Source organism: Aeromonas sp. 2692-1, assembly GCF_013085505.1.
Taxonomy (GTDB): domain Bacteria; phylum Pseudomonadota; class Gammaproteobacteria; order Enterobacterales; family Aeromonadaceae; genus Aeromonas; species Aeromonas hydrophila.
The window spans coordinates 1,301,019-1,413,662 of the sequence record NZ_CP038513.1 but is presented as its reverse complement, the minus strand read 5'-3'; the positions used below and the strand labels follow the sequence as shown (position 1 = coordinate 1,413,662).

Below are 112,644 nucleotides of genomic sequence, written 5' to 3'. Positions count from 1 at the left end.
TGGCTCAGCCACGAATCCGGCCTGCTGGCGGTCACCGTGTTCGGCATCTGGCTCGCCAATCAGGAGGGGCTGGATCTGGAGGAGGTGCTGGCCTTCAAGGAGGATCTCGCCGTCATCCTCATCTCCTCCCTGTTCATCCTGCTGGCGGCCCGCCTCGACCTGGCCCAGCTCTGGCAGCTCGGCCCCATGGTGCTGGCGCTGCTGTGCGTGGTGCAGTTCGTGGCGCGCCCGCTCTGCATCTTGGTCTCCACCTGGGGATCCGATCTCTCCTGGCGGGCCCGCGCCCTGCTCGGCTGGATTGCGCCGCGCGGCATAGTGGCGGCGGCGGTCAGCGCCTCCTTCGCCATCAGCCTGCACCAGGCCGGCATTCCCGATGCCGACAAGCTGGTGCCGCTGGTGTTTGCGGTGATCATCTCCACCGTGGTGCTGCAGAGCCTCACCTCGGCGCCGCTGGCCGGTCTGCTCAAGATGCGCCAGAGCGCCCCCAACACCTGGCTCATCATCGGGGCCAACTCGGTGGCGCGGGCCATCGGCCGGGCACTGGCTGATCAGGGGGTGCCGGTCCAGCTCTGCGATCCTGCCTGGGAGTTCTGCCGTCAGGCGCGGATGAGCAACCTGCCCTGCTACTTCGGCAATCCGCAATCCGAACACGCCGAGCTGCACCTGCCGCTCACCAGCATCAGCACAGTGCTGGCGCTCTCCCCCAACCGCCACAACAACGCCCTCGGCGTGCTGCACTTCGCCCACCTCTACGGCGAGGAGAAGGTCTACTCCCTGCGCTCCAGCGAGCAGCACGGCAAGGCCAATCGGGAGAGCACCACCTTTCGCGCCCGCCAGAACCTGTTCGGTCCCGACATCAACTACGCCCGGTTGAGCGGCCTGCTGAGCCGGGGCGGCCAGATCAAGGCGACCCGGCTGAGCGAGGCGTTCGATTGGACCCAGTACCAGGAGGCCAACCCGGGCGCCATTCCGCTGTTCGTGCTGGACGGCAAGGGGCGGGCCCGCATCGTCACCGGCCCCGTCGAACCGCTGGCCGGGGAGCTGCTGATCGCCCTGCAGCCGCCGAAGGAGACGGCCACCCCATGAGCGAGACACGGCCCAACCCGCTGTTGGCTCCACTGCTGACACTGCTGCGGCAGGCAAGCGGCAGCTACAAGGTGCACGAGCTGCTGGCCGAGCTGCGCCGCCAGGAGGTCATCCCGCCTCTGCCGGGGGATGAGCAGCAACAGCTGTTTCGGCTCAACTTCCTCATCATGAACGCCCTCTACCAGCTGCAGGCCGAGCTTCATGGCGAAGGGTGGTGGCTGGTGATCAGCACCCTGGATATCCGGCTCGAACCACTCGCCATTCGCGAGGGGGCAAGCGCCCTCGCCCGGGGCGAGGCGCTGCGCAGTTACTACCTCGACTGGCAGGTGTTCTGGCAGACCGACCGGGAGGAGGTGGAGGCGCTGCTCGGCAGCTTCTGGCGGGCCTGTGAGCGCGATGAACACAGGGCCGAGGCGCTGACCCTGTTCGCCCTGCCGACCGGGGCGCAGCCCGATGCCATCCGCCGCCGCTGGCGGGAGCTCGCGCTGCAACACCACCCGGATCGCGGGGGCGATGCCGACACCTTCATCCGCCTGCGCTGGGCCTGGGAGCACCTCAAATCGGCCAAATGAGCCGGCCGACCCTGACCGCAACCACTAGACTTGAAGTGGCATCAAGCGTCACGGGAGGATGTCATGACAGTCAGCGAACTTCGCCAGCTCTATCAGCAGCAAGCCTTCAAGGAAGCCGAGATCCTGCAGGACGCCATCCTGCCCGGCTGGATCGTGGAGTTCAGGGGTCAGGACGGCAAGCTGTACGAGATGACCGACACCCTGGGCTGCCCCCGCTACTTCGGCTCGGTCGAGGAGGCCCGCCAGCACGTGCACCTGGTGGCGGATTGCCCGATCCAGGTCGAGCACCTCTACCGCTTCTTCGAACGCTGAGAGATCGGCAGGCTCAAAAAAGGCTCCCACGGGAGCCTTTTCTCATTCCGGTTGCAGGGGTTCCACCCCCTTGCCCTCCAGCCGCCTGACCGGCTTTTGCAAGATCAGGTTGGCCGGATAGGTGACCAGATCGCCGTTGTCATCGCGCACCCGCACGTAGAAGAGGCCGATCTCGGTGATGACCCCGGTGACCGAGTCATCCTTGTCGAGGATCCGGATCCGGTCGCCAATCTTGTAGGGGAAGGCGAAGAAGATGGTGATGCTGGCAGTGATGTTGGAGAGGATCGACCACTGCGCCACCATGGCGACGCCCAGCACCGCAAAGAAGGAGGAGGCCAGCACCACCAGCCGCGAGAAGTCGAGCCCCCACACCCCGGCCAGGATCAGCAGGGTGGCGCAGCCGAGCAGGAAGTGGAACACGTGCTCCACGTAGAGCACCCGGTTCTCGCTCACCTGCCGGGTCTGGGCCAGCGCCAGCAGGCTCTTGTGAATGAGCCCGCGAACGAGGGTGTGGCCCAGCAGCAACAGCAGGGTCACGCCAAAAGATTCCCATGTCGTCATGTCTGCTCCTTACCACCAGCGCCGATGTTTGAGCCAGACTGCCAGCCCGGTCGCCAGCGCCACCAGGGAGCCGCAGAAGATCCAGAAGGCGGTCGGGCTCTCGGCCCCGGGAATGCCCCCCAGGTTGATGCCGAACAGGCCGGTCAGGAAGCTGGCGGGCAGGAACAGCAGCGCCATCACCGACATCTGGTAGGCGCGGCGATTGGTCGCCTCCGCCATCAGGTTGTTGATCTCGTCCGCCAGCACGGCGGTGCGAGCCACCCCGGCGTCCAGATCGTCCAGCCAGCGCCGCAGCCGGTCGGCGATGTCCAGCAGACGCCGGCGGTCATCTTCATCCAGCCAGCTGATCTTCTCGTTGGCCAGGCGCGCCACCAGATCCCGCTGGGGCGAGAGGTAGCGGCGGATCATGATGAGCTGCTTGCGGATCAGCGCCAACCGGCCATTGGCGGGCAGGTCGCGCATCAGCACCATCTCCTCCAGATCCAGGATCTGATCGTGCAGCTCCTCGACGAACTCCCCGGCCCGATCGGTCAGGGCGTCGCAGATCTCCACCAGCCAGTCGGCCGGGGTATCGGCGCCGCCCCCAGCTTGAGCTGGTTGAACACGTCCTGCTCCGACAGCAGCGGCCGGCGCCGGCTGCTGATGATGAGATCCGGGGTGATGTAGATGCGCAGCGCCACCATCTCTTCCGGTCTGTGGTCCTTGTTGTGGTTGATGCCGCGCAGGATCAGCAGCACCGTCTCCCCCATCCTTACCAGCTTGGGACGATTGCTCTGGCCGAGCAGCGACTCGCGCGCCGCATCATTGAGCAGCGGGGTCTGCAACAGCCAGCGCGCCGCCTCCGGATTGCCGTAGTCCAGATGCAGCCAGCCCGGCTGCTGCGCCGGTATCTCGCAGCCCGCCACCAGTGGCTGCATGCCACCCCTGCCATCCAGGGTCAGGCCATAAATTACGTCACTGGGCACCCGATCCATCTGCTCGTCCTTTTCGCTCATGTTCATCGGCCCAGCTTACACCAAAGCCGGGCCCGACTCAGCCCCGGGGCAGCCGCCCCGCGCCGGCCGTGTTAAGATGCGCCACTCGTTTCAGACACAGGAAGCCCTGCCATGCCCATCTGGGTTGATGCCGATGCCTGCCCCATTCCGGTCAAGGAGATCCTTTACCGCGCCGCCCACCGTGCCCAGGTGGTGACCACGCTAGTGGCCAATCAGGGGCTGCGGGTACCCCCTTCCCCCTTCATCAAGACCCAGCAGGTGGAGAAGGGCTTCGATGTGGCAGATCATGTCATCGCCCAGCAGGTCAAACCCGGCGATCTGGTGATCACCGGCGACATCCCGCTCGCCTCCTGGGTGATCGATGCCGGCGGCGAGGCGCTCAATCCTCGCGGCGAGATCTACACCCGCGAGACCATCAAGGCGCGGCTCGGCATGCGCAACTTCATGGAAGAGCTGCGCTCGGCCGGGGTGCAGACCGGCGGTCCGGCGCCCCTCAACGCGGCCGACAAGCAGCGTTTCGCCAACGCCCTCGACAAGTGGCTGGTCAAAGGCAAGCTGTAAAGAGACCCTAAAGGCGCCCTCTCTGGGCGCTTTTTCGCCGTAACATACTGATTTTCAAAATAACAGCTGACCACAACCATCAGGCTGGTAAGATGCGCCGCCATTTTCCCCATGTCGTAGCCATCATGACCGCCCAAGGGCACCTGCTCTTCTCCGTTACCTGCACCCTGCTCTCCCACAAACTCCAGCTGACGCCGGCCCTGGCCGACGCCAGCCTGTGGCACACCATTCCTGCCGCGCTGGCCAGCGCCCTGCTGCCGGACCTCGATCACCCCAGGTCGGTGCTGGGGCAACGCCTGCCCTGGATCTCCAAACCCTTGTCGCGGCTGTTCGGCCATCGCGGCTTCACCCACAGCCTGCTGGCGGTGGCCGCCGCCATCTGGGGACTGGATCAGAGTCTGGCTCCCGCCCTGCTGCCCACCGGCGTCAAGGATGCTCTCATCATCGGCTACCTCAGCCACCTGCTGGGAGACTGGCTCACCCCGGCCGGCATTCCGCTGCTGTGGCCCAGCAAGCGCCGCTACCGGCTGCCGGGCTGGCCGCTCAAAAGCGGCGGCGCCGTCGAGACCGGCTTTTGCACTCTCACCCTGCTGGCCGCCGGTTACTGGGCCCACTGGCCAGACTAGCGGCCTGTCAGGCCAGCTAGCACCTGCTGTTGCCAAAAAAACAAACCCCTGCCGAGGCAGGGGTTTGTCATGGTGAGAGCGGGTGGCGGTATTACAGCATCACACCGGCAATCACGGCGGAGAGCAGGCTCACCAGGGTGGAGCCGTACACCAGCTTCAGACCGAAGCGGGAGACCATGTTGCCCTTCTCTTCGTTCAGCGCCTTCACCGCACCGGCGATGATGCCGATGGAGCTGAAGTTGGCGAACGACACCATGAAGATGGAGAGGATGCCGATGGTGCGCGGAGAGAGCTGGGCTGCGATCTTGCCCAGATCCATCATGGCCACGAACTCGTTGGTTACCAGCTTGGTCGCCATGATGGAGCCGGCTTGCAGCGCTTCACCACTCGGGATGCCCAGGATCCAGGCGATCGGGTAGAAGAGGTAGCCCATGACGAACTGGAAGTTGACGCCGAATGCCATCTCGAACAGGTAGTTGATGAGGGCAATCAGGGCGATGAAGCCGACCAGCATGGCACCCACGATGACCGCCACGGTGAAACCGGCCATGATGTACTCGCCCAGCATCTCGAAGAAGTTCTCTTTCTTCGGGCTGTGGTGCTCGTCACCTTCGGCCAGCGCCTTGGCGTCGGTCACGGTGTTGTCCGGCTCGTAGGGGTTGATCAGCGACAGCACGATGAAGGTGCTGAACATGTTGAGCACCAGCGCGGCCACCACGTAGCGCGGCTCGATCAGCTGCATGTAGGCACCGACGATGGACATGGAGACGGTGGACATGGCAGTGGCGGCCAGGGTGTACATCTGCTTCTCGTTCAGGTGCGGCAGGATGTTCTTGAGCGCGATGAAGTTCTCGGACTGGCCGACGATCATGGAGCTGATGGCGTTGAAGGACTCCAGCTTGCCCATGCCGTTGATCTTGGCCAGCACGGTACCGATGCCGCGGATCACCAGCGGCAGCAGACGGATGTACTGCAGGATACCGATCAGCACGGAGATGAAGACGATGGGCATCAGTACCATCAGGAAGAAGGAGAAGGCCCCTTCATTGACCAGGCCGCCGAACACGAAGTCGGTACCCTGTTTGGCAAACTCCATCAACTTGGTGAAGCCGGCCGCGAAGCCACCCACCACCGCCAGACCCACTTCGGAGTTCAGCATGAACCAGGCCAGCGCCAGTTCGACCACCAGCAGTTGGCCGATATAACGCAGTTTGATCTGTTTCCAGTTGTGGCGGTTGGCCAGCAAAGCAAGAGCGAGGACCATCACGAGTCCGAGCACAAAGTGAACGTATTCCATACCAGTAGCACCTGAGTAATTTGTAATTTTTTGACCGGCGCCATCATAGACATTTGCATATTTAAAAATCAGATAGCCATCACAATCTGCGGTAAAAATATGCATGTTGGATAATACAAACGTTTTTAAATTAATTAAACGCTCACACAAGCATCTAATCATTGTTCAATAAACGTAAAAGTCATTAATAAACAGATAGTTAAAAATAAACCATTCAGTCTGAAAGGGCTATTTTCACAGCTTTATCACATTTATTTAAAACCTGGCAAATGGCGTCATAGCGGCGAGGTTAAATTTACGGCGAATTTATTTAATCAAATCAAAATGACAAACGTTTATCTTATTTGCGATGAATGGCCCGGCTTCTTTCAGCTAATTTCCGAAAGGCAGTGGGGTATTTTCAGACGAGCCGGACAACATGCCACCACCGTTTTTCCCCGGCAGCGGCCTCGCCACCGTCGCCGTCCAGTCGTTCAAAAATCCGCCACACCCGGCAGCGCTTTCTGATACAATGCGCGCCCTTGCGCACGGCGCAGCCCGTTTTCTCCGATATAGAGTCTTTTTGTGAACAACGAATTTAGCAGCCTGAACCTCTCCCCCGCCCTGCAGGACAACCTCGCCAGCCTGGGTTATCTGCAGATGACCCCGATCCAGGCCCAGAGTCTGCCCCTGGTACTCGATGGCAAAGACCTGATCGCCAAGGCAAAAACCGGCAGCGGCAAGACCGCGGCCTTCGGCCTCGGCCTGCTTGCCAACCTCGATGTCAACCGGCTCGAGGTGCAGGCGCTGGTGCTCTGTCCAACTCGCGAGCTGGCCGATCAGGTTGCCACCGAGATCCGCCGTCTCGCCCGAACCCTGCCCAACGTCAAGCTGGTCACCCTGTGCGGCGGCACCCCGACCGCACCGCAATCCGCCACCCTGAGCTTTGGCGCCCACATCGCCGTCGGCACCCCGGGCCGGATCCTCAAGCATCTGGAGCAGGGCACCCTCGAGCTGGACGGCCTCAAGACGCTGGTGCTGGACGAAGCGGATCGCATGCTGGACATGGGCTTTGGCGAAGACATCAACCGGGTCATCAGCCACGCCCCGCGCGATCGCCAGACCCTGCTGTTCTCCGCCACCTATCCGGAGGGGATCGCCCAGATGAGCCGCGGCGTGCAGCGCAACCCGGTCGAGGTGAGCGTGGAGTCCCTGCACGAAGACAGCGCCATCGAGCAGAAGCTGTATGAAGTGCCGGCCGGCCAGCGCCTTGACGCCCTCGGCTGGTTGCTCAGCCACTACCAGCCGAGCTCCTGCGTGGTGTTCTGCAACACCAAGCGGGCCTGCAACGACGTGGCCGATCACCTGGCCGCCAAGGGCTTCTCGGCGCTGGCGCTGAACGGCGACCTGGAGCAGCGCGAGCGGGATCAGGTGCTGGTGCGCTTCGCCAACGGCAGCGCCACCATCCTGGTGGCCACCGACGTGGCTGCCCGCGGTCTCGACATCAAGGAGCTGGGCGCCGTCATCAACTACGAGCTGACCTACGACCCCGAGGTGCACGTGCACCGCATCGGTCGGACCGGCCGCGCCGGTCAGCAGGGCCTGGCCCTGAGCCTCTACCAGCCGAACGAGGCCCAGCGCGTCAACTTCATCGAGGAGTACCAGCAAGCCCCCATTCCCCAGGGCGACCTGACCGGGATCGGCCGCGACATCAAGCCGATCGCGCCGCAGATGGTGACCCTCTCCATCGATGCGGGCCGCAAGAGCAAGGTGCGCGCCGGTGACATCCTCGGCGCCCTGACTGGCGAAGGCGGCATTGCCGGGGCCGATGTGGGCAAGATCCAGATTTCCGAGCAGTACTCCTACGTGGCGGTGAAGCGCCAGGTGGCCAGTGCCGCCCTCAAGCGGCTGCAGGAAGGCAAGATCAAGGGGCGCAGCTACCGCGCTCGCAAGCTGGGCTAAGGTTCACGACACAGGCGCCGGTTCGGCGCCTGTTTCATATTTATCCGTGCCCATGAGAACAAGGCAGATGCCATGACCCAGACAACCCGACCCGAAGTGAGCTGCCAGAACTGCGAAGCCTGCTGCTGCCGCCTCGAGGTGATGCTGTTTACCGATACCGGCGTCCCGGATCGCTATGTGGAAGAGCGGGAAGGTGAAGTGCCGGTGATGCACCGGCTGGAAGATGGCTGGTGCGCCGCGCTCGATCGCAACACCATGATGTGCCGCATCTACGAAGTCCGCCCCTTGATATGCCGTGAATTTGAAATGGGCGAGCCCGACTGCGTCGACGAGCGGGACAAGTGGTTTATCAAGCTCAATTGACCGATGGGCGAGCACTCGATCGCACTCCCGCGATGATGTGCCCCATCCATGAAGTCCGCCCCTTGATATGCCGTGAATTTGAAATGGGCGAGCCCGACTGCGTCGACGAGCGGGACAAGTGGTTTATCAAGCTCAACTGAGCTGCGGGTAATGATCAGCCTGCCGTGCCGTCAGACCAGCCCGGCCAGTTGCCGTTCCAGCCACTGCAGCGCCTCGTCGGTCTGCTCGAAGTAGCGGACGCCCTGAAACGGCAAACCGCTGAACACCTGATCCGCCAGATACTGCTTGAAGCTGCCCGCCAACACCACCGCCAGAAAGGCGCAGCCGTTGCTGGCGCACCAGCCGAACTGGCGGCGAAAGCGGGCCAGCACCTCGGGGCCCGCCGCCTCAAACTCGGTCGCCACTTCGATAATGCCCCAGGGCGCGTCGCGCAGGCTGGCGATCTGCTGGCTGAACTGTGCCTCATAGGCCATGGCCCCCGCCAGATTGAAGGGGCCGCTCGGTCGGCAGATCAGCACCTGACCGCGTCGCTGCATCTCGAAATGGCCGTGTGGTTGCAACTTCACGTCTGCCTCCTTCCCTGGATTTTCGTCGCGCAAGCACCCTTTTATGTTGCAACAAGGTAAGGATTTCTCTGCAAAAAGTCCATTCTGCCAGGCGCGAGCCTGGATGGGCTGCGTCACCGGTTGACCCACTGGCGGCCTGCTCAGCACGCCCTTGCCCACCGCATCGACCAGCCCTCATGTTCTGTTGCAGTTAACAAAACGTTGCTGCTATCATCCGCGCCGCCACCAACATTCCACCAACTGAAACGTTAACTCACGGCGCAAGGAACAGAGATGAAAAATCGGGACGCGAACCACTATCAGCGCATCTGGCGCTGGCACTTCTATGCGGGTCTCTTCGTCGCCCCCTTCCTGATCCTGCTCTCGCTGACCGGGATCGTCTATCTGTTCAAGCCTCAGCTCGACAACCTGATGTATCCCGAGCTGATGAAGGTCGCCCCCGTCAGCCAGCCGCTCAGCGCCGATCAGCTGCTGGTCAAAACGATGGTGGCCATGCCGGATGCCAGCCTGAGCAAGTACCTGCCACCGGTCAGCCCGGAGGCCAGCGCCCAGTTCATCGTCCGCCAAGGCGGCAACGAGCTGACCCTGTTCCTCGATCCCGCCAGCGGCGCCCTGCTCGGCACCCTGGACAACAAGTGGAATCTGCAGGCGGTGGCGCGCGCCCTGCACGCCGATCTGCTGCTCGGCACCATAGGGGATCGGTTGATCGAGCTGGCCGCCGGCTGGGGAATCGTGCTGCTCATCAGCGGGCTCTATCTCTGGTGGCCACGCAAGGGGCCAGGGGTTGGCGGCATCCTGTGGCCACGCTGGAGCCAGCGCGGCCGGCTCTGGTGGCGCGATCTGCACGCCGTGGTCGGTTTCTGGGGCGCCGGCTTCCTGCTGCTGCTGCTCTTGAGCGGCATGACCTGGACCGGTTTCTGGGGCGATCAGTTTGCCGCCGTCTGGAACCGCTTCCCGGCCGCCATGTGGAACGAGGTACCCAAGTCGGCGCCCCTGGCGCGCAGCCTCAACCATGCCCATCAACAGACAGTCCCCTGGGCGGTCGAGAACACCCCCATCCCCAGCTCGGCCGAGCCCAAGGCCCACGACCACAGCGCCATGGGGCACGGCGGCGAGCACGACGGCATGGTGATGGCGGAACACCGCATCCCGCTGCAACAGGTGGTGGAGATCGCCGCTGCGCGCCAGGTCACGCCGGGCTACAGCATCACACCACCGGCCGGGGCGAGCGGCGTCTACACCATCGCCATCTCGGCCGATGATCCACGCAACGACGCCACCCTGCACATCGATCAATACAGCGGCAAGGTGCTGACCGACGTGCGCTGGCAAGACTACGGTCCGGTCGCCAAGACGGTGGAAACCGGCGTCATGCTGCACATGGGCAAGCTCTACGGCTGGCCGCACCAGCTGGCCATGCTGCTCATCTGCCTGCTGGTGTTGCTGAGCTCGGTGAGCGGGCTCTGGATCTGGTGGAGCCGCCGCCCCAGTGGTCGCCTCGCCGCCCCGCCCTTGCCGGCCAGCCTGCCCCCCATGCGCGGCGCCATTGCCCTGCTGATCCTGCTCGGTATCTGCTTCCCGCTGGTGGGCGGCTCCATGCTGGTGATCTGGCTGCTGGACAGTCTGCTCTTCGCCCGCCATCGGGCGCCACGGCTGGCACGGGTTAGCTAGTCGCCGGCGCCGTGCGCCGCACCAAGCAGCCACTTCAGGAGGGCTCCCACACGGGAGCCCTCCTGGTTTCAGTGCACCTTTACGCTTGCTCCACCAGCTGGAGGATCTTCCTCGCCTTCTCGAAGTGATCGAGGCGCTGGGTCTGGATCCACCAGGTCGCCGCCTCCATCAGCAACTCGGGGTCATCGTTGCGGTTGGCAAAAAACGCATAGAAGGAGACGCCGACCGCCTCCCCCTTCTGCGCGATTTTCTGATGGCACACCTGAATGATTTTCTGTTTGAGCGAGTCGCGCATGGCGGCGTTCCGGCCTGATGAGTGATTGGCCGGCCAGCATACCCCAACCCACAAAAAGGGCCCCCGTCCGGGAGCCCTTTTGCATTGCCGATCACATGGCCCCCAGTCAGGAGAGCGCCAGCCCGATGGAGAGCAGCAGGCTGAACAGGAAGGCGCTGATGGCGGTCTTCTTGAGCGCGCCGGTCAGCACCTCGCCATCGAAACTCTGGCGCAGGGTCTTGGCGGCATCGGTGAGCGGCTTCATGGCAGGCAGGAAGATCCAGGGCCAGAAACTGGCGGGCTGGGTCAGCAGGAAGGCGATGGTGGTCAGCAACGCCGCCCCCAGCAGTACCCAGTGGTAGGCGATGGCACGGTTGCGACCGAGCCGCACCGCCAGGGTGATCTTGCCGCTGACCGCATCGGTCTCGATGTCGCGCACGTTGTTGATGTTGAGCACCGCGGTGGCCAGCAGGCCACAGGCGGTGGCCGGCAGCAGCAGATCCCACTGCAGGGTCTTGGTGAACAGGTAGTAGGAGCCGAGCACCCCCAGCAGGCCGAAGAACAGAAACACCGAGATGTCGCCAAAGCCGCGATAGCCGTAAGGGGTCTTGCCCACCGTGTAGGTGATGGCGGCGACGATGGCGGCGCCACCGAGCAGCACGAAGGTGAGGATCTGCAGCCACTGATCGCCAAAAGCACAACCCAGCAGGGCGAGACCGCTGACTACTGCGGCCAGCGCGGTCAGCGCCATGGCCACGCACATCTGCCGGCGGGTGATGAGGCCAGAGACCACGGCGCGCTGGGGGCCGATCCGTTCGCCATTGTCCGCCCCGGATACCGCATCCCCATAATCGTTGGCCAGATTGGAGAGGATCTGCAGCAGAATGGCGGTCAGCAGGGAGAGCGCCATGATGGTGCCGTCGAAGGCACCGCGGCTGGCCGCAAGCCCGGAACCCAGCAAAATGGAGGAGCACGCCAGCGGCAACGTTCGCAAACGCGCCGCCAGCAACCAAATAGATAAGGTATTTGTCATATTGTGATGGCCAAACAATCAGATATTGATCGTGTTAAGGGTTATCGAACCGGATTTCGGTATACTTGGCCCCTCGGGAGGTAGCTCCCCGGGCGATTTACATGGACGAATGGGCAGATAATATATAGGAATAATCGCTCCTTTGGCATAAACCAACGGCATCCTTCTGCAGGATGGACCGTCACTATCGGCTCATAGACGAAATCCATGTTGGCTCAGACCCATATCAAGCAACAACTGGACGCCCTGCGTCACGGCAATGCCAGCGGCTTCGTGCGGCTGCGCGTGGCCATCGAGGTCGACTCCTTTCTGGGCTGGCTCGCGGCGCAGACCCTCTATCCCCGTATCTATTGGCATGCCAGAGGACACGACCGTCCCGAATACGTGGCGCTGGGCTGCCTGCGCGAGCTGGCCGAGCCCCAGGCGATCCGCCAGGTCTGCGAACAGACCAGCCAGCCCCATGACGACAGCCCCCGCTACTATGGCGGGCTGGCGTTCGACCCCACCCAGCCCGGCTGGCAGGGGTTCGGCCCCTGCCGCTTCGTGCTGCCCCGCATCGAACTGGTGCGTCGTGGCGAGTGCGTCACCCTCTGCCTCAACCTCTGGTTGCCGGAGCAGACCGGCAGCGACGCCTTCGAGGCCGAACTGCAGGCCGCCGCCGCCGCCCTCGACGCCCTTCGGCCGGAGGCACCTCTGCCGCCGCTGACCCCTCATTCATGGCAGCGGGAGGATTGCCCGAGCCAGCCGCAGTGGCAGACCCTGGTCGAGCAGGTCACCGCCCCCGAGTTCCAGACCCACACCCCCAAGGTGGTGCTGTCGCGCCAGAGCCGGCTCACCCATGACGGTGCAACGCTCACGGCCGACCCGCAGGCCGTCGCTCCCTGGTCGCTGTTGGCCAGCTGGGCACAGCACGGTCAGGACTGCTTTCACTTCGGCTTCCAGTTTTCGCCCGAGCAGAGCTTTATCGCCTGCTCCCCCGAGCGCCTCTACCGCCGTGAACATCAGCACCTCTTCACCGAGGCGCTGGCGGGCACCATCCGCCGCTCCGGCGACGAGGCAACCGACGCGGCGCTGGCCGCCGAGCTGCTGGCCGACAGCAAGAACCGGCTGGAAAACCGGCTGGTGCACGCCGACATTCTCAGCCGGCTGGCGCCGCTCACCACAGATGCCACCCTGACCGAGCCGCGCATTCTCAAACTGCGGCTGCTGCAGCACCTCAAGTGCGACATCGAGGCCGAGCTCAAGCCCGGCGTCTGCGACTGGCAACTGCTGGAAGCGCTGCACCCCACCCCCGCGGTGGGCGGTGCCCCGCGCGAGGCGGCGCTGGCCTTCATCCGCGAGCGCGAGCCCTATGATCGCGGCTGGTATGCCGGCGCCTGCGGCATGCTGAGCCGGGAGACCTCGGAGTTCTCGGTCGCCATCCGCAGTGCCCGCATCACGGCGCAGGCCATCACCCTGTTTGCCGGCGCCGGTATCGTCGCGGGTTCCGAGCCTGCCGCCGAGTGGGCCGAACTCGACAACAAGATCGCCAACGTGCTCTCCCTGCTGGGATAGCGTTTTCTCATCGTTTCCTCACTGCGAGAGCCTCATGTCCGCGCGCCAAGAGTTTGCCAGCCACCATGCCACCTTCAACCACGTCTGGTCTTCCCTCTTGCTGGAGGAGCTCTTTCGCCTCGGCGTGCGCGACATCGCGCTGGCCTCCGGCTCGCGCTCGGCGCCGCTCACCATGGCAGCCGCCGCCCACCCCGGTTTTCGCCGCCATCTGCACTTTGACGAGCGCGGCCTCGGCTTCATGGCGCTGGGGCTGGCCAAGGGCAGCGGCCGCCCGGTCGCGGTGATCATGACCTCGGGCACCGCGGTGGCCAACCTCTGGCCGGCAGTGGCCGAGGCGCAACTCACCGGCGTGCCGCTCATCATTCTCTCCGCCGACAGGCCGCCCGAGCTCATCGACAACGGGGCCAACCAGGCCATCGATCAGCAGGGGATCTTCGGCCGCTACCCCGTCTATCAGCAGAACCTGCCGAGCCCCACCGCCACCATCCCGGCCGCCTTCGTGCTGAGCTCGGTGGATCAGGCGCTGGCCCAGCAGGCGCGCACACCGGGGCCGGTGCACTTCAACTGCATGTACCCCGAACCCCTCTATCCGGGCGACGCCTACCTGGACTTCTCCGCCTATCTGGCCCCCCTCGGCGACTGGCTCAGCTCGTCCGAGCCCTGGAGCCCCTGGCAACTGGCGCAGACCCCCTGCCCGTGTCAGCCAGACTGGGACGAGCTGCAGGGCAAGCGCGGCCTCATCGTCGCCGGCCGCATTCAGGATCCGGTCCAGGCCAAGGCGGTTGCCGCCCTGGCCGAGCGGCTCGGCTGGCCCCTGCTGGCAGACCTGCAGAGCCAGCTGCGCTTCGATGGCCGCAACCTGGTGCACGCCGATCTCGCCCTGCAACACAGTGGCTTTTTGGCCGAGCTGGCCCGGGCCGAGGTGCTGCTGCAATTTGGCGCCCGCCTCATCTCCAAGCGGCTCGGCCAGTTCATCAAGCAGCAGCCCTGGCAGGCATACTGGCTCATCGACCCGCAGCCAGCCCGGCTCGACCCGGACTACCGGCTGCGCCGCCGCCTGCTGTGCGAACCCGGCGCCTTTGCCGCCGCCCATCCGGTGGCGCACCCGCACCTGCCCTGGCACCGGCTGGCGGAGCGCCAGCAGGCCGTCAGCCAGCAGGTGCGCAGCGCCTGCGAGCGTTTCTCCGAGCTCGGGGTGTGCCATCGCCTGAACCAGCTGATCAGAGGCCAGCTGTTTGTCGGCAACAGCATGCCGGCCCGGCTGATGGACATGCTCGGCGAGGCGGGCAAGGGCCCCAGCCGGGTGATGACCAACCGCGGCGCCTCCGGCATCGACGGCCTCATCGCCACCGCCTACGGCTTCGCGCAATCGGTCCAATCGGGCAGCAATGAGCCCACCACCCTGCTGCTCGGCGATCTCAGCGCCCTGCACGATCTCAACAGCCTGGCGCTGCTCGGCAAATCGAGTCGACCGCTGGTGGTGATCCTGCTCAACAACGATGGCGGCAGCATCTTTCGCATGCTGCCGGTGCCGACCCAGGACGCGCTGCTGGAGACCTACTACTGCCTGCCTCACGGCCTGCACTTCGAGCACGCCGCCGCCATGTTCGGCCTCCACTACCGGGCGCCGGCCACCCTCGCCGACTTTGAACGGGATTATGCCGCCGCGCTGGAAAAGGGGGTAACGCTGATTGAAATCAAGGTCCCCAGCAGCGAAGTCGCCGAGGATCTGAAGGCATTGGGAAGCGCGATCCGTGGCAGCTAGTGCCGACCAGCCGACGCTGGTGCTGCTGCACGGCCTGCTCGGCGATGCCTACGACTGGCAACCCGTGCAGGCGGCCTTGGCCGACCTCCCCAGCCTGGCGCTGGATCTGCCGGGCCACGGCAGCAACCGGGCAGTGCGGGTAGCGGGGTTCGAGCAGGCCCATCGCTGGCTGTGCGACGAGCTGGCCGCGCGCGGCATCGGTCGCTACCAACTGGTGGGCTATTCGCTGGGCGGGCGGCTCGCCCTCTATCACGCCAGCCAGTCGCCGGTGGGGCTGCAGGCCCTGCTGCTGGAAAATTGCCACCCCGGCCAGCCACCGGCAGAGCGGCCCGCCCGCCTCGCCCACGATGAGGGCTGGGCCCGGCGCTTCGAGCAGGAGCCCCTGGCGACCGTGCTGGCCGACTGGTATCGGCAGGGGGTGTTCGCCGATCTGGGCGAGGATGCCCGCGCCCGCCAGATAGCCCGCCGCCTTGGCAACGACGGCAAGGCCGTGGCCGCCATGCTGCGGGCCACCTCCCTGGGCCAGCAGCCGGATCTCGGCGACTGGCTGGCGCAAGGTGCGCTGCCGGTCACCTACGTGAGCGGCAAGCGGGATCACAAATTCCATCAGCTGGCTTGCCTCATGGCGAGTCAGCATCGCAAAATCAACCACTTGGAGCTGGATGGCGGCCACAATCTGCATGCCCACCAGCCTGAGACTTTTGCCCGGCTCCTCGCGGAGTGGGTCAACCAACAACAAGAAGAGAAGCGTCATGATTGAAGCAATGACTGAAGCGGAACTCTATGCCCCCGTCGAGTGGCGTGATTGCTCCGCCGGTTACGAGGATATCCTCTATCACAAGTCCGACGATGGCATTGCCAAGATCACCATCAACCGCCCCCAGGTACGCAACGCCTTCCGCCCCCGCACCGTCAAAGAGATGCTGCAGGCGCTGGCCGATGCCCGCTACGACGATCAGGTCGGCACCATCATCCTGACCGGCTTTGGCGAGAAGGCCTTCTGCGCCGGCGGTGACCAGAAGATCCGTGGCGACTACGGTGGCTACCGCGATGACGAGGGGACCCATCACCTCAACGTGCTCGACTTCCAGCGTGACATCCGCACCTGTCCGAAACCGGTCGTTGCCATGGTGGCCGGCTACGCGGTCGGTGGCGGCCACGTGCTGCACATGATGTGCGATCTGACCATCGCCGCCGACAACGCCCAGTTCGGCCAGACCGGTCCGAAAGTGGGCTCCTTCGACGGCGGCTGGGGTGCCTCCTACATGGCCCGCATCGTCGGCCAGAAGAAGGCCCGCGAGATCTGGTTCCTGTGCCGTATGTACGATGCCAAGCAAGCCCTCGACATGGGCCTGGTCAATACCGTCGTGCCGCTGGCGGAGCTGGAGCGTGAAACCGTGCGCTGGTGCCGCGAGATGCTGCAGAACAGCCCGATGGCGCTGCGCTGCCTGAAGGCCGCCCTCAACGCCGACTGCGACGGCCAGGCCGGCTTGCAGGAGCTGGCGGGGAATGCCACCATGCTGTTCTACATGACCGAAGAGGGTCAGGAAGGGCGCAACGCGTTCAACGAGAAACGCCGTCCCGACTTCTCCAAATACAAGCGGAATCCCTGATGACACTCGCTCTCTATCGCTACCAACTGCCTTTTACCCAGCCCCTGACCTTTCACGGCAAGGTGGAGGTGGCGCGAGAGGGCCTGCTGGTCCGCGTTGACGACGGCTGGGGGGAAATCGCCCCCCTGCCCGGCTTCTCCCGCGAGAGCCTGGCCGAGGCGCAAGCCGAAGCCATCGCCTGTCTGGAGCAGCTGGCGGCGGGGCAGGAGATCGCCCCGCAGCTTCCTTCGGTGCAATTCGGGCTGGACTGCGCCCGCCGCTGCTGGCCTGCCCAGACCACTGCGCTGCCGGAGCCTTATCCGCTTATTCAGGGCTCCCCCCAGGAGCTGCTCAAGCACTGGAAGAACTGGCTGCACAAGACCCCCAGCAAGGCCAAGCTGAAAGTGGCCCGCTATCCCATGCGCGACGAGCTGGCGCTGATCCGCCTGCTGTGCGACCGCATCCCAACCCTCAAGCTGGTGCTGGACGCCAACCAGGGCTGGACCCGCGAGGAGGCCTGGGCCTTCTGCGGCCATCTGGATCCAAACCGCATCGAGTACCTGGAAGACCCTTGCGCCGACTTTGCCGACATCGCCTTCGTGGCCAATCGCACCGGCATGCCGGTGGCCATCGACGAGCTGCTGGCCCAGGGCAAGCCGTGGGAGCCCCTTCCCCAGCTGCGCGCCCTGGTGCTCAAGCCCACCCTGCTCGGCTCCCTGGCCCACTGCGAGGTGCTGGTCGCCCGCGCTCGCGAGCTGCGCCTCAAGGTGATCGTCTCCTCCTGCTTCGAATCCGGCCTTGGCCTGAACCAGCTGTTCCATCTGGCGAGTGAATGGGCGCCGGATCAGGCCCCCGGCCTGGATACCAAACGCTGGCTGGCCACCGATCTGCTGGACGCGACCGGCAAACCCGACCTGAGCCTGCTGGAGCCCCTGTTTCACCGTGATTGAAGGGGCCTGCATGCCACCGCTATCTGACCATTACCACCCTCTGCAACCCTGCCCGGTGCGTCACTGGGCGAGGTCCTCCCCGGACCGCATCGCCATTCACGCCGCCGACCCGCTCACCTACCAACAGCTGGATGCCAGACTCAACGGCCTGTGCCGGCAGCTGGCGCTGGCGGGCCTGCAGGCCGGTGATCGCCTCGCCGCCGTGGTGCGCGGCGCCCTGCCCGACCTGTTGCTGGCCTGGGCCTGCGTGCGCAGCGGCATCGTCTTCTGCCCGCTCAATCCCGCCTTTCCCTTGGCACGACAAGCGGAGCTGGCGGCCCTGCTCGCCGTCAGGGCCTGCTGGTCGGCAGGCGAGATCCCGGCCGGCAACTGGCAGCCACTGCGGCTCGATTTTGCCCATGAGCTGGCAGCGGACGAGGGCGACTGCATGCTGGATCCTGCCCGGCTCAACAACATGATCCTCACCTCGGGGTCCAGCGGTACGCCCAAGGCCGTGGTACACCGGCTGGCCAATCATCTGGCCTCGGCGCGGGGTTCGGCCACCGTGATCCCGCTCGACGCCGAGTGCGGCTGGCTGCTCTCCCTGCCGCTGTTTCATGTCGGCGGTTACGCCATCCTGTTCCGGGTCTTTCTGGCGGGTGCAGCCCTGGTGCTGGACGATCGCAGCCGCCCGCTCAGGGAGCGGCTCGAACAGCAACCCATCACCCATCTCTCCCTGGTGCCGACCCAGCTCTGGCGACTGCTGGCGGAGGGCTTTGACCCCGCCCGTACCCGGCTGCGCGAGCTGCTGCTCGGCGGCGCCGCCATTCCCCAGCCACTGGTGAACCGGTTGAGCGCCATGGGGCTGGTGCCCAAGGTGAGTTACGGCCTCTCCGAGATGGGCAGCCAGGTCTGCACCGGCCAGCCGTCCACCGCCGGCGTGGTGGGCAAGGCACTGCCGGGACGGGAGGTCTGCATCCAGCAGGGGGAGATCTGCGTGCGCGGTGACACCCTGTTTGCCGGCTATTTCAACGCAGGTGGGCTGGAGCGGCCGCTCGATGAGGCAGGCTGGTTCCACACCCGCGACAAGGGGGATTTCACCGTCGATGGCGAACTGGTGGTGGAGGGGCGGCTCGACAATCTCTTCATCTCCGGGGGTGAGAACATCCAGCCCGAGACCATAGAGCAGCGACTGGTGGATCACCCCGCCGTGGCGCAGGCGCTGGTGGTGCCGGTACCGAGCGATGAGTGGGGGCAGCGCCCGGCCGCCTTCATCGACTGGCATGGCGAACCTGTGCCCCCTGCCGAGCTGGCGGCCTGGATCCGGCAGACCCTGCCCGGTTTCATGGTGCCGGACCAGTGGCACCCCTGGCCCGATCTGGGCGGTCATCTCAAGCCGCAGCGCAGGCAATATCAGAATATTCTTAAGGCGCAATAATCACTCCTGCGACAGGACTTGGCATGCAGGAGTCATCCAAATACGCACATTATTCGAAAGAAAATGCTGGCGGTGTCAAAATCCCCCTCACAGCCCCAAGTAAGTGAGAACGATTACATAAATGGCTATTTTTTTGCACGTTTTTTGAACTGAATTAATTACCTGTAGTACCATATCCGCCATCATGCATTTCAATGGAAAGGTAACCGTTTGATAGTTAAAGATATTGTCAATTTTGCATTATTTGAACAAAGACTGCATGGTGGTAAAATGCTCTCCTTGGCAGTAAGGCGAGTCACACATGAGTAACAAAAATTATAAAATTGCAGAGGAGATATTTTTCTCCGCGGCAATATTCCGACTCTCTAAGGGAGAAAAGGACATCAAGCTCAGCAACAAAGAAGCCGAGCTGCTCGAAATGCTGTGTGATGAGGCAGGCAGTGTCATTCCAAGAAGCAAACTGCAAGATGCCTTGTGGCCAAACCAGGACAATACCGATACCAACCTGAACCGGCAGACCCTCTCATTGAGAAGAAAGCTGGAATCATTCGGCTTGATGGATGCGATCGATACCATTCCACGCGTGGGATATATCTTTTGTGCCCCTATTGAGGCCGCAGGAGAGACCGAAGAAGCTGCACCAAATGAAGAAACTCAAGCGGCGAATCCTTCTCATGCGCCTCAGGCCAGACGGCAATATACTCGCCGCAAATATGACCGCTATTTCAGCCCAAAGCGTATTCTGCTGTTTGCGCTACTGCTGGTCTCACTGACTTCACTGGCCATCGTCATCTATAACTATGCGACGGCAAATACGCTGCGTACCATCAATCTCAGCCAGATTTCCCTCTATATGACCAGCGAGACGGAAAAAGTGCTGAATGTGAAAATCGATTCTCTGACCCCCTTGATACAGCGTATTTCACGCAAGGCGGATGAACAGATTTCCATTCTGGTCGGTAAAGAAGCCATCAGCTATTTTTCCATCGACAATAACAGCAGGAAATTATCCGAGAATGTCTTTCTGCTGCGCAGCGGTCATCCAGTGGCTGAAGAAGTACAATGTGTGATCACCACCATGACCCAGCAGGGAGACAATGTTTCCCACAACTATTACAACAATCCAGATACCACAGTCCGTTATCACAGCAATTGCCAGGCGCCGGACAACTGGGTGGAGATGACCAGAAAGAGCAAATTCATTGTCACCATGAACAGGGAAATAGTGGTGGCAACCGTGATCGCCACCGACAATCAGGGCAAAACACTGTTCAATCTGGATTCCGTCGGGGATCTGGAGCGGGATGATGGCGATATTTCGGTCGAGGTGAAAAATACCATCGTCAATTTCATTGATCAGCAGGCACTGACCAGCAATGGCATGGTAGCAACCCTGGTAGCGGCGCTGACACCACCCAAACAAACGGCACAATTTGTTCAGTTGCCGGGCGGCATTTACCTATCCAATTATCTGGGTGGCGTCATCACCTGGCCCAGCCTCGGCAATTCAAAGGTCATCCAGCGCAATGACCTCTGAGTTTATTCATAAGCAACGATGAAGTTGGCAACGGCAGAATAGTCACCGGGCTGGATGTTCTTGGCCGCCAGCGCGTCCGGGTGCCCTTCCACCCGGGCAAAGAATTGCAGCTCATTGTCTGCGCTGCCGCCCAGCAAATAACTGCGGGAGGGTGTGCCCAGATCCAGGGGTGTCTGGGTCACGTCATACAAGCGGATGCCGGCGCCCTTGGCAATGCCCGCGGTAAAGGCCAGCCCGCCGCTGAGCTGGGCATCTTTCGAGCCGGTAAAGGTCACCTTGGCCATGCGGAAAATCCCCGGCTTGCAGTTAGTCAGGCGGATGGAGAAAGGCACCTGCTCCCCGGCCCCGTTGGCATAGAGCTGCTTGACATCGACCACTCCCATCTCGACCTCCTGCTCAAGGGATTCGGGGGCGACCACACAGGGCTGGTCGATTATTCGGCCATGGAGATTGAGCTCTCCACCAAGAAGTTCAAGGTCATCAGCCGCTGCATTGACCCACAGCGGGAAAATCAGCAACCCCAAACAGCCTAAGCGCAACATATCGACTCCTACTGGAATGACGCAACAATGGTACCGGTTGCATAGAAATCACCGGCAGCAACTTCAGCACCGGCGGGACTTATCGGGGCGGCAGTAAACCCCCAATCACCGATATTTCCCTGCATGGATACTGGATACCAGTCATTCAGATTCAGTGTCGAGCCATCCAGCTGTTTGAATTTGATGCCAAGATTATTGATAACATCACCACCTTTATATCCATCTCGAGTGGTTCTGAGATAACTCTGGTTAAATGATGTGGGTTTACCAGAAATGGCGAGGTTTATTTTCAATGGCTTATCCTTATCAAATTCCCCACCACTGCACACGAAGTTAAGTGGTACTGTTTTTTCAAAATTGTTGCCATCCAACCCTGTGCCAGGCAAATCACCGAATTCGACCTCAATCGTCTGCCCTCCATTGATAGTGCACTTTTCTGGCACATACAACACGGAGGATTTGATGACGATCCTGGACATGACTTCATTATTGAAACCGACATCTGTTTTACCCAGACGTCCAAACATTTCGACTATTTCATGGTCAGCAATATGCACACCATTGATAATGGGCTTGCGAACGCGGAATGTTACCTTTCCCTTGCTACCACTGCGAAAGCCGAAGGTTGCAGAACCATTTCGTTTACGGCACGTGAACTGCCCTCTGTTGGACTCCTCATTGAAAGGCGCATTCACATATTCCTTGCGATTTCCTTCAATCCAGATATCAACCTTGAGATCGAGAAACTCATTTAATTTAACGTACCCACCACCGACACTGGGCAGTCCGGCACTCATAACCGCCTTGTAATAAAATGGCTGGTTAATAATATCTTGATCAGGACATATGGCCGTACCACTATATGTTCCGGCCAGATCCCAACCAAACTCCTTCAGAGCCCCAGTCTGGTTGGCAATGTCTTCCTTGGTCAGCTCAATGTCATAGGTCTTGGTATCGGCCCTGACTTCACCGTTAATAGCCAGCGCCGGCATGGACAAGAACATGATACCAAGTACACCCGTACGCAATATCATCTTCATTTCTCCTTCACTGCTTTACAGGCATTGCCTGTGCACTGGTATTTGATATCCATATATCCGCCGTAGTCATTGACGTAGCTGATCACAAATTCATTGCCCAGTGCTTCCGGGATGGTGACCGTCTGCTCTGACTTGGGGGCAACCATAAAGGCCGAGAAGCCCTTCATCGCGGTTCTTCCTTTGCCCTGCGGATGGCCGAGGCCCACGTAGGTGATGTAGTAAGGTGTCGGGTTGTTGACCTTGAGGGCCTTGCCCTGCTTGGTGATCAGCACCTGATCCTGCCAGATGGCACCGCGCTCGGGCAGGATGGCCTCGGGGCGGTAGAACAGCTTTATCTTGGACTGCACGGCAATCTGCATCACGTTGCTCTTCTCGCTCTTGGGCGGGATCTCGCGCAGATTGAAGTAGTAGATGGACTCGCGATCCTTGGGCAGGCTGTCGATGGCCGGCACGCTGGCGATCCGCACGATGGACTTCTGGTTCGCATCCACCCGCTGTACCGGCGGCAGCACCGCGAAGGGAGAAGCGATCTTCTGACCCTGGGCATCTTCAATCCAGGACTGCGCCAGGTAGGGCAGCTTCTGGTTCTCGTTCTTGATGTTGAGGCTGATGGACTTGGCACCGCCCGGATAGACGACACGAGTACGGTCCAGCACGATGGCAGCGCTGACGTTGAGCGAGGTCATGCCCAGCACGGCCAGACAGGTATAAGAGAGCAGCTTTTTCATCGGTATCCCATTACTTGCAAGTGAGAGTCTTCATCGACAGATCGGTTACTTGTTGCGGCGCCACTATCTTGCACTGGCGGGCGCCGCCCCAGGAGAGTTCAAACGCTTCATTCGGTTTCACCCCGGTCAGATAGACCAGGCCATCTTCATCCACCACCGAGAGCACCCGGCCGGAATCCTTAACGACGGTGGCACCAAACGGCGGCACTGAGCCATCGGGCAGTTTGACGTTGGCCAGCAGCTTGAACCCTTCGGCCATTTCGAAGGCATTATACCCAATTGCGCCCTCGGTCAGGGTCCCCTGCTTGATGGCGTTCATCGCATCGATGTCATCGCTCAGCTGATCCACGTCCACCCGGGTGTCGCTCTTGCGATAGTCGGTCATGTCGCTGATCACCGCGACGCCAAAGCGGTTGGTTACGGCGCGGCCGTTGTTGAAGGAGACGCCGGAGGTCTTGTCGGTATCCACCATCATGCGGGTACCGCCACGACGGGTCGCTTGGTGCAGGGCCGCACCGTGCTGGGTCGCCGTCAGACCGCCACGCAGGCTGGCGCCGACCGAGGTGTATTCGCTCTGCACGCTGTAGGCATTGAGGCTGACCGCACCGATGTCGCTGTTGTGGTTGTAGTAGCCCCGCGCCACGGCATGGCCGTTGCTCTGCACGCCCGCCCCCAGCTGATAGGTATCATCCGGCCGGCTGTAATCCTGATAGGTGGCCAGATGGGTGACCTTGCCATTGGAGGACTGCACGCTGTATCCCGCGCTCTTTCTGTCTCCGATCGGCATGCTCAGGGTCAGCATGACGCTCTTGTCATCCTCGTAGTTCTCGGTCTTGGTCTTGTAGGCCGACACATAGACGGAGACATCCTTGAAGCTACCGATGTTCACGTTCTTGTTGATGGTGAGGCCGTAGCGATCCTCGGCATCGTGCTCCCAATAAGTTCTGTGGGTGTAGTCCAGATAGACGGTCAGCGCCTTGGCCGCATCCTCCGCCCAGAAGGTCTTGTTGGCGGTGATGGTGTAGAGCTCCTTGTCACCCCAGGTGTTGTAGTCATCGCTCGAGGTCGTTTCGTTCTTCTCCAGCCGCTCCTTGTTGCTCAGGAACTGCGACATGGTCATGAAGTTGTGCTGGGAGAAGCGATAACCGGCGAAGGTGATCGAGCTGTTGTATTCATCAAACTGCTTGGCGTAGTTCACCCGCACCGACTGGCCAATCTTGGTCGACAGGCCCGGCAGCTTGGCAATGGATTGAGTCAGGTCGGCCGAGATGGCGCCGAAGGCATAGAGATCGCGACCGATACCCAGCCCCATGGAGTTGTATTCACCCGCAACCAGGCTGCCACCGTACAGCGACCAGGAGTTGGCCACCCCCCAGGAGAAATCACCAGTCACAAAGGCCGGACCGTGCACATCATGCACCGAATCCGTCTGTTCGGAAGGGGCACCGACCGCCAGGTTGTATCGGACGTAACCGGGGCGAGTCAGATAGGGGACGGTCGCGGTGTCGACCTGGAACGAGTTGACGCTGCCATCCTGCTCCTCCACCCGCACGTCGAGACGGCCGCGTACCGAGCTGTCCAGCCCCTGAATGCGAAACGGACCGGCCGGCACGTTGGTCTCATAGAGGATGCGGCCGGACTGGGAGATGGTGACCTTGGCGTTGGTCTTGGCGATGCCGCTTACTTCCGGCGCATAGCCCTGCAGGCTCGGCGGCAGCATGCGCTCGTCATTGGCCAGGTTGACGCCGGTATAGCGGAAGCCGTCGATCAGTTGGGAGTTGAGCTGCTGCTCACCTACCGTCAGCTTGGCGGCCATGTTTGGCAGCGGACGATAGGCATAGATGCGGTTCAGCTCGGAAGTGGTGCGCTCGTTGTCACCCCAGTAGGCATTGGCCTGGTAGTCGCCCCGCAGGCGCCAGGCGCCATAGTTGAACCCCAGGGTACCGTAGCTGCTGATGTTGCGGTTGGAGTAACCATCCCCTTCGTTGACCTGGGCGTTGATGTTGTAATCCAGCATCATCCCCGGGATCCCTTCATCCCACTGTTCGGGCGGAATCCAGTTGGGATCGCTGTACTTCATCCACGCCTGGGGCACGGCGATGCGCAGCAAGCCGTTACCTATGTCGTTCGCGATCACCACGCCGTCCAGCGCCAGCAGGTTGGCACACTGGCCGTCGTGCCAGGTATCGATCTTGGCGATGGCCTCGTCGGTCAGCGCCAGCTTGGGGATCACCTCTTGCGGCAGGCAGGCCACCCCACCCTTTCCCTTGCCGGTATCGGTCTCGTAGAAAGGGATCTTCTGCAGGGGCAGCTTGTTCTTGTTGACCTCGATCTCGAGGTAGTAGTCGCCGGGCAGGATGTAGCCTTCGTCGGCAAACTGGGAGAGGTCGATCTTGGTCCGTTCGTCCAGATCGAGCGCATCAATATTAAACTCCGTTTCTGCCCATGCGTGATTTGCCACCGCCATCAGGCCGGGCACGCATAGCATGAAAACCATTTTTGAATAATGTTTTTTTCTCACAGAGTCTGATGTTGAAACGCTCATATTTTCACTCTAGGAATTGCATAACGGTCTCACGTAATGAGGTATCTACACTAAGCAATTGGCTTGCTTACATATAATTGAGTTCAAACAGCGTCGTACTGTCCGGAAAAAACAGCTGACTGCTGGTGAGCCCCAAATTGAATTCCAGATCACTGTTGACGATATCCGAAACAATAAAGCGTTCGCCGGATACCTTGTGATATTGGCCGTTGTTGATAATGCCCAGCTCATCGCTCATGGCACCGCGCACGGACATGGAAATAAAAGGCAGTGATGCCTCCGTCGCCCCTTCAACCTGACAGCCGCTGATTTTCAGTGTGCCCGGTTGCTGAGCCTGCAGCGGAATGCTGCGCAGCACCTCCAGCGTACAGCCCGATTCGGCCAGTCCATCCGTGAGTTCATTGGCGTGGACTGACCCCGCCATCATCACCAGCTGCAGCACCATGGCTGCCATCATTGAAGTTTTCATGATCAAGGTTCGATGTGAGGAGACAGAATGTGTGAGGTTGTGGTGGTTCGCACCACCACAACCCTGATCACACGTTAAGGCACTCTATTACTCGTAGGAGAGAGTAAAGTTGGTCACTGCAGTGAAAGCGCCGGCTTTCAGCGGGTTGGCGGTCTGATCGGCATAACCTTTCAGCACGGCGCTGAAGGGCAGCTCGTTGTCACCGTTGACCAGGCCGAAGGCGGCAGTCGGAGTACCCAGTACGATCGGGGCACCACCCGGAGCGGTCATCTTGATACCGGCACCCGCGGCGTCACCACCACCGATGACCAGCAGGCTGGAATCTACCGGGTCTTTGGCACCGCTGAAGGTTACCTTGACGGCATCTTCCTTGTCGGAGATTTCACAGTTCAGCAGCTTGATGCTGAACGGCTTGGAGTTGGACTCGCCACCGCTGGCCAGCTCTTTGGTGCTGATCTGACCCATTTCAACTACCTGGTCAACAGACTCAGGAGCAACGGAGCAAGGAGCGTTGATGATTTCACCATTGAAGGTGACTTTGCCTGAACCAGCGCCACCGGCAGCAACAGCGGAGCCGCACAGCAACATGGAACCAACACCCATAGCAACCAGAATCTTGTTAGCTTTCATTCGTTTATACCTACATTAACGTGTGTTGTACTGCATCACTCCAATCATGCTGGAGTCACGATTTTCAGTGATGCCGCGATATACTGCACAGCAACTGCTGGTGCCCAACCTCTCATTAAGCCGGTGAGGGGTCATGCCAATAATCAGCTGTGCCTTTTAAGGTCTATTTAAATAAGCAAAAGCAGCACACCGCATCAGGAGCAGTTCCCGCTACACCTCAACTGCACAACTACATACATCCTTGTCGTCTGTGCAGAAAGCCGTGTTCCGCTTTTGCTTGATGGACAAATTAACGACTCATATGATGCACATCAAATACATTTTGATTTTTATAAATTCAGTTATAAACACCTATAAAACAATCACTTAAAATCAAACTGGAACATTGGCGAACGCCATGAAATAAATAAAGCTCATATAGCAAACACCCATTGCATAATTTGAAATCGGATATTTTTAATCACTTAACAACCATTAACAAAAACACAACAAAATAATGTTTGAGCAGTATTTTAGGTGATTCTAAAAATACCTATAAAGCAATAGTCAAAACGGCTCACTCATATCGCCAGGTAATCAGGTAATCATTTTAACCCATTAGGCATAGAGGAAAGTTGATATCTCTGCTGTTGCCACCTTCCTGTGTGACCCTGGTTTTAATTCACCGGATGCTAGTCATGTATGTTCACCACAGAATAAGGCTTCGTCGAAAACCAGTAGTCAATAGTGATGAACAAGATTGGATATATACCGCCTAATATGGGCCAGACCATATATTTCCTGTCACGGTCATATATAAAATTTTATTTGTGACTGATATCCCACACTTTTTTATGGCGATTGATTTCTCAAAGTGGGGTGTTATCATCTAAACATAGAGTAAAGGGCAAACCGGTCGAAAGGTCGGGACGCAAAGCCACCGGTCTAAGGGTTCATAACCTAAGACAGCGGAGCTGCCATCTGAGAAGAGCGATGTCATCAGTTGTATCTGTGTCATTCTCTTTGATTGCGTTGCCCTTTTCGTACAACGACATGTGACGAAAAGGACATAAAAATGAACACTTCCACTGCTTCCGTTCGCAACAGCGCCATCCGTTTCGCTTCTTCTTCTGCCGCCGCAGCCATGCTGCTGGGTGCTGCCTTGCTGCCTGCTACTGCCTCCGCTGCCGACGGCACCATCACCTTCACCGGTACCATCTACGAAGCTCCCTGCGACTTCGCCGACAACAGCGTGACCTGCTATTCCGGCACTCAGCGCCAGACCATGGATCTGGCCAGCCTGCAGCAAGCTGGCAGCCTCAATACCATCAGCAGCACCATGCAGTACAAGCTGTCTGCCGGCAGCAGCAACATGGCCATCGTCACCGTCAGCTACCTCTGATCGGGTCGTTCCTGCCATCTGCCCGGGGTTGTTCATTACCTCGGGCGGGTCTGTTCGCCTTTTGCAGGATGAGCTTCCACAGCCTCCCCTAGGCTGGCATCGCTAATCACTGCTCTCCATCCACCAATCCCCCTCCCGTTTTCCTCGGTTGCCATGCCGACTGCCGCCCGGCGGCTTTTCACTACGATACTCACTGCGACACTCGGCTTTCTCCTCAGGCAGATCAGCTCTTTCCCTGCTTGATCCCCAGCTTACTACTGTCGCATTCCCGCTTGGCGGGAGAATCTCAAACGAGACGTTGATCACAGTTGCCGGCCTCAGACTGAGCTCCCCCCCAGATGGCAGATGAGTCCTTGCTATCAACCAGGCCCCTAATGGGGCTCACTTTGTTTTGATTTAATCTAAATAAATGATTTATATGGCCTGATTGGTGGGTTGATATCCTTTTGGGGCTGACTAGATTGCACGCGTCAATCACGCAGACAATCAAGCAAAGGGATAAAAATGAACAATCTGGGTACCAGGTTGCTGCTGCTGGCAGCACCGGGCCTGTTTGCCACTTCGGCGCTGGCCAACTACTCCCCCTCCGACTGGCAACAGTATCAACTCAAAGGTGAATCCAGCCGTCAGCTGGGGGATCGTCTCACCGAAGTGACCTACGAGCTGAGCGCCCGCAATGGCGGCGCCCCCTATCAGCAGCTGAGGGTGTATCGCCGCTTCGACTGGAGTGATGCCAACCTGGCTGCGCTGGCAGAACAGCAGTGCGGCGAGCCGCAGCTCAAGATCGAGCAGGGCTGGCAGATCCGCTACCTCAGCTGTGAAGAGGTGGTGCCGGCTGGCAAGGCCGTTCCGGCCAGCAGCTATGACTTTGGCTACGGCATGAAACAGGGCCGCTGGGAGCCACTAGCAGGCACCCCGACCGCGCCGCGTCAGGATCGTCTGCCGCTGGCGGAGCGGGTCATCCTGGGTCACAGTGAGCAGGAGCTGGATCGCTGCGAACTCAACGCCGAAGGTCGCTGCTCCGAGCAGGCATGGCAATACCAGCCGCAAAACTGGCAGCAGTTGAAGGTGCTGGAAGAGACCCCCAATGAACGGGATGGCCGCCTCGAGCAGATCTTCTTCCGCCTGCAGCCCATCGCGGGCAGCCAGGCCGCCAAGCAGGTGAGCGAGCTACACGTCTGGCGCCAGTACACCTGGTTGCTGGAACAGGCCAAGACCCAGCAGGAGTGCGATGAACCCCAGACCCGTCAGGAAGGGGACAAGACCATCAGCTATCGGGTGTGCCGTCAGACCCTACCCGCCGGCAGCGAGGTGCAGGTGGTCTTGAAGGACACCGGCTATCAATACCCGGTGGGGGGCAGCGAATGGCAGACCCTGCCGGAAACAACCGAGTGGCAGGAGAGCCGGGTACTCAACCGCCCCATCGTGCTGGCTAGCAAGGAAGAGCAGCTCGACTGTCGCCGTGCCGACGGCCGCGCCTGTTCCGAGCCGGATCTGCCGGGCACAGAGCTGCTGGATGCCGAAGTGGCCAAGATAGTGCAGGATGCCAGTGGCCAGCCCGCGCCGGTCTGGCAGGAGAACTATGGTCACGATGACACCAAGCTGCTGGCCGTGTCGCGCGGCATCCAGAGCCTGCTGGCGGCCAATCAGCCGGCCCATCCGGCCATGAAGCTGCTGCTGGAATACGTGCGTGCCCACAACTACCACAACTACGGCAAGCACAAGGAAGACGGCCCGGCTGCCGCCGAGGCGCTGGCCGAGGCATTGACGGCGCTGGGCGCCCATCCGCTGCTCTTCCCGGAGCAGGCCAGCGACGAGGTAGGTGCCGTCATGGGTGCCTGGAGCATAGCCCTGCACGGTCAGTTCAAGAGCCCGGCAGTGCAGAGCCGCTTTGGCACCCTGCTCGGCGAGTTCAACCAGATGCTGGCCTACAGCACCCGCCATGCCAGCGAGATCAACGGCCAGCACGCCTGGGCGACCGGCCTATTCGATCTGCTCAACTTCCTCGACTTCGCCAGCGACTACAGCGACCCCTTCGCCAACGACTTCCGCCAGCAGGATGGCGAGCTGCGCAAGCAACTGCACGCCCTCGGCATGAGCGAACTCGCGTTGTGGAAGGGACGGGATGGCTCCGATCTGTTCCTGCTCAACAACGTGCTGGATGCCTACACCCGCCTCTACCGGGTCGCCCGCTATACCCGTCCGGACGAGCTCGACGGCTACCGCAAGCTGCTGGATGACTCCGTCATCGCACTGGTTCGCCACCACGACCTGATCCCCGGCGGCCAGCAGAGTCAGGATCTGCTGGAAGACATGTCGCTGACCCTCTCCACCTACTACCTGACCTATACGGATCGCACCAGCGAAGCCTGCATCAGCGGTGACTTCGCCGGGCTCTGCACCCCTGTCCGGGTGGAGGACGTGCTGCCGTTCGAGCACACCTGCTCACCGACCCTGCGCCTGCGAGCCCAGGATCTGACCATGGATCAGGCCGAGGGGATCTGCCGTGAACTGGGTGCCGAAGAGCAGCAGTTCCACCAGCAGATGGAAACCGGCTGGCAGCCGGTGGCGGACGATCACAACGAGGCGCTGGAACTGGTGGTCTTCAACTCATCCGCCGACTGGAAACGCTATGGCAGTGCCCTGTTCGGCGGCGTCTCCACCGACAACGGCGGCATCTACCTCGAAGGGGATCCGGCGCGCCCCGGCAACCAGGCCCGCTTCTTCGCCTACGAGGCGGAGTGGAAGCGCCCAGCGTTCCAGGTGTGGAACCTGCGCCACGAGTACGTCCACTACCTGGACGGCCGCTTCAACCAGTACGGCAGCTTCGGCCACTACCCGCTCAACCGCACCACCTGGTGGTCGGAAGGGCTGGCGGAGTTCGTCGCCCACGGCCAGTGCTTCGCCCGCGGTCTGGACAACGTCGCCGGCCGCCCGGCCAACGATCGTCCGGCCCTGGCCGACATCCTGCACCTGGATTACGACAAGGGCGGCGAGATGGTCTACTCCTGGTCCTACACGGTGCACCGTTTCCTGAACGAGACCGGTCGCGGCGCCAGCTGGCTGGCCATGGCCCAGGCCCTGCGCAACCCGGATCAGCAGCAGGCCATGAGCGCCTTCGAAGCCGAGCTGGACCAGCTGATTGCCAATGACAGCGAGGCCTACCAGCAGTGGCTCGGCCGCGAGCTGCTGCCCTGGTGGGAAGCCAACAAGGACTCCGACGAGTGCAAGGCCAACGACTCCTCCCACTGAGGACGAGACGACTATGACAAGGGGCGGCCATGGCCGCCCCTGCTTATGAACGATTTTAATCGGCTCAGGATCAAGTAGTTAGCCGCCCCCTCCCTGCGACAACCTCTGCCCGAGTGACGCCTTCGGCGGTCATCAAGCCTGACGTACGGCGGCAACTTGTAATAGAATGACCCTCTGTCACCTCTTACTTCAGACCCGAACCGCACCGCGCATGAAGAAGTTTGCCAAGATCCTGCTCGCCTGCCTCTGCCTGTTGCTGGCCTCCGTCGCCACACTGCTGGGCTACAGCGAGTGGACCGTCTCGGACGCCCGTCACTACACCTACGACGACGTCAATGCGGTGCCCTACAACCGGGTCGCCCTGGTGCTCGGCACCTCCAAGTACCTGATTGGCGGCAGCCCGAACCACTACTTCAAGTACCGGATCAAAGCCGCCGCCGAGCTCTACAACAACGGCAAGGTGGACTACATCCTGGTTTCCGGCGACAACGCCACCGTACAGTACAACGAGCCGCGCCAGATGCGGCGGGCTCTGATCCAGGCCGGCATCCCGGCCAGCGCCATCTACAGCGACTACGCCGGCTTTCGGACTCTGGACTCCATCGTGCGGGCCAAGGAGGTGTTCGGTCAGGCCCACTTCACCGTGGTCTCGCAGGCCTTTCACAACGAGCGCGCCATCTTCATTGCCCGCCACTTCGGCATCGAGGCGGTCGGCTTCAACGCCGTGGATCCCAGCGCCTATCAGGGCATCAAGACCCGGGTACGCGAGGTGTTCGCCCGCCTGATGGGGCTGCTCGACCTCTACGTGCTGGACAAGGGTCCCAAGTTCCTCGGCGAGCCTATCGTCATTGGCGGCCCGATCCCCTGCCAGGCGTTGAGTACCATAGGGGCGAGCCAGCCCTGCCTGCCCATTGCACCGCCCCCTCATAAGCCGAAGGCCAAGCCGGCAGCGGCAGTGAGCGCGGCAACCAGCAGTGCCCCGGCCACCAGCGCCGCCGTGCCGAGCGAAGTCACCGCTGCGGACAAGCCAGCCATCACCAGTGCAGCAACACCAACCAGCGGTGCCCAGACCACCAGCGCCGCCGTGCCAAATGAGGCAACGCCCGTGGATAACCCGGCTGCCGCCAGTGCGGCGCCGCCAACCAGCAGCGCGCCGCCCCCTCAATAGCAGAGACCCGCCAACAGGCGGGTCTCTTTCATTGGGCTCGGTATTTCCAGCGATCAGGCCAGCGCCGCCACGTAACGCCGTGCCACCTCGTTCCAGTCGATCACCTTGTAAAACGCGGCTATGTAGTCGGGACGCTTGTTCTGGTACTTGAGGTAGTAGGCGTGTTCCCACACATCCAGCCCCAAAATGGGCACCAGCCCATCCTGCAGGGGGCTGTCCTGGTTGGCGCTGCTCACTACCTGCAGCTTGCCGCTCCGATCGACCACCAGCCAGGCCCAGCCGCTGCCAAAACGGCTCAGCGCCGCCTGGGTAAAGGCCTGCTTGAAGGCCTCCAGTCCGCCCAGATCCCTCTCGATCGCTGCAGCCAGCTCGCCGGCCGGCTCGCCACCACCCTGCGGACTCATCACCTGCCAGAACAGGCTGTGATTGGCGTGACCGCCGCCGTGATTGCGCACGGCGCCCTGTACCTTGGCAGGCAGGCTGTCGAAGCGGGCAAGCAGCTCCTCCACCGGCAGCGCCGCCAGCTCGGGGAGATCGGCCAGGGCGGCATTGAGGTTGTTGATGTAGGTCTGATGGTGGCGGCTGTGATGGATCTCCATGGTCAGCGCATCGATATGGGGTTCCAGCGCGTCATAGGCATAGGCCAGGGCTGGCAGGGTATGGCTCATGGTCACCTCTGTTTATTGTGATTAATGCAGTTGGCGGGCGGACCCGGTCTGGCACAGGCACTGACCGAGGCAGCGGCGGATGCCGTCGTGGTTGCCGTGTTTGCGCAGGAAGGCGAGCAGCTCGGCATGGGTGCTGCGGGTGTGGCGCAGGGCCGCATCTCGCAGAGGATCGGGGCTGGCCGGCGACTGGCTGGTGGCAAGCAGGCAGTCGTGGATGTGGCACAGCAGGTCGGCAGCCCGCTCCGGCCGCGCCATGGCGATCAGCAGATCCGCCAGATTGTGGTGGGCCACCACCAGCGCGGCGACAGCCTCATCCACGTCGGGCCAGCCGGTAAACTGCTGGCGGGCCAGCCACAGCGCCTGCTGATAGCAGGAGAGCGCCTTGCCGTGTTCACCGGCATCGAAGTGGCGATTGCCGCTCATGGTCTGCACCTTCCAGTGCACCATGCTGCTGTCGCTCTCCTCCGTCCCCACCCATCCTCTTACCCAGCTCGCCGCCATGATCCTCAACACCACAAATGATAATAATTATTATTTAACTTATGTGGGCGGCGAACACAAGGGATAGTTGTGCCGGCACCGCCAACAGCCCTGCCCATATGGGTAGGGCTTTTTTGAATCTGTCTGTTTGGTGATCATTTGCACAGATGCAAACGTCCCGCTCCGTCATGCTGGTCGGTACTGGCATGAGGCCGGTGGTTGCCGCTGCGGCAACCTTATTCACAAGGATGGACAAGATGAAAAAATGGCTATTGGTGCTGCTGTGCGCCCTGCCCATGCTGGGCCAGGCGGCAGGTTATACCCAGACCCGCTACCCCATAGTGCTGGTGCACGGCCTGTTCGGCTTCGACAAGCTGCTCGGGGTCGACTACTTCTACGGCATCCCCCAGGCGCTGACCCGGGATGGCGCCAGGGTCTATGTGGCCCAGGTCTCCGCCACCCAGAGCTCGGAACTGCGCGGCGAGCAGCTGCTCAAACAGGTGCAGCAGGTGCTCGCCATCACGGGGGCCGACAAGGTGAACCTCATCGGCCACTCCCACGGCGGCCCCACCATTCGCTACGTCGCCTCGGTCGCCCCCGAGCTGGTCGCCTCCGCCACCAGCGTGGGCGGGGTCAACTACGGCTCGGAGATCGCCGATCTGGTGCGCGCCAACGTGGCACCGGGCTCGGTGGCCGAGAAGCTGGCGGTAGCTGCCGCCTCCGCCCTGTCCGGGGTCATCTCGCTGCTCTCCGGGGGCAACCAGCTGCCACAGGATCCCCTCGCCGCCCTCGACGCCCTCACCAGCGCCGGCGCCCAGCGCTTCAACCAGCGCTACCCTGAGGGGCTGCCCAGCCAGTACTGCGGCGAAGGGCCCATGCAGGCCGCCAACGGGGTCTACTACTTCTCCTGGAGCGGGCGCGGCACCATGACCAACATCCTGGATCCGGTGGATCCGGCGCTGGCGCTGACCGGCAGCTTCTTCAAGGAGCCCAACGACGGCCTGGTCGGGGTGTGCAGCAGCCACCTCGGCAAGGTGATCGGCACCGACTACCGGATGAACCACCTGGACGAGGTGAATCAGTCGTTCGGCATTCGCCACCTGTTTGAGACCGACCCGGTCAGCCTCTATCGCCAGCATGCCAACCGCCTGCAGAGACTGGGGTTATGAACAAGGCATGGCTGATGGCCGCTCCGCTGGGGGCGGCCCTGCTGCTGGGGGGCTGGCAGCTGTGGCCCGCCCCGAACTCCACCCCAGCCACTCCCCCGGTGGACGAGGCAGGGCCGAGCTCCCCCCTGACCCGGCAGGCGGCCCCCTCGCCCGATGAGAACTCGCTGCAGGCCCGCTATGAAGCCTTTCTCGCCGCCGAAGGCAGCCTGACGGTGCCGACCGATCCGGGCCTGGCCAGCCTGCAGGTGCTGTTCGACGAGCGCGAGCAGTTGCGCCAGCAGAGTTTCACCCCGGCCGAGCAGGAGCAGCTGTTTGCCGAAGATCGGCTGATGGAGCAGTGGACCCTGCGCCGCAAGGCGCTGGCGGAGGCTGGCGATGCCGACAAGCCGCTGCTGGCGAGCGAGCTCGAGCTCTGGCTGGCGGAGCAGCCCCAGTGGTTTCGGGAGGCGGAGGCCAACAGCCGCCTGCTCGGCGACCTGCAGAGTCTGGAGCGGCTGCCCGCGACCGAGCGCGATGCCGTGCTGCGCGAGCAGCTGGGGCCGGAGGCGGCGGACCGGCTGCATCAGCTGGCGGAGAGTCAGCAGGGGTTCGAGCAACAGCTGGCCGGCTATCTGGCCGAGATCAAGCCCCTGCCCGCCGAGCGGCGGGCCGAACAACAACCGGAGATCCTGGCGCGCTGGTTCGAGCCCGACCAGTGGCGACGGGTGGAAGCCCTCACCCGGCTCAGGCTGGGCGAGTCGTCACCGCAATGAAAAGGGGGTCCACATCTGGGCCCCCTCGCTTTGCTACTGCCGTACTTACAGCGGCTTATTGGCGCCCGGCAGCGGCTGCCAGGTAAGGCGGGTCACCTGGGGTCCCTGCACCTCGCACTTGAGGCTCAGATCCTGCCACCCCTTCTCCTGGCGCAGGGAGACTTCCCCCTCGATACCCTCGGCACGGGTCTTGAGCTTGGCCTGCTCGAAGGTCACCTTGTCACCCCCGGCCAGCGCCATCAACTTGCCGTTGCAGAGCCAGTGGGCCAGCTCCGCTCCCTTGAACTTGACGCCACCCTTGGCCGCCTTCTGTTCGGCCGGGCTCTGGGCAAACAGTTTGCCCAGCTCGGCCGCCCGTTTGGTGAGCCAGACTTCCCGCTGCTGCATGCTCATCTTGCTGACGAACTCGGCGGGCTGGCCCTTCTCGTCCAGCCACTGGGTCAGCTTGCCGCCGTCGTCAAAGGCGAACTGGGCGGCGGGCTCCTTCACCCCGAACAGCTTGCCGCCCTTGAAGTAGTAGCGGCTCTCCCCTTCCAGCTTGCCCTGCTCGTTCATGATGGGCACGGCGATGATGACGGGAGCGCCATCCACCCAGGCCTTGATGTCGACGCCATCGTGGCTGAACAGACGGGTATCGAGGGCGCTCTCGGCCCCCTTTTCCATCAGGAAGAACTGCTCGGCGAGGGAGGCCGCCACGGAAGGCAGGGAGCAGAGCCCCAGTCCCAAGCCGAGGCTCAGGGCGATCACGGTATTGCGCATAAGTGTCCTGTGATTGGCCGGTGGGCCAAGGTTAGCTTTCTATCAGCCAGGCCCGCAGCCCCTCCCGGTGGCGATCGCTCAGGGGGATGGACTGGCGGGACTGGTAGTCAAAATGGATCAGGGTGGTTTCGGCGGTCACCGCCAGCTCGTCCCCCTGCCAGGCTTCCTGCCAGAGCGTGAAGGAGCTGGAGCCGATGCGGCGGACCCCGGTTTTGATCAATACCTGCTGGCCGTAGAACAGCTCCCGTTTGAACTGCACCGTGTAGCCCGCAATGATCAGATGCCAGTTGTGCACATCCAGCTCGGGGGAGAAGATGCGAAACAGCGGGTCGCGGGCCGATTCAAACCAGACCGCCGGCACCGTGTTGTTGATGTGGCCGAGGGCATCTGTCTCTTGAAAACGGGGTTGGATCTGCATTTCCAGCATGGATATCGACTCCTTGTCGTTGGACCGCGCTCAGGCTAACGCGGCCCGCCTTTGGACTCAAGCTCCCCCGTCGTATCGCCGGCGCCGACGGCCAGCTCCGGGCGCAGCCAGGCGCTGCGAAAATCGAACCAACCGAGCGCCGTCATCCGCACCCCGTGCACGCCGACCCGGCTCTCCAGTTCCAGCCAGTGGTGAAACAGCGGCACGAACCAGCCCTGCTGCTGCACGCTTGCCAGCAAGGCACGCGGCCCGGGCTCCTCGCCGCTGGCACGCCACTGCGTCAGCCCCTGCCACAGACGCTGCTGGCCGCCCCACACCTTGCGCAGCAGCGGGGTGCCCTGCAACCAGGCGTAGGGGGCGAAGGCGTGTTCGTGCTCCAGGTTGAGGGTGCCGAGCCAGAGATCCACGTCCTCGTCCATCCCGCTCACCCAGCGGCCGTAATCCAGGGTGCGCACCTCGAGCCGGATCCCCTGCTCTGCCAGTAGGCTGCTCATGGCGTTGGCACACTCGTTGAACTCCAGGTGCTGGTTGAAGCAGGCCAGCACCAGCTGGCGCGGCAGTTGTTCCGGCATCGGCAGCGGAGCCGGCTGCGCCTCGCGCCAGTGGGGCAAGAGCCCGAGCGCGCTGGTCCAGCCCCGCTGCAGCTCGGGGGCGACCCGCGCCATCAGGGCGATGGGGTTGAGCAGGCCGGCCAGCCACTGGCGCAGGGCGGGAGCCTGCAAGGATGCGGATCTGTCGTCCTGCAGCAGGAAGTAACAGCCGGATTCCAGCTCGGACTCGCCGCGCATGGTGCCAAGCTCGGGGCTGTCGCGCCCCAGCTGCAGGTGGCTCTCCAGCCGCTCCGCCAGCTCCGGCAGCATCCAGATGTCGATCTCGTCGAGCAGGGCACGCAGCCCGAAGTAGTCGTCGAATGCTTCGAGGCACAGTTGCAGCGGGTCGTTGGCGGTCACCCGGTAGGGGCCTGTGCCCACCGGTTGCAGGGCAAAGCCCGCCTCCCCCTTGAGCTCGCGCGGCAGGATGGCCGCCACCGGCTCGGCCAGCAGCTGGGGCAGCAGAGGATCCGGGCTGTCGAGATGAAGATCCAGGGTGCGCGGCCAGGGGCTCTCCAGACGCGCCAGATGGGCAAACAGCGGGCGATCCCGCAGGGCCAGCAGGCTCTCCACCACGTCCTCCACCACCAGCTCGCGGCCATGGTGAAAGCGCACCGCCGGCCTCAGGTAGAAGCGCCAGTGGCAGGGGCCCAGACACTCCCAGTGGTGGGCCAGATCCCCCTCGATTTCCCCATTTTCCTCATTTCGCCGAGCCAGGCCGTTGAAGATCTGACGGCTCAGGTGGATTTCGGAGCGGCGCAGCGGGCCGGTGGGCAGCAGGCGCGGCAGCGGCCGGTAGTAGGGCACCCTCAGGATCTGGCGCCCTTCCCGGGTGGCCTGGCCGAGCTGCTCGATCAGCAGCGGGGTGAGCAGCTCGAGGCGATCTTCGGCCAGCCGTACCGCCTGCGCCAGCTGGCCCTGGCTGAGCAGATCCCGTAGCCGGCGCCGGGTCAGGCTCTCCTGGTTGTCGAGCAGGGTGAGCCGGGAGCGCCGCCCCCGCCCGGCCTCCGCCGCCCAGCTGAGCCAACCCTGATCCTGCATGCGGCGCAGCAGCAGGCGGGCGTTGCGCGGGGTGCAGCAGAGCAGATCCGCCACCTCGGCGAGGCTGATCTCCCGCTCGTCGCAGCCAAGCTGCTGGGCGAGCCGTTGGAATTGCTGGTAAAGGCGACTGGTGGGCATAAAAGAGGAAATCCTGTTGCTGAAAGTCATCAGTTTTCACTTCCGCATTTTAGCTCAATACTGCTGGCGAACGTGAGAACCACAGCACAGGAGCACCATCATGAGCCACGCCAACCCCATCAAACCGAACCGGATCCAGCAGATCCTGCGCCGTTACTTCAAGCGGATCCTGCCCAGGCCGCTGACCCTGATCGAGGATCCCATGAGCCAGCTCAACCGCCTGATGCAGTGGGACATGCAGCAGATCGACGATCGGGAGTATCGCCGCCGCCTCTGAGCCCCCCTCGCCCGGATCGCACAAGGGAGGGCGCAGTTCGCCAGCGGGCGCAATTGCTTTGCCGGATTGGGTGGTTTACATCGGCGCTGGGCCTGATAGATTGGACGTCTATCCATCTATAACTGCTATCCAGCAACATCCAACAAGGAGTGTGTGATGAAAGATGCGACCCTGGCCCTGCACCACGGCTTTGCCAACGACCCCACCACCAAGGCCGTCGCCGTGCCCATCTACCAGACGGTGGCCTACGAGTTCGAGAGCGCCCAGCACGGGGCGGATCTGTTCAATCTGGCGGTGCCTGGCAACATCTACACCCGCATCATGAACCCCACCAACGACGTGCTGGAGCAGCGGATGGCCGCGCTGGAAGGGGGGATCGCCGGCCTGGTGGTCTCGGCGGGTTCCGCCGCCATCACCTACGCTATCCAGGCGCTGACCGCCGCCGGTGACAACATCGTCTCCACCCCCCAGCTCTATGGCGGCACCTACACCCTGTTCGCCCACATGCTGCCGAGCTTCGGGGTCGAGGTACGCTTCGCCAAGGATGACAGCGCCGAGGCCATCGCCGCCCTCATCGACGACAAAACCAAGGCGGTTTACTGCGAGAGCATCGGCAACCCGGCGGGCAACATCGTCGATCTGGCGGCCTTCGCCAAGGTGGCCCACGCCCGTGGTGTGCCGCTCATCGTCGACAACACGGTCGCCACCCCGGTGCTGTGCAAACCCATCGAACACGGCGCCGATCTCGTGGTGCACAGCCTGACCAAGTACGTGGGTGGCCACGGCAACTCGCTGGGGGGCGTCATCGTCGACTCGGGCAAGTTCCCTTGGGCGGATCACGCCGAGCGCTTCCCCCAGCTGACCAAACCCGAACCTTCATATCACGGGGTGGTCTACACCGAGGCCTTTGGCCCGGCCGCCTTCATCGGGCGGGTGCGCACAGTGCCGCTGCGCAACACCGGCGCCGCGCTGGCGCCGATGAACGCCTTCCTGCTGCTGCAAGGGCTGGAAACCCTGAGCCTGCGCATGGAGCGCCACGTGGACAACGCCCTGCGGGTGGCCCATCACCTCAAGCACCACCCCAAGGTGGCCTGGGTCAGCTACGCCGGTCTGCCGGGTCACCCCCACTACCTGCTGGCGGAGAAATACATGGCCGGCCGCCCCTCGGCCATCCTCTCGTTCGGCCTGAAGGACGGCTACGAGGCCGGGGTGCGTTTCTACGATGCGCTCAAGATCTTCAAGCGGCTGGTCAACATTGGCGACGCCAAGTCGCTGGCCTGCCACCCTGCCTCCACCACCCATCGCCAGTTGAGCGAGGCGGAGCAGGCCAAGGCCGGGGTGAAACCTGAGATGATCCGGCTGTCGGTGGGGATCGAAGCCATCGAGGACATACTGGCGGATCTGGATCAGGCACTGGAGGCATAAGTCAGGTGTTGAGCGAGCGGGCATCCAGCCCGCTCTTTTTTGGCCAGCGGTGAACCTGCCACCGCGCCGCTGCGTATCACCGCCTTCCGTCACTGCATCGAGGTTTCCATGATAGTCCTGCACCACCTGAACAAATCCCGCTCCCAACGCATCATCTGGCTGCTCGAAGAGCTGGGCCTGCCCTATGAGATCAAGGCGTATCAGCGCGACGCCACCACCTTTCTGGCGCCGCCCGAGCTCAAGGCCATCCACCCCTCGGCAAGTCGCCGGTCATCGAGTTCGACGGCCGGGTACTGGCGGAGTCGGGCGCCATCACAGAGTATCTGATCGCCCGCCATGCCCCGGAACGGCTGGCACCGGCTCAAGATAGCCCCGACTATGCAGAATACCTGCAGTGGCTCCACTTCGCCGAAAGCTCCGGCATTCTGCCACTGCTGCTCGACATGTTCGTGCGCAAGGACGGCAGCCCGATGCGCTTCCTGCCGGACTACGCCAAAGCCGAGTGCGCCAAGGTGCTGGGCTATCTCAACGATGTATTGGCAAGCCGCCGCTACCTGGTGGCCGATCGCCTCACCGGCGCCGACATCCTGAACTCCTTCCTGGTGGATCTGCTGGCGCAAAGCGGCCAGCTGGCCCAGTTCCCGCATCTGCAGGCCTACTGGCAGCGCCTCAACACTCACCCGGCCCGCCAGAAGGCGGCGGCGCTGGAGCGCGAACTGGACCGCAGCGCCGGATAAACGGCCGCGCTTGGCGACACCATGCAAAACGCCCCGATGATCGGGGCGTTCTCTTTTCCGGTCGGCGGCCAGATGCTCAGAGCGCGTGGGACAGGATCCTGGCTACCTTGTCGGGATCGATGTCCTGCTGCTCCCCGAGCGCGGTCAGGCCGAAACGCTTGAGGTTGGAGCAGATGCCGGGGATGCAGCTCTCGCTCAGCCCGTAGTCGGCGAGGCGGGTGCCCACCCCCATCTGCTGGAAGAACTGCTCGGTGCGGATAATCGCCTCCTCGATGCGCAGCGCCTTGTCCTCACGGCTGGAGTGCCATACCCGCTCGGCGAACTGGGCCAGCTTCTCCTGCTTCTGGGCCGATTGCTCCCGCAGCAGGGAGGGCAGCACCACCGCCAGACTCTGGGCATGATCCAGCCCGTGCAGGGCGGTGAGCTGGTGACCGATGGCGTGGGTGGACCAATCCTGCGGCACACCGCGACCGATGAGGCCGTTGAGCGCCAGGCTGGCCGCCCACATCAGGTTGGCGCGCACCTGGTAGTTGGTGGGCTCCGTCAGCGCGCGCGGACCGTTGTCCACCAGCACCTGCAGCAGGCCTTCCGCCAACCGGTCCTGCACCTCGCCCCCCACCGGGAAGGTGAGGTACTGCTCGATGATGTGGACGAAGGCGTCTACCACCCCGTTGCCCACCTGGCGTGGCGGCAGGCTGTAGGTGGTCGTGGGATCCAGCACCGCAAACACCGGCTGTACCAGCGGGTTCATGAAGGAGAGCTTGGCCTCCCCGCGGCTCACCACGGCGGCCGGGTTGCTCTCCGAGCCGGTGGCCGGCAGGGTCAGCACGCAGCCCAGTGGCAGCGCCCCCTTGATGGGGCCTTGTGCAGCAGGATCTCCCAGGGATCCGCCCCCTCGAAACAGGCCGCGACGGCCACGAACTTGCTGCCATCCACCACGGAACCGCCGCCGACCGCCAACAGGAAGTCGATGCGCTCGCGCTTGACCAGGGCCACCGCCTCCATCAGCTGATCGTACTGCGGGTTGGCACCGATGCCGGGAAACTCCAGCCACTCCCGTCCCGCCAGCGCCTGGGTCAACTGCTCATAGACCCCGTTCTGTTTGATGCTGCCGCCGCCGTAGAGCACCAGCAGGCGGCTGCCGGCCGGGATCAGTTCGGGCAGCTTGGCGATCTGGCCTTCACCGAAACAGACGCGGGTAGGATTGGCATATTGGAAGTTGTACACGGCAGAGCCCTCGGTTGAATGCATGCAGGGGAATTGTGCGCCTGTGGCTCCGGCAGGTCAAAAAACGGGAGCCGGCTATCAGATTGCACAGCGGGGGGCGGGTCGCCGAAAGGAAGTCGTGCGGCGCCGCCCCTGTTTCTTTGCCGCTCTGCTATGGTCTCTCTGGGAACCGGGTGCGCAACCCTCAGCGCCCGCTCCCGCCCTCTTCACTCTTTTGCTCATAAGGTCTGACACATGAAACTCAAGCATGCATGGATTGCCGGTTTGCTTTCCCTCTCGACCTGTCTGGCGCAGGCTGCCGAGGTGGCGACCGAAGTCACCACGGCCCCTGGCAAGGCCAACCTGGTGGAAGCCGTCTCGGCCCAGGCCACGGTCACCGCCATCGACATGGCCAGCCGCAAGGTCAGCCTGAAAAATGCCGCCGGCGAGGCGTTCGACATCGTCGCCGGTGAGCAGGTCACCAACCTGGCCAACCTCAAGGTGGGCGACGTGGTGGCACTCCGCTACCTGCAGATGCTGGATCTGGAGCTGCTCAAGGGCACCGCCGGGGTGAGAAAACGCATCGTGGAAGTGGCGGCTGGCAAGGCCGAAGCAGGTGAGAAGCCGGGCGCCGGGATCGGCAAAAAGGTCACTCTCTATGGCGACGTCATCGCGGTCGACAAGGGGCAGCAGACCATCACGGTGAAGGGGGTGGATCACACCCTGGTGCTCAAGGTACACAACCCGGCCCAGTTTGCGCTGATCGCCAAGGGCGACCAGATCAAGGCCGTTCAGACCCAGGCGGTGGGGATCGGCATTCTGCCCGAGAAGAAGTAGCGACGGCCTGAGTCGATGCAGCGGCCGGACGCCGTCCGGTCACCAAGGGAGTGGCAGTCGCCCTCCCTTTTTTGCTGCCGCGGTGGCGGCGCACAGCGGCCCGTGCTGCCCGCATAGGCAACCCGCTCATGGTGCCTGCACAGGGGCAAGTGATTGCCCCCACCGACCATGGATTGCCGTTCGAGTCATCCCACCGTTCAGGCGTTCTTGGTTTCTTCCTTGCTGCTGCTCTTCTTGCCGGTGAGGCGGTCCATCGCATCCTGCAACATGGCGTCCCGCTGCTCGTTGAGCGGCTTGCTCTGCTCCGCCCGCTCTTCGGCAGTCAGCTGCCTGTTGTCGGCAATCGTCTTGAGCTTCTCTTCTATCTCGTTGAACTTCTTGCGATCAAAGCCGAGCGCCTTGTCCACCAGCTGCTGCATCACGCCCCCCTTGTCGGAGCCGATGTCGAGCGCCGGCGGCAGCTTGCTGTTCTTGGCCAGGTGTTCATAGGTCAGCGCCTGCTGGGCCTGGCCAGTGATCCGCTGGGAGGAGAGGTTGACCAGATCTTCCCAGCCGCCACCCTGACCGCTGTCGGCACTGCTGAGGGTGGCGAGGGCGCGGTTGTTGGAGGCGCTCTGGGCAAGCTGCTGGCTGTAGGGTTTGATATCCATGGGGGCTCCAGTCTGCATGCCGATCCGGCATGACGAGGTCGCTGATTCGATGGCATGAGGCGCCAGGCCCCATCATTGGCAATAAAACCAGCAAGTTGCAGGCCAACTTGCCAGATTGGCGCGGATCCCGGCTCGCACGGGCTCGCGAGCTGATCCATGGCCATCTCGACGTCAGAATTATGACGCTGCGCTGCCCAATCGGCAGCTTCTGGTGCATATCGCTGCCTTTTTCACTCTTTACCAGACAAAGCAAAGGAACGACTCATGGATCACAAAACAAACAACCAACGAGGCATACAATTTCGGCGCACAAAACGACCAGCAAGCAGTGTTATGGATGAAATGTTTGCGTCATCGACCATGAGCAGCACGATCCCCCGGCAGCGTATCGGCGGCCGATCGCACTGCGGCAGACCTGCATCCCACCGCCTGGCTTTCACTCACAGTTACGCTTCGGGCAATCCCATGAAAAAACACACCTTGAGTCTTCTCTCCGCCACCCTGCTCACCCTGCTTGGCACCAGTGCCGACGCCTGTACCGGCCTCATCGTCGGCAAGGGCGCCAGTGCCGATGGCAGCGTGATGATCGCCAGAAACGAGGATTTTGGCGTCAACAACTGGAACAAGTACCTGGCCTTCCGGCCCGCCCAGCAGAACGAGGGCACAATCTGGAAACTGGGCAACGGGCTGGAAGTGCCGATGCCCAAGGCCTTCTTCGCCTACTCCGCCATCCGCGACTGGGATGCGACGTCCAGCGACCCGGCCGGCAAATATTATGAAGAGCGCGGCATCAACGAATTCAACGTCGCCATCTCGGCCACCACCAGCGCCGAGGTCAACGACAAGGCCCAGAAAGCCGATCCGCTGATTGAGAAGGGGATCATCGAGGCCATCATCCCCACCCTGATCCTGCCGCAGGCCAAGACGGCCAAAGAGGGGGTCGCACTGCTCGGCCGCTATGTGGAGCAATATGGCGCCGGGGAAGGCAACAGCCTCTATCTGGCGGATGTGAACGAGGCCTGGCTGATGGAGATCGGCTCCGGCCACCACTGGATCGCGGTGCGGGTGCCGGACGACAGCTACGCCATGGTGGCCAACGGCCTGCGCATCCACGGCGTCAATCTCGACGGCGCCGATGTGCTGCACTCACCCAAGCTGCTGGAGTTCGTGCGCGAACACAAACTGCTGGATAACGCCAACCCGAAAGACTTCAACTTCGCCAAGGCATTCGGGGTCATCGCCGACCCCTACAACGTGGATCGGGAGTGGCTTGGCCAGAAAATGCTGACTGCCTCCCACAAACAAGCGACCCGGCAGGCGCAATATCCACTCTTTATGAAGCCGGATGCTCCCATCGCCGTGCCGGACGTGGCCAGGCTGCTGAGCGCCACCTATGACGGCACGCCGCTGGCCGGCAAGGCGGAGCGGCCGATCCGCATCGACAGGCAGCTCGAATCCCACGTCATCCAGCTGCGCAAGGAGATGCCCAAAGAGCTGCAGGGGCTTATCTGGCAGAGCTACGGCGTGCTGGCCGAATCGGTGATGGTGCCGCTCTACAACACCCTGGAATCCTACCCCCTGCCCTATCGCACCGGCAGCGACAGCTACTCCGATGATTCCGCCTACTGGCAGTTCCGCAGCCTGACCGCGCTGGCCAGCGCCGATCCGGACAAGTACCTGCCGCTGCTGCGCGGCGTCTGGAGCAAGGAGAGCAGCAAGCTCTACCAGGAGGTGGCTCTGCTCGACCAGAGCCTGAAGCAGGCCTATGCCAGCGACAAGGCTACCGCCATCGGGCTGGCCGCCGACTACTCCTATGGCCAGCTGGAGCAGACCTATCAGATGGCCAAAGAGCTGCGCTACAAGCTGATGACGGATCTCACCAAGCGCACCGAGCAGAAGTACTCGCCCGAGGAGTTCAAGAAGATCATGAGCCTTTAAACAGGCCACCAAAACAAAGAGGCTCCAAGGGGAGCCTCTTTTATTTCGTCAGCTGCCGCCATCAGCGACGGCTGATATTGAGCGGGCCGAAGGTCTGCGCCACCGGCATGATCTCGATGCTGTTGATGTTGACGTGGGCCGGCTGTTGGCTCACCCAGAGCACTGTATTGGCGATGTCTTCCGGCTGGATCGCCTGCACGCCCTGATAGACGGTGGCCGCCTTGGCGTCGTCACCGTGGAAGCGCACGTTGGAGAACTCGGTACCACCGCACAGGCCCGGCTCCACGTTGGTGACACGGATGGCGGTGCCCGCCAGATCGGCGCGCAGGTTGAGGCTGAACTGCTTCACAAACGCCTTGGTGGCGCCGTAGACGTTGCCGCCCGGATAGGGGTAGGTGCCGGCGATGGAGCCGATGTTGATCACGTGACCGCGATTGCGCGCCACCATGCCCGGCAGCAGCAGGCGGGTGAGCAGGGTCAGACCGCTGATGTTGGTGGCGATCATCTGCTCCCAGTCTTCCAGATCCGCCTTGTGGGCCGGCTCCAGCCCCAGCGCCAGCCCGGCGTTGTTGACCAGCAGATCCACCTCGCGCCACTCGGCAGGCAGCCCGTCGATGGCGGCGCGGGTGGCCGCCTTGTCCTGCACGTCGAACACCAGCGGCAGGAACTGCCCACCCAGCTCGTCGGCCAGCGCCGCCAGCCGTTCGCCGCGACGGCCGGTACCGATCACCTTGTAGCCAGCCTGCACCAGCTGACGGCTGATGGACTCACCAAACCCGGACGAGGCGCCCGTTACCATTGCTATCATCTGAACCTCCATATCTACAGCGCTATTGTTATTTATCTGTTTGAAATCAATCTGATTCATTCATCGCTCAATTCACGTCCGGTCGCCCTGCGCCAGACAAACACCAGCAGGTGGAGCAGCAACAGGCCCGATCCCCCCAGCGCGAACAGCAGGCCGGTGAGGGCGTTGACCGAGGTGTCGGCGCCACACCACCACCAGACCAGCCAGCCGACCAGGCCGATGACGAAGGTCTGGCCGGCGCAGACCGGGCAGCGCCCCAGCTTGGCCTTGATGGCGGTGGCGAGGCAGTTGTCGCAGCTCATCCCCTCTTCCTCTCTCAGGCCTGCTTCAGCGCCAGCACCAGCCGGTGGGCGTGCTGACCGTGACCATAATAATCCGGCAGCTTCTGTCTGGGCCGAAAACCCAGCTCGCGATAGAGGGCCTGCGCCTCTTCATTGGCATCACCGACCTCCAGCCGGATCGCCCCCCAGCCGGCCTCTTTGCCTTCCTGGATCACCTGCTCCAGCAGGCGGCGGGCCCAGCCTTGCCGGCGGATGGTCCAGCGGATGGCGAGGGTCTGGATGATCAGCCGATCCCAGCCCCTGTGCTCCAGCAGGCAGAGGTAGCCCATCAGCTGCTCCTGCTGGTCCAGCACCAGCAGGGTACGCCCCTTGGCGTGGGTCAGCAGATAGTGCCAGCGGCTGCGGCCAAAGGCGACTTCGGGGGGAAAACAGTAGCGTTCCAGCTTAACGATGGCGCCCAGATCATCGGTCCGGGCCGCGCGCACGGTCAACACGGGGAGTCCTTGTTCGGTTATTTATCTTCATCACCAAAAATGCGACTTGTATCACAAGTTACCAAGGCGGCATATTAGGCACTGTAACCTCTTGTTTCCCCTCGCGCCATTGTCGTGCTTGTCGGTGCATCGAAGCCCACTGGGGATCCTGCCATTCAAGGCAGTTTCATCTGTGGAGCCGAAAAAATGAGTACCTACGTCATCGTCGAAGAGCCGGGCGACTGGCCTTGCCATGCCGATTATCTGCTGACCGCCCGCACCTACCTGCAACACGGGGTGCCCACCACCGGCGGCCGCCCCCGCATCATCAACCTCTGCCGCAATCTGGAGCACCTCAGTGCCGGCTACTACTGCTCGCTGCTGGCCCAGGCCCGCGGCCACCACTGCCTGCCGGGTTTGCAGGCCATCAGCCAGCTGCAGCCCCAGCAGCCGCCTGCCAAGCTGTGGCGAAAATTGCAGGGCTGGCTGGCCCTGCAGAGCGAAGACAGGATCCGGGTGCGCGCCATCTTCGGCCAGTGCGAGCAGAGCGAGCTGGCGGGGCTGGCCCGCTACTACTACGGCCTGAGCCAGCTGCCGCTGCAGGAGCTGACCCTCAAGCGCGGCCGCCACGGCTGGTCGGTGCGCCAGCAGCAGAGCCTGTCACCGCTGGCGCTGAGCCCTAGCGAGAAAGAGTTGATGCTGCACCACGCCCAGGCACTGGTGGGCACCGGTGACGAGGAGCAGGCGGCGCCGCTCTACCAGCTCGCCATCCTGGTCGACCCCAACGACGGTCGCGCCAGTAGCGACGCCCTTGCGCTGGAACGTTTCATCAAGGCAGCCGCGGCGCAGGGGATCCGGGCCGAGATCCTGGCGCCGTCCGCCATCGAACGGCTGCCGGAGTTCGATACCCTCTGGCTGCGCTCCGAGACGGCGGTCGGCCACTACACCTTCGAATTTGCCCGCCGCGCCGAGCAGCTCAAGATGCCGGTGATCGACAGCTCCCGCGCCATCCTCGCCTGCAGCAACAAGCTCTACCTCTACGAGCTGATGGTGCGCAGCGGCGTGCCCATGCCACCCACCATGGTGGTGACCCGCCGCGGCCGCCACCACGTGGATGAACTGGTGCAGCGGCTCGGTCTGCCGCTGATGGTGAAGGTGCCCGACGGGGCGCAGGGGCGCGATCTGGCCATGGCCAGCGACGAACAGCAGTTGGCTCGCCTGCTGGATGAGGGGCTGGCCCGCTCCGCCCTGCTGCTGATGCAAAGCCGGATCCCCGCCGAGTTCGACTGGCGCATCGGCTTTCTCGACGGCTCGCCGCTGTTTGCCTGCCGCCGTTTCCGCCCCGAGCCCGGCAACCGTATCCGCCGCCGCAAGCACCCCCTCGACATGAGCCGCATTGAGGCGCTGCCGCTCAACGAGGTGCCGGAGCGGGTGTTGCAGACCGCCCGCCGTGCGGTGCATCAGCTCGGCAACGGCCTGTTCGGGGTCGACCTGCGCCAGCAGGGGCGTGACTGCGTGCTGCTGGAAATCATCGACAATCCCTGGATACGTGGCGATATTGAGGACAGAGAGGTAAAGGACCTCTACGAGCGCCTCGCCCGGGCCTTCCGCCAGCGGCTGGAAAACCGGGGGCAGAGCGCGGCCGGATAACAAGCATCGAGAGCAGAGGTGGATATGATGACGACTGATTGGTGGGACATAGCGCCCCTTGGCTGGGAGAACATCCTGGTCTGTCTGGTGTGCGGCACCCTGGTAGGGCTGGAGCGGCAGCTGCGCGGCAAGCCGGTCGGTATCCGCACCTCCTCGCTCATCATCCTCGGCACCTACTGCTTTCTCGCCATCGGTGCCGCCGTCAGCCCCCAGAGCGCCGATCAGGCGCGGGTGCTGGGCCAGCTCATCACCGGCATCGGCTTTCTCGGCGCCGGGGTGATGATGACCCGGGATGGTCAGGTACTGGGGGTCACCTCCGCCGCCACCGTCTGGATGCTGGCCGCCCTCGGCGCCCTCATCGGCATGCAGATGCTGCACCAGGCGCTGCTGCTCACCGGCGTCACCCTCTCCATCCTGGTGGGGGTGGACTACCTGGAGACCAGCTTCAAGAGCCTGCGCCGCGGAGTCCACAACCGGCTGGAGAGCTGGCGGCACGGCAATGGCCACGTGCAGGCTGCCCCCCATCAGGACGAACTCGGCAGCGGCATCGAAAAGTAACTTCCCCCATGAAAAAAGGGCTCCATCACGGAGCCCTTTTTGTTGCCAGCCTCGCTCAGCGCACCAGCAGGAAGCGGCCGCTCAGCGGCGGCAAATCCACCGTCACGCTGCTGCCACCGATGGCCAGGCTCTCGCCGCTCTGCAGATCCACCAGGGCGCTGCCGCTGCGTAGCTTGCCGACCGGCACCGCGTAGCTCTGGGGCGTGCTTGAGACGTTGAGCAGGTAGACTACTTGCTCCGCCGCCGTCTGCTTGATGTCGCCATAGACGCTCCCCTCGGCCACCAGCTTGACCCGCTCCCCCTGATAGAGGGCGGGGTGGGCGGCGCGCAGGGCCAGCAGCTGGCTGAGCCACTGTTTCAGCTCGCTCTGCTCGCTGCTCGGCACGAAGCCGGTGGCACCCGGCACCTTGCCATCGCTGCGGGCCACGTGATCGTCACAAAGCCCCTGCGCGGCGCAGTCGCCCCCCACCTGCTGGGCAAAGCCCGGCACCTCGTCGCCAAACTCCTCGCCGTAGTAGAGGGTGATGGGGCCGGAGCGGGCCGCCAGGAAGCTGAAGGCCGCCTTGTGGCGCTGCCAGTAGTCCGCCGGATTGAAGTTGCCGCGCTCCAGCAAATCGCCGAAGCGCACCAGATCGTGGTTGCCCAGCATCAGGTTGGGCATGGCGTGGTTCGGGTAGTTCTCCACCTTGTTCCAGCTGGCGTCGAGCACGCTGGCCCCCTGCCCGCCCTTGCCGGACTCCTCCACCGCCAGCGCCTGCACCAGGCCGTAACGCAGCGGGAAGTCGAACGCCGAGGAGAGCGCCGGGTTGTCGCTCGGCCCATACGCCTGGGCGCGGATCTCGTCGGCGCCCTTCCACACCTCGCCCACCATGTAGCCGAGGGTGCCCCACTGCTGGCCGGCGGTCTTGCGCGCCGCGCTGACCCGCTCCACTTCGCTGCGAATGGCGCGCCAGTCGTCGAGGCCGAGCTGATAGGCCTGATCGAGGCGCCAGCCATCGATGCCGTACTGCTCGACCCAGTAGCGGGCCACCTCCTTGAAGTAGGCGAGGCTCTGAGGCTGGCTGTAATCCACCAGCTGGCCGGGATAACCGGCTCCGCCGCTCTTGAGGGCGGGCAGCCGTCCTTCGGGCGAGGGTTTGCTCACCCCCACCTTGTTGACGTGACCGAACACCCCGTCGAGGAAGACGTAGAGGCCACGCTGATGCGCTCCGTCCACCAGCTGCTTGAGCTGGACGTTGCTGCCGAAGTTGGGGTCCACGTTGAAGAAGTCGCAGGCGAAGTAGCCGGTGGCATCCAGCTTGTCGTCACCGCCTTGCCCCGCGCAGGAGTCGAACACCGGGGTCAGCCAGATGGCGTTGACGTTGAGGCTCTTGATGTGGTCCAGGCTGTCGATGATCCCCTGCAGATCGCCGTTGTGCTGGGAGGGACCGTAGCCGACGCCGTAGTTGGCGCTGCCGTCGCCGTCGACGAACGACTCCACCATCACCTGATAGGTGCGCAGGTTGCAGGCCGGCTGATCATTGCCGTAGCAGGCGCGGCTGGCGGTGGCCGGCGGCGGGTTGGTGACCGGGGGCTGCTGAGGCTCGCTGGAGCCGCTCCCGCCGCCGCTGCCGCAAGCCGTCAATAACAGGGCGGCCCCGATGAGGCCGCCATGGCGCAACGTTCCTTGTTTCATTGTTATGTTCCCGCTGTGGTGGTATCGACGCCCAAAGCGCCACTCTGAGGCCATGATAGCGGCCCCGCCCGCACGGGTCTGTGACTGAAAACGTTACCTGGCTCAGTCGGTTGGCGCGCCGACCTAGAGCACGCCGGCCGAGGCGAAGCGGTAACTGACCGAGAGCCAGTAGGCACGGCCCGGCTCCGGAATCCGCCCCACCTGCTCGTAACCCAGCCCGGCCTGACTGGCGTGTACCGACTTGGAGAGGTGCTCGTAGTAGAAGGTGTCGAACAGGTTGTCGACCCCGGCCGACAGCTGCCAGCCCGGCTGGAACTGCCAGGCGGCGCTCAGGTTCATGGTGAAGAAGCCTGGGGTCTCCCCCTGATCCTGACCGGCTACCGTGCCGGAGCCCACATCGACCCGATCCTGCGCGGCCACGGCGCGGCCCAGCAGGGTCAGATTCCACGCCTCGGTTGGCTGCCAGCCCAGCGCCAGCTTGCCATCGAGCGGTGGCATCTGGGCCAGCGGCTGGTGATCGCTCTGGTTTTCGCCGTAGACCACCGCCAGACCGCCATCGAGGCGCCACTGCTCGGCAAACTGCCAGCGCCCTTCCAGCTCGCCACCACGGGTCTGGGCGTCGATGTTGCGCACCTTGTTCGACTTGTTGTTATAGAGCAGGTAGTCCTGAATGTCGGCGCTAAAGAGGGAGAGGGTCAGATCCAGTTCGCGGCTGCGCAGGGCCAGCCCCGCATCCCACTGACGGCTGCGCTCCGGGTTGAGAGTGAAGGGCACGCTGTCCTTGCTGCGCTCCCAGTAGTCCGGCGCCCGTTTCGCCTGGCCCCAGGCCAGGTAGCTCGACCAGGCCGGCGACCACTGGTATTCGTAGCGGCCAAAGCCGCTGTCCAGGGTCAGGGTATCGCTGTAGAGGGTCTGATCCCCCGCGCCGTAACGGGTGGTCTCGACCCTGTCCTGCCGGTAACCCCCCTTGTAGCTGTGGGCCCCCTGCTGGCGGCCCAGCTCGGCAAAGCCGCCCTGCTGCTCGAAGCGCAGGGTGCGCTGGCGCGGCTGGCTGGCGTAATCCACCCCGCTGCGGGCCCTGTGCTGATCCCGGTTGGCATCGAGCCCGGCGGTCAGCAGCCAGTCGGCCGGCAGGGCGATGTCGTTGGCCCAGCGCCCGCCGGTGTTGCGCCGGTCCGGGTTGGAGAGCATCTTCATGCCGCTGTTCGGGCGCAGGCTGAAGTTGTCCATGATGTGGTCGATGTCGTTGTCCCACAGGGTCAGCTCGCTGCGCTGCCAGTGGCGGCTGATCTGCTCCTGCCTGAGCTTGAGGCCGAAGGATTCGCGGTCAAACATGGGACCGTCCATGGTGCGATCCGCATAGGCGGCGCGGGCGTTGCTGCGCTCGGCGGTGAGTTCGAGCCAGGTGTGCTCACTGGGCGTCCAGCCGAGCTGGGCGGTGCCGTTCTCGCGTCGATAGAAGGAGCGCACCTTGTCGCCGTGGCCGTCGCCATAATCATCGCTGTCGGAGTGGGTGAACTGGCCGCGCAGATAGCCCTGCGGCGCCCCTACTGTGGCATCCAGCATCTGGTCGTCTCGCCCGAAACTGCCATAGAGCGCCGATGCCTCGGCCTTGATGCCGGGGGCGGTGAACTCGGGCCTGTCCCGCTCGAACAGCACGGTACCCGCCAGGGTCGCGCCCTGCTCGAGGGATTGCGGTCCCTTCAGCACCCGGATCCGGTCGAAAGATTGAGGAAAAACATAGGCGGTGGGCGGGTCCATCCGGCCGCCGCAGCCACCGGCCAGCATGCCGCCATCCATCTGCACGTTGAGGCGGGACATGCCCATCCCCCGCAGCACGGGATCGCCGCCCAGGCCCCCCTTGCGCACCATGCTCATGCCGGTAACGTTTTTGAGGTAACCGGCACCGTCAGCCGCCGGCATGGGGGAGCCTGGCTTCTTGGGATCCAGGGTCACCTCCAGGGTGCTGGCGGGGCGACTGGCGACCACCACCATGGGCTCCAGTTGCTGAACCGGCTCTTGGCCGGCGGCGCCGTGACAGGCGAAACCGCCCACCAGCAGGGCCAGCGGGGTGCGCATATGACAAGCCATACTCTTTCCTTATCTCTTTGTTTATTTTGTTTTTTTAATTTCGGCCGACAAACCATTCAGCTGCTGGAAGGTTTGCCGTCAGGCTGCAAAAAAGGCCTGCGGCGCGGTGGCGGCAAGCCCTCAGAGGCGAAGCCAAGCTAGGGTTGGCAAAATGTTGCGCAGGTTTTACCCAAATTGGGTGAGGAAGGCAAACGCTCAAACATTCCCGTTACAGGAATCTTGGTATGGCTCACAAAAACAGGGGGTTAGCTGAACGCTTCCCGCTCGTCGATGGGTTTGATCAGGTGATAGACCTCGTGGGCCGACAGGGTACAGCCGGCAGGCCACTCCAGCTGGTGGTGGCGATTGATGAAGACTCGGGCGCAGCGCCGCTCCGAATCCAGCGCCGCAAACAGCGGCTGGGTGCGCCAGGGGGTCAGGTCCAGTGCCCCCGTGGTACCGTCCGAGAGCACCACGAACAGGCTCCACCCTTGCAAATATTCCACATCGATAAAGACCGGCATCCCTTCGGCTCCGATTGAGAAAATTCGGCGCCATTATAGATAAGCCCCCCGCACCGCTTTGCCGGCAGGATCACAGTTTTTCCAGCCGTTTATGCTGTCTTCGATCCCTGCGTGCCCTCACATAAAAATCATAAATCGTGCCAAAACATCCTTTTAAACAGCACCTACACGCAACCTTTCCCCGGGACCGCTGTCATAACCCTGCAATATAAAAACAATGCGCCCGTGGACGGGTGCAAACAGGCTTGTAGGAACAACAATGACCACTATCAGACGATGGCTGGGACCGTTTTGGCCCATCGCCGTTTTTTCATTGATCGCGCTAGTCTCTCTCTCCATCAGCCGGCTCGCGCTCGGCCTCTGGCAGCTGGAGCGGGTCGACGCCGTCGCCGGCTGGCAGGAGATGCTGCTGCAGGGGCTGCGGGTCGACTTCGCCACCCTCTGCTGGCTGTGGGGCGTGCCCGCCGTGTTCACCCTGCTGCTGGCCGGCCCCCATGCCGTGGGCCGTGCCTGGCTGCAGCTCATTCGGGTCTGGCTGACCCTGGGGCTCTGGCTGCTGCTCTTCCTGGAGATCTCCACCCCCTCCTTCGTGACCGAGTACGGGGTGCGACCCAACCGCCTCTACATCGAATACCTCATCTATCCCAAAGAGGTGTTCGCCATGCTGTGGGCCGGCCGCAAGGGCGAGCTGCTGCTGGCACTGCTGTTCAGCGGCGCCGTGCTGGCGGGCGGCTGGTGGCTGAGCGGCCGCTTGCTGCGCGGCATCAGCTTCCCGCGCTGGTACTGGCGGCCCGCCTTCGCCCTGCTGATCCTGGCCATCGGTTTTCTCGGTGCCCGCTCCAGCCTGGGTCACCGCGCCCTCAACCCGGCCATGGTGGCGTTTGCCAGCGATCCGCTGGTCAATACGCTGACCGTCAACTCCTCCTACTCCCTGTTCTTCGCCATCAAGCAGATGCGGGCCGAGGAGGATGCCAGCCAGTTCTACGGCGAGCTGCCCCGTCAGCGCATTCTGGATCTGGTTCGCCAGGAGAGCGGGCGCGAATCCCACGAATTCAGCTCCGACACCCTGCCCAGCCAGACCTTCAACGAGGCCAGCTACGGCGGCAAGCCGAAGAACCTGGTGATCCTGCTGCAGGAGAGCCTGGGTGCCCAGTTCGTCGGCTCCCTCGGCGGCCTGCCGCTCACCCCCAACATCGATGCCTTGTCGAAAGAGGGTTGGGCGTTCGAGCAGCTCTACGCCACCGGCACCCGTTCGGTACGCGGCATCGAGGCGGTGCTGACCGGCTTCACGCCGACCCCGGCCCAGGCCGTGGTCAAGCTCGGCAAGAGCCAGACCAACTTCTTCACCATCGCCGATCTGCTCAAGCAGCGGGGCTACGACACCAGCTTCATCTACGGCGGCGAGAGCCACTTCGACAACATGCGCAGCTTCTTCCTCGGCAACGGCTTCACCACCATCGTCGAGCAGAAGGACTTCAAGAACCCGGTGTTCGAAGGCTCCTGGGGCGCCTCTGACGAAGACTTGATGACCAAGGCCGACGAGACCTTCCAGGCACTCAGCAAGCAGGGCAAACCCTTCTTCAGCCTGGTGTTCAGCTCGAGCAACCACGATCCGTTCGAGTTTCCCGACGATCGCATCGCCCTCTACGAGCAGCCCAAGCAGACCCGCAACAACGCCGCCAAGTACGCGGACTACGCCATCGGCGAGTTCTTCAAGAAGGCGAAGCAGTCGGACTACTGGAAGGACACCCTGTTCCTGGTCATTGCCGATCACGACAGCCGGGTCAGCGGCGCCAGCCTGGTGCCCATCCCCCGCTTCCACATTCCGGGAGTCATAGTGGGTGACGGCATAGCGCCGAGACAGGATCCGCGCATCGTCAGCCAGATCGACATGGCGCCGACCCTGCTCTCCCTGATGGGGATCAGCGCCGACTACCCCATGCTCGGCAAGGATCTGACCCGCATGCCCGCCGACTGGCCGGGGCGCGCCATCATGCAGTACGACAAGAACTTCGCCCTGATGCGCGGCAAGGACGTAGTGATCCTGCAGCCGGAGCGGGCGCCGGAAGGCTTCATCTATGAGGATGCGACAGAGACGCTCACCCCGGCGCCGCAGCCGGCCACCATGAAGGATGCGGCCCTCGGCCTGGCGCTGTGGGGCAGCCTCGCCTACCAGCAGGGGCTCTACCGGACGGCGCAGGATACCCGCACCGTGCTGAACTGAGCGCAATAAAACAAAACCCGCCGATTGGCGGGTTTTTTGTAGGAGGCTGGCGGGGCGTCAGGTGTTGAGGAAGCAGGGCAGCGAGCGGCTGAACTTGTGCTCGAACACCAGCGAGGTCTCCAGGTGCACCACCTCTTCGCGGGAGGTGAAGTGATCGAACACGAAGTTGCGCAGGTGCTCGGTGTCGGCGACGCACAAATGCACCAGGAAGTCATCCTTGCCGCCCATGTGGAACAGGCTGATCACCTCGGGCAGGGCCAGGATGGCGTCGCGAAACGCATCGATGATCTGGCGGCTGTGGCGGGCCAGCTGCAGCGACACCATGGCCTGGATATGACCGCCGAGGGCCTGGTAATCCACCTCGCAGTGGGCGCCCTTGAGCACCCCGTCCTGCTGCAGCTTGCGTACCCGTTCCAGACAGGTGGACGGTGCCACCCCGACCAGCGCGGCCAGATCCTTGTTGGTCATGCCCGCATCGCGAAACAGATGGGCCAGGATATCCAAATCCAGTTGATCCAGGTTTCTCATCTTTACTCCTTGAACCGCTCAATTTTTTAGACTCTGCCCGTAAACCGGGCCGAACACAACGCAGATTGACATCGGGGCCGCGCCCCCTATGCTTTGGCGCACTCAAAAACCGGGTCAGGCCCGGATTGCCTCGCCGTTGCTGGCGTCATAAGGATCTTTATGCACCCGTCTCACCCCTTCTGGAGCCAGGAAGTCCCCCGCGTCGATGGCCAGTTGCTGCTGACCCCCTGCCCTGGCACCCAGCAGGTGGCGCTGCCGCTCGCGCTGGGCCAGCTCAAGCTGGCCGGGGCGCACGGCGTGCTGACCCTGATGACCGACGCCGAACTGGCCCGGCTTGAACTGGGCAGGCTTGGCCAGCAGATCGAGGCCGCCGGCATGCGCTGGTTCCAGCTGCCCATCGAGGACGATCAGGCTCCCGATGCCGCCTTCGAGGCCGCCTGGCGGCAGGCTCTGCCAGATCTCATCGGACTGCTGCGGGACGGCAAGCACCTGGTCATCCACTGCAAGGGCGGCAGCGGCCGCACCGGGCTGGTGGCGGCGGCCCTGCTGATGAGTTTGGGCCAGCCCCAGCAGGAGGCGATGACCGCCATTCGGGCCCATCGGCCCAAGGCCTTCACCCTGGCCTGCCACCGCCAATGGCTCGACGGGCTGGCGGCGCGGCTGGCCGAGGGCGACTGAGCCAGTCCCTACCTCGACGGCGAGTTCTGCTGATAGGTAAACACCTTGCCGATATCCTCGACGCGATAGCTGGTGAGCTGATAGACGTAGTAGTTGAGCCAGTTGGAAAACAGCAGGTGGCCGTGGCTGCGCCAGCTGGCGCGCGGGGTCCGGGTCGGGTCGTTGTCCGGGTAGTAGTTGACCGGAATGACGGGCGCAAGCCCGGCCGCCAGATCCCGCTGGTATTCGCCATCCAGGGTCAGCGCATCGTATTCCGGGTGACCGGTGACAAACACCTGACGACAATCCTTGGTGGCCGCCAGATAGACGCCGGCCTCTGCCGATTCGGCAAAGATCTGCAGATCGGTGTGGGCGCGGATGAGATCCCCGTCGAACGCCGCATAGCGGGAGTGGGGCGCCACGAACTCGTCGTCGAAGCCGCGCAGCAGCGGCTCGTGCTCGTCGAGCCGGTGGTGGCGATAGACCCCGGACAGCTTCTCGCCGTGGGTCTGCTTCTCCATGCCGTACAGGGCTTTCAGCGCCGCCTGTACCGCCCAGCAGAGGAACAGGGTGGAAGTCACGTGCTGATGGGACCACTCGATGATCTCGACGATGCGCGGCCAGTAGACCACCTCCTCGAACTCCACCAGCCCGAGCGGCGCCCCCGTGATGATCATGCCGTCGTAGTTGTTGCCGCGCACCTGTTCGAAGTCGTGATAGAAGTTCTCCAGGTGCGCCTGGGGCGTGTTCTTCGACTCCCGATCGTCGATGCGCAGCAGATCCACGTCCACCTGCAACGGCGAGTTGGAGAGCATCCGCATCAGCTGGATCTCGGTTTCAATCTTCTTGGGCATCAGGTTGAGGATCAACACCCGCAGCGGGCGGATGTTCTGGGTGACGGCCCTGGATTCCGTCATCACGAAGATGTTCTCCTGCCCCAGCACTTCGGCGGCGGGTAACTGATCCGGGATCTTGATCGGCATGCTTACTCCCTGTACTGCATCGGTAAATATGTCTGGACATCCAGAAGCCTATAATAAAGCACCCACCCTGTCATCAGATACCTTTTGTATTCACCCCCACCTTTGACTAGCATACGGCTCAGTGTGTCTCTCGCATCCAAGACAATGACAGGTATCAAGATTTCAGTAGACCGGCTGCAAGTCGGCAATTACGTTTCTCTGCCACTTGGCTGGCGCGAACACCCCTTCCTGTTTTCCAGCTTCAAACTCAAGAATGAAGAGGAGATCGAGCTCATTCGCCGGCTCGGTCTCAAGCTCGTGACCATCATCCCCGACAAGAGCGACGCCCCGCCCAAGCCGCTGAACCAGATCCAGGCCCAGCCGGTAGAGGCGCCGGATACCTCCCAGCGTCAGGCCGAAATGCAGTTGGAGAAGGAGCGCCGCATCGAGCAGTTGCAGCAGTATCGCCGCGATCTGCAGCAGTGCGAGAAGCAGTTCCAGCAGTCGCTGGCCCAGGTGCGCAACGTGATGAGCAAGATCCAGTCCCGCCCCCTCAACGCCATCGGCGAGGCGCAGGAGCTGATCAACGCCATGACCGAGCAACTGCTGTCGGTGGACGAGATGGTGCTGCACCTGGTCTCCGACAGCGAGGACGGCAACAACCTCTACTTCCACTCCCTCAACGTCAGCGTGCTCAGCATGCTGCTGGCCAAGGAGTGCAACATGTCGGCCGACGAGATCCGCCAGGTCGGCATGGGGGCCCTGTTCCACGACATCGGCAAGCTGAAGATCCCGAGCCAGATCCTGCGCAAGACCGAGCCGCTCACCAAGCCGGAGCAGAACCTGATGGCCCAGCACCCGCGCTACGGGCTGGATCTGCTCAATCTGGCCAAGGACTTCCCGGCCGAGGCGAAGGGCATAGTGCTGCACCACCACGAATACCTGGATGGCAGCGGGCCGGAGGGGCTCAAGAAGGGGCAGCTCGATCCGCTCACCCAGATTGTGTCGCTGATCAACGAGTACGATAACCTCTGCCACATGCAGGCCAAGGTACCCTACTCGGCCCTGAGCGGCCTCTACAAGCAGCGCAAGGCCCAGTTCAATCCCGAGTATCTCAGCATGCTGATCCGGCTGATGGGGATCTACCCGCCCGGCAGCGTGGTCCAGCTCTCCAACGGCCAGGTGGGGCTGGTGATGTCGGTCAACGCCTCCCGCCTGCTCTACCCCTCGGTGCTGGTGTACGATCCGCGCATCCCGCGCCAGGAGGCGGCCATCATCGACCTGCAGCAGGCCGAGCTCTCCATCGCCAAGGTGATCCATCCGAAGCGGCTACCACCGGCGGTGTTTGAGTACCTCAACCCGCGTACCCGCATCAGCTACTACTTCGAGCACACCAAGCCCTGATCGACCCGGCCACTCGGTGGCCGCCCCCAAGTCCAGCCGTCAGCCCCGAGGAGTCCGCCATGCGCATCGAAATCATCAGCACCGGAGACGAGATAGTGACGGGTCTGGTGGTGGACACCAACGCCGCCTGGCTCAGCGCCCTGCTGCTGGAGCAGGGCTGGCAGGTGCGCCGCCGCGTCACCGTGGGGGACAACCTCAAGGACTTGAAAACTGTGCTGGCAGAGAGCGCCAGCCGCGCCGAGGTGGTGCTGGTGTGCGGCGGGCTCGGCCCCACCGCCGACGATCTCACCGCCCAGGCGGCGGCCGAGGCCTTCGACCAGCCGCTCACCCTGTTTCCCGACTGGCTCGCCACCATCGAAGCGCGCTACGCCAGCCGGGGCAGGTCCATGCCCGCCAGCAACGCCAAGCAGGCCTGGCTGCCGCAGGGGTGCGAGATCCTCGACAACCCGGTCGGCACCGCCTGCGGCTTTGTGGTCACCCACACAGGCCATCAGGGCCCAAGCCGGCTCTTCTTCACCCCGGGTGTGCCGTTCGAATTCAAGCAGATGGTGCGCGAGCAGATCATGCCGCGCCTCAAGGCGCTGGCCGGCGAGCAGACCGACACCGAACTGCGCCGCTTTTATACCTTCGGCGTCTCCGAGTCGGCCCTCAGCGACATGCTGGATGCCGCTCCCTGGCCCGCCAGCATCGAGCTCGGCTACCGCTCCGCCATGCCGCTTATCGAGCTGAAGCTTATTGACCACGGCGCCAGCACGGCGGACATGGACGCCGCCGAGGCGCGGCTGCTCGCGGCCGTCGAGCCCTGGCTGGTAGGACGGGGCGATGAGGAGCCGGCGCAGCAGATCCTGGATCTGCTGGGGGATAGACCGCTGACGCTGCTGGAGGGGGAGAGCCGGGGCGCCCTGCTGGCCATGTGCCACCCGCATCCGGCCCTGACGGCCAGCTTCAGCCACGCCCTGGCCCACGAGCTGGCGCAGCTGGCGGCGCCCGCGGCCCCCCTCAGCCTGACCATAGGCCGCGCAGGCCCGGACGGCGTGCCGCTGCTGCTCTGTGTCGACGGGCAACTGCACGGCCAGACCCTCAAGGTCAGCCACCCGGATCCCGACAGCGGTCGCCGGATCCTCGCCTTCGCCGCCCTCGACATGCTGCGCCGCCAGCTGCTGGGGCTGCCGGTGCTCGGCGACTACCACACCCTGGCCCGCACCGCCAGCCGCTGACAACCAGCAGCCAGGTTCTCACTCCTCGCGGGGCATCAATCCAGACTCTTCTTGAAGCGATGGGCGGCCAGGGTCAACACCAGCAGGGTGAATCCCGCCAGCCAGAGCACGTCTGGCAGCAGCTCGGCCAGCTCGCCACCGCGCAGCACTATGCCCCGGATCAGCCGCATGAAGTGGGTGGCCGGCAGCACCTCGGCAATCCACTGGGCCGGCAGCGGCATCCCCTCGTAGGGGAACATGAAGCCCGACAGCAGGATGGAGGGCAGCAGGATGAACACCGTCATCTGCATCGCCTGCAGCTGGGTCTGCGCCAGGGTGGAGATGAGCAGCCCCAGGGTCAGGCTGGCGGCGATAAACAACAGGGTCGCCAGCAGCACCTGGCTCAGGGCCCCGTTGATGGGCACGTCGAAGATGAAGTGACCGAGCCCGAGGATGATGGCCACCTGGATCAGCCCCACCCCGATATAGGGCAGGATCTTGCCCAGCATCAGCTCCATCGAGCCGACCGGGGTGGTGATGAGCAGCTCCAGATTGCCGCGCTCCCGTTCGCGCACGATGGCCGCCGAGGTGAACATGATCATGGTCATGGTGAGGATCACCCCGAGCAGGCCGGGCACTATGTTGACCGCCGAACGGCGCGCCGGGTTGAAGTAGAGCACGGTCTCGAAGGTGGGGGGGGCCGTCTTGAGGTCGGGTTTCAGGTCGGAGAGCGGCATGTTGCGAAGGCCAAGCAGGGCTCCGGCAATCATGGTGTCCGAGCCATCAACCAGCCACTGCCCCGCCGTCTCGCCGGCGCTGAGCCGGCGGCTCAGATCGGCGGGCAACACCAGCACGGCGCGCACCTCGCCCCGGGTCAGCGCCGCCTCGGCCTGCTGCACCCCGACGTATTGCTGCTTGATGTGCACCACCTGGCTCGCCTTCACCGCCTCCACCAGCAGCCGGCCCGGCACGCTCTGGCTCATCTCCACCAACCCCACCGGGATCTGGCGCACATCGGTGTTGATGGCGTAGCCAAACAGCAGCAGCTGGATCAGCGGGATCATCACCACCATCCCAAACGTGAGCCTGTCCCGTGCCAGTTGCCTGAGTTCTTTCTGGGTAATGGCCCAGAGCCGTCGCAGACTGTTCATGCCCTCGGATCCTGACCGGTGCAGCTGACGAACACATCCTCCAGACTGGGTCTGACCAGCGCCAGGCTGGCCCCGGCCAGCGCCGGGCAGGCCTGCTGCAGCCAGGCCACCGGCTCCGCCAGCTCCTTGTCCACCAGCACCCGCAAGCGCTGGCCGAGCTGGGCGGCGGAGCGCACCGGCGCCAGCTGCACCAGCTGCTGTTTGAGCAGCCGCAGATCGGCAGCCAGCACCTCCACCACCCGGGTACTCATGGCATCCATCAGCGCCTGCGGCGCCCCCTGGGCCCTTACCCGGCCCGCCTCCATGATGGCGAGCTGATGGCAGCGCTCCGCCTCGTCCATGTAGTGGGTGGTCACCAGTATGGTGGTGCCCCCTTCGCTCAGATCGAACAGCTTCTCCCAGAAATCGCGCCGGTTCTGCGGATCCACCGCCGAGGTGGGTTCGTCCAGCAGCAGCAGCGCCGGCCGGTGGATCACCGCCGCCGCCAGCGCCAGCCGCTGCTTCTGGCCGCCGCTCATGGCGCCGGCCCGCTGCCGGGCCAGCGGCGCCAGCTCATAGGTGGACAGCAGCTCGTGCAGACGGGCAGCCAGCGCGGCGCCCCCCATGCCGTGGATCCGGCCCATGAATTCCAGGTTCTCCCAGCCGGTCAGCTCGTCATAGAGGGAGAACTTCTGGGTCATGTAGCCGATCCGCCGGCGCAGGGTCTCGGCCTCGCGTGGGATGTGTAGCCCCAGCACCTCCACCTCTCCCGCCGAGGGGGTGAGCAGGCCGGTCAGCATGCGCAGGGTGGTGGATTTGCCGCAGCCATTGGGGCCGAGAAAACCGTGGATCTGACCCTTGGGCACGCAGAGATCCAGCCCGTCCACCGCCAGAAAATCGCCGAAACGGCGGCTCACCCCCAGCGCCCGGATCGCCAGCTCACTCATGGCCCTCTCCCCCCGCGGCGGGTTCGGCCTGCAGCGGCAGGCCGCTCGGCAGATCCTGCGCCCCCGCCGGCAGATCGATCTCGGCCAGATAGACCAGCCGGGCCCTGTCCTGCTCGTTGAGGGCGTAGTAAGGGGTAAAGGCGGGCTCTTTCGAGATCCAGCGCAGCCGGCCGGTGAAGGGCTCCGCCACCCCGTCCACCTGCACCCGCACCGGCTGGCCGACCCGGTAACCGGCGAGGGAGGGCTCGGGCACATAGACCCGGGCGTAAGGCGCCTCGTCCGCCTGGATGGCGGCCAGCACGGCGCCGACCGCGACGCGCTCGCCGAGGTGATAGGGCAGGCTGTCGAGCCGGCCGCTGCGGGTGGCGACGATGGAGAGATCCGCCAGCTCCCGCTCGGCCAGCGCCACCTCGGCAGTGGCGGCCAGCAAGGCGGCCTGCGCTTCGTCGATATCTTCGCGCCGCACCCCGCGCGCCAGCTTGTCGAGCTGCTGGCGGGCACCGTTCTGCTCAGCCAGGGCGCTGTCGCGCTGGGCGCGGGCCTTGTCGAGATCCGCCGGGCTCACCAGCTTGCGGCGTACCAGCCGGTCGATCCGCTCAAAGTTGCGCTCGCTCTCCCTGACGTTGGCCTGCGCCTTGTCGAGGCTGGCACGGGCGGCGGCGATGTCTTCCGGCCGCTCGCCATTGGTCAGCCGGGCCAGGGCGGCCCGCGCCTGAGCCTGTTGGGCCTTGGCACGGGCCAGCACCGCCTGCTGACGCCGGTCATCGAGCCGGGCCAGCAGGGTACCCTCCTCCACCCGGCTGCCCTCCGCCACCGGCAGGGCGCGGATGATCTCGCCGGCGGTGGCGGTCAGCAGCACCCGGTCTCGTTCCAGGGTGCCGAGGGCCGTGGTGGATGCCTGTGGCTGGCAGGCGCTAAGCAGGCCCGTCAGGGCCAGGGGCAGCAGACAATGACGCAAGGTCGACACTCCTCTCACGGTGGCGGATCCGCCCGGGGGCACTCCCTTCACCCGCCGGACGGCAGCCGCTAGCGGCTGGCAGACGGGTTCATGGTGCCGTCAGCATACTCCCTGTTACTTTTCATTTCCTCGTCCCAGTTCACCCATTTGTGCTTAGCTCATTGACCAAAAAGGAGAAATGTCTGGATACTGCAGACCAGCACCATGTTGATGATTCGCATTTTTAACAAAATGCCGATTAACTGAAAACAAGCAGCCGTTCCAATTGGGATGCGGACGAAGGAAGGGATCCGGGTGTTAAGCAAAGAGTGGTTACTGTTGTCAGCCGATATGGAATACGCCTGCCTGCGCATCGTGCCCGGGCTGACCAACCCCATCTCGGAGAGCGATATCCAGACGCTGCTGCTGGCCTCCAACTGCCGCCGCTATCAACCGTTGACGGAGGGGATCAAGCAGGCCATCAGCCTGCTCAACACCCTGCTGAGCAACCCGACCGCCCCCCTACCCGGCAACCCGGTACCCATCGCCCAGCGCCACGATGCCAGCGTCCTGCTGGTGGTGGAGAAGGACCGGATGAGCGCCACCGCCCAGATCACCGCCGACTGGGGCGGCAAATACCTCACCAGCGAACAGCTGGAGCAGGCGATCCAGAGCAGCGAGATCAGTCAGGGGTGCAGGCGCCGCTCATCGCCGCCGCCGTGCTGGCCGCCAAGGAGGCGACGCCGGGCACCCTGCTCAGGCTGCCGGTGGCGCAGGGCAAGGCCGCCGTCAACGGCCAGGACACCCGTTTCGAGCGGCTGGTGGAGACCCCAGCCGAACGGATCCTCAAGCCTCAGGAGCTGGACCACGGCCGGGTCGACATGCGCGACCTCGGCACCATCCTCACCGTCAAGGCCGGTGCCCAGCTGATGCGCCGCCACCCCGCCACCCAGGGGGTGCCCGGTTTCACCGTCACCGGTCAGGAACTGCCCGCCAAACATGGCAAGGACAGCCCCATGGTGGCCGGCGAGGGCACCTTCCTTTCGCCGGATGACCCCGATCTGCTGCTGGCCAGCCGCCCCGGCCTGCCGCGCCAGGAGAAGAACGGCATGAAGGTGGACGACGTGCTGAGCGTCAAGCAGGTGGATATCCGCCACGGCCACGTCATCTTCGAAGGGGCGCTGATCGTGGCAGGCGACGTCACCCCGGGCATGAAGATAAAGACCAGCGGCGACGTGGTGATCGGCGGCTTCGTCGAGGGGGGCTACATCGAATCGAGCGGCACCATCACGGTGCGCAACGGCATCATAGGGCGCAAGAGCGAACAGAGTGACGAGTTCCTCTGCCACCTCAACGCCCAGGGGGAGATCCACGCCAGCTACGCCCAGTACGCCAAGCTGGAGGCCGGCGGTGACATCCACATCCTGACCCAGCTCAGCCACTGCTACAGCCGCAGCGGCCAGGATCTCAAGGTGGGTGACAGCGGCATGCGCAAGGGCCACCTGCTGGGGGGCATCAGCATCGCCAACCGCCTCATCATGGCGCCGATCCTGGGGGCCTCGGCCCACAACCAGACCCGGCTGCAGATCCTCGGCGGCTACTTCACCCACAAGGAGCAGGAGCAGGCGCTGCGCCAGCGCAAGCAGGAGTGCCGGGAGCAGCTGGACAAGCTGCAGGACCTGCTGCTCAAGCTGCTGCAACTGCCGAGCGACAAGCGCAATCCCCAGACTCTGCAGAAGATCAAGCTGATCCGGACCCAGCGCCTCGAGGAGAGCAAGCTGCTGGATGAACAGCTGGAAGCGGCCCAGGAGGAGCTGCAGAAGCTGATGGCGGAGATGGACATCATCGCCACCCAGCACGCCTTCCCCGGGGTCGAGGTGGAGATGGCCCACCACCACTACCGGGTCGACATCGAGCACGGCCCCATCCACTTCGCCATCCGTGAAGATCAGCTGCAGCTGACCCCCTACGAACCCCACAAGTGACGCAAGAGTGACCCGTCAGTCGTGATCCGGGCGGCGAATTTCGCTACACTCGGCCTCCCATTGGCCCCATCGGGCGGGCCAGCCAGACCGCAGGATAGTGAGAGATGTACAAGCTGATCGCATTGGATATGGATGGCACCCTGTTGAACTCCCAGGGCCAGATTTCCCCCCGCACCCACGCGGCCATCGCCGCCGCCCGCGCCAAGGGCGTCACCGTCGTGCTGGCCTCGGGCCGGCCGCTGGAGGGGATGAGCCGCTATCTGGTGGAACTCGGCCTCACCGGTCAGGATGACTACGTCATCTGCTACAACGGTGCCCTGGTGCAGCAGGTGGCCGATCAGCGCATCATCCGCAGCCAGCTGCTCACCGGCAGCGATGCCAGCGCCATCGCCGCCCTGGCCGACGAGCTGGGCGTCAACGTGCACGGCTTCTCGGTCAGCCGGGGGCTCATCAGCCCCAGGGTCAGCCCCTACACCGAGCACGAATCCCGCCTCATCGACATGCCCATCAAGCTGCTGGACTTCGCCACCCTGCCCGCCGACGAGCAGATCCTCAAGGTGATGATGATCGATCCCGAGCCGCTGCTCTCCCCTGCCATCGCCAAGCTGCCGGCCGAGCTCTACCAGCGCTATACCGTGGTGCGCAGCGCCCCCTACTTCCTCGAGTTCATGAACAAGCAGAGCAACAAGGGGACCGGCGTCGCCGCCCTGGCCGAGCACCTGGGGTTGGATGCCTCCCAGGTCATCGCGGTGGGGGATGCGGGCAACGATCACCACATGATCGAGTACGCCGGGCTGGGGGTGGCCATGGGCAATGCCACCGACGACATCAAGGCGCTGGCCCAGCACACCACGGGGCGCAACGATGAAGACGGGGTCGCCCAGGTGATCGAGCGTTTCATCCTGAACGCCTGACACGACCAGGGGCCTGCGGGCCCCTTTTGCTATCCGGCCGCCAGCACCGCATGTTTAATATATCCACCACGAAAATGCCCTTCCCTCTCCCCTCCTCCGCTACAGGCCCCTTTTAATGGGACTCAAGCCAGTCGAGCGCAGAATATATTTAACATATCGGCATCATTTCGTTTGACATATTGAACGGCCTTGGCAGACTGGGATCAGGATCCAGGCTGTCGTTGCCCAGGCTGACCGACGATTCTGGCTGTGCAACGCACCTCCGATCCCACGACCATGCCTTGAGGCATGCCCTTGCCCCGCTGACGACGGCAAGGGCCTGCCCAAGGCGCAGGACCGCTAAGGACAGCCAAGGTGAATCATGACTCGCAGCCCCCACACCCCGCGTAAACCCGTCGTACTGATGACCACGGGCGCCCAGCCCCGCAATGGCCACGCCTATCAGGTGATGACCCACAAATACATCAAGCCGCTGGTGGAGATCAGCGGTTGCGTGCCGCTGCTGGTGCCGACCTGTTGTGGCACCGAGGATCTGGCGCAATATCTGGATCTGGCGGATGGCGTCTATCTGAGCGGCGCCGGCTCCAACATAGATCCCGCCCTCTACGGCCAGGAGAACCTCACCCCGGAGAAGCAGCAAGACAGGGACAGGGATCTGTTCGATATCCCGCTGGTGCGCGCCGCCCTCGATCGCGGCCTGCCGATCCTCGGGATCTGCCGCGGCATGCAGGAGATCAACGTGGCGCTGGGGGGAGACATCCACCAGAAGGTCTACAGCGAGCCGGGTTATGACGATCATCGGGAGGATGCTGACGATCCGGTCGACGATCAGTATGGCGAGAGCCATCAGGTCGAACTGGTGCCGGGCAGCTGGCTGGCGGAGCTGATGGGACAACAGTCCATTCCGGTCAACTCGCTGCACGGCCAGGGGATCAAGACGCTGGCCAAGGGGCTGGAGCCGCTGGCCCATGCTGAAGACGGGCTGATCGAGGCGATCCACGCCCCCGCCCTCTCCCCCTTCCTGCTGGCGGTGCAGTGGCACCCGGAGTGGAAGGCGAGCGAGAATCCTCACTCCATCAAGATTTTCGAGGCCTTTGGCGACGCCTGCCGGGCCCGTCTGAGCGGCCTCTGACGCCGCCGGCTAGTCGCCGAACCCGCGCGCCTTGAGCTTGGGCAGCGCACCGCGATCCGGGCGCAGGGTTCGGCATACCTCCAGTCCCTTCAGCCCGCGCTGGATGTGATCCGGCGTGTGGCCAAACACCATGCCGTTGCTGCGATAGAGGGCGCTGTCGTCCAGCTCGAACAGCTCGCCGCCGATCAGCAGCTGCTCGCGGCCGTTGACCGTCTTGCCGCGCTTGAGCGGCAGCATCATGTCGCTCAGCACCTCGCCGGTGGCGCAGCCCTCGCGCCAGCGCGCCTCGTCGGCGAAGGGGGTGATGGCGATCTCGCGCCAGGAGCCATCACGAAACTCGACCCGATACTTGTCGGCCAGCTGATCACAGCCCGTCAGCAGCCAGGCCCCGGCAATCCAGACCATCTTGTTCAGCGTGCGCACTCGTACCACTCCCTCGTCAGACCGGCGCCCAGCATAAATAAATTGCCCCCGCCCCGCACCCATTTAGCGGGTTGAAACCAACTATGCTGGAAATAACCAATGATAAGGGGCTGCTATGTTTAGCGATAACCTCGTTGCGCTACCTACCCTGCTGTGGATTGGCGAACACCCATTCTGGACCCTGTTGACCCTGTTCTTGCTCTTCACCCATTTCCTGCGCAGCCCCGGCCGTCGGCGGGAGCTGGTGAGCGAGCTCGGCTTCGTGATGATAAGCCTGGTGGTGATCCTGCTGATCCAGTTCGAGGGGGGCTGGTTTCGTCTGCCACTGCCCCACCACTGGCTGGTGGAGATCTCCAGCCTGCTGGCCGGGCTGGTGCTGGTGAAGATCTGGGGGATCCTGCTGTTCCAGTTTCTGCTGCCCCTGTGCCAGATCCGCATCCCGCGCATCATCGCCGACATCGTCATCACGGTCGGCTACATCGGCTGGTGCCTGTTCCGCCTCTACGCCTCCGGCATGGCCCTCGGCGAGATCGTCACCACCTCCGCCGTCATCACCGCCGTCATCGCCTTCTCCATGCAGGACACCCTGGGCAACCTGCTGGCCGGTGTCTCGATCCAGCTCGACAACTCCATCGCCATCGGTGACTGGCTGCAGGTGGAGACCACCCAGGGCCGGGTGGTGGAGATCAACTGGCGCGCCACCACCATCGAGACCCGCAACTGGGAGACCGTGGTGATCCCCAACAGCCACCTGCTCAAGCAGCGCTTCACCGTGCTCGGACGGCGGCAGAACGCCCCCCTGCAGTGGCGCCGCTGGGTCTGGTTCGACATCACCCTGGATACCTTGCCGACCCAGATCATCGCCCTGGTGGAACAGTCCCTGCGGGAGACCCGCATCCGCCACGTCTCCGCCAGCCCGCAGCCTGACTGCCTGCTGATGAACGTGGAAAACGGCATCGCCCGCTACGCGGTGCGCTACTGGCTCACCGATCTGGCGGTGGACGATCCCACCGACTCGGCGGTGCGCACCCTGATCGATGCCGCCCTGCGCCGCAACGACCGGCGCCTCACCCCCCCATCTTCAACGTCTTCATGACCACGGATCAGGATCACAAGGATCAGCGCCACAAGCGGCATACTGCCGAGCGCACCGACACCCTGCGCCGCCTGCCGCTGTTCGCCATGTTGCAGGAGGAGGAGCTGCTGCGACTGGCGGATCAGGTCAAGTTCGCCCCCTTCGTCAACGGCGATCGGATGCTGAGCCAGGGGGAGGTCTCCGGCTGGCTGTTCGTGCTGGTGAAGGGGGATGCCCAGATGCTGGTGGAGGTGGAAGGGCGCGAGCTGCCGCTCGGTACCCTCAATGCCGGCGACTTCTTCGGCGAGCTGAGCCTGCTCACCGGCGAGCCCAGCCCGTTCACGGTGCGGGCCCTGGGGACCGTCGAAACCTATCGCATCAATCAGGCCATGTTCCAGGAGCTGGTGGCCCAGCGCGGCTCCCTGCTCGAGCCGCTCTACAAGGTGCTGAGCGCCCGTCAGCAGGAGCAGCAGGAGCTGCTGGCGCGGGAGGCGGAAGCCATGAAGCAGATCACCCCGCCACGGGATCTGCTGGACAAACTGATGGCGCTGTTTGGCGGTCGATGACGTAGCATGGCGGCTCAGGCTTTCTACCAGAGATGCATTTCATGCTGTTGACCGCACTGGCCCTGAGCGCCACCCTGCAATTTGACTGCCCCGCGACCATTGAAACCCGCCAGCAGCAGCTGGGGGCCAGCCCGGGGTGGCAGGCCGTCACCCGCAACGATCAAGGGGAACAACACCAGCCCCTCAGCCACCGGTTGGACAACCTGGCCCTGTTCGACGGCGACCCCGATGAGCGAGCCCAGCTCAAGCCGGACAACGGCGACAGCGACGCGCTGCACTACTGGAGCCTGGATCGCCGCAACCCCCGCCCCTTCTATCTGGTCTGCCACTATCGGGAGACCGCCATCACCCTGCAGCAGGCGCTGCCCGCCGGCATCAGCTACTGCCGGATCAACCAGCCCGAGCCTTACGATTTGCGCGGGCTGATCTGCCGCAACGAGTGACAGCTCCGGCATGACCCAACAATGGCTGCTGCCTGCGGCGCATCATAGGCCGATATGAGATGCATGTCGGCTGCGAACCGGCGGGTGTTGGGGTCTGATCAGAGCAGCAGTTCGGCCAGCTCGCCCAGCGCCGTCAGCTCCACGTCCGGCAGCAGTTGCAGCTGTCGCCAGGGCTGACCGCGCTCGTTGAGCCAGGCGGCCTTGAAGCCGTGCAGCCGGGCTCCCAGCACATCCGTCTCAGGATGATCCCCCACGTGCAGGATCTGGCCGGGCGCCAGCTTGAGAGCCCTCTGCGCCTCTACGAACATGTCCGCTGCCGGCTTCATCCTGCTGCCGAGGCCAGCCTTGCAGACCAGGGTGAAGTAATCCGCTAGACCAGCCCGGGTCAGATCCAGATTGCCGTTGGTGATGACCACCAGCGGGTAGCGCTCGGCCAGCCGGGCCAGCAGGGTGTGGGTCTGGTCGCTCACCTCGATCTTCGAGCGCTCGGCCAGAAAACCGGCGAACACCGACGCAGCCTCACGTTCTGCCAACCCTTGCGCCATGCCTCCCGCCATCAGCGCGGCCTGAATGCCGTGCTGGCGCGCCAGACTGACGTCGTGGCGCAGTGCCGGCTGTTCCAGCAGCAGGTTGTGCTTGAGCGCCTGCCAGCGCGGCTTGTCCAGCATGGCGGTGGCCAGGTATTCGCTGCGCAGGTGGCTCAGCATCCACTGCTCGGCCCGTTCGATGGCCGGGCCGTTGTCATAGAGGGTATCGTCGAGGTCAAACGAGATGGCGGCCACCGGCTGCCAGCGGCGATAGAACTGCATGGTATCTCCTCTTGTCGAGTCCGGGCGTGCCCGGCCCCTCTTCATTCGTCGTCCGGAGTAGCGGGATCCCGCTTCGCCCGCGGGTGGGCACTGTCATACACCTTGGCCAGATGCTGGAAGTCGAGGTGGGTGTAGATCTGGGTGGTGGAGAGATCGGCGTGACCCAGCAGCTCTTGCACCGCCCGCAGATCGCCGGAGGACTCCAGCATGTGGGTGGCGAAACTGTGGCGCAGTTTGTGGGGATGGACGTGGGCGTTGAGCGCCTGCTTGTTGCCCCAGCCGTCGAGCCGCTCCTGCACCGAGCGGGCTGACAACCGCTGCTTGCGCTTGGAGACGAACAGCGCCTCCAGCTCATCACCGGCCAGCAGGGGGCGCAGCTTGAGCCATTTGTGCAGCCACTCCACCGCCATCCGCCCCACCGGCAGCACCCGCTCCCGCGAGCCCTTGCCGGTCACCCTGAGCTGGCGCTCGTCGAGCTTCACGTCCGCCAGATTGAGCCCCACCAGCTCGGCGAGTCGCAGGCCGGAAGAGTACATCAGCTCCATGATGGCGCGATCCCGCACCGCCAGTGGATCCTGCTCGTCGGTGATGTTGAGCAGCTGGTACATCTCGTCCACATCCAGGTTCTTGGGCAGCGGCCGCCCCTGCTTGGGGGTGACGATGCCGCGCGCCGGATTGGCCACCAGTCGGCCCTGGCGCACCTGCCAGTCGCAGAAACTGCGCAGGGCGGAGACCTTGGTGGCCAGCGAACGGGGCGCCAGCCCCCCCTTGTGCATCCGGGTCACCAGACTGCGCACCTGACTCGCCTCGAGCCGGACCCAGTCGTCGACCCCGAGCTTCACCAGCTCGGCGGTCATGGCTTCCAGATGGGCCTGGTAGTTGCTGCGGGTATGCGGACTGAGCTGGCGCTCGACCCGCAGGTATTCGATGAAGGCCGCCAACTCGTCGGCCAGCGCGGCCGGCAGGGGCTCGGCGGCTGGTGGCGCCTTGGCGGAGGATCTGGCCGGCGTCTTAGCCACGCGCCAGCTCGGGCAGACGCAGCTGCAGCAGGCGGCCAAGCTGGCCCAGCAGCAGGGTGTCGTTGTGGGGGGTAAAGTGGCTCGGGTCCGAGCTGGCGAAGGCCAGCACGCCGAGATCGCCGAGTCGCATCAGCGCCACCGAGTTGACCAGCACGTCGTGACCGAACAGCGCCTGCTTCTCGCTCTGATTGAGCCGGCCGAAGTAGTAATCCTGACCCGGCAGGCGCTGGCCCAGCAGCTGCTCGAGCTGTCGGCCCTCCGCCATGAACTTCTGCTCGGGGCCGCTCAACTGGAATTTTTTTGGGCTGAGCCAGAGCCGCAGGCCGGTCAGCCGCAGCCGCTGCACGAACGCCTTGCCCATCACGGCACTCACCTCGAACAGGCTCTGACAGCCGTACAGCTCGCCGTAGAGATCGGCATAGACCCGGAAGATCCGCTCGTTCTCGCTGGCGATCCCCATCAGCTCGGTGATCTCCTGCTCCAGCTGCTCGATGCGCTCGCGCTGTCTGTCCAGCTGGCGCTCCACCAGGGAGACGGTGCCCTTGCGTTCGTGGGGAATGCGGATCCGGTCCAGCATGGCCGCGTGGCGCTGGAAAAACTCGGGATAACGGGCCAGGTACTCCAGCACTGTGGCTTCATCCACCAGTGGTTCCTGCCGTTTGAGTTCGCTCATAACTTGGTTGGTCCATCCGAAAAAGGGGCACAAGGCCCCGACATTAGTGCTTGGCTGAGCGGGGGCCTCCCCGCCCGTGCCTATAACTCTATCTGACCGTCAAATACGTGCTCGGCCGGCCCGGTCATGTAGACCGGCTGACCCGGCCCCTTCCAGGCGATGGTCAGCTTGCCGCCCGGCAGGGTGACGGTGACCCGCTCCTTGAGCTTGCCCTGGCTGATGCCCACCACCACGGCCGCGCAGGCGCCGGTGCCGCAGGCCAGGGTCTCGCCCACCCCGCGTTCGAACACCCGCAGCTTGATCTCGCTGGCGTTCACCATCTCCATGAAGCCGACGTTGACCCGCTCGGGAAAGCGCTCGTGTCGCTCCATGATGGGACCCAGGGTCGCCACCGGTGCATCGGCCACCGAGGGCACCTCGATGACGCAGTGAGGATTGCCCATGGAGACGGCCCCGCACATCACAGTATGCTCCTGAGCCCGCAGCAGGTAGGTTTTTTCCGCCTTCTGGGCCCTGAACGGGATCTTGCCCGGCTCGAACTGGGGCACCCCCATGTTGACCGTGACCTGGTTCTCCCCTTCCAGCTGCAGCACGATGCGGCCGCGCGCCGTGCTCACCGCGATGCGATCCCGGTTGATCAGCCCCTTGAGGCGCACGAAGCGGGCGAAACAGCGGGCACCGTTGCCGCACTGCTCCACCTCGCTGCCATCGGCATTGAAGATGCGGTAGTGGAAGTCGAGCTCGGGATCATAGGGCGGCTCCACCAGCAGCAGCTGGTCGAAGCCGATGCCGAAGTGGCGATCCGCCAGCTTCTTGATGACCTCATTGCTGAAAAACACCTTCTGGGTGACGCCATCCACCACCATGAAGTCGTTCCCCAGCCCGTGCATCTTGGAAAAATCTATCAACATCGTGCGTTCCTGTACCCTTGTTCACGCTCTCACCTGGAGGAACGCTTAGAGAAATCCATTAACAATCAGGGCAGTAAATGCTCACCGCGCCAGAGATCGGCCAACTGCTCGCGCTCTCTGATGAGGAACGACTGCGCGCCATCCACCAGCACTTCGGCGGCGCGGGGACGGGTGTTGTAGTTGGAGGACATGGTAAAGCCGTAGGCACCGGCGGAACGCACCGCCAGCAGGGAGCCCTCGGCGATCGCCAGGGTGCGCTCCTTGCCGAGGAAGTCACCGGTCTCGCAGACCGGGCCCACCACGTCGTACAGCGCCGGCTCGTGGGCCGTGCGGCTGTCCACCTCGATGATGTTCATCCAGGCGCCGTAGAGCGAGGGACGCAGCAGATCGTTCATGCCGGCGTCGATCAACGCGAAGTTGCGGGTCTCGCCCGGCTTGAGGTACTCCACCCGGGTCAGCAGCACGCCGGCGTTGGCGACGATGGCGCGGCCCGGTTCGAACAACAGGGTCAGATCCCGGCCCGCCAGCTTCTGCTTGAGCGCCTCGGCATATTCGCTCGGGTGGGGCGGCTGCTCGGCGCCGTAGTTGACCCCCAGGCCACCACCCACGTCCAGGTGGTGAATGTGGATGCCTTCTGCCGCCAGGCCGTCGATCAGCCGCAGCAGCTTGTCGGCTGCCTCCATGAAGGGATTAAGTTCAGTGAGCTGCGAGCCGATATGGCAATCCACTCCGACGATCTCGATGTTGGCCATGGCCGCCGCCTTGCGGTAGATGGCAGGCGCCTGCTCGATGGGAATGCCGAACTTGTTCTGCTTGAGGCCGGTGGAGATATAGGGATGGGTACCGGCGTCGATGTCCGGGTTGACCCGCACCGATACCCGGGCCTTCTTGCCCATGCCGCCCGCCACCCGGTTCAGACGCTCCAGCTCGGCTTCCGACTCCAGGTTGAAACAGAGGATCTCTTTATCCAGCGCGAGGCGCATCTCGGCCTCGCTCTTGGCCACCCCGGAGAAGACCACCTTGGCCGGATCGCCGCCCGCCGCCAGCACCCGCGACAGCTCGCCGCCAGAGACGATGTCAAAGCCTGAGCCAAGGCGCGCCAGCAGGTTGAGCAGTGCCAGGTTGGAGTTGGCCTTGACCGCATAACAGATGAGATGGGGGATGTCGCCCGCCGCCTTGTCGAAGGCGTGCCAGTGGCGTTCAAGGGTGGCGCGGGAGTAGACGTACAGCGGGGTGCCGTACTGCTCGGCAAGTTGTTGCAGCGAGGTGTGTTCGGCCTGAAGCTGGCCGTCGGCGTCGTAGTTAAAGTGATCCAAGGGGGCGGTTCCTTCCTAAATTATTGCGGCGCGGCCTCTGGGGCAGCCTCGGCGGTCGCAGGCGTCTGTGCTTGCGGTGTACTCTGGGTCTGGGGCTGCTCGGGGGGCGGCATGTAGAGCGGTCCCGTCAGGCCACACGCGGCCAAACCAAGAGACAGAAGAGTGGCAAGCAGACACTTGGTAAGCTGGGTAATCATAATGGTTCGCTGCGAAAAAATTTTTGGCCCTCTATAATCGCACTCACATTGTTAAAAGCAACAGGATAAACCGATGAAGGATCACGAGTATCACGCCCTGACCGACGCCTTTTTCCAATATGTGGAGGACACCGTCGACGCAGGATATCCGGATATTGACTGTGAACGTGCCGGCGGGGTCTTGACCCTGTCGTTCGAGAACAAGACCAAGGTCATCATCAACAAGCAGGAGCCCCTGCACCAGATCTGGGTCGCCACCCGCGAGAACGGCTTCCACTTCGAGCTGCAAGGGGAAAGCTGGATCGACAACCGCTTCGGTCACGAGCTCAAGACGCTGCTGAGCAAGGCCTGCACCACCCAGGCGGGCGAACCCGTCCAGTTCCCATGATGGTGCAGCCCGCCATGATTGATCTGCATCCTGAAGGCGCCCGTCACGCGGTGATCTGGCTGCACGGGCTGGGGGATTCCGGCGCCGGTCTCGCCCCGCTGGTGGATGCGCTGGCGCTGCCCGCCGACCTGCCGGTGCGTCATCTGCTGCCCGATGCGCCGGAGCGCGCCATCACCATCAACATGGGCTACAAGATGCGCGGCTGGTACGACATCAAGAGCTTCGACAACCCGGCGGATCGCGCCGTAGAGTCCCACGTCAGGGAGTCCGCGGCCCGCATCGCCGCGCTGATCGAGCAGCTGGTAGCCGAGGGCTTCGCCCCCGAGCGCATCGTGCTGGCCGGCTTCTCCCAGGGGGGCGTGATTGCCTCCTTCACCGCCCTGCGCCTGCCGCAGCGACTGGCGGGCCTGCTCTGCATGTCCACCTACCTGGCGGCGCCCGACACTCTGCTCGGCGAGATGAGCGATGCTGCCCGCAGCCTGCCCATCTGCTACATGCACGGCATCTATGACGACGTGGTGAGCCTCTCCATGGGCTGGGACGCCAAGAACCGGCTGGAGGCGGCCGGGCTCTCCCCCGTGTGGCACGAGTACCCGATGCGCCACGAGATCTGCCGCCCGCAGCTCGACGACATCCGTCAGTGGCTGCTGGCTCGCCTCGCGGGCTGAGCCAACCACGGATAGCCAAACGGCCTGCAGATGCAGGCCGTTTTCATTCGATATGAGCGATGATCCTGTGCAGCAGGGGGCCGAGACCAGGGCGCTTGCGCGCACGCCGGACCGGCCCCTGCCCTACCCCGCGCCTGCGGCGGAGCCGAGCTCGCGCCCCTGACCAGCGTCGCGCAGCTGACCCTGGCTGCGGTAGGGGATCACTTCCAGCTCGCCATTGATCTGCACTATCTCGTAGTACTGGGGCAGGTTGAAGTTGCTGAACTGGCCCGCGTCGCTGAAGCGCTCGTGGCTGGAGGTATAGAAGCGGTTCACCCCCTGCACCAGCTCATCCTTGTTGCCGGCGAAATGCTGGTAGATCTCCACCCGGTTCGCCTCGTCCAGGATATAGATGTTGGTGCCCGCATCCCGGGTATCGAAGAAGAACTGCACCAGCCCCTCGCTGGCGTAGGCATCGACAATGCCGGGCAGATGCTGGCTGTGGGTCTTGTCGAGCCGCAGCGGCAGGTGATCCAGCTTGTTGTGGGAGATGTGGCGATAGAAGTCGACCGCGTTCTCCAGCTTCTTGACCGACACCCCGCGCCGCTCGAAGAAGATGCCGTACTTCTCGCGGCCGAGCGCCAGCGTCTTAACCAGCTGCTGCTTGTCGCGGGCCAGACGCAGCTCGATGCACTCGGCCACCAGCTGCTGGAAGCGGGTTCGCACCAGAGAGCGGAAGTGCTGGCTGTAACAGAACACCTCGATCATCTCGGGGGCGGCAGCATCCTGATGCATCTTGCCGAGGATGGTGGTGAGAGCATCCACCACCGCCTCGTCCCCCTGGAAGTGCAGGGTACGGATCTCGCTCCAGGAGTTGCGATAGACCAGGTCCACCGAGCCCACCAGGCACTCCTGGTTGCGGCCGAACGAGAAGACGTCGGCGGCGTTGGCGTCGAATTCGATCACCTGGCCCACCCAGTGACTGGTCGGGTCCGTCTCCAGGTTGAGGAAGATGGAGAGCTGGCGAATTTCGCACGGCCGGCTGAGGGCCAGGTTGGTGGCGCGGGGATACTTGACCGGGAAGGTGCCGGACAGATCGCGACAGAACTGGTGCAGGTTGTCGATGTGCAGATCCGAGCCCTGGTTGAACAGGTGCACTCGGGACTGGGGCGTCAGCAGGCCGTTGAAGTAGGCCCACGACACCAGCTTGCTGATGTAGCCGTTATATTCGAGCGGCGCCCGACCGATGATGTCTGCCGGCTCCAGCGAATGTTTGTAGAGATACCAGCCGGCGCGGTTCAAGCGGCCGTGCGGCACCTGCACGAAGCTGAGATCCGGCTCGCTCAAGTCCGGCGCAATCTTGAGGTTGATGCGCTGCACCTTGCCCGGCAGGCTCTCGAATGCGGCATAGAGCTTGCGCGACAGGATGCCGATGTCTTCCGGGTTGATGGACTCGCTGATGTTGTTGCGCCGGGCGAACTGGATCAGGTTGCGGTAGCTCTGCATCAGGGCTTCCAGCAACTCGGCGTGAGCCACCTTGACGTCCTCGACCTTCCACTCCTGGCGGTGATCCAGATGGTGCAACCGCTCCTGACTCCAGCCCCAGTAGGAGACCAGCTGGGTCATCTGCTCGCGGCGCCAGGCCGGGGAGTGCTCCTCCTTCGGGTGGCTGAGGCCGTCACACACCTTCAGATAGAAGCAGCGGCGCACCAGATCGAGCCGCTGCATGTCGCCGATGGACTTGAGGTAGTTGGTCACCTTGTCCAGCATCAGGCAGTAGTTGTCGAGCCGGTAGTGCATCCCCTCGTTGTGCTGGAACCAGTCGCGGCTGGTCACCGACAGCAGACGGGTGTTGGGATACTCGTGGGAGTAGGCCTCCATCAACACCGACTTGAGCACCGCCTTGTAGGGGGAGTCGATGCCCTTGTAGAGCTGCCAGAGGGCGGAGCCGAAGTACTCCTCGGCCGGAATGCGGTTGAAGCCACCGAGATCGAGCCAGTCATCCTGGCTCAGCTTGCCGTGGGCGAACAGGCCGTTGACGTAGTCGTCGTAGTGGTCGTCATACTCGCTGGGCACCAGATACCAGAGCAACCGCTTGCCGGCGATCAGCATGGCGCTGCGGTAGAACTCGTCCAGCAGCAGCAGGTGCTGGGCGCTGCCGCAGCTCTCACCCTGCATCTGGGCATCGTTGCGCTGGCGGAACTTGTCCTCGGGGATCAGGAAGAAGTTGAGATCGACCCCCCGCTGCTCGGCCCACTTGGAGAGTTGCTGGCACTTGAGATCCAGCAGCTCGAGCCGCTCCTGCGACAAACCGGCCACGTGGCAGACCCAGATATCGAGATCCGAGTGACAGCACTGACCGATGGACGAGGTGCTGCCCATGGAGTAGAGCCCCTGGATCGACTTGTCATGGGTGGTGAGGCCGTTCAGGCAGTTGGCGTTCTGGCACAGGTCCTCGATGAAGGCCTGCTGGGCGTCATTGGCGGTAAAACTCCAGATGCCGTGCGGCACATCCCCCGCCACATAACCGGGCAACAGGGGGTGATTGAAGTGCAGCATGACGGGTAGCAGCTGAAAAACCTGCTGCCCGTAGCGACTCATGAGACCTAGCGCCCGTTGCGTCTTGAGACGATTGAGTTCGTCGTAGCGCGCCACCAGCGTGTCGAGTTTTACCAGCAATGCCCTGCCTATACCGAGGTAAGAAATGACGCACCAAAACGGGGAGACGTCAAAAAAGTGTGATCATGTTAACAATGCAAACAGCGGTGGTAAACAAGCCCGCACACAATCGCCGGATTATTTATGACAAGTCACTAAACAGTATCATTGGAAAGCAATAAAAATCTGTAATTTCAATAAATTAACCGGCAAGCCAGACTTAATAAAAATCATTTTCAGCGGCCGTTTTTGAGCTTGAGCCCGCTTTTGCGGGCTGCGCCATGAAAGCCCCTGCAAAGGGTGGTAAGATCGTTTTCCTTCTAAAGATGAAACAACTGATTGATATGGCAGCCCGAACCCTGAAAATTGCCACTCGCAAGAGCCCCTTGGCCCTGTGGCAGGCCAACTTCGTCAAAGACCGGCTGGAAGCCCTGTACCCCGAGTTGCAGGTCGAGCTGGTGCCCATGAGCACTCAGGGTGACAAGATCCTGGATACCCCTCTCGCCAAGGTGGGCGGCAAGGGGTTGTTCGTCAAGGAGCTGGAAACCGCCATGCTGGAGGGACGGGCCGACATCGCCGTGCACTCCATGAAAGACGTGCCGGTGGAGTTCCCCGAGGGGCTCGGTCTGCACACCATCTGCGAGCGCGAAGATCCGCGCGATGCCTTTGTTTCCAACCGCTTCGGCCAGATTGATGAGCTGCCGCAGGGGGCCGTGGTCGGCACCTCCAGCCTGCGTCGTCAGTGCCAGCTGCGCGCGGCACGCCCGGATCTGGTGATCCGCGACCTGCGCGGCAATGTCAACACCCGTCTCGCCAAGCTGGACGCCGGTGAATACGACGCCATCATCCTCGCCGCCGCCGGCCTGAAACGGCTGGAGATGGCACACCGCATCACCGCCTTCATCGAGCCGGAGCAGAGCCTGCCCGCCAACGGTCAAGGCGCGGTCGGCATCGAATGCCGCCTCGACGATCACGAGCTGCACGCCCTGCTGGCCCCGCTCGAACACCCCGAGACCCGGATCCGGGTGCTGACCGAGCGTGCCATGAACCGCGCCCTGCAAGGGGGCTGTCAGGTCCCCATCGGGGCCTACGCTCTGGTGCAGGGGGAAGAAGTGTGGCTGCGCGGCCTGGTGGGCAGCCCGGATGGCAGCCGTGTCATTCGCGACGAGATCCGCGGTCCGCTGGCCGACGGCGAGGCCCTCGGTCACACCCTGGCCCAGCGTCTGCTGGCCGATGGTGCCGATGTCATCCTGGCCGAGGTCTACCGGGCATGATCCCGCTGGTGGTGCGTCCGGCCGCCCAGGCCGCCGAGCTGGCGGCGCTGCTGCGCCAGCACGGCCACGCACCGCTCTGCTGCCCGCTGCTGGAAACCGTGGCGGGCAGCGAACTGCACCGCCTGCCCGAACTGCTGCCCCAGGCCGACATCGTCATCGCCGTCAGCGTGCATGCGGTTCATTTCACTCATCATTTTCTGTTGCAAACTGGTCAGACCTGGCCAAATATTGACTACTTTGCGGTCGGCCAGGCCAGCGCGGATGCCTTCGCTGAGGTGGGCATCCAGGCCTTGAGCCCGGACGATCCGCGCAGCGAAGGGCTGCTGGCCCTGCCCGGCCTGCAACAGGTGAACGGCAAGCAGGTGCTGATCCTGCGCGGCAATGGCGGCCGGGATCTCATCGCCCGGACGCTGGCCTCACGCGGCGCACTGGTGCACTATTGTGCGGCCTATGAGCGCCACTACCCCGCACTGGACGGGGACGCATTGACCCGCCACTGGCAGGCGGCCGGGCTCGACAGCCTGCTCGTCACCAGCGGTGAACTGCTGCAACGGCTGCTGGAACTGGTCCCGGACCAACAGCTGCCCTGGCTGCGCGACCGCCTGCTGGTGGTGCCCAGCCCGCGGGTGGCCGAAATGGCCGCGGCAGCGGGCTTTACCCATATCACGATTGCCCAGGGTGCATCCAACCAGGCCCTGACGGCCGCTCTGGAACTGAGGAAGATGGAATGACTGAACAGCAAGAAGTCCAGCCGAGTGCCGCGGCCTCCGTGGCCGACAACAAGCAACCCGGCCAGAAGGTCAACAACAAGAAGAGCAGCTCGGGTGCTGTGGTCGGCGGCATCGCCATCCTGCTGGCCCTCGGCCTGACCGGCGGCCTCTATCTGCACGGCCACAAGAGTGCCGTGGCCCAGCAGGGCGAGCTGAACCAGCTCAAGCTGCAACTGGCCGAGGCCATGAACAAGCTTGACCAGAGCAACAGCAAGGATGGCGAGCAGCTGGCCGCCCTCGGCAAGCAGCAGCAACTGCTGCAGGACGAGCTCAAGGGGTTGCAGACCCGGGTGCTGGATCTCAACGACAAGCGCCCCAACGACTGGATGCTGGCCGAATCCGAATACCTGGTGCGGATGGCCGGTCGCAAGCTGTGGCTGGAACACGACCTCGTCTCCGCCATCACACTGCTCGGCAATGCCGACGAGCGCATCAAGGCGCTCAACGATCCCAGCCTGATGCCCATCCGCAAGGCGCTGGCCGAAGACATCACCCAGCTCAAGGGGATGCCGCGCATCGACCGCGAAGGGCTGACCCTGAAGCTGGCCGCCCTCTCCGATCAGATCGAGCTGCTGCCGCTCTCCACCGTCAGCATGCCGCAAGCCAAGAGCGAGCCCGATCAGGCCGTCAGCACCAACCCGGACGAGTGGGAGAGCAATCTCAAGAAGAACTGGGTCAAGTTCACCGAGAACTTCATCACCATCCGCCGCCGCGACGGCGCGGTGGAGGCCCTGCTCTCCCCGCAGCAGGAGATCTTCCTGCGCGAGAACCTCAAGACCAAGCTGCTGCAGGCCCAGCTCGCCGTCTACCGCGAGCAGCAGGCCCTCTATGACGACAGCCTGGACAAGGCCCAGCGCTGGCTGACCCAGTATTTTGACACCGACAACAGCGCCACCCACTACATGCAGTCCGAGCTGGACAAGCTCAAGGGGGAGCAGATCCAGTTCAACTATCCGGATCGCTTCAAGACCCAGGCCATGCTGGAAGAGGTGCTGACCGAGCGCCTGCAGCGCATTCTGGCCAGCAACTGAGGAGGGCACCATGATTCGTCTGATTGTACTGGTGGCCGCCATGGTGGCCGGCCTCATCTTCGGCCCGCAGGCCTCCGGCAACAAGGGCTATGTGCTGATCTCGCTGGGCAACTACACGGTTGAATCCTCGGTCACCAGTGCGGTGATCCTGGCGGTGCTGTTCTACGGTGCCCTGCTCATCGTCGAGTGGCTGCTGGGCCGGGTATTCGGCCTGCGCCGCAAGACCCTGGGCTGGTACGGCTCGCGCCGGCGCCGCAAGGCCAACCAGCAGACAGTGGCCGCCACCCTGGCCATGGCCGAGGGGCACTACAGCCAGGCCGAGAAGCTGATGCTCAAGGGCGCCAGCAACAGCGACACCCCGCTGCTCAACTACCTGAGCGCCGCCAAGGCGGCCCAGGCCCGTGGCGATGACGTGCGCCGGGACCAATACCTGCAAAAGGCGCAGGAGGAGAACCCCAAGGCCGAGCTGGCGCTGACCCTGACCCAGACCCAACTGCAGATCGAGCAGGGCCAGTACGACACCGCGCTGGCCATGCTGGAATCCGTATACGCCCTCAACCCGCGCCACCCCATGGTGCTGGACCAGTTGCGCCAGGTGCACCTGGCCCGCGAGGACTGGGCTGCCCTCATCGACCTCATCCCGGTGCTGCACAAGGTGGGCAAGCTGACCCCCAAACAGGAAGAGGATCTGCTGCAGCAGGCCTGGCGTGGTCGCCTCGACGCTGCCAGCGGCGCCCTCGAGACCCTGCGCCCGATCTGGCAGGAGCTGCCGCGCAAGCTGCGCCAGGATCCGGATCTGCTGGCCGCCTATGGCGATCGCCTGCGCCAGCTGGGGGCCGACAATGAGGCCGCCGAGCTGTGGCTGGATGCACTGCGCAAGCAGGTCTCACCCCAGCTGCTGGCCCGTCTGCCCAAGCTCAAACTCGACAGCTACCAGCCGATGCTGACCCTGCTGCAGAAGATCCAGGATCAGCCTGGCGTCGACGCGGCGCTGGCCCAGGTCTACCTGCTGGCCGGTCAGCTGGACGATGCCCAGCGCCTGCTGGAGCAGGAGGTCGCGAAAGCGCCGAACGCCGCCGTCTACCACGCTCTCGGCCAGGTGATGGACAAGCGCCGCCTCACCAACAAGGCCAACGAGTACTACCGCCAGGCATTGCAGCTGGCTGACGTCTGACGTCCGTTCGTCGCGAAATAAAAAGAGGCCGCAGTTGCGGCCTCTTTTTATTGGGATTGTTCCGAATGGCTGCTCTTCCTTCTCCCCTCGCGGGAGAAGGGTCGGGGATGAGGGGGAACCAGCCCCCCTCATCCCGAGGGAGAGGGTCAGCCTCAGGACGTCATTCGCTCCAGTTCACCGATGAGCCAGATGGCCTCCTCCCGGTGATAGCCGCACACGTCCTGCATGGGACGAAAACCGCCACACACCGCCGGGCGCTCGGGCTGGCCGAAGATCTTGCAGCCCAGCCGCGCATCGAGCTGCACGCAGGGCACGCCGGCCGGTTTGCCGTCGGGCATGCCGGGAATGGCACTGCTGATACTGAGAGCGATGCAGCAGGCACCGCAACCTTGACGACATTCCATGTAATGCTTTCCTCGGCAGGGCGAACCAGTTTAGCAAAGGGCGAGGATTTTCTTCACTGTTATCCCGGCCCCGCCATGAAATAGTGCCCTTGCCAACCAGCAACAAAAAGCCCGACAGTGTCGGGCTTTTCAGGCGGTACCATGGGGGTTGCCCCGCGGATATTCCGCTTACAGGATGATGTCCCGCACCACGCTATCTTTGCGATCCAGGAAGTGAATCGACTTGATGCGACGGATGGTCCGCGATTTGCCGCGGATCAGCAGGGTCTCGGTGGTCGCCATGACGCCATCGCTGGTGATGCCGTCCAGCAGATCACCCTTGGTGATGCCGGTGGCCGAGAAGATGACGTTGTCATTCTTGGCCAGGTCTTCCAGCTTGAGCACCTTGCTCACGTCGATGCCGAGCGCCTCGCAGCGGGCAATTTCCTGCTCGCCCAGCGCACGCACTTCCGGGCTGTCGCCCTTGACCTGGTGACGGGGCACCAGGCGGGCCTGCATGTCGCCGTCCAGCGCACGGATCACCGCCGCCGAGATCACCCCTTCCGGCGCGCCGCCGATGCCATACAGCATGTCCACTTCGCTGTCCGGCAGACAGGTGAGGATGGAGGCAGCCACGTCGCCGTCAGGAATGGCGAACACCCGCACACCCAGCCCCTGCATCTCCTTGATCGCCTTGTCGTGACGCGGCTTGGCCAGGGTGATCACGGTCAGACGGGAGAGCGGCTTGCCGAGCGCCTTGGCCACGGCCTTGAGGTTCAGCTCGAGGGCCTGATCGAGGTCGATGGCACCCTTGGCCTTGGGACCCACGATCAGCTTCTCCATGTACATGTCGGGGGCCTTGAGGAAGGAGCCCTTGTCGCCGACGGCCAGCACGGCCAGGGCATTGGCCTGACCCATGGCGGTCATGCGGGTACCCTCGATGGGATCGACCGCGATGTCCACCGCGTCGCCCAGACCCGTGCCCACCTTCTCGCCGATGTAGAGCATGGGGGCTTCGTCAATTTCACCCTCGCCGATCACAATCTCACCATCGATCTGGATCTGATTGAGGATATGGCGCATGGCCGCAACGGCCGCCCCATCGGCGATATTCTTGTCACCACGTCCGAGCCACTTGTAGCCAGCCAGTGCAGCCGCTTCCGTCACTCGGGAAAACTCGATTGCCAGTTCACGTCTCATCGCATATCCAACCTTTGGAGCTCGAAAACGGGCGGCATTCTACCACAAGGGCAAACCTTTGCGCGCAAAAGTGGCGGTTCGTCACACAAAACACGGCCCTTTCACCAATTTGACATCAAACCGCCACCGACACTTCACGAGAGTGTCACCCCGCTGTCATCCCCCCTGCCTAGCATGGCCCCCGTCTTTTACAACAAAGCTTGCAACACAAGGGATTAAGATGAAAAAGCTGACTGTAGTGGCACTGGCTCTCACCGCGGCCTTCCAGGCTCACGCCGTTGAAGTTTACAAGAATGACACCACCACCCTGGATCTGTACGGCCGCATCTACGCCGGCCAGTTCTTCGGTGACAAGAAGGAAGGGGTCGACAGCACCCATCCGAACGGCACTCAGGAGTACAGCGACAAGCAGGGCGCCAACCAGTTCGTCCGCTTCGGCGCCAAGGTCGACAGCCAGATCAACAGCCAACTGAAGGCGCTGGCCCAGTACGAAGTGCAGATGTACATCAACGACAGCGAGAAGACCATCAGCGAGAACTCCGACAACCTGCGTACCCGTCTGGCGTTCGCCGGTGTTGGCGCCGACTGGGGAAACATCACCTTCGGTCGCCAGAAAGGGGCCCCGGGCTTCCTGGCTGACTGGACCGACGTGTCCCTCTCCGACGGTTACGGCAACGACGCGTTGGGCGCCAAGACCGACACCTTCGCCACCAACCGTGCCGGTTCCGTGCTGAAGTACTCTGGTCTGTTCAACGGCTTCCAGGTAGACACCAGCTACAAGTTCGACGGCGGTGACACCGAAGAGACCACCAGCAAGGACAGCGATGCCGCCTACGGCGCCGCCGTGGCCTACACCTTCCCGTTCAACCTGGCGCTGGGCACCGCCTACAACGTGGGGATCCGCGACAAGAACGGGGAAGAGGATGCCAAGCTGTGGCTGCTCTCCGCCAAGTACGACAACAAGGCCGTCTACGCCGCCCTGAGCTATGCGGACGGCACCGACTTCCTGGCCACCGGCAAGGATCACACCGGCTGGGAAGGGGCGCTGGGCTACAACTTCGAGAACGGCTTCGGCCTGATGGCGCTGTGGAACAAGCAGAAGGTAGAGCAGGACGGCAAGGCCGACTATGACTCCATCGACTACTACACCCTGGGCGCCCAGTACAAGTTCAACAAGAACCTGCGCGTCATCGGCGAGTACCGCATCAACAACCTCGACAGCAAAGAGAGCGGCAAGCTCAACGTCAAGGATGACTTCCAGCTGGCGGCCCGCTACGACTTCTAAGTCGGGTCCCTCTGCACTGTGCGCGCCGGCTGATGCCGGCGCGCTCTTTTGCATCCGCGTCGACGTGCACTGCTCCCCATGATCTAGGCTCAACAGAACCACGACGAGGAGATCATCATGCCGCTACGCCTGCTCATCTGCTGCTGTCTGCTCTGCGCCCTGCCCGTCCAGGCGCTGACCATCGCCATGGTGCTGTGGCGCGGCGAGACCGATGCCGAACGCGGCTTTCGCGACGAGCTGAACCGGCTCGGTCATCACCCCACCTTCGTCACCTTCAACGCCAATCAGGACAGAACCGCGCTGGCCACCCTGCTGCGCCAGCAACTGCTGCCCGCCCTCGCCGACTACGACTACATCTACTGCTTCGGCACCACCGCCACGGCCATGGTCAAGAGCCTGGTGGGCAACCGCAAACCGTTGATTTTCAGCATAGTATCCGACCCCGTCGGGGCCGGCTTCCTGTCCGACGACAAGACGGAAAACCAGATGGTGGCCGGCACCAGCAACATGGTGCCGATGGCGCTGCAACTCGCCAACGCCCGCCGCTATCTGCCCGCCGACAAGGGGCTGTTGCTGCCGTTCAACCCGCGCGAGCAGAACACCCTGCTGACCGGCGAGCTGCTGCTGCGCGAAGCCCGTCGCTACCAGTGGGAGCTCACCACCTGGCGCATCGCGCCGGACAAGCGGCGGCTGGCCAGCGAACTCAAGCGGCTGCAGCACGACGCCAAAGAGAGCATCGTGTTTCTCGCCGCCGACAGCTACCTGCTCTCCATCGCCCCCGAACTGCTGGCCGCCCTCAACGAGGCGGGCATCCCCACCATCTGCAGCGCCGAGCTCTATGTCGAGCACGGCTGCACCGTCGGCACCATCAGCAGCTATCGGGCCCTCGGCCAGATGGCGGCCAACATCATCCATCGCAACCTGCAGGGCACCCCGCTGCAGGATATCCCGCTGCAGACAGACCCGGCGCCGCGGCTGGTACTGGGCAAGCAGCTGGCCGAGATCGCCCCCTCCGCCGCCGACCACTGAGCCCCTCATCCCCCTTGTTCCCTCCTCCCGTCACCTTGCCGACAGGGCGCCCTGCCGGCGCTGGCGAGCCATCCGATACCCAGGCCCATCGCCAAAACATGTTTCTATTGCACAGCTAATGAAAATCAATATCATTAGCATCCTCCCAAATGGGAGAAAACAAAATAATTACAAATAAATCAACAAGTTCAGACCATCAGGTCGCTTCTTCAAGAGTCAACACGCAACATGCACACACCTCACCACCCGCGCACTCTGCTGAGTGTCGCCCTGCTGGCCCTGAGCGCCGGCGCACACGCCGAAGACGAGAGCATGACAGTGGTCGGCAAACGCAGCCAACATGAAGAGGTCGCCACCGCGACCCGCACCAACACCCCGGCCAAGCTGGTGCCGCAGGCCATCGACAGCGTCAAGGCGAGCGAGCTGACCGCCTTCGGCCAGCCCACCCTGAGTGAGGCGCTGACCGGCATCCCCGGCGTCAACGCCAGCGGTGACACCCGCTTCGACGGGGTCAACATCCGCGGCTTCAGCGCCAGCAACGACTTCTATCTGGACGGTTTTCGCGACGACATGCAGTACACCCGCGACCTTGGCAACACCGAGCGGGTCGAAGTGCTCAAGGGGCCGGCGGCAGTGCTCTACGGCCGTGGCAGCACCGGCGGCATCGTCAACCGGGTCAGCAAGAAACCACAGAAGGGGCTGGAGTCCAGCGTCAGCGCTCAGGTCGGCAGCTTCGACAGCCGCCGGCTGGCCGCCGACCTCAACGGCGAAGCGGGTGAGCAGGTGCAGGTGCGCCTCAATCTGGCTCAGGAAGACAAGGACAGCTTTCGCAACGGCGTGACCAGCAAGCGCACCCTGCTGGCCCCCTCCGTCAACTGGGAGATCAACGACAAGCTGAACTGGTTGCTGCAGTACGAGCGCAACGAGCACGACCGCACCCCGGATCGCGGCATCCCCGGCGTCAACGGCCGGCCGGCCGACGTGCCGAAGGAGTATGTCTACAGCGATACCCGCCGCGACTTCATCGACGATGTGGCCCAGTCCACCCGTTCGCGCCTTACCTGGGACATCAACGATCAGTGGCAACTGCGCCAGCAGCTGGGCTACACCAGCCTCGACAGCCAGTTCGACAACACCTATGTCACCAGCGTGAAGGGAGATCAGGTGACCCGCTCCCGCTGGCAGCAGGATCTCAAGGCCAACAGCCTGATCAGCAACACCGAGGCCGAAGGCCAGCTGCAGACCGGCCCCGTCGAGCACCGTCTGCTGGTGGGCTTCGAGCAGAACTGGCAGGAGCGCACCCCCAAGCTCTACCAGAACGCCACCGCGATCCCGGCCGGCAACCTCTATGATCCGGGCTCTCTGCCCACCTACGACGGCGCCATGAAGCTCTCCAGCGATGCCAACCACAAGGTGCGTGGCTACGGCCTCTATGTGCAGGATCAGCTCAGTCTGGGTGACTGGCACCTGCTGGCGGGTCTGCGCCGCGACGACTTCACCGTCACCAGCCGCCGCAACGACCTCAACAAGGAGGAGACCGTCTCGGTTACCAGCCTGAGCCCGCGTCTGGGCCTGGTGTGGAACCCGATCGAGGAGCACGCCTTCTACGCCTCCTACAGCAAGACCTTCACCCCGGTGGGCGGGGAGCTTATCGGCATCACCCCGGGCGACAAGAACAACAACCTGGATCCCCAGCACACCCGGCTGTACGAGGGCGGCGTGAAGAGCGACTGGCTGGATGGCCGGCTGGCGACCACTCTCTCCCTCTACCGGCTGGAGATGTACAACAAGCGCAGCAAGGATCCGCTGGATCCCACCAAGGTGATCCTCACCGGTCTGCAGCGCACCGAGGGGATCGAGCTGAGCGCCCGCGCCCAGCTGACCGACGAGGTCTACCTGCGCGGCGGCATCGCCATCCAGGATGCCGAGCAGGTCAAGGCGGACGCCGATCTGCAAGGCAAGCGGCCGATGAACGTCTCCCGCCAGAACGGCGAGCTGTTCGCCGGCTATCAGAGCGGCAAGCAGGGCTGGTTCGGCGAGACCGGGGTGACCGCGGTGGGCGATCGCTTCGCCGACAACGCCAACACCACCACCCTGCCCGGTTACGCCCGCTTCGATGCCCGTGCCGGCTACCGCTGGCAGCAGTGGGAAACCCAGCTGAGCGTGGAGAACCTGACCGATCACGACTACTTCGTCAGCGCCACCAGCGCCTCCCAGATCATGCCGGGCACACCCCGTCAGCTACATCTGAGCGCCGCCTACCGCTTCTGATCCCCGCCTTTTCCCGATCCCTCTGGCCAGCTTCCGCTGGCCAGATTTTTATGAAGCACCGAGCGATGAAACGCAGAAAACTCCCCCTGCACAACAACAAGTGGGTGCGCCGCATCCACGCCTGGGCCGGCTTTGCCACCCTCACCCTGATGCTGCTCTACGGCCTCACCGGCCTCTGGCTGCAACACAGGGCCGTGCTGCCGCTGCCCGGCCCCCACACCGAAAAATCCAGCGAAGAGATAGTGCTGAGCGCGCCGCTGAGCAGCCCGGATGAGCTGAAAAGCCTGCTGCAACAACGCTATGCAGCAGGGTTCGAGGAGGGGCGCGTCCAGCTCACCCCGCCCCAGACCCTGCCCACCCCCGACGGCCCGCTCACCCTGCCGGCCCGCTGGGAGATGCGCGGCGTCACCCTCAGCCAGAGCGTGGCTGCCAGCTATGTGGCGGGCACATTGCTGGTGCGCACCGAACTGCAGCAGGCCAACTTCGCCGCCAGCCTCAACCGGCTGCACCGTGGCATGGGCACCGGCCTGCCGTGGCAGCTGGTGGGGGATCTGGCGGCGCTGGCCATGCTGCTGCTGGCCCTCACCAGCCTGCTGATGTGGAACAAGCTGCACGGCCCGGCCGCGCGCGGCATCGCCCTGCTGCTGCTGGGCGCCCTGGTCACCGTGCTGGTGGCCCAGCTCTAGCGCGTTTACCGACGGCAAAACGGGATCTGTCTCTCGGCGGCGGTAACCTTGCCCGCACCTCGGGTAACAAAGGGTAACCGGCCGCCGATGGGGGTCACAGTTGCCGGCCTGACGGCTGGATGAGGATCGCCTGCGGCTGCTAGGGTGCGCCCTCAACCCAAGCGGCAAGAGGCAGCATGCGCATCTCCAGCATCGAATGCGGACGGGTAGTGGCCATCATGGCGGTGATGGCCATTCACCTCTCCCCCTTCAGCAACCCCTTCGACCCCACCCTGTGGGACGGCACCCTCTACTTCTGGCTTGGGGGCGTCATCAACCAGCTCTGCCGCTTCGCGGTGCCGCTGTTCTTCCTCTGCGCCGGCTACTTTCTGCAACCCGCCCTCGCCGCAGGTCACCCCCTGACGGTGGCGCTGCGCTACTGCCGCCCCCTGCTGGGACTCTGGCTGGCGTGGAGCCTGCTCTACGTGCTGATCCCCTTCAACCCGCTCGCGGCGGTGAGCGAGGGCTACCTGCCGGCCATGGCGAGCCAGTGGCAGATGCAGCTGGGGGATCCGCTCAACACCTGGTGGGTGGGCGGCATGATCCACCTCTGGTTCCTGCCCGCCCTGATGCTGGCGGTGCTGATCCTGGCGCTCTGCCAGCAGGCCCGCCTGCCCCGGCTGGCCCTGCTGCTGGGCGTTCTGCTCTACGGGCTGGCCCTGCTCGGCGGCTCCTATGGCCCGCCGCTGCTGGGGGGTGAGTGGGCCCTGCTGACTCGCAACGGCCCCTTCTTCTCGCTGCTGTTCGTGGCCCTTGGCGCCGAGCTGAGCCTGCGCGCCTGGCAGCCGGATGCCAGGCACTGCGCCCTGCTGATGGCGGCGGGGATGGGGCTCTACGCCCTGGAGGCCGCGGGCCTGCTGCGCTTGGCCGCCGTGCCCCTCAACCGCCACGACTTCCTGCTGGGTTCGCTCCCCTGGGCGCTGGGGCTGTTCGGCCTGCTGCTGGCCAACCCGGGCTGGGGCCGGGGCAGCTGGCTCGAACGCCAGGCCCCCAAGGTGCTGGGCCTCTACTGCCTGCACATGATGCTGGTGGTGTGGCTGATGATCTTCGGCCCGCAGGGCAAGCAGGTGTGGTGGGAGCTGCTGAAGGTGCCGGCGCTGCTGGCGCTCTCCCTGCTCGGCTACCGGTTGCTGGCGCTGGGGGCAGCCAGTCGCTGGCTGCTGCGGGCCCGCTGAGGGGAACAGGGGATGGGAGGGAGGCCGATCCCTCCCCACTCAAGGCTGAATGGTGGGTTCAATTTTTATTCATCGTAGATAGATAAACTCCGGGACTCCTTAAACGCGACACCCAGGAGTCACGACCGTATGAAGTTGCTCACCAAGATGCTGTTCACCAAGCAATCCGGCCTTGTCCTCGTTCTGCTCGCCGCCAGCGGCTCCCTCAGCGCCGCCCAGATCGCCAACAACAACATCACCGAAGCCGAGATCAAGGCCGCGCAGGATGCCTGGGGCAAGGCCCTGATCCAGATCAGCGACGACTACCGCAGCGGCGGTATCGACAAGGCCAGAGCCACCGCCACCGCAGTGCTCGACGGCGCCTACGGCTACCACCATGGCCCCGTGCTGTTCAAACCGACCCTGGCCGGCGGCGAACAGACCTTCCGCATCAATCAGGAAGGGGCGCTGGCCTACTTCGTCGGCAACAATCAGGCCTATCCCGCCGACACCGGCTTCGCCCTCAAGAACTGGCAGAGCTACAACTACGACAACGCCGCCGTCTACATCAACGGCGACATGGCCCTCACCATGGGCAAGGTGCACCTGACCGACCGAGACAACAAGCAGACCACGGTCGACAAGACCTGGGGCTTCAAGAAGGGGGACGACGGCAAGGTGCGCATCGTGCTGCACCACTCCTCCCTCCCCTACGCCGGCTAACGGCAACAGGTGACCTGCGGGTCGCCTGTTTTGTTATGGGGGTAGCAGTTTGGCTACCCGCCGGGTGACGACGGGGCCTGTGCTGTTACCATGCCTCCCTTGTGATGATTCCAGACGAGACACCCATGCAGATCCGCCCCTTCACTCCGGCCGACACCGAGGCCGTCCTCGCCATCTGGCTGGAGGCCTCCCTGCAGGCCCACCACTTCATCGAGCCCGCCTACTGGCACGCCAACCTGGCGCCAATGCGGGAGATCTATCTGCCCGCCGCCGACAGCCAGCTGCTCTGCCTGGGTGAGCTGGTGCTGGGCTTCTACTCCCTGCATGAGGGTACTCTGGCCGCCCTTTTCGTGGCCCCCGCGCGGCAGGGGCAAGGGCTGGGCAAGGCCCTGCTCGAGCACGCCAAACGGCAGTTGCCGACCCTGCGGCTGCAGGTCTATCAGCAGAACCGGACCGCGTGCGACTTCTATCGCTCACAAGGGTTTCAGGTGGCGGCCGAGGGCGTGGATCCTCACACCGGCTGCGCCGAGTGGCTGATGGTCTGGCCGGCGCGGGATTAACTGGGCTCGCCTAGATGGGGCTCCTCGCGGGCCGCCCCCGCTTCGCTCTGCGCCAGCAGAGAGCCGTGGCTCAGCGCAAAGTCGTGCATCTGCTGGAGCAGGGGGAGCAGGGCGAGGCCGAGCGGGCTCAGGCTGTACTCCACCCGGGGCGGCACGTCGGGGTAGAGGGTGTGGATGACGACGCCGTCGCTCTCCAGCTCCTTGAGCTGGGCGGTGAGCACCTTCTGGCTCACCTCGGGCAGGCTGCGGCGCAGGTCGCCAAAGCGCAGAGTCTGCACGCGCAGATGAAACAGGATGGCCGGTTTCCATTTGCCGGCCAGCAGGCGCAGCACCCGGTAGGCAGGACAGGGCAGTGAGGGCAAGGGATGGCTCGCGAGTGGTTACTTTGCGGTAACTATGCCACGAAAATGTGCCTTCTTGCAGCCAAGATGCCGGCTTCCTATGATGCGGGCTTAGTCATTCAACGCCCACAAGAGGTTCACCATGCCCAGCCTGCTGCAGATCCATTTCAACTTCCCCGCCGAGCTGATGGGACCGGCCCTCAGCGCCGCGGCCATGCCGCTGGCCGAGTCCATCACCCGGGAGCCGGGCTTCATCTCCAAGATCTGGACCGAAAACCCGCGCACCGGCGAGGCGGGTGGCATCTATCTGTTCGAGGATGAGATGAGCGCCCTCGCCTACGCCACCATGCACGAGCAGCGGGTGCTCGCCATGGGCGCCAGCGCGGTGCAGTTCAAGCTGTTCGACGTCAACGAGCCGCTCAGCCGCCTCACCCGTGGTCTGGTGTGACCCCCTCAAGCGACAAGCAGTAGCAGGTAGTCTGCTGCCAGACAAAGCCCAGCCGCCGAAACAGCCGCTGGCTGGGCAGATTGTCCGGCTCGATATCCGCCACTAGGGTGGCGATGCCGAGCTGGCGGGCATAGGCGATCAGGGCGGTCAGCGCCTCTGCCATCCATCCCTCTCCCCAGTGGCTGCGAGCCAGCATGCAGCCCACCTCTGCCTGGCGCAGACCGGCCTCATTCGCAAAGCTGTGCAGGCCGCAGGTGCCGATCAGGCGGCCGCTGTCGCGCGCCACCAGCCCCCACTCCAGCGATTCGCCGGCAGCCTGCAACCGCGCGACGCTCGCCAGCATCTGCGCCACTGTGGCGAGGGAGGGAAACGGTGGCTCGCCGACGAAACGCATGACCAGGGGATCCCCGTAGATGGCGAACAGATCGGCACTGTCCCCGGCATCCAATGCCCGCAGCAGCAGCCGCGGGGTCGACAGCGAGGGCAGTGTACGAGGCAGGGGCAGCAAGTCGCTGCGGTGCAAGGGGCTCAAAACCGCAGGGTCAGGCCGATATTGGCCTGCCACTGGGTCACCAGCTCGCCGCGCACCTTGAACACGCACTGGTCCGGGTTGCAGAGAAACTGGCTGTTGTCGTTGACCAGCGAGCCATAACCGCGCACCTCGGCCCGCAGCGCCAGATGCTCGGTCAGGCGCGGCTGCACCCCGAGCGCCAGCGACATGGAGGGGGCGACGTCGCTGTCGTAGGCGGCAAAGCGGGTCGCGCCGATCCCGGCGCCGATGTAGGGAGCCATCAGGTTATCCGACAGGGTGAGCGCCCCGGCGAAGTGGAGGGTGTCCACCGTCAACCGCTCCGGCTGATCGGGGGAGAGGCGGGTGGACTGGTGGCTGTAGAGCAGCTCTATCATGCCGGGGTCATCCACCTCCTTGCTGATGAACAGGCCCCAGCTGCCGGAACGCTCCCCCTGCAAGGATTCCAGCCGGGTGGAAACAGGCGTCGGTTTGGGGTCGTCATTGGCCTCGAAGTCGATGGCCGAGCTGTAGCCGAAGAACGGCGTCACCTGCCAGCCGAGGGCGGCCTCCCCCTCGGCGCACCAGGCCTGCCCCAGCGGCAACAACAGCCCCATCATCATGATCCCTGCTCGTTTCATCACGGCTCCTCCGTGCGCTGCATCAGTGCCCGTCAAGCATATCAGAGCCCACTGGCCCCCATCCTAAACCCGGCCTGTATCAAGCGATTTTCAGCGGGGCGATCACACTCTGTCGCCACCACTGGTGGCCTGCCGAACAGACGGCACATCCGCGCCTGCGGTTATTCATCCCGGATTAACCTGTGCCACGTATGCTGGCGCGCAATCGGCTCATGGTGAGCCGGTTCAACTCACCAGAAGGACATCAGGGAATGGTTGCCGCGCAACTCAACGACCCCCAGAACAAGCTCTCCGATACCCTGCGGGCCACCGCCCACGCCATCGAGGATAGCCATATCAGCCTGCGCCAGATGCTGGCCCTGGTCGGCGAACAGGGCATGCTGCTGTTTTGCGTGCTGCTCACCGTGCCCTTCCTGCTGCCGGTCTCCATCCCCGGCGTCAGCACCCCGTTTGGCCTGCTGATCCTGTTCATCGGCATCGGCATCACCCTCAACCGGGTGCCCTGGCTGCCCGCTATCCTGATGGAGCGCCGCTTCGCCGCCGAGCAGCTCAAGCCGACCCTGCACAAGGGGGCGGATCTGCTGGCCCGCATCGATCGCTTCATCCGCCCGCGCCTGCTGCTGTTGACCGGCAGCAGTACCATCAACCGCTGCAACGGCCTGCTGATCATGCTGGCGGCCCTGCTGCTGATGCTGCCGCTCGGAGCCATCCCCTTCACCAACGCCATGCCGGCCTGGGCCATCCTGCTGCTGGCCATCGGCATGCTGCAGCGCGACGGCCTGTTCGTCGCCAGCGGCTACCTGCTGGTGAGCGCCACCCTGGTCTGGTTCAGCGCCCTGGCCATCGGCCTGCTGATGGCCGGCCAGAGCGTCTCCACCCTGCTCGGCTAACGGCAACACCAAGAAAAAGGGCGACCCATGGGTCGCCCTTTTTGACTTGTGCGGGATCCGCCGTCACAGCAGATCGTAGATAAGGGCCGAGATGGCCAGCAGCCCGATCACCAGCACGAAGAGGGTACTCGCCCCGCGATAACGCTTGAGGGCGGGCAGACGATAGATGGAACAGGCTGGCAGCAAGAACAGGATCACCGCGATGAGCGGCCCGCTCACCTTCTCGATGATCTCCAGCACGTTCGGGTTCAAGTAGGTAATCACCCCGGTCACCACGAACAGGATGACCGACGAGACCCGTGCGATGGTCGCTTCACGCAGCGACAGCCCCAGCCCCTGACAGGCACCGTTCACCATGCTCACCGTCCCCTCGCTCACCCCCATGGAGGTGCCGAGGAAGGATTTGGACATGGCCAGAATGGCGATGAGCGGCCCCACGTAGGCGATCAGCGGATTGGAGAACTTGTTCGCCAGCGCCGACAGCACCGAAATATTGTCGATGCGGGCCTGCGCCATCTCGGCCTGACTCAGGCTCATCACGCAGCTCACCACGAAGAACAGCACGCTGCCGCAAATCAGCAGGCTGCTGCACTTGATGATCCGCTTGGCGCGCTGGTCGGCGCTCGCCTGACAGCGCTTCTTCTGCGCCGCACTGAAGGAGGAGATGATGGGCGCGTGGCTGAAGGAGAACACCATCACCGGCACGATCAGCCAGAGGGATTTCCAGAACGCCGGGTCACGCCAGTCCACCCCCTGACTCTCGCTGAAGTAGGAGAGGCTCCACTGGGGCAGCAGATAGATGGAGAGACCGATGAGGAAGGCAACCATGGGCAGGGCCAGCACGCTGATGGCCGACACCACGATCTGCTTGCCTGCCAGCAGCACCAGATGCAGCCCCAGCATCACCCCCAGCACCAGCAGGCCGCGCGGGATCTCTGCATTGCCCAGCTGATGCACCACAAAGCTCTGGATCGCGTTGGTGATGGAGATGCTGTAGACCAGAATGATGGGGTAGAAGGCCATCAGGTAGACCAGCATCAGCAGCTTGCCCGCCCGCGCACCGAAGTGCTCCTCCACCACGTGGGTAATATCCCCTTCCCGGTGGGAGCTGGATAATACAAAACGACTCAATGCCCGATGGGAATAATAAGAAAGCGGAAATGCCATCAATAATATAAATAGCAAAATAACCGGCGAATTACTGCCAACGGTAATTGGGAGAAACAGTGTACCGGCACCGACCGCCGTGGCATATAAGCCCATGGTCCATACCGAATCACTTTTCTCCCATTTCAACTTTGATGCGGGATTACTCTTTTCAGCAATAGCAACACTCATTGCGATATACACCTTATTAATCTGTCATCTTTTATTTTATTGGCCCGTGTAATTAGGCTGGTGATATGCAGCGGCATATCGACCGGATCGTAGAAAAAACAAGCCCGCCTGCGATCAACATGATCACCAAGAGGAAACGGGGATGCCACGCTACCATCGTTGAAATCGCCATAAAGGTCAAGGTTAATAATTCATGACTGTTTGAATCGGATTGTTTCAAAAGGAAATAAGATGTGTCATTTCGGCCTCAAGATAATCAATTCAGCTCCGTCTGGTAACATAACGACAAAACCTCGATGAGTTGTTCAACAACTTGAATAAGGCCAGAGAGTGGCCCGTTAATATTAACAGCATCAGCCTATAAATATCAGTTAATTATGCAGCGAACAGTACCCGCAGCACCCGATATATCGGTGCCGGGCTGGCCGCCATATATAAGAGGGTTGCCGACCCCGGTTTCACCCCTGATCGCCGGTTGCCACCGGGCAGTGGGCGACCCGGTTGCGCCCCGCCCGCTTGGCCCGATAGAGCCACTCGTCGGCGCGAGCCAGCGCCTGATTGATCTCCTCCCCCGGCCGCACCAGGGTGGTGCCCAGGCTGACGGTAAAGGCCGCCGGATCTGCCGGCAGCGCCGCCACGGCCGCCCGGATCCGCTCCGCCAGCGCCAGCAGATCCGGCTCGCTCATGCCGGGCAGCAGGATCAGAAACTCCTCGCCACCGCTGCGCACGAACAGATCGTCCGCCCGCAGCTGGGCGGCCACGCAAGCGCAGAAGCGCTGCAGCGCCCGGTCACCCTGCTGATGGCCGAAGCGATCGTTGATCTGCTTGAAGTGATCGATGTCCAGCATCACCAGCGCGCAGGGGGCCTCCCCCGCCCGCCGCTGCCGGCAGTGCTCGAAGAAATAGCGGCGGTTGTAGAGGCCGGTCAGCTGGTCGGTTTCGCTCTGCAGCTTGAGCCGCTGCTGCAGCTCGTACTGGCGGGTGATGTTGCGGGTCACCCAGGCCACCGCCCGCTTGCCATCGTAGCGGGAGGGCAGCGGCGCAATCTTGCCCTCGAAGTGCTGCATCCCCTGCGGCCCGACCGAGGCGTCGATCCCCTCCACCTCCACCGCCGCCAGTTCGTACTCCACCACCTGCACCTGGCCCGAATCCAGCGCCAGGGTCACCTGCTCCATCACCCAGCGGGTCATGGCGGCGGGCAGCACATCGGCCAGCCGCTTGCCCGTCAGCGGGTTGCCATCCTGGTAGGATTGCTGCTCCACCCCGCCGATGTATTCGATGTAGTAGCCATCCTCGCTCAGGATGAAGACGGGGTCGGGCAGCTGGGCCATCACTTCATATAGTTGCTTGACCGAAAGAGCCATGCGGTTTCCTTGGATCCGGGGGACGAGAGGCGCACACCGGGCTGGCGCCTGCCCCAATTATCGTGCCGGGAATGGCGCCGAGCCAGCGAGGGATCCCGCCATTCATGGATGCGCATCAAGCAATGCGGGAAAATAGCGCTTGCCCCGCCCCTCGTCGCTCAAAAGAGCAGCGGCGCCCGGATATGCACCCTGCCTCACAGAGCGCCGCTGCGCCCGTTGTTTGCGACGCCCGCATCCATTAGGCTGACCTTCCTGAGTCTGCCACTGACGGCCGACTCACCGACCATCAGCCCCCGGCCAGACAGGCGCCGGCCCCCGGAAAAGGATCGTCCAGATGAAGAGAGCCATAGTGAAAGCCCGCTTCGATGCCATCAGCATCGAGGGAGAACAGCTGACCGTGAAGATTGCCATCCGCGCCCCCGAGCCGGACCCCAAGTCCGCCGGCGGTGACTGGCGCTGCAAGGTGAAGCTGGACGGCCTTGGCAACAAGACCTTCATCTATGGCGTCGATGCCCTGCAGGCCCTCAGCCTCGCCCTCAAGTTCGTGGAGAGCGAGCTGCGCGCCTTCACCGATGCGGGCTGGCACTTCTACCTGCCCGGCAGCCCCGATCACCCGGTCGACATGGCCGCCTGCTACTTCCCGCAGCTGTGACGCGGGTTGCCCGCCCAGCAGGCTGATAGCCATTGAGGTCGGGCAATCACTTGACCACATTGAGTCTGAACGGTTATGGATAGAGGCCCTTTACCCGGCTCTGGAGAGACCATGCACCTGACCCCACCCCAACCCCCTGCCGAGCAGGATGTCGACGCGCTGCGCATCGGCCTGTCGGGCTACAACATCAGCCAGGCCGGCACCCACCTGCGCGAGCACATCGCCAGTTTTATCAAGGATGAAGCGGGCAAGGTGCACGGCGGCATCACCGCCGACCTCAAGTGGGGTTGGCTGCACGTGGACTGGCTCTGGATTGATGAGCGCATCCGCCAGGATGGCTGGGGCGGCCGCCTGCTCGCCACCATGGAGCAGTACGCCCGAAGCAAGGGCATCAGCAACTTTCATCTGGAAACCACCAGCTTCCAGGCACTGCCCTTCTACCAGAAGCAGGGTTATCAGGTCTTTGGCGAGCTGCCGGACATGCCGCCCGGGCATACCACCTATTTTCTGAAAAAGCAGGTATGAGGCCGCTGTCGCCACTCACCACCGATCGCAAGGGCAAGGCCAAACCCACGCTTCTCAGCTCGGCCTTGGGTGCACTGTGTCTGTTGCTGACCACAAGCCAGAGCGCCATGGCCCTGTCGTTGCACGATCTGGATCCAGCATTTGCGCGTTGTGAGGCAAGCAAGGCCCGCCACAAACCCGCGTTGCCTCCCAAAGAGGATCGCTTCTGGTCGCTGGAAAAAGAACAGCAGGTGACGGTGCTTGTTTACCTGCATGAGAAGAGCATGGAACGCTGCACCGCCGCAGAGGTAGAGGCCCTGGCGATCAAGGCATTCCATCAGGCAGTCGCCGGAGACCGCGCCTTGCTCGATGCCCTGATCAAGGCAAGATCCACGACGCTCACGCCGGCTCAGCAGGCACAGTTACAGCAAGTTGGACAGACAGAGCTGGACAGGCTGGCCAAGCTGACTGGCTTTGCACACCCTTTCTCGCTGCTCGATTATCTCAACCTGCTGGCCCCGCCCAAAGCGTGAAGGGCTGACAAACCTGTCAGCCCTTCGGCATCCTCAGTGGCTGGCGGAGCGACTGCCGCTCCACAGCAGCTCGCCGCTGCGCAGCTCCATCAGGGTCATCGACAGCCGATAGCGGCTGCCCTCGGCCACCAGATCTCCGTACAGCATGTAGCCGGCGCCAGTCTGGCGACCGAGCCGCACCAGAGAGGCCGGGTTCATCCTGCCCTGCTGATACTCCAGCTGGCCGGTGATGGCCGCCACCTGACCCGGGTCGACAAAGCGAAAACCGCTCTTGCTCTGGATCCGCTTGCTCATGGCTGCCGCCATGGCGCGGGTGTCCACCGGCTCACCGGTGCCGTTCTGGGGCGGAGTGAGCAGCAGCACCGGCTGGCCGGCTTGCGCCAGCTCCCGCACCTCGGGAGCCTGCACAAAGGCATCGGCCATGGCCAGCGCCAGAGCGGTCGGCGCCACCGGCTTGGGCAGCGGCGCCCCGGCATCCGGCTTGGTCACCGGCTTGTCCGGCTGGCTTACTGGCTGGTCCGGTTCACTGACAGGAGCCTGAGTGCCACCGTAGGGATTGACCGCACAACCGCCCAGCAACAGGGCCCCCACCATCAACAAGGAACGCAGCTTCATCTTTTCTCTCCGCCAGAAGTCCGTGAACGGGCATCAACCACCGCCCGCATGGCGGAGCCCCTGCCCCGCATCTTCCTTATGCTAGAGACAAACCCCGGCGGGGTCGATGCGCCCACCACCACAGGGCGACAGAGACTGGCGAAGCGGAGGGCACAAAAGGGTGGCCAGGCTCCACCCGATCCCGTTAGGGTAGGTTTGCTCAAGGTTCAACAGGATCGTGTTGCCCCCCATCTCCCAAGGTGGCCAGCTGCTTTGCTCTGGACGACACCAGATGTGAAAAGCCACCAAACCGCCCCTCGGGAGGGCGCCGTTACTCTCTGACAACGCAGGACAGCCAATGACATTCCAGCCCCTTGTCAACGCCACACTCGTTATTCGCCCCTTCGAACCGGGCGATGCCGACGAGTTTGTCCGCGCAGCCCACGAATCCATCGAAACGGTCGGCAGCTGGATGAGCTGGTGCACTCCCTCGTTCAACCGGGAGCAGGCGCTGGCCTGGTTTGCTGCCTGCGATCAGGATCGCGCGGCGGTACGCGCCTTTGACCTGGGCCTCTTCTGCGCCGCCACCGGCCAGCTCTTGGGTGGCGCAGGTATCAACCAGCTGTCGCCCCATCATCGCTACGGCAATATCGGTTACTGGGTACGGCAATCCCGCCAAGGCTGCGGCATCGCCCGACAGGCGGTCGCCCTGCTCCGTGACTTTGGCTTTCAGCAGTTGGGCCTATTTCGGCTGGAGATCGTGATGGGGGTCGACAACACCGCCAGCGAAGCCGTTGCCATCGCCGCCGGGGCCACCTTTGAGTGTTTGGCAAGAAATCGCATCTTTCTTCATGGGCAGCCTATGGATGCACTTATTTATTCTCTTGTTCCAACAGGCTGATTTCTATTGCAGGGTGGATTTTCTAGGCTTATCTGTCACAGGTGGATGATGGTCATGGCAACCTCCCCCTTCAACTCCATGCTTTAGTCAAACATATTAATTAAGTGCTCTAACATCTTCGAAGTCATAGATACGTCACATTTCAACATATCTGCACTTCATATGAGACTTGCACAACAGTAAACTGATAAGTGTATTTATATCTTTAGTTTGAACAACTTAATTTTGGTATAAAAATGATCAGATCAATTACACTCCAAAATATTACCTCATATCATCCTACAACACCCACAACAATAACACTGAGTAAACAAAGAACAATCTTCTTTGGGCAGAATGGTAGTGGAAAAAGTACCATAGGTCGCCTAATAAGTGCCCATGCAAAAGGAGAGCAGCTTAGCCAACAATCCAATGTCCAAAGCGATGAAAAGACAAGATATTATGTCTATAACAGCGACTTCATTAGAGAATCATTTTATGAATCAGCCTCCCAACCGGGTGTATTTACAGTTGGAAAGGATGATTCAAATGCTCAAGCAACTATAGAGGAGCTAGAAAAACAGAGGGAACTAAAATCTGCTCAAATCAGTAAAGCTGAAATCCAAAGAAATGAAATTAGGCAGTCAAGAGATGACATTCTAAAAAAACATCAAGATTCCGTTTATTCACATAAAAAGCATTACCAACATGATGCCTTATCATACTGTCTAAAAGGAAGAGCTCAAAAAGCCTCGTTCTTTAGTGCAGCCGAATCAGGCCGTAAAATTAATGAACTCACACTAGATGAGTTAATAAAAGAAAAAGAAAAAATCGATGCTTTCTCAGTTGAAATTCCAATTAAACCTGATTTTATAACTATTCATAAAACAGATGTCAATATCAATACTCTACTTGGTTCTCCTCTCGTAAATACATCAACCTCTTATTTATCATCACTTATAGAGAAATTGAATAGCCAACATTGGGTTCGAGATGGGCGTAAGTATATTGAACATACGAATGTCTGCCCATTCTGTCAGAAGACACCTACAAGTGAATTTAAAGAGCAACTTGAACAAGTTTTCGACACCCATTATGAAGATGCAATATCTAGCCTTGAAAAATATAAAGAAGAATATGAAGTGTATATTAACTCTATCAAGGAGTACTTAAATAGTGACAAATTAGCTTACATTGAAAGCAACCAAGAATACCAGAGTGCTCGGAAAGCATTCATTGACGCCATAGAGAAAAACAATGATATGGTTGTGCATAAAATAAAACACCCCATAGAAGTCATAACTCTAATTGACCAAGAGCAATTGGCTGGAAAAATAAATGCCATTATTGATATGGCCAGGCAAGAGATTGATGCATTTAGTTCACAGTTAGCACAGAAAAAAGTCACTGAGTCCAATATAGAAAAACAATTTTGGGGATTGATAAATGAAGCTCTGAGTAGTGTCTTTTCTGATTATAAAAAAGAATTAAAAGTAAATGACTCTGAAATAGAAAAGAATCATAACATTGTTGTAAAACTAAAAAGTGAACTTGCAGCTATAGATAAAGATATTAGAGATCTTGCTGGAAGTATTGTTGGCATCGATTCTGCCTTAGACGCGATCAATAATAGACTCAAATCTATAGGTTTAGATAGATTTGAATTAGTTAAACATCATGATGGAACATATTTCATTCATAGGGGCGGTGAAACAGACGCGGTATATCATACTCTTAGTGAAGGTGAAAAAACATTAATCACACTTGTCTATTTCATTGAGTTAGTTAAAGGTGACATAAACAAGGACGATTGCACTACTCCAAAAAATGAAAAAACTATTGTTATTGATGATCCCATATCCAGCCTATCATCAAATTATATATATGATGTTGCCACAATGATTCACAAGGATATATTTGAAGAAAGCTATGGTCAATCTATTGTCTTGACTCATAATTTATTTTTTTACCATGAGCTACTAAAACAATCGGAATCTAATAAATTCGAAAAATTGTATGACCTCTATCGGGTTAAGAAAGATGAATACAGTAACATACATTCTCTCGGAAAGGATGAAATTAAAAATGACTATGAACTCTATTGGCTTGCCATTAGAGACTTCAAAGAAACTGGGAATTGGTCTCCACTTATTCCAAATGCAATGAGAAACATACTTGAACATTATTTTGCATTTGTACACAAGAATGACAAATTACATAAGGTAATTACAGCATTAGAGCAAACAGATCATCAATTCAAAGTTCTTTATAGATACTTAAATCGTTCTTCTCACTCTGATGCGATCAATATAACAGATATCAGTGTCGGTGATTATCAACGCTTCCTAGACATTTTCAAAAACATATTTGAAAAAACAGGAGATGAAGAACACTATCAGAAAATGATCAGTGCATAACAGCACGGAGAGAAATAATGAAGATGTTGCCGCCTTGGTATACCTCACTTACCGATTGGGCAGGGAGCGATAGTGTTTGCACACATCTTCCCAGCGACCAAAACGAAAGCGTTGGTAGCGCCGTACAGGAACACATTTGTGTTTCATGGCAGCCTCCTCGTCCGAAAACGACAGTGTTGGACACTGACATCCCTCACAGGGCCTCTGCGAGCTTGCATGCGGCTAAGCAAGAGAAGTGGAAGGCGGCAACGGCAGATAGGAGACAACAAACAGTGTTATTTGTCAATTAATACAGAAACATACATCTCATTTCCACAGTAAGGATTGAATCGCTAGCAGCTCCCATAATGGCAAGAGTGGCATCTGACTCGAGCAAAGAGGTGGACATGACCTTGGTTCCCCCTCTTATTCGCTGAGGCGATCCCGCTTGTCCAGGCCGCGAAACAGGATGTCGAGCGAGCGGCGCCGGGCCATGGATGGCCCGTCGGCGCGTGCCGTCGGACAGGCGGGTGAGCCGAAGGAACCCGACGTAAGTCGGGCGAATAAGCGGGGGTGGCCTTTCTTTTGGTGACTTTTCTTTGGCCACGCAAAGAAAAGTTACTCGCCCAAGCCCGAAGGGCGGGCGAAACCCCTTCGAGGCCAACGGCCTCGCATCCTGCACGGCGAAGCCGTGCCTGCTTGCCACAGGCACGGAGTCTGGCTGGACGCCCAGATGCCACCGGCCAAGGGGCGTGGCCGCCCCTATCGGCCCAAGAAGGGTTCCCAGTCCTTGAACACCGGCTGCAACCCCGCCTGCCGCACAGCGGCGGCCACTTCCCCCACCGGGCGATCGTCGTGGATGGCGAACTGCTCCAGCTCCTCTGCATCCCCTTCCGCATACCCACCCGGCTGGGTGCGCGACTCGGCCGACATCTGGGTGATGCCAAGGCGCACCGCACCGTTGCGAAAGGTGGCGGACTCGCGGGTAGAGAGCGACAAGTCCAGCGTGGGCGAGAAGAGGCGCCAGGCGCAGATAAGCTGGGCCAGCTGGCGATCCGACATGACCACTTCAGGTTCCAGCCCACCGGTGCAGGGACGCAGGCGCGGGAAGGAGAGTGAGTAGCGGCTCTGCCAGTGGTGGCGCTCAAGCCAGCTCAGATGCTCGGCGACAAAGTAGCTGTCGGCACGCCAGTCCGAGGAGAGACCGATAAGCGCCCCCAGACCTATCTTGTCGATACCGGCGCGGCCGAGCCGATCCGGCGTGGTGAGGCGCCATGCGATATCCCGCTTGTTGCCGCGCAGGTGGTGGCGGGCGTAGGTGGGGGCATGGTAGGTCTCCTGATAGACCATGACGGCGTCGAGGCCGAGGCTCTTCAGCTCGGCATATTCGGCCTGCGAGAGGGGCTGCACCTCCATCCCCACCGTGCTGAAGTGGCGACGGATGATGGGCATCACCTCGCGAAAATAGGCGAGCCCCACCTTGTGCTCGTGCTCGCCGGTCACCAGCAGCACGCTGTCAAAACCGCGCGCCTTGATGGCCAGACACTCGCGCTCAATCTCCTCTGCATTCAAGGTCTTGCGCTTGAGGCGGTTGCTCATGGAGAAGCCACAGTAGGTGCAGTCGTTGGCGCACAGGTTCGACAGATAGAGCGGTACATAGAAGCCGATGGTGTTGCCAAAACGCTGGCGGGTCAGCCGCTCGGCCTCGGCCGCCATCTGCGGCAAATAGACCTCGGCGGCTGGCGAGATCAGCGCCATAAAATCGGCCAGAGTGCGGCGCGGGGCACTCAGGGCGCGTGCCACATCGGCGGCGGTCTTGGCACGGATCTGCATGCCGATATCGTCCCAATCAAGCTCCTGCCAGCGATTGGCAAAATCCAACCCCCTCCCGGCCTCCCCCTTGGGAGGGGGAGGAGTGCAAGGCTCGCCCCCTTCAAGCACCGAATCTGCCTCTGCCCTCACCCCCAGCCCCTCTCCCAAAAGGAGAGGGGAGGAAGAATCTCCCCCAGTGATAGCAAATCCCTGACTCATAACACCCCCAGAAAATCGGTGAGCGGGCTGGAGGCCTGCGCCTGCAGGGCGCGGGCGCCGAGGCCCGCCTCATAGGCGCTGCGACCGGCGCTGCAGGCGAGCGCAAAGGCGCGGCCCATGGCGACCGGGTCGCCGCTCACCGCGATGGCGGTGTTGACCAGCACGGCATCGGCCCCCAGCTCAAAGGCGGCGGCGGCGTGGCTTGGGGCACCGATCCCCGCATCCACCACCACAGGCACATTGGCCTGCTCGACGATGATGGAGAGAAACTCCCGGGTTACCAGCCCCTGATTGGAACCGATGGGTGCGCCGAGCGGCATCACGGCGGCGCAGCCCACCTCTTCCAGCCGCTTGCAGAGCACGGGGTCGGCGCCGCAGTAGGGCAGCACCACAAAGCCCTCTTTCACCAGCTGCTCGGCGGCTTTCAGCGTCTCGATGGGATCGGGCAAGAGGTAACGAGGATCGGGGTGGATCTCCAGCTTCAGCCAGTTCGTCCCCAGCGCCTCGCGGGCGAGGTGGGCGGCAAACACCGCCTCGGCGGCAGTCTTGGCACCGGAGGTGTTGGGCAAGAGCTTGACCCCGAGTTGCAGCAAGGGGCTCAGGATATCGTCGTGGGCCTTGCCCGGTTCGAGCCGCTTGATGGCCATGGTGACCAGCCGGGAGCCGCTCGCCTCGATGGCGGCGGCCATCAGATCCGGGCGGGCAAACTTGCCGGTGCCGGTAAAGAGACGCGATGAGAAGGTGTGATCGGCAATTTTGAGCATGTCAGCCTCCGGCCACTGCGATAAGAAGAGATGAGGCCCCGCCGCAAGGCAGGGCGCTCGAAGATGGGACTGCGAGCATCATGGATCAGCCTCCCGCTATGGCGGTAAAGAGGTGGAGTTCGTCTCCGTCATTGAGACGGGTCTCGGCCCAGCGACCACGGGGCAGCACGGCGCCGTTAAGAGCCACCGCCACCCCTTGGGGGTTGACCCCTTGCGCAGCCAGCAGGTCGGCCACGCTCTGCCCAACCGCCAGCGGCTGGGCTCTATCGTTGAGTCGAATGGCGAGGGTCATGGGGTGATCTCCTTATCGTGTGTCGGGCATCGGCGCTGCCCGCAAACCGGGCAATCGGGGTCGGGGGCCAAGGTGAGGGTCTGCCACTGATGGGTCAAAGCATCGAAACGGCGCAGGGTGCCAGCAACCGGGCTTGGCAGGCCGAGCAGCAGTTTCAGTGCCTCCAGCGCCTGCAAAGAGCCCATCACCCCCACCAGCGGGCCGATGACGCCGCTGGTCTCGCAGCTCTCCTTGATCTTGGTATCCAGCGGATAGAGGCAGGCGTAGCAGGCGTGATCCGCACCTGTGCGCGCCATCAGCTGCCCCTGCCAACCCACCGCCGCGGCAGAGATCCAGGGCTTGCCCTGAGCCACGCAGGCGGCGTTGATGGCTTGCCGGGTGGCGAGGTTGTCGCAGCAGTCGATCACCAGATCTACCTCGGCCACAAACTCCGGCAGGCTGGCGGCATCGAGCCGCTGGTTGATGGCGATCAGCTCCACCAGCGGGTTGTGGGCCGCCAAGCGCTCGCGGGCCAGCTCCGCCTTGGAGTGGTTGACCGCATCAACATCGAACAAGATCTGGCGCGGCAGATTGCTTGAATCGACCGTATCGCCATCGGCTAGCCACAAGGTGCCCACCCCGGCCCCGGCCAGATAGAGGGCCAGCGGCGAGCCAAGCCCGCCGAGGCCGACGATCAGCACAGACTTATCTTTCAGTCGCGCCTGCCCCGCCTCCCCCACTTCCGCCAGCATCAGCTGGCGGCCGTATCGCAAATACTCAGCATCAGAGAGCATGAACTGCCTCCTGCATGTCGGTCATAAGCTGCGCCGAGCGCGGCTCATCCCCCGCCCCCACGGCCGCGAGCAGCCGTTCGGTCGCCCCCTGCCAGTCGTCGCTGGCCGTGATGGCCGAGACCAGCGCGATACTGCCGACCCCGCTTGCCTTGACCGCCGCCACCCGCTCCTCGCTGATGCCGCCGATGGCCACCGTCGGCCACTCCGCCATCAGGGCGCGGTAGCGATGCAGCCGCACCAGCCCCTGGGGGCGCGAAGGCATCGCCTTGGTGTTGGTCGGGAAGATATGCCCCAGCGCGATATAGGATGGGGCCAGCTCTCGCGCCCGCATCAACTCGAAGTAGCCGTGGGTGGAGATGCCAAGGCGCAGCCCGGCCGCCTGAATGGCAGCGAGATCGGCGGTCTCCATATCCTCCTGTCCCAGATGCACGCCCCAGGCGCCCGCCTCGATGGCCTGCTGCCAGTAGTCGTTGATAAAGAGTCGCGCCCCATGGCGGCGACCAAGCTCAACCGCATCACGAATGGCCGGTGCCACCTGAGCGGCGGGCAGATTCTTGATCCGCAGCTGGATGGTCTTGACCCCCTGCCCCAGCAGGCGACGCAGCCACTTGACCGAATCGACCACCGGATAGAGGCCGAGGTTGTGTTCGGTTGCGGCAAAGGGACCCTGCGGCAGGCGGGCACTGCTTGTCTCATACAATCCGAAGCGGCGATCGAGTGTTGAACCCGCCAGCACGGCGCGAGGGAAGTGGGCAAGATCGGCGGGCCAGCCGAGATGGGCGATGGGGCCCGGGCCTGCGCCCACTCCCTGCGCCGCCGCCAACCCCTGTTGCAGGTAGGCACGAGCGAGGGTGATGGCATCCTCTACCGGATAATCCTGCGCAACCACGGCGGCGATGGCGCTGGCGTAACAGCAGCCGGTGCCGTGACCGTGGCGGGTATCGAGGCGCGGCGCCGCCAACCAGAATTCACGCTGCTCATCCTGGTAGTAGTCGAGGCAGAGATCGCCGCTCCACTCCAGATGGCCGCCCTTGACCAGCACGGCGCGGGCGCCGAGTTCGCGCAGGCGGCGGGCGGCGAGGCGCACCAGTTCGGGGCTGCTGACCGGCAAGCCGGTCAGGGCTTCCAGCTCGGGGCCGTTGGGGGTGATCAAGGAGAGGCGCGGCAACAGCTGCTCGCGCACCGCCTCCAGCATATTGGGCTCCGCCATCGGGGTGCCGGTGCTGGCGATGGCCACCGGGTCGTAGACCACGAAGGGAGCCTCGATGGCAGCCAGTCGGCGGGCCAGCACCTCAACGTGAAGCCGGGTCGGCAGCAGGCCGATCTTGATGGCGGCAGGCGGCAGATCGACACCGAGGGCGTCGATCTGGGCGGTGAAGGTCTGCATCAGCACAGGGTCAACCATCTTCACCGCCACCGAGTTCTGGGCGGTAATGGCGGAGATGACGGAGCAGCCGTGCACACCGAGGTCGTGCAATGTGTGCAAGTCGGCCTGAATGCCGGCGCCGCCGCCGGAATCTGAACCCGCTATGGTCCAGACCACAGGGCGAGAGTCCGTCACGGGCGACAGGTCGGCGGGGCTGACAGCCCCGCTTGCGCTGCTCACGCCTCCTCCCCTGCAGCCTGTTTCAGCGCCGCCGCCTGATGGTAAATCTCGCCGCCGGTCTCCTTGAAGGTCTCTGCCATGCGAGCCATGCCGCTCTCCACCTGAGCCACCACCTGCTCCTGCTGGCCATCCATGCCGACCAGCTTGATCTCCACGGCCTCCAGCTTGGCGGCGTAGTCACGCACGTCCTGGGTGATCTTCATGGAGCAGAACTTGGGGCCGCACATGGAGCAGAAGTGGGCCACCTTGCCGGACTCCTGCGGCAGGGTCTCGTCGTGGTAGGCGCGGGCGGTGTCGGGATCCAGCGCCAGGTTGAATTGATCCTCCCAGCGGAACTCGAAGCGCGCCTTGGACATGGCGTTGTCGCGGATCTGGGCGCCCGGGTGCCCCTTGGCCAGATCGGCGGCGTGGGCGGCGATCTTGTAGGTGATGAGCCCCTGCTTCACGTCCTCCTTGTTGGGCAGGCCCAGATGCTCCTTGGGGGTCACGTAGCAGAGCATGGCGCAGCCGTACCAGCCGATCATGGCGGCACCGATACCGGAGGTGAAGTGATCGTAACCCGGCGCGATATCGGTGGTGAGCGGGCCCAGCGTATAGAACGGGGCCTCGTGGCAGTGCTCCAGCTGCTCGGTCATGTTGCGCTCGATCATGTGCATCGGCACGTGACCCGGCCCCTCGATCATCACCTGCACGTCGTACTCCCACGCGATTTGGGTCAGCTCGCCCAGGGTGCGCAGCTCGGCGAACTGGGCCTCGTCGTTGGCGTCATAGACGGAGCCCGGACGCAGACCGTCGCCCAGCGACAGGGCCACGTCATAGGCGGCGCAGATCTCGCAGATCTCGCGAAAGTGCTGGTAGAGGAAGTTTTCCTTGTGGTGCGACAGGCACCACTTGGCCATGATGCTGCCGCCGCGCGACACGATGCCGGTGAGGCGCTTGGCGGTCATCGGCACGAAGCGCAGCAAGACACCGGCGTGGATGGTGAAGTAGTCCACCCCCTGCTCGGCCTGCTCCAGCAGGGTGTCGCGGAACAGCTCCCAGGTGAGGTCTTCGGCGATGCCGTTGGTCTTCTCCAGCGCCTGATAGATGGGCACGGTACCGATGGGCACCGGGCTGTTGCGCAGGATCCACTCGCGGGTCTCGTGGATGTAGCGGCCGGTGGAGAGATCCATCACGGTGTCGGCGCCCCAGCGAGTCGACCAGACCAGCTTCTCCACCTCCTCCTCGATGCTGGAAGTGACCGCCGAGTTGCCGATGTTGGCGTTGATCTTCACCAGAAAATTGCGGCCGATGATCATCGGCTCCGCTTCCGGGTGGTTGATGTTGCTGGGGATGATGGCGCGACCGGCGGCCACCTCATCGCGCACAAATTCGGGGGTGATGTTCTGGGGCAAACGGGCACCGAAATCGCGGCCCGGATGCTGGGTGCGCAACAGTTCAGAGCGCACCCGCTCGCGCCCCATGTTCTCGCGAATGGCGATAAATTCCATCTCGGGAGTGACGATGCCGGCACGGGCGTAATGGAGCTGGGTGACTCGACGGCCCGGCTTGGCGCGGCGCGGTTTCGGCAGATGCTCGAAGCGCAGGTGATCCAGCCCCTCGTCGGCCAGACGCTCCTGAGTGAAGGTAGAGCTGAGCCCCGGCAGTTCGTCGGTGTCATCGCGCTCCAGCACCCAGTTCTCCCGCAGGCGCGGCAGGCCACGGCGCACGTCGATGGCGACCCCCTCCTCCCCGTAACGGCCCGAGGTGTCGTAGACCGGCACCGGCTCGTTGGGCTCGAATTGGGGATTTTCTTTGGTGCCGCCGACGAAGGTGTCGGCCAGCTGGATCTCCCGCAGGGGTACCCGGATATCGGCGCGGGAGCCTTCGATAAAGATGCGGCGGGAGTTGGGGTGAGCCATCCCCTTGAGGTTGTCGATAAAAGTCTGAGCGCTGGAGCGCTGCTCGCGGCGGCTGGATTTGGCGGTATCAGAAACATTGGTAGACATAGCAAAACTCACATTAACTGGTTGAAGTTATGGGTGTTTGCTTGTCTGGAGTTCGAGGAGAAGATGAACTTGCGGCGGGGTGTGCTGGGGGGAATGAGTCGGGCATGGATCTTCCCTGCTCTGCCATCCCGGTGTTTCCCTAGTCTGGAAACCCGGCGCCCTATGAACAACCGGACGGGACAGCCTCCCCCTCTGTGCGCCTGAACCATCGCCGGCGGTGCCCTTGATGGCTGGGGCTCTGCTCCTGCTGAGCGAGGGTTTGCCCCGGCGCGGTAACCCGCAAGTTACCCTTGTTTCCCTTCGCAGGTCTTAACCTGATCAGGTTCCACGGATCCCGAATTAACGGTCTCAGCTTAGCGTCGTTCGACGGTCAGCACTCCGACAAGATGGCGCCAGTATATACGGCCTGTTTATTTACTCAACCATGAATTTTTCACTACAATGGGACAATTCATTAACACAGGGATGGTGTTTATCATGAGCATGAAAAAATCACTTTTGTTCACCTTCGTCTGTTTCAGCCTATATGGTTGCAACGGCAGCAGCGACAACAGCAAGACATTGGCCGAACAGCTCAGCTATGATCCAGCCACGCAAGTAACAGAAAATGACATCCATGATTCCGTTTTTATTTCTGCTCTGGATCTCACTGGATTAGACAGCAACAATATTAAGAATATCTCGTTCACTATCAAACCTAAAATCGGCAGCTACGCCAAACCGGTAACAGCCACTTATGACTGGCAATATATTGCGACCAATGGTTTGTATGATATGCAAAATAGAAGGTTCCAGCTCCCCGTTTTCGGTCTATATAGTGCCTATACCAATGACGTCACAGTCAACATTCAGTTTATTGATGACAGTCACTATGTTTTTCAAAAACATATTACCACCTCAGCCTATATCGATAGCGCCGGTGTCTATGACAACGTTGGCATCAGCATCAAACCAACTGCCACACCAACCTATAGCTATTTTTATATAAAAAGTCGTTTAAAGACTCCTATTATCATGGATATTGATGGCAATGTCCGCTGGGATGCGGGTATAACGCAAGACTCCATGTCCACTATTTTCCAAGGAGATAAATTTCTCACTGGGAATGTAAAAGGCATAAATATAGACTCACTGTCTCTTTACGGTAAAAAGTCTTCTATATCCATCAATGGAACCAATATGGGGAGCGATGCCTATTTTCATCACAATATCGACTCAGGAAAACAGGGAATATTGATTGAGCTGGATGGTACCACGGATGGTGCATTGAAAATAGAATCCTTCCTCAGTGAAATAGACAGTAATGGCAAAGTCATCAAAGAGTGGGACTTAGGAAAGATATTCTCTGAATACATGTTGCAAGAGGGGGATGATCCCAGCAACTTTGTCAGAGATGGCGTGGATTGGTTCCACATGAACGCGGCCACCTATGACCCGGCCGACGATACTCTGGTAATCTCAAGTCGGGAGAATTTTGTCGTCAAACTGGACTACGCCACCGGCAAGCTGATCTGGTTGCTGGGAGACGAGACCAAACACTGGTACTCCTACCCTTCCCTGCAAAAGCTTGCGCTGTCACTCTCCTCCGGGCAGACCCCGATAGGACAGCATGCCGTCTCCATGACCAAAGATGGCAAGCTGATGCTGTTCAACAATGGCCGCAGAAGTTTCAACAACCCTGCCGGGACACCGGCTGGCATAGACCTGGCCACCAGCCAGACGGCCATCTTTGCGATCGACAATCAGAATAAAACGGCTCAGGTAACCTGGAGTTTTGACGATGGAATTTACTCCGACATCTGTTCCAGCATTTACGAAGA

At 62.8% G+C, this 112,644-nt stretch carries 104 protein-coding genes, 5 pseudogenes and 2 riboswitches (2 of these 111 running past the window's edge); of the genes and pseudogenes, 57 read left to right on the top strand and 52 right to left on the bottom strand.

What is annotated here, in order from left to right; translation table 11 throughout:
• From E5E97_RS06925 to E5E97_RS06915, 3 genes are all read left to right on the top strand, one after another.
• Positions 1-1,086 carry the 3' portion of a sodium:proton antiporter gene (locus E5E97_RS06925; protein ID WP_171280025.1) on the top strand. It extends 702 nt beyond the left edge of the window, so the window shows 1,086 of its 1,788 coding nt (coding positions 703-1,788); its start codon lies off the left edge, out of view; it ends in the stop codon at positions 1,084-1,086.
• Entirely contained in the window at positions 1,083-1,658 is a 576-nt protein-coding gene (locus E5E97_RS06920; protein ID WP_139390042.1) for a DNA-J related domain-containing protein, read from the top strand. The genes E5E97_RS06925 and E5E97_RS06920 overlap by 4 nt, the downstream gene beginning before the upstream one ends.
• Positions 1,659-1,721: 63 nt before the next feature.
• Positions 1,722-1,970: a hypothetical protein gene (locus E5E97_RS06915; protein WP_011704519.1), complete on the top strand. Its 249-nt coding sequence runs from the start codon at positions 1,722-1,724 to the stop codon at positions 1,968-1,970.
• Between the two features lie 42 nt (positions 1,971-2,012).
• Here E5E97_RS06915 and E5E97_RS06910 read toward each other — a convergent pair whose 3' ends face one another.
• Positions 2,013-2,531, bottom strand: coding sequence for a mechanosensitive ion channel domain-containing protein (locus E5E97_RS06910; RefSeq protein ID WP_011704518.1), 519 nt, complete (start codon positions 2,529-2,531; stop codon positions 2,013-2,015).
• Between the two features lie 9 nt (positions 2,532-2,540).
• Positions 2,541-3,448, bottom strand: a pseudogene (zntB, locus tag E5E97_RS06905) (zinc transporter ZntB).
• A 189-nt stretch (positions 3,449-3,637) separates the two neighbouring features.
• Here zntB and E5E97_RS06900 point away from each other — a divergent pair.
• Positions 3,638-4,087 carry a YaiI/YqxD family protein gene (locus E5E97_RS06900; RefSeq protein ID WP_065479821.1) on the top strand — a complete coding sequence of 150 codons (450 nt, stop codon included), beginning with the start codon at positions 3,638-3,640 and terminating at the stop codon, positions 4,085-4,087.
• Between the two features lie 125 nt (positions 4,088-4,212).
• Positions 4,213-4,713 (top strand): metal-dependent hydrolase, encoded by a 501-nt coding sequence (locus E5E97_RS06895; RefSeq protein WP_171281201.1) that lies wholly within the window; start codon positions 4,213-4,215, stop codon positions 4,711-4,713.
• A 91-nt stretch (positions 4,714-4,804) separates the two neighbouring features.
• Here the strand turns inward: E5E97_RS06895 and E5E97_RS06890 are convergent, their stop codons facing one another.
• The gene (locus tag E5E97_RS06890; RefSeq protein ID WP_016349310.1) at positions 4,805-6,010 is read right to left on the bottom strand and encodes a NupC/NupG family nucleoside CNT transporter; all 1,206 of its coding nucleotides are present in this window, start codon (positions 6,008-6,010) and stop codon (positions 4,805-4,807) included.
• Between the two features lie 564 nt (positions 6,011-6,574).
• Between E5E97_RS06890 and dbpA the strand changes: the two genes are divergently transcribed.
• Together dbpA and E5E97_RS06880 are read left to right on the top strand one after the other, a co-directional pair.
• Complete coding sequence (gene dbpA, locus E5E97_RS06885; protein ID WP_118881986.1) at positions 6,575-7,951, top strand: ATP-dependent RNA helicase DbpA; 1,377 nt, start codon at positions 6,575-6,577, stop codon at positions 7,949-7,951.
• A 72-nt stretch (positions 7,952-8,023) separates the two neighbouring features.
• Entirely contained in the window at positions 8,024-8,314 is a 291-nt protein-coding gene (locus tag E5E97_RS06880; RefSeq protein WP_016349308.1) for a YkgJ family cysteine cluster protein, read from the top strand.
• Positions 8,315-8,484: 170 nt separating this feature from the next.
• On the opposite strand, the gene E5E97_RS06875 is transcribed toward E5E97_RS06880, so the two are convergent.
• Positions 8,485-8,880, bottom strand: coding sequence for a hypothetical protein (locus E5E97_RS06875; RefSeq protein ID WP_171280024.1), 396 nt, complete (start codon positions 8,878-8,880; stop codon positions 8,485-8,487).
• A gap of 273 nt (positions 8,881-9,153) precedes the next feature.
• On the opposite strand from E5E97_RS06875, the gene E5E97_RS06870 reads away from it, so the two are divergent.
• Complete coding sequence (locus E5E97_RS06870; protein WP_118881987.1) at positions 9,154-10,551, top strand: PepSY domain-containing protein; 1,398 nt, start codon at positions 9,154-9,156, stop codon at positions 10,549-10,551.
• 79 nt (positions 10,552-10,630) lie between these two features.
• On the opposite strand, the gene E5E97_RS06865 is transcribed toward E5E97_RS06870, so the two are convergent.
• Both E5E97_RS06865 and E5E97_RS06860 read right to left on the bottom strand, forming a co-directional pair.
• Complete coding sequence (locus E5E97_RS06865; RefSeq protein WP_016349305.1) at positions 10,631-10,846, bottom strand: DUF6500 family protein; 216 nt, start codon at positions 10,844-10,846, stop codon at positions 10,631-10,633.
• Positions 10,847-10,952: 106 nt separating this feature from the next.
• Positions 10,953-11,858: a 1,4-dihydroxy-2-naphthoate polyprenyltransferase gene (locus E5E97_RS06860; protein WP_026080210.1), complete on the bottom strand. Its 906-nt coding sequence runs from the start codon at positions 11,856-11,858 to the stop codon at positions 10,953-10,955.
• 207 nt (positions 11,859-12,065) lie between these two features.
• Here E5E97_RS06860 and E5E97_RS06855 point away from each other — a divergent pair, with 207 nt between their 5' ends.
• From E5E97_RS06855 to E5E97_RS06825, 7 genes are all read left to right on the top strand, one after another.
• Positions 12,066-13,412, top strand: coding sequence for an isochorismate synthase MenF (locus tag E5E97_RS06855; protein WP_118881989.1), 1,347 nt, complete (start codon positions 12,066-12,068; stop codon positions 13,410-13,412).
• Positions 13,413-13,446: 34 nt separating this feature from the next.
• Positions 13,447-15,177 (top strand): 2-succinyl-5-enolpyruvyl-6-hydroxy-3-cyclohexene-1-carboxylic-acid synthase, encoded by a 1,731-nt coding sequence (menD, locus tag E5E97_RS06850; RefSeq protein ID WP_118881990.1) that lies wholly within the window; start codon positions 13,447-13,449, stop codon positions 15,175-15,177.
• Positions 15,167-15,937 (top strand): 2-succinyl-6-hydroxy-2,4-cyclohexadiene-1-carboxylate synthase, encoded by a 771-nt coding sequence (menH, locus tag E5E97_RS06845; RefSeq protein ID WP_118881991.1) that lies wholly within the window; start codon positions 15,167-15,169, stop codon positions 15,935-15,937. The genes menD and menH overlap by 11 nt, the downstream gene beginning before the upstream one ends.
• A 4-nt stretch (positions 15,938-15,941) precedes the next feature.
• The gene (gene menB / locus E5E97_RS06840) at positions 15,942-16,790 is read left to right on the top strand and encodes a 1,4-dihydroxy-2-naphthoyl-CoA synthase (protein WP_016349300.1); all 849 of its coding nucleotides are present in this window, start codon (positions 15,942-15,944) and stop codon (positions 16,788-16,790) included.
• Positions 16,790-17,719: an o-succinylbenzoate synthase gene (gene menC / locus E5E97_RS06835; RefSeq protein WP_118881992.1), complete on the top strand. Its 930-nt coding sequence runs from the start codon at positions 16,790-16,792 to the stop codon at positions 17,717-17,719. Before menB ends, menC begins: the two co-directional genes overlap by 1 nt.
• A gap of 10 nt (positions 17,720-17,729) precedes the next feature.
• A complete protein-coding gene (locus E5E97_RS06830) occupies positions 17,730-19,136 on the top strand; it encodes a 2-succinylbenzoate--CoA ligase (protein WP_118881993.1) in 1,407 nt (468 codons plus the stop codon).
• 301 nt (positions 19,137-19,437) lie between these two features.
• Complete coding sequence (locus tag E5E97_RS06825; protein WP_171280023.1) at positions 19,438-20,673, top strand: helix-turn-helix domain-containing protein; 1,236 nt, start codon at positions 19,438-19,440, stop codon at positions 20,671-20,673.
• 2 nt (positions 20,674-20,675) lie between these two features.
• Here E5E97_RS06825 and E5E97_RS06820 read toward each other — a convergent pair whose 3' ends face one another.
• The 6 genes from E5E97_RS06820 to E5E97_RS06795 form a co-directional block, all read right to left on the bottom strand.
• Positions 20,676-21,215: a fimbrial protein gene (locus tag E5E97_RS06820; RefSeq protein ID WP_118881995.1), complete on the bottom strand. Its 540-nt coding sequence runs from the start codon at positions 21,213-21,215 to the stop codon at positions 20,676-20,678.
• A gap of 8 nt (positions 21,216-21,223) precedes the next feature.
• Positions 21,224-22,249 (bottom strand): fimbrial protein, encoded by a 1,026-nt coding sequence (locus tag E5E97_RS06815; RefSeq protein WP_118881996.1) that lies wholly within the window; start codon positions 22,247-22,249, stop codon positions 21,224-21,226.
• 2 nt (positions 22,250-22,251) lie between these two features.
• Positions 22,252-22,983 (bottom strand): molecular chaperone, encoded by a 732-nt coding sequence (locus tag E5E97_RS06810; RefSeq protein ID WP_041216177.1) that lies wholly within the window; start codon positions 22,981-22,983, stop codon positions 22,252-22,254.
• A 10-nt stretch (positions 22,984-22,993) separates the two neighbouring features.
• Complete coding sequence (locus tag E5E97_RS06805) at positions 22,994-25,528, bottom strand: fimbria/pilus outer membrane usher protein (protein WP_171280022.1); 2,535 nt, start codon at positions 25,526-25,528, stop codon at positions 22,994-22,996.
• 67 nt (positions 25,529-25,595) lie between these two features.
• On the bottom strand, positions 25,596-25,985 hold the full coding sequence (locus tag E5E97_RS06800) for a hypothetical protein (RefSeq protein ID WP_162902102.1): 390 nt from the start codon (positions 25,983-25,985) through the stop codon (positions 25,596-25,598).
• Between the two features lie 99 nt (positions 25,986-26,084).
• Entirely contained in the window at positions 26,085-26,627 is a 543-nt protein-coding gene (locus E5E97_RS06795) for a fimbrial protein (protein ID WP_011704492.1), read from the bottom strand.
• Positions 26,628-27,502: 875 nt separating this feature from the next.
• A riboswitch (cyclic di-GMP riboswitch) is annotated at positions 27,503-27,588 on the top strand.
• 93 nt (positions 27,589-27,681) lie between these two features.
• Here E5E97_RS06795 and E5E97_RS06790 point away from each other — a divergent pair.
• From E5E97_RS06790 to E5E97_RS06780, 3 genes are all read left to right on the top strand, one after another.
• On the top strand, positions 27,682-28,008 hold the full coding sequence (locus tag E5E97_RS06790; protein WP_162902039.1) for a fimbrial protein: 327 nt from the start codon (positions 27,682-27,684) through the stop codon (positions 28,006-28,008).
• 504 nt (positions 28,009-28,512) lie between these two features.
• Complete coding sequence (locus E5E97_RS06785) at positions 28,513-31,260, top strand: collagenase (RefSeq protein WP_171280021.1); 2,748 nt, start codon at positions 28,513-28,515, stop codon at positions 31,258-31,260.
• Positions 31,261-31,426: 166 nt separating this feature from the next.
• Entirely contained in the window at positions 31,427-32,428 is a 1,002-nt protein-coding gene (locus E5E97_RS06780; protein ID WP_171280020.1) for a vancomycin high temperature exclusion protein, read from the top strand.
• 53 nt (positions 32,429-32,481) lie between these two features.
• Here E5E97_RS06780 and E5E97_RS06775 read toward each other — a convergent pair whose 3' ends face one another.
• Positions 32,482-33,096, bottom strand: coding sequence for a superoxide dismutase (locus E5E97_RS06775; RefSeq protein WP_171280019.1), 615 nt, complete (start codon positions 33,094-33,096; stop codon positions 32,482-32,484).
• Positions 33,097-33,117: 21 nt separating this feature from the next.
• The gene (locus tag E5E97_RS06770) at positions 33,118-33,543 is read right to left on the bottom strand and encodes a hypothetical protein (RefSeq protein WP_171281200.1); all 426 of its coding nucleotides are present in this window, start codon (positions 33,541-33,543) and stop codon (positions 33,118-33,120) included.
• Between the two features lie 290 nt (positions 33,544-33,833).
• Between E5E97_RS06770 and E5E97_RS06765 the strand changes: the two genes are divergently transcribed.
• The gene (locus E5E97_RS06765) at positions 33,834-34,745 is read left to right on the top strand and encodes a triacylglycerol lipase (protein WP_171280018.1); all 912 of its coding nucleotides are present in this window, start codon (positions 33,834-33,836) and stop codon (positions 34,743-34,745) included.
• Positions 34,742-35,497, top strand: coding sequence for a lipase secretion chaperone (locus E5E97_RS06760; protein WP_171280017.1), 756 nt, complete (start codon positions 34,742-34,744; stop codon positions 35,495-35,497). Before E5E97_RS06765 ends, E5E97_RS06760 begins: the two co-directional genes overlap by 4 nt.
• Before the next feature lie 45 nt (positions 35,498-35,542).
• On the opposite strand, the gene E5E97_RS06755 is transcribed toward E5E97_RS06760, so the two are convergent.
• From E5E97_RS06755 to sgrR, 3 genes are read right to left on the bottom strand one after another with little or no spacing between them, the layout of a single operon-like run.
• Positions 35,543-36,256, bottom strand: a complete 714-nt coding sequence (locus E5E97_RS06755; protein WP_171280016.1) for a hypothetical protein — start codon at positions 36,254-36,256, stop codon at positions 35,543-35,545.
• Positions 36,257-36,287: 31 nt separating this feature from the next.
• Positions 36,288-36,683 (bottom strand): thioesterase family protein, encoded by a 396-nt coding sequence (locus E5E97_RS06750; RefSeq protein WP_011704482.1) that lies wholly within the window; start codon positions 36,681-36,683, stop codon positions 36,288-36,290.
• Positions 36,684-36,718: 35 nt separating this feature from the next.
• The gene (gene sgrR, locus E5E97_RS06745; RefSeq protein ID WP_171280015.1) at positions 36,719-38,452 is read right to left on the bottom strand and encodes an HTH-type transcriptional regulator SgrR; all 1,734 of its coding nucleotides are present in this window, start codon (positions 38,450-38,452) and stop codon (positions 36,719-36,721) included.
• Between the two features lie 100 nt (positions 38,453-38,552).
• Between sgrR and E5E97_RS06740 the strand changes: the two genes are divergently transcribed.
• From E5E97_RS06740 to E5E97_RS06730, 3 genes and pseudogenes are all read left to right on the top strand, one after another.
• Positions 38,553-38,729, top strand: coding sequence for a hypothetical protein (locus E5E97_RS06740; protein ID WP_016349280.1), 177 nt, complete (start codon positions 38,553-38,555; stop codon positions 38,727-38,729).
• A 156-nt stretch (positions 38,730-38,885) separates the two neighbouring features.
• Positions 38,886-40,154, top strand: coding sequence for an O-acetylhomoserine aminocarboxypropyltransferase/cysteine synthase family protein (locus tag E5E97_RS06735; protein ID WP_171280014.1), 1,269 nt, complete (start codon positions 38,886-38,888; stop codon positions 40,152-40,154).
• A 108-nt stretch (positions 40,155-40,262) separates the two neighbouring features.
• A pseudogene (locus tag E5E97_RS06730) lies at positions 40,263-40,891 on the top strand (glutathione S-transferase family protein).
• 76 nt (positions 40,892-40,967) lie between these two features.
• Here E5E97_RS06730 and E5E97_RS06725 read toward each other — a convergent pair.
• Positions 40,968-42,142: pseudogene (locus E5E97_RS06725) on the bottom strand (iron-containing alcohol dehydrogenase).
• 210 nt (positions 42,143-42,352) lie between these two features.
• Between E5E97_RS06725 and E5E97_RS06720 the strand changes: the two are divergent.
• Positions 42,353-42,934: a hypothetical protein gene (locus tag E5E97_RS06720; RefSeq protein WP_029301853.1), complete on the top strand. Its 582-nt coding sequence runs from the start codon at positions 42,353-42,355 to the stop codon at positions 42,932-42,934.
• Between the two features lie 197 nt (positions 42,935-43,131).
• Here E5E97_RS06720 and E5E97_RS06715 read toward each other — a convergent pair whose 3' ends face one another.
• On the bottom strand, positions 43,132-43,584 hold the full coding sequence (locus E5E97_RS06715) for a hypothetical protein (RefSeq protein ID WP_118882011.1): 453 nt from the start codon (positions 43,582-43,584) through the stop codon (positions 43,132-43,134).
• 465 nt (positions 43,585-44,049) lie between these two features.
• Between E5E97_RS06715 and E5E97_RS06710 the strand changes: the two genes are divergently transcribed.
• Complete coding sequence (locus E5E97_RS06710; RefSeq protein WP_118882012.1) at positions 44,050-45,522, top strand: C69 family dipeptidase; 1,473 nt, start codon at positions 44,050-44,052, stop codon at positions 45,520-45,522.
• 61 nt (positions 45,523-45,583) lie between these two features.
• On the opposite strand, the gene E5E97_RS06705 is transcribed toward E5E97_RS06710, so the two are convergent.
• Genes E5E97_RS06705 through E5E97_RS06695 form a run of 3 tightly spaced genes read right to left on the bottom strand, consistent with a single transcriptional unit; the run spans position 45,584 to position 47,105 of the window.
• On the bottom strand, positions 45,584-46,330 hold the full coding sequence (locus tag E5E97_RS06705; protein WP_118882013.1) for an SDR family oxidoreductase: 747 nt from the start codon (positions 46,328-46,330) through the stop codon (positions 45,584-45,586).
• Between the two features lie 56 nt (positions 46,331-46,386).
• Positions 46,387-46,632, bottom strand: coding sequence for a DUF3624 domain-containing protein (locus E5E97_RS06700; protein WP_011704472.1), 246 nt, complete (start codon positions 46,630-46,632; stop codon positions 46,387-46,389).
• A gap of 14 nt (positions 46,633-46,646) precedes the next feature.
• Positions 46,647-47,105 carry a GNAT family N-acetyltransferase gene (locus tag E5E97_RS06695; RefSeq protein WP_024946079.1) on the bottom strand — a complete coding sequence of 153 codons (459 nt, stop codon included), beginning with the start codon at positions 47,103-47,105 and terminating at the stop codon, positions 46,647-46,649.
• 186 nt (positions 47,106-47,291) lie between these two features.
• Here E5E97_RS06695 and E5E97_RS06690 point away from each other — a divergent pair, with 186 nt between their 5' ends.
• Both E5E97_RS06690 and E5E97_RS06685 read left to right on the top strand, forming a co-directional pair.
• Complete coding sequence (locus E5E97_RS06690) at positions 47,292-48,734, top strand: RimK family protein (protein ID WP_171280013.1); 1,443 nt, start codon at positions 47,292-47,294, stop codon at positions 48,732-48,734.
• Positions 48,735-48,758: 24 nt separating this feature from the next.
• Positions 48,759-49,292: an MgtC/SapB family protein gene (locus E5E97_RS06685; RefSeq protein WP_162902044.1), complete on the top strand. Its 534-nt coding sequence runs from the start codon at positions 48,759-48,761 to the stop codon at positions 49,290-49,292.
• Between the two features lie 55 nt (positions 49,293-49,347).
• Here the strand turns inward: E5E97_RS06685 and E5E97_RS06680 are convergent, their stop codons facing one another.
• The 3 genes from E5E97_RS06680 to E5E97_RS06670 all read right to left on the bottom strand — a co-directional run bounded on the left by E5E97_RS06680 (position 49,348) and on the right by E5E97_RS06670 (position 53,561).
• Complete coding sequence (locus E5E97_RS06680) at positions 49,348-50,967, bottom strand: alpha-amylase family protein (RefSeq protein ID WP_171280012.1); 1,620 nt, start codon at positions 50,965-50,967, stop codon at positions 49,348-49,350.
• 123 nt (positions 50,968-51,090) lie between these two features.
• Entirely contained in the window at positions 51,091-53,058 is a 1,968-nt protein-coding gene (locus E5E97_RS06675; RefSeq protein ID WP_118882016.1) for a TonB-dependent copper receptor, read from the bottom strand.
• Between the two features lie 245 nt (positions 53,059-53,303).
• On the bottom strand, positions 53,304-53,561 hold the full coding sequence (locus E5E97_RS06670; RefSeq protein WP_029304479.1) for a DUF2442 domain-containing protein: 258 nt from the start codon (positions 53,559-53,561) through the stop codon (positions 53,304-53,306).
• A gap of 259 nt (positions 53,562-53,820) precedes the next feature.
• On the opposite strand from E5E97_RS06670, the gene E5E97_RS06665 reads away from it, so the two are divergent.
• A complete protein-coding gene (locus E5E97_RS06665; protein WP_118882017.1) occupies positions 53,821-55,785 on the top strand; it encodes an LTA synthase family protein in 1,965 nt (654 codons plus the stop codon).
• A gap of 57 nt (positions 55,786-55,842) precedes the next feature.
• Here E5E97_RS06665 and E5E97_RS06660 read toward each other — a convergent pair whose 3' ends face one another.
• Positions 55,843-56,313 (bottom strand): Lrp/AsnC family transcriptional regulator, encoded by a 471-nt coding sequence (locus E5E97_RS06660; RefSeq protein WP_011704464.1) that lies wholly within the window; start codon positions 56,311-56,313, stop codon positions 55,843-55,845.
• A 159-nt stretch (positions 56,314-56,472) separates the two neighbouring features.
• Here E5E97_RS06660 and E5E97_RS06655 point away from each other — a divergent pair, with 159 nt between their 5' ends.
• On the top strand, positions 56,473-56,991 hold the full coding sequence (locus E5E97_RS06655; RefSeq protein ID WP_162902046.1) for a cyclin-dependent kinase inhibitor 3 family protein: 519 nt from the start codon (positions 56,473-56,475) through the stop codon (positions 56,989-56,991).
• 8 nt (positions 56,992-56,999) lie between these two features.
• On the opposite strand, the gene metA is transcribed toward E5E97_RS06655, so the two are convergent.
• A complete protein-coding gene (metA, locus tag E5E97_RS06650) occupies positions 57,000-57,953 on the bottom strand; it encodes a homoserine O-succinyltransferase (protein ID WP_017408885.1) in 954 nt (317 codons plus the stop codon).
• A gap of 144 nt (positions 57,954-58,097) precedes the next feature.
• Here metA and E5E97_RS06645 point away from each other — a divergent pair, with 144 nt between their 5' ends.
• Both E5E97_RS06645 and E5E97_RS06640 read left to right on the top strand, forming a co-directional pair.
• Positions 58,098-59,336 carry a DUF3391 domain-containing protein gene (locus E5E97_RS06645; RefSeq protein WP_016349264.1) on the top strand — a complete coding sequence of 413 codons (1,239 nt, stop codon included), beginning with the start codon at positions 58,098-58,100 and terminating at the stop codon, positions 59,334-59,336.
• Between the two features lie 59 nt (positions 59,337-59,395).
• Entirely contained in the window at positions 59,396-60,553 is a 1,158-nt protein-coding gene (locus E5E97_RS06640; protein ID WP_118882019.1) for a CinA family nicotinamide mononucleotide deamidase-related protein, read from the top strand.
• 35 nt (positions 60,554-60,588) lie between these two features.
• On the opposite strand, the gene E5E97_RS06635 is transcribed toward E5E97_RS06640, so the two are convergent.
• Genes E5E97_RS06635 through E5E97_RS06625 form a run of 3 tightly spaced genes read right to left on the bottom strand, consistent with a single transcriptional unit; the run spans position 60,589 to position 63,576 of the window.
• Entirely contained in the window at positions 60,589-61,683 is a 1,095-nt protein-coding gene (locus tag E5E97_RS06635; RefSeq protein WP_043167247.1) for an ABC transporter permease, read from the bottom strand.
• Complete coding sequence (locus E5E97_RS06630) at positions 61,680-62,609, bottom strand: ABC transporter ATP-binding protein (RefSeq protein WP_118882020.1); 930 nt, start codon at positions 62,607-62,609, stop codon at positions 61,680-61,682. The genes E5E97_RS06635 and E5E97_RS06630 overlap by 4 nt, the downstream gene beginning before the upstream one ends.
• The gene (locus E5E97_RS06625) at positions 62,602-63,576 is read right to left on the bottom strand and encodes an HlyD family secretion protein (RefSeq protein WP_118882021.1); all 975 of its coding nucleotides are present in this window, start codon (positions 63,574-63,576) and stop codon (positions 62,602-62,604) included. The genes E5E97_RS06630 and E5E97_RS06625 overlap by 8 nt, the downstream gene beginning before the upstream one ends.
• 285 nt (positions 63,577-63,861) lie before the next feature.
• On the opposite strand from E5E97_RS06625, the pseudogene E5E97_RS06620 reads away from it, so the two are divergent.
• The 3 genes and pseudogenes from E5E97_RS06620 to E5E97_RS06610 all read left to right on the top strand — a co-directional run bounded on the left by E5E97_RS06620 (position 63,862) and on the right by E5E97_RS06610 (position 67,577).
• Positions 63,862-65,531: pseudogene (locus E5E97_RS06620) on the top strand (DUF342 domain-containing protein).
• A 104-nt stretch (positions 65,532-65,635) separates the two neighbouring features.
• Complete coding sequence (gene yidA, locus E5E97_RS06615) at positions 65,636-66,445, top strand: sugar-phosphatase (protein WP_011704455.1); 810 nt, start codon at positions 65,636-65,638, stop codon at positions 66,443-66,445.
• Between the two features lie 361 nt (positions 66,446-66,806).
• Positions 66,807-67,577, top strand: coding sequence for a gamma-glutamyl-gamma-aminobutyrate hydrolase family protein (locus E5E97_RS06610; protein WP_171280011.1), 771 nt, complete (start codon positions 66,807-66,809; stop codon positions 67,575-67,577).
• A gap of 9 nt (positions 67,578-67,586) precedes the next feature.
• Here E5E97_RS06610 and E5E97_RS06605 read toward each other — a convergent pair whose 3' ends face one another.
• Positions 67,587-68,000, bottom strand: a complete 414-nt coding sequence (locus tag E5E97_RS06605; RefSeq protein WP_011704453.1) for a hypothetical protein — start codon at positions 67,998-68,000, stop codon at positions 67,587-67,589.
• Positions 68,001-68,115: 115 nt separating this feature from the next.
• Between E5E97_RS06605 and E5E97_RS06600 the strand changes: the two are divergent.
• Both E5E97_RS06600 and E5E97_RS06595 read left to right on the top strand, forming a co-directional pair.
• A pseudogene (locus E5E97_RS06600) lies at positions 68,116-69,641 on the top strand (mechanosensitive ion channel domain-containing protein).
• A gap of 41 nt (positions 69,642-69,682) precedes the next feature.
• Positions 69,683-70,084 (top strand): STY0301 family protein, encoded by a 402-nt coding sequence (locus tag E5E97_RS06595; protein ID WP_171280010.1) that lies wholly within the window; start codon positions 69,683-69,685, stop codon positions 70,082-70,084.
• A gap of 98 nt (positions 70,085-70,182) precedes the next feature.
• On the opposite strand, the gene E5E97_RS06590 is transcribed toward E5E97_RS06595, so the two are convergent.
• From E5E97_RS06590 to E5E97_RS06565, 6 genes are all read right to left on the bottom strand, one after another.
• Entirely contained in the window at positions 70,183-70,893 is a 711-nt protein-coding gene (locus E5E97_RS06590) for an HAD-IA family hydrolase (RefSeq protein WP_171280009.1), read from the bottom strand.
• 41 nt (positions 70,894-70,934) lie between these two features.
• Positions 70,935-71,912 (bottom strand): tyrosine recombinase XerC, encoded by a 978-nt coding sequence (gene xerC / locus E5E97_RS06585; protein WP_118882028.1) that lies wholly within the window; start codon positions 71,910-71,912, stop codon positions 70,935-70,937.
• Positions 71,905-72,585 carry a DUF484 family protein gene (locus E5E97_RS06580; protein ID WP_016349251.1) on the bottom strand — a complete coding sequence of 227 codons (681 nt, stop codon included), beginning with the start codon at positions 72,583-72,585 and terminating at the stop codon, positions 71,905-71,907. The genes xerC and E5E97_RS06580 overlap by 8 nt, the downstream gene beginning before the upstream one ends.
• A gap of 80 nt (positions 72,586-72,665) precedes the next feature.
• The gene (gene dapF, locus E5E97_RS06575; RefSeq protein ID WP_011704447.1) at positions 72,666-73,496 is read right to left on the bottom strand and encodes a diaminopimelate epimerase; all 831 of its coding nucleotides are present in this window, start codon (positions 73,494-73,496) and stop codon (positions 72,666-72,668) included.
• 65 nt (positions 73,497-73,561) lie between these two features.
• Positions 73,562-74,812, bottom strand: a complete 1,251-nt coding sequence (gene lysA / locus E5E97_RS06570) for a diaminopimelate decarboxylase (protein WP_016349249.1) — start codon at positions 74,810-74,812, stop codon at positions 73,562-73,564.
• 20 nt (positions 74,813-74,832) lie between these two features.
• A complete protein-coding gene (locus E5E97_RS06565; protein ID WP_017408874.1) occupies positions 74,833-75,009 on the bottom strand; it encodes a lipoprotein in 177 nt (58 codons plus the stop codon).
• Positions 75,010-75,082: 73 nt separating this feature from the next.
• Here E5E97_RS06565 and cyaY point away from each other — a divergent pair, with 73 nt between their 5' ends.
• Together cyaY and E5E97_RS06555 are read left to right on the top strand one after the other, a co-directional pair.
• Entirely contained in the window at positions 75,083-75,397 is a 315-nt protein-coding gene (cyaY, locus tag E5E97_RS06560) for an iron donor protein CyaY (protein WP_011704445.1), read from the top strand.
• A 14-nt stretch (positions 75,398-75,411) separates the two neighbouring features.
• Positions 75,412-76,065 (top strand): alpha/beta hydrolase, encoded by a 654-nt coding sequence (locus tag E5E97_RS06555; protein WP_171280008.1) that lies wholly within the window; start codon positions 75,412-75,414, stop codon positions 76,063-76,065.
• Positions 76,066-76,188: 123 nt separating this feature from the next.
• On the opposite strand, the gene E5E97_RS06550 is transcribed toward E5E97_RS06555, so the two are convergent.
• Positions 76,189-78,723, bottom strand: a complete 2,535-nt coding sequence (locus tag E5E97_RS06550) for a class I adenylate cyclase (RefSeq protein WP_171280007.1) — start codon at positions 78,721-78,723, stop codon at positions 76,189-76,191.
• Positions 78,724-79,046: 323 nt separating this feature from the next.
• Between E5E97_RS06550 and hemC the strand changes: the two genes are divergently transcribed.
• The 4 genes from hemC to E5E97_RS06530 are packed head-to-tail and all read left to right on the top strand — an operon-like array spanning position 79,047 to position 82,951.
• Positions 79,047-79,976, top strand: coding sequence for a hydroxymethylbilane synthase (gene hemC / locus E5E97_RS06545; protein WP_016349245.1), 930 nt, complete (start codon positions 79,047-79,049; stop codon positions 79,974-79,976).
• On the top strand, positions 79,973-80,707 hold the full coding sequence (locus E5E97_RS06540) for a uroporphyrinogen-III synthase (RefSeq protein ID WP_043125657.1): 735 nt from the start codon (positions 79,973-79,975) through the stop codon (positions 80,705-80,707). Before hemC ends, E5E97_RS06540 begins: the two co-directional genes overlap by 4 nt.
• A complete protein-coding gene (locus E5E97_RS06535) occupies positions 80,704-81,777 on the top strand; it encodes a uroporphyrinogen-III C-methyltransferase (RefSeq protein WP_118882031.1) in 1,074 nt (357 codons plus the stop codon). The genes E5E97_RS06540 and E5E97_RS06535 overlap by 4 nt, the downstream gene beginning before the upstream one ends.
• 10 nt (positions 81,778-81,787) lie before the next feature.
• Positions 81,788-82,951 carry a heme biosynthesis HemY N-terminal domain-containing protein gene (locus tag E5E97_RS06530; RefSeq protein ID WP_011704439.1) on the top strand — a complete coding sequence of 388 codons (1,164 nt, stop codon included), beginning with the start codon at positions 81,788-81,790 and terminating at the stop codon, positions 82,949-82,951.
• A gap of 152 nt (positions 82,952-83,103) precedes the next feature.
• Here E5E97_RS06530 and E5E97_RS06525 read toward each other — a convergent pair whose 3' ends face one another.
• Both E5E97_RS06525 and glpX read right to left on the bottom strand, forming a co-directional pair.
• Positions 83,104-83,355 (bottom strand): YkgJ family cysteine cluster protein, encoded by a 252-nt coding sequence (locus E5E97_RS06525; protein WP_118882032.1) that lies wholly within the window; start codon positions 83,353-83,355, stop codon positions 83,104-83,106.
• Positions 83,356-83,523: 168 nt separating this feature from the next.
• Complete coding sequence (glpX, locus tag E5E97_RS06520; RefSeq protein ID WP_016349240.1) at positions 83,524-84,534, bottom strand: class II fructose-bisphosphatase; 1,011 nt, start codon at positions 84,532-84,534, stop codon at positions 83,524-83,526.
• Positions 84,535-84,754: 220 nt separating this feature from the next.
• Between glpX and E5E97_RS06515 the strand changes: the two genes are divergently transcribed.
• The 7 genes from E5E97_RS06515 (at position 84,755) to E5E97_RS06485 (ending at position 92,281) form a co-directional block, all read left to right on the top strand.
• Positions 84,755-85,819 (top strand): porin, encoded by a 1,065-nt coding sequence (locus tag E5E97_RS06515; protein ID WP_016349239.1) that lies wholly within the window; start codon positions 84,755-84,757, stop codon positions 85,817-85,819.
• 117 nt (positions 85,820-85,936) lie between these two features.
• Entirely contained in the window at positions 85,937-86,848 is a 912-nt protein-coding gene (locus E5E97_RS06510; protein ID WP_118882033.1) for an ABC transporter substrate-binding protein, read from the top strand.
• A gap of 228 nt (positions 86,849-87,076) precedes the next feature.
• Positions 87,077-89,119, top strand: a complete 2,043-nt coding sequence (locus E5E97_RS06505) for a TonB-dependent siderophore receptor (RefSeq protein ID WP_118882034.1) — start codon at positions 87,077-87,079, stop codon at positions 89,117-89,119.
• Between the two features lie 65 nt (positions 89,120-89,184).
• The gene (locus E5E97_RS06500) at positions 89,185-89,805 is read left to right on the top strand and encodes a PepSY-associated TM helix domain-containing protein (RefSeq protein ID WP_162902050.1); all 621 of its coding nucleotides are present in this window, start codon (positions 89,185-89,187) and stop codon (positions 89,803-89,805) included.
• Positions 89,806-89,981: 176 nt separating this feature from the next.
• Positions 89,982-91,019 (top strand): acyltransferase, encoded by a 1,038-nt coding sequence (locus tag E5E97_RS06495; protein ID WP_118882036.1) that lies wholly within the window; start codon positions 89,982-89,984, stop codon positions 91,017-91,019.
• A gap of 129 nt (positions 91,020-91,148) precedes the next feature.
• The gene (locus tag E5E97_RS06490) at positions 91,149-91,721 is read left to right on the top strand and encodes a hypothetical protein (protein WP_029301822.1); all 573 of its coding nucleotides are present in this window, start codon (positions 91,149-91,151) and stop codon (positions 91,719-91,721) included.
• Positions 91,722-91,846: 125 nt separating this feature from the next.
• Positions 91,847-92,281 (top strand): N-acetyltransferase, encoded by a 435-nt coding sequence (locus E5E97_RS06485; RefSeq protein ID WP_118882037.1) that lies wholly within the window; start codon positions 91,847-91,849, stop codon positions 92,279-92,281.
• Here E5E97_RS06485 and E5E97_RS06480 read toward each other — a convergent pair.
• Positions 92,278-92,643, bottom strand: a complete 366-nt coding sequence (locus tag E5E97_RS06480) for a helix-turn-helix domain-containing protein (protein WP_118882038.1) — start codon at positions 92,641-92,643, stop codon at positions 92,278-92,280. The two genes, E5E97_RS06485 and E5E97_RS06480, sit on opposite strands and share 4 nt — an antisense overlap.
• A gap of 121 nt (positions 92,644-92,764) precedes the next feature.
• On the opposite strand from E5E97_RS06480, the gene E5E97_RS06475 reads away from it, so the two are divergent.
• The gene (locus E5E97_RS06475) at positions 92,765-93,070 is read left to right on the top strand and encodes a monooxygenase (protein WP_118882039.1); all 306 of its coding nucleotides are present in this window, start codon (positions 92,765-92,767) and stop codon (positions 93,068-93,070) included.
• Here E5E97_RS06475 and E5E97_RS06470 read toward each other — a convergent pair.
• Together E5E97_RS06470 and E5E97_RS06465 are read right to left on the bottom strand one after the other, a co-directional pair.
• Positions 93,051-93,593 carry a GNAT family N-acetyltransferase gene (locus tag E5E97_RS06470; protein WP_162902104.1) on the bottom strand — a complete coding sequence of 181 codons (543 nt, stop codon included), beginning with the start codon at positions 93,591-93,593 and terminating at the stop codon, positions 93,051-93,053. The genes E5E97_RS06475 and E5E97_RS06470 overlap by 20 nt on opposite strands.
• A gap of 5 nt (positions 93,594-93,598) precedes the next feature.
• A complete protein-coding gene (locus E5E97_RS06465; RefSeq protein ID WP_118882041.1) occupies positions 93,599-94,219 on the bottom strand; it encodes an outer membrane beta-barrel protein in 621 nt (206 codons plus the stop codon).
• Positions 94,220-94,470: 251 nt separating this feature from the next.
• On the opposite strand from E5E97_RS06465, the gene E5E97_RS06460 reads away from it, so the two are divergent.
• On the top strand, positions 94,471-95,109 hold the full coding sequence (locus E5E97_RS06460) for an exopolysaccharide biosynthesis protein (RefSeq protein WP_043167020.1): 639 nt from the start codon (positions 94,471-94,473) through the stop codon (positions 95,107-95,109).
• A 63-nt stretch (positions 95,110-95,172) separates the two neighbouring features.
• On the opposite strand, the gene E5E97_RS06455 is transcribed toward E5E97_RS06460, so the two are convergent.
• Both E5E97_RS06455 and E5E97_RS06450 read right to left on the bottom strand, forming a co-directional pair.
• Positions 95,173-96,447: an amino acid permease gene (locus tag E5E97_RS06455; RefSeq protein ID WP_024945675.1), complete on the bottom strand. Its 1,275-nt coding sequence runs from the start codon at positions 96,445-96,447 to the stop codon at positions 95,173-95,175.
• 458 nt (positions 96,448-96,905) lie between these two features.
• A complete protein-coding gene (locus E5E97_RS06450) occupies positions 96,906-97,811 on the bottom strand; it encodes a sensor domain-containing diguanylate cyclase (RefSeq protein WP_043125689.1) in 906 nt (301 codons plus the stop codon).
• A 334-nt stretch (positions 97,812-98,145) separates the two neighbouring features.
• Here E5E97_RS06450 and E5E97_RS06445 point away from each other — a divergent pair, with 334 nt between their 5' ends.
• The 3 genes from E5E97_RS06445 to E5E97_RS06435 all read left to right on the top strand — a co-directional run bounded on the left by E5E97_RS06445 (position 98,146) and on the right by E5E97_RS06435 (position 99,500).
• A complete protein-coding gene (locus E5E97_RS06445; protein WP_158198148.1) occupies positions 98,146-98,463 on the top strand; it encodes a hypothetical protein in 318 nt (105 codons plus the stop codon).
• 111 nt (positions 98,464-98,574) lie between these two features.
• Complete coding sequence (locus tag E5E97_RS06440; protein ID WP_117405468.1) at positions 98,575-98,988, top strand: N-acetyltransferase; 414 nt, start codon at positions 98,575-98,577, stop codon at positions 98,986-98,988.
• Positions 98,985-99,500, top strand: coding sequence for a hypothetical protein (locus E5E97_RS06435; protein WP_101150858.1), 516 nt, complete (start codon positions 98,985-98,987; stop codon positions 99,498-99,500). The genes E5E97_RS06440 and E5E97_RS06435 overlap by 4 nt, the downstream gene beginning before the upstream one ends.
• Positions 99,501-99,533: 33 nt before the next feature.
• Here the strand turns inward: E5E97_RS06435 and E5E97_RS06430 are convergent, their stop codons facing one another.
• Positions 99,534-100,115 carry a penicillin-binding protein activator LpoB gene (locus E5E97_RS06430; RefSeq protein ID WP_171280006.1) on the bottom strand — a complete coding sequence of 194 codons (582 nt, stop codon included), beginning with the start codon at positions 100,113-100,115 and terminating at the stop codon, positions 99,534-99,536.
• Between the two features lie 337 nt (positions 100,116-100,452).
• On the opposite strand from E5E97_RS06430, the gene E5E97_RS06425 reads away from it, so the two are divergent.
• Both E5E97_RS06425 and E5E97_RS06420 read left to right on the top strand, forming a co-directional pair.
• Complete coding sequence (locus E5E97_RS06425) at positions 100,453-100,995, top strand: GNAT family N-acetyltransferase (RefSeq protein ID WP_171280005.1); 543 nt, start codon at positions 100,453-100,455, stop codon at positions 100,993-100,995.
• Between the two features lie 236 nt (positions 100,996-101,231).
• A complete protein-coding gene (locus E5E97_RS06420) occupies positions 101,232-103,391 on the top strand; it encodes an AAA family ATPase (RefSeq protein WP_171280004.1) in 2,160 nt (719 codons plus the stop codon).
• A 741-nt stretch (positions 103,392-104,132) separates the two neighbouring features.
• Here E5E97_RS06420 and thiH read toward each other — a convergent pair.
• From thiH to thiC, 6 genes are all read right to left on the bottom strand, one after another.
• Positions 104,133-105,401, bottom strand: coding sequence for a 2-iminoacetate synthase ThiH (gene thiH / locus E5E97_RS06415; RefSeq protein ID WP_171280003.1), 1,269 nt, complete (start codon positions 105,399-105,401; stop codon positions 104,133-104,135).
• Positions 105,398-106,165: a thiazole synthase gene (locus E5E97_RS06410; protein WP_171280002.1), complete on the bottom strand. Its 768-nt coding sequence runs from the start codon at positions 106,163-106,165 to the stop codon at positions 105,398-105,400. Before E5E97_RS06410 ends, thiH begins: the two co-directional genes overlap by 4 nt.
• Before the next feature lie 85 nt (positions 106,166-106,250).
• Positions 106,251-106,457, bottom strand: coding sequence for a sulfur carrier protein ThiS (thiS, locus tag E5E97_RS06405; RefSeq protein ID WP_171280001.1), 207 nt, complete (start codon positions 106,455-106,457; stop codon positions 106,251-106,253).
• Complete coding sequence (locus E5E97_RS06400; protein ID WP_171280000.1) at positions 106,454-107,230, bottom strand: HesA/MoeB/ThiF family protein; 777 nt, start codon at positions 107,228-107,230, stop codon at positions 106,454-106,456. Before E5E97_RS06400 ends, thiS begins: the two co-directional genes overlap by 4 nt.
• The gene (gene thiE / locus E5E97_RS06395) at positions 107,220-108,836 is read right to left on the bottom strand and encodes a thiamine phosphate synthase (RefSeq protein WP_171279999.1); all 1,617 of its coding nucleotides are present in this window, start codon (positions 108,834-108,836) and stop codon (positions 107,220-107,222) included. The genes E5E97_RS06400 and thiE overlap by 11 nt, the downstream gene beginning before the upstream one ends.
• On the bottom strand, positions 108,833-110,824 hold the full coding sequence (thiC, locus tag E5E97_RS06390; RefSeq protein WP_301270964.1) for a phosphomethylpyrimidine synthase ThiC: 1,992 nt from the start codon (positions 110,822-110,824) through the stop codon (positions 108,833-108,835). The genes thiE and thiC overlap by 4 nt, the downstream gene beginning before the upstream one ends.
• A 277-nt stretch (positions 110,825-111,101) precedes the next feature.
• Positions 111,102-111,215, bottom strand: a riboswitch (TPP riboswitch).
• A gap of 86 nt (positions 111,216-111,301) precedes the next feature.
• Here thiC and E5E97_RS06385 point away from each other — a divergent pair.
• Positions 111,302-112,644: the 5' portion of an aryl-sulfate sulfotransferase gene (locus E5E97_RS06385; protein WP_162902051.1), read on the top strand. The gene runs 187 nt beyond the window's last position; 1,343 of the gene's 1,530 nt are visible here — the first part of the coding sequence; its start codon is at positions 111,302-111,304; its stop codon lies off the right edge, out of view.

What these genes read in the sequence shown, in the direction of transcription:
- thiH (WP_171280003.1), bottom strand. Translation starts at nt 105,401, where the DNA reads ATGAGTCAGGGATTTGCTATCACTGGGGGAGATTCTTCCTCCCCTCTC.
- E5E97_RS06765 (WP_171280018.1), top strand. Translation starts at nt 33,834, where the DNA reads ATGAAAAAATGGCTATTGGTGCTGCTGTGCGCCCTGCCCATGCTGGGC.
- E5E97_RS06720 (WP_029301853.1), top strand. Translation starts at nt 42,353, where the DNA reads ATGAAACTCAAGCATGCATGGATTGCCGGTTTGCTTTCCCTCTCGACC.
- hemC (WP_016349245.1), top strand. Translation starts at nt 79,047, where the DNA reads ATGGCAGCCCGAACCCTGAAAATTGCCACTCGCAAGAGCCCCTTGGCC.
- E5E97_RS06760 (WP_171280017.1), top strand. Translation starts at nt 34,742, where the DNA reads ATGAACAAGGCATGGCTGATGGCCGCTCCGCTGGGGGCGGCCCTGCTG.
- E5E97_RS06685 (WP_162902044.1), top strand. Translation starts at nt 48,759, where the DNA reads ATGATGACGACTGATTGGTGGGACATAGCGCCCCTTGGCTGGGAGAAC.
- E5E97_RS06740 (WP_016349280.1), top strand. Translation starts at nt 38,553, where the DNA reads ATGAGCCACGCCAACCCCATCAAACCGAACCGGATCCAGCAGATCCTG.
- E5E97_RS06595 (WP_171280010.1), top strand. Translation starts at nt 69,683, where the DNA reads ATGCTGTTGACCGCACTGGCCCTGAGCGCCACCCTGCAATTTGACTGC.
- E5E97_RS06865 (WP_016349305.1), bottom strand. Translation starts at nt 10,846, where the DNA reads ATGCGCGACTCGCTCAAACAGAAAATCATTCAGGTGTGCCATCAGAAA.
- dapF (WP_011704447.1), bottom strand. Translation starts at nt 73,496, where the DNA reads ATGTTGATAGATTTTTCCAAGATGCACGGGCTGGGGAACGACTTCATG.
- E5E97_RS06640 (WP_118882019.1), top strand. Translation starts at nt 59,396, where the DNA reads ATGCGCATCGAAATCATCAGCACCGGAGACGAGATAGTGACGGGTCTG.
- E5E97_RS06680 (WP_171280012.1), bottom strand. Translation starts at nt 50,967, where the DNA reads ATGAAACAAGGAACGTTGCGCCATGGCGGCCTCATCGGGGCCGCCCTG.
- E5E97_RS06665 (WP_118882017.1), top strand. Translation starts at nt 53,821, where the DNA reads ATGACCACTATCAGACGATGGCTGGGACCGTTTTGGCCCATCGCCGTT.
- E5E97_RS06430 (WP_171280006.1), bottom strand. Translation starts at nt 100,115, where the DNA reads ATGAAGCTGCGTTCCTTGTTGATGGTGGGGGCCCTGTTGCTGGGCGGT.
- E5E97_RS06500 (WP_162902050.1), top strand. Translation starts at nt 89,185, where the DNA reads ATGAAACGCAGAAAACTCCCCCTGCACAACAACAAGTGGGTGCGCCGC.
- E5E97_RS06830 (WP_118881993.1), top strand. Translation starts at nt 17,730, where the DNA reads ATGCCACCGCTATCTGACCATTACCACCCTCTGCAACCCTGCCCGGTG.
- thiC (WP_301270964.1), bottom strand. Translation starts at nt 110,824, where the DNA reads ATGTCTACCAATGTTTCTGATACCGCCAAATCCAGCCGCCGCGAGCAG.
- E5E97_RS06915 (WP_011704519.1), top strand. Translation starts at nt 1,722, where the DNA reads ATGACAGTCAGCGAACTTCGCCAGCTCTATCAGCAGCAAGCCTTCAAG.
- E5E97_RS06860 (WP_026080210.1), bottom strand. Translation starts at nt 11,858, where the DNA reads ATGACAAATACCTTATCTATTTGGTTGCTGGCGGCGCGTTTGCGAACG.
- E5E97_RS06755 (WP_171280016.1), bottom strand. Translation starts at nt 36,256, where the DNA reads ATGCGCAATACCGTGATCGCCCTGAGCCTCGGCTTGGGACTGGGGCTC.
- E5E97_RS06675 (WP_118882016.1), bottom strand. Translation starts at nt 53,058, where the DNA reads ATGGCTTGTCATATGCGCACCCCGCTGGCCCTGCTGGTGGGCGGTTTC.
- E5E97_RS06660 (WP_011704464.1), bottom strand. Translation starts at nt 56,313, where the DNA reads ATGAGAAACCTGGATCAACTGGATTTGGATATCCTGGCCCATCTGTTT.
- metA (WP_017408885.1), bottom strand. Translation starts at nt 57,953, where the DNA reads ATGCCGATCAAGATCCCGGATCAGTTACCCGCCGCCGAAGTGCTGGGG.
- E5E97_RS06735 (WP_171280014.1), top strand. Translation starts at nt 38,886, where the DNA reads ATGAAAGATGCGACCCTGGCCCTGCACCACGGCTTTGCCAACGACCCC.
- E5E97_RS06900 (WP_065479821.1), top strand. Translation starts at nt 3,638, where the DNA reads ATGCCCATCTGGGTTGATGCCGATGCCTGCCCCATTCCGGTCAAGGAG.
- E5E97_RS06635 (WP_043167247.1), bottom strand. Translation starts at nt 61,683, where the DNA reads ATGAACAGTCTGCGACGGCTCTGGGCCATTACCCAGAAAGAACTCAGG.
- E5E97_RS06690 (WP_171280013.1), top strand. Translation starts at nt 47,292, where the DNA reads ATGAGTACCTACGTCATCGTCGAAGAGCCGGGCGACTGGCCTTGCCAT.
- E5E97_RS06590 (WP_171280009.1), bottom strand. Translation starts at nt 70,893, where the DNA reads ATGCAGTTCTATCGCCGCTGGCAGCCGGTGGCCGCCATCTCGTTTGAC.
- menB (WP_016349300.1), top strand. Translation starts at nt 15,942, where the DNA reads ATGACTGAAGCGGAACTCTATGCCCCCGTCGAGTGGCGTGATTGCTCC.
- E5E97_RS06465 (WP_118882041.1), bottom strand. Translation starts at nt 94,219, where the DNA reads ATGAAACGAGCAGGGATCATGATGATGGGGCTGTTGTTGCCGCTGGGG.
- E5E97_RS06920 (WP_139390042.1), top strand. Translation starts at nt 1,083, where the DNA reads ATGAGCGAGACACGGCCCAACCCGCTGTTGGCTCCACTGCTGACACTG.
- E5E97_RS06630 (WP_118882020.1), bottom strand. Translation starts at nt 62,609, where the DNA reads ATGAGTGAGCTGGCGATCCGGGCGCTGGGGGTGAGCCGCCGTTTCGGC.
- E5E97_RS06890 (WP_016349310.1), bottom strand. Translation starts at nt 6,010, where the DNA reads ATGGAATACGTTCACTTTGTGCTCGGACTCGTGATGGTCCTCGCTCTT.
- E5E97_RS06530 (WP_011704439.1), top strand. Translation starts at nt 81,788, where the DNA reads ATGATTCGTCTGATTGTACTGGTGGCCGCCATGGTGGCCGGCCTCATC.
- E5E97_RS06750 (WP_011704482.1), bottom strand. Translation starts at nt 36,683, where the DNA reads ATGCTGGAAATGCAGATCCAACCCCGTTTTCAAGAGACAGATGCCCTC.
- E5E97_RS06440 (WP_117405468.1), top strand. Translation starts at nt 98,575, where the DNA reads ATGCACCTGACCCCACCCCAACCCCCTGCCGAGCAGGATGTCGACGCG.
- E5E97_RS06705 (WP_118882013.1), bottom strand. Translation starts at nt 46,330, where the DNA reads ATGATAGCAATGGTAACGGGCGCCTCGTCCGGGTTTGGTGAGTCCATC.
- E5E97_RS06460 (WP_043167020.1), top strand. Translation starts at nt 94,471, where the DNA reads ATGGTTGCCGCGCAACTCAACGACCCCCAGAACAAGCTCTCCGATACC.
- E5E97_RS06780 (WP_171280020.1), top strand. Translation starts at nt 31,427, where the DNA reads ATGACCCTCTGTCACCTCTTACTTCAGACCCGAACCGCACCGCGCATG.
- E5E97_RS06815 (WP_118881996.1), bottom strand. Translation starts at nt 22,249, where the DNA reads ATGATATTGCGTACGGGTGTACTTGGTATCATGTTCTTGTCCATGCCG.
- E5E97_RS06855 (WP_118881989.1), top strand. Translation starts at nt 12,066, where the DNA reads ATGTTGGCTCAGACCCATATCAAGCAACAACTGGACGCCCTGCGTCAC.
- E5E97_RS06490 (WP_029301822.1), top strand. Translation starts at nt 91,149, where the DNA reads ATGAAGTTGCTCACCAAGATGCTGTTCACCAAGCAATCCGGCCTTGTC.
- E5E97_RS06435 (WP_101150858.1), top strand. Translation starts at nt 98,985, where the DNA reads ATGAGGCCGCTGTCGCCACTCACCACCGATCGCAAGGGCAAGGCCAAA.
- E5E97_RS06450 (WP_043125689.1), bottom strand. Translation starts at nt 97,811, where the DNA reads ATGGCTCTTTCGGTCAAGCAACTATATGAAGTGATGGCCCAGCTGCCC.
- E5E97_RS06775 (WP_171280019.1), bottom strand. Translation starts at nt 33,096, where the DNA reads ATGAGCCATACCCTGCCAGCCCTGGCCTATGCCTATGACGCGCTGGAA.
- E5E97_RS06820 (WP_118881995.1), bottom strand. Translation starts at nt 21,215, where the DNA reads ATGTTGCGCTTAGGCTGTTTGGGGTTGCTGATTTTCCCGCTGTGGGTC.
- E5E97_RS06800 (WP_162902102.1), bottom strand. Translation starts at nt 25,985, where the DNA reads ATGATGGCAGCCATGGTGCTGCAGCTGGTGATGATGGCGGGGTCAGTC.
- E5E97_RS06510 (WP_118882033.1), top strand. Translation starts at nt 85,937, where the DNA reads ATGCCGCTACGCCTGCTCATCTGCTGCTGTCTGCTCTGCGCCCTGCCC.
- cyaY (WP_011704445.1), top strand. Translation starts at nt 75,083, where the DNA reads ATGAAGGATCACGAGTATCACGCCCTGACCGACGCCTTTTTCCAATAT.
- sgrR (WP_171280015.1), bottom strand. Translation starts at nt 38,452, where the DNA reads ATGCCCACCAGTCGCCTTTACCAGCAATTCCAACGGCTCGCCCAGCAG.
- E5E97_RS06515 (WP_016349239.1), top strand. Translation starts at nt 84,755, where the DNA reads ATGAAAAAGCTGACTGTAGTGGCACTGGCTCTCACCGCGGCCTTCCAG.
- E5E97_RS06535 (WP_118882031.1), top strand. Translation starts at nt 80,704, where the DNA reads ATGACTGAACAGCAAGAAGTCCAGCCGAGTGCCGCGGCCTCCGTGGCC.
- E5E97_RS06495 (WP_118882036.1), top strand. Translation starts at nt 89,982, where the DNA reads ATGCGCATCTCCAGCATCGAATGCGGACGGGTAGTGGCCATCATGGCG.
- E5E97_RS06475 (WP_118882039.1), top strand. Translation starts at nt 92,765, where the DNA reads ATGCCCAGCCTGCTGCAGATCCATTTCAACTTCCCCGCCGAGCTGATG.
- E5E97_RS06540 (WP_043125657.1), top strand. Translation starts at nt 79,973, where the DNA reads ATGATCCCGCTGGTGGTGCGTCCGGCCGCCCAGGCCGCCGAGCTGGCG.
- E5E97_RS06710 (WP_118882012.1), top strand. Translation starts at nt 44,050, where the DNA reads ATGAAAAAACACACCTTGAGTCTTCTCTCCGCCACCCTGCTCACCCTG.
- E5E97_RS06910 (WP_011704518.1), bottom strand. Translation starts at nt 2,531, where the DNA reads ATGACGACATGGGAATCTTTTGGCGTGACCCTGCTGTTGCTGCTGGGC.
- E5E97_RS06790 (WP_162902039.1), top strand. Translation starts at nt 27,682, where the DNA reads ATGAACACTTCCACTGCTTCCGTTCGCAACAGCGCCATCCGTTTCGCT.
- E5E97_RS06770 (WP_171281200.1), bottom strand. Translation starts at nt 33,543, where the DNA reads ATGGTGCACTGGAAGGTGCAGACCATGAGCGGCAATCGCCACTTCGAT.
- E5E97_RS06525 (WP_118882032.1), bottom strand. Translation starts at nt 83,355, where the DNA reads ATGGAATGTCGTCAAGGTTGCGGTGCCTGCTGCATCGCTCTCAGTATC.
- E5E97_RS06565 (WP_017408874.1), bottom strand. Translation starts at nt 75,009, where the DNA reads ATGATTACCCAGCTTACCAAGTGTCTGCTTGCCACTCTTCTGTCTCTT.
- E5E97_RS06795 (WP_011704492.1), bottom strand. Translation starts at nt 26,627, where the DNA reads ATGAAAGCTAACAAGATTCTGGTTGCTATGGGTGTTGGTTCCATGTTG.
- E5E97_RS06785 (WP_171280021.1), top strand. Translation starts at nt 28,513, where the DNA reads ATGAACAATCTGGGTACCAGGTTGCTGCTGCTGGCAGCACCGGGCCTG.
- E5E97_RS06555 (WP_171280008.1), top strand. Translation starts at nt 75,412, where the DNA reads ATGATTGATCTGCATCCTGAAGGCGCCCGTCACGCGGTGATCTGGCTG.
- E5E97_RS06455 (WP_024945675.1), bottom strand. Translation starts at nt 96,447, where the DNA reads ATGAGTGTTGCTATTGCTGAAAAGAGTAATCCCGCATCAAAGTTGAAA.
- E5E97_RS06810 (WP_041216177.1), bottom strand. Translation starts at nt 22,983, where the DNA reads ATGAAAAAGCTGCTCTCTTATACCTGTCTGGCCGTGCTGGGCATGACC.
- E5E97_RS06670 (WP_029304479.1), bottom strand. Translation starts at nt 53,561, where the DNA reads ATGCCGGTCTTTATCGATGTGGAATATTTGCAAGGGTGGAGCCTGTTC.
- E5E97_RS06445 (WP_158198148.1), top strand. Translation starts at nt 98,146, where the DNA reads ATGAAGAGAGCCATAGTGAAAGCCCGCTTCGATGCCATCAGCATCGAG.
- E5E97_RS06645 (WP_016349264.1), top strand. Translation starts at nt 58,098, where the DNA reads ATGACAGGTATCAAGATTTCAGTAGACCGGCTGCAAGTCGGCAATTAC.
- glpX (WP_016349240.1), bottom strand. Translation starts at nt 84,534, where the DNA reads ATGAGACGTGAACTGGCAATCGAGTTTTCCCGAGTGACGGAAGCGGCT.
- E5E97_RS06505 (WP_118882034.1), top strand. Translation starts at nt 87,077, where the DNA reads ATGCACACACCTCACCACCCGCGCACTCTGCTGAGTGTCGCCCTGCTG.
- E5E97_RS06895 (WP_171281201.1), top strand. Translation starts at nt 4,213, where the DNA reads ATGACCGCCCAAGGGCACCTGCTCTTCTCCGTTACCTGCACCCTGCTC.
- E5E97_RS06825 (WP_171280023.1), top strand. Translation starts at nt 19,438, where the DNA reads ATGAGTAACAAAAATTATAAAATTGCAGAGGAGATATTTTTCTCCGCG.
- E5E97_RS06805 (WP_171280022.1), bottom strand. Translation starts at nt 25,528, where the DNA reads ATGAGCGTTTCAACATCAGACTCTGTGAGAAAAAAACATTATTCAAAA.
- E5E97_RS06400 (WP_171280000.1), bottom strand. Translation starts at nt 107,230, where the DNA reads ATGCTCTCTGATGCTGAGTATTTGCGATACGGCCGCCAGCTGATGCTG.
- E5E97_RS06610 (WP_171280011.1), top strand. Translation starts at nt 66,807, where the DNA reads ATGACTCGCAGCCCCCACACCCCGCGTAAACCCGTCGTACTGATGACC.
- thiS (WP_171280001.1), bottom strand. Translation starts at nt 106,457, where the DNA reads ATGACCCTCGCCATTCGACTCAACGATAGAGCCCAGCCGCTGGCGGTT.
- E5E97_RS06870 (WP_118881987.1), top strand. Translation starts at nt 9,154, where the DNA reads ATGAAAAATCGGGACGCGAACCACTATCAGCGCATCTGGCGCTGGCAC.
- E5E97_RS06485 (WP_118882037.1), top strand. Translation starts at nt 91,847, where the DNA reads ATGCAGATCCGCCCCTTCACTCCGGCCGACACCGAGGCCGTCCTCGCC.
- menD (WP_118881990.1), top strand. Translation starts at nt 13,447, where the DNA reads ATGTCCGCGCGCCAAGAGTTTGCCAGCCACCATGCCACCTTCAACCAC.
- E5E97_RS06420 (WP_171280004.1), top strand. Translation starts at nt 101,232, where the DNA reads ATGATCAGATCAATTACACTCCAAAATATTACCTCATATCATCCTACA.
- E5E97_RS06700 (WP_011704472.1), bottom strand. Translation starts at nt 46,632, where the DNA reads ATGAGCTGCGACAACTGCCTCGCCACCGCCATCAAGGCCAAGCTGGGG.
- menC (WP_118881992.1), top strand. Translation starts at nt 16,790, where the DNA reads ATGACACTCGCTCTCTATCGCTACCAACTGCCTTTTACCCAGCCCCTG.
- E5E97_RS06425 (WP_171280005.1), top strand. Translation starts at nt 100,453, where the DNA reads ATGACATTCCAGCCCCTTGTCAACGCCACACTCGTTATTCGCCCCTTC.
- E5E97_RS06655 (WP_162902046.1), top strand. Translation starts at nt 56,473, where the DNA reads ATGCACCCGTCTCACCCCTTCTGGAGCCAGGAAGTCCCCCGCGTCGAT.
- E5E97_RS06880 (WP_016349308.1), top strand. Translation starts at nt 8,024, where the DNA reads ATGACCCAGACAACCCGACCCGAAGTGAGCTGCCAGAACTGCGAAGCC.
- E5E97_RS06410 (WP_171280002.1), bottom strand. Translation starts at nt 106,165, where the DNA reads ATGCTCAAAATTGCCGATCACACCTTCTCATCGCGTCTCTTTACCGGC.
- yidA (WP_011704455.1), top strand. Translation starts at nt 65,636, where the DNA reads ATGTACAAGCTGATCGCATTGGATATGGATGGCACCCTGTTGAACTCC.
- E5E97_RS06580 (WP_016349251.1), bottom strand. Translation starts at nt 72,585, where the DNA reads ATGAGCGAACTCAAACGGCAGGAACCACTGGTGGATGAAGCCACAGTG.
- E5E97_RS06715 (WP_118882011.1), bottom strand. Translation starts at nt 43,584, where the DNA reads ATGGATATCAAACCCTACAGCCAGCAGCTTGCCCAGAGCGCCTCCAAC.